We start from the raw sequence: 115343 nt of genomic DNA, 5'->3' as shown, positions 1-115343 counted from the left end.
AAATTAAAATTAAACTCCTAATTACAAACATATTAACCTTTAAGAAACCTGTTTTTAAAAGACAAGCATCTATAATAACCATCAGAAGCAGGCAAATGAGCTGATTTTAAGATTTTTTTTAATAAAATTCTCATTGTCATAGTCATGATTTTTATCTCTTAGGATAAAAACAAGACTCCAGCATTGTATAGATTTCAGGGTGTTTAGCCTGCAATAAGTCGGGACGCTCAAAAAAATATTCGGATACCACAGCAAAGAATTCAGCCTGTTTTGTTCCTGCATATTTTCGTATGTCCGATTCATCATCGTTAATTTCTTCCATGGTTTTGTGCATTAAATCTACCCATGGAATTACATACTGATGCCCTAAAAGTAACTCAGGAATGCCATCGGTAGCGCCATCCATTTTATCGATCAGATGTACAAATTCATGAATACCTGTGTTATTTTTATCGCTAGTATTATCAAAACCCGCATATAATGCCTTTCTGCTCAGTATCATTTTCTTTTCAAACCTTCCGCTGCCTACCAGCCCTCCTATGTTCCGATCCTTATCAGAATTAGCAAACTGCATATCTTCATCAAAATAATCCGGGTACAGTAAAACACCTGTAAGGTTAAAATAGTGCCATTCGGCAAAGCCAAAGACAGGTATTACTGCACTTGAAGCAATTAATAGCTTATCCAGATCGTTAATTTCAAGACCAACCCCATCGATATAAGTTTCACCTAAAAACTGAAGGATACGCTCGCGGAATTCAGGCTGTTTTTCTTCAGGCAGGTCACGGTAAAAACGCACATGCTCTTGCAACAGGGTTTCCCACTCAGCAGAAAACGTTTTTACCGTTTTGGGTTTAGATGTATAATAAAAGTAAAAGCCGACAATTACAGCAACTACCAGAAAAATGGCAAAAAACATAAGTTTTGATTTAAAATTAAAGATAAGAAGGAAATTGAATAAATAAAAAAGCGGCTAAGTTACCTTAACCGCTTTTTCAATTTTATATTTTCAATGATTATTCTACCGTAACCGACTTCGCCAGGTTTCTTGGCTGGTCTACGTTACACTCTCTCATTACCGCAATATGGTAAGAAAGTAATTGTAGTGGTATTGTAGTCAATAGTGGCGATAAAGCATCAGAAGTAGCCGGAATCTCGATTACGTGGTCCGCTAAGGCTTTTACCTGAGTATCACCTTTAGTTACCACAGCAATAATTTTTCCGCTTCTCGATTTTATCTCCTGTATGTTACTTACAATCTTATCGTAGTGCTCCTGTTGCGGTGCGATAATGAATACAGGCATCGACTCATCGATAAGTGCGATAGGTCCGTGTTTCATCTCAGCCGCAGGATAACCCTCCGCATGAATGTATGATATTTCTTTTAATTTAAGAGCTCCTTCAAGTGCTACCGGGAAGTTATAACCTCTACCCAGATAAAGTGCGTTAGGCGCATCCTTATACACAGCAGCAATAGTCTGCGCTACAAGGTTAGTTTCTAAAGCCTCAGCCACTTTTTCAGGAATAAGCTCCAGTTCCTGCAGGTATCTGTGGAAGTCTGAATTATTCATGGTTCCCTTAGCCTGTGCTAGACGGAGTGCAATAAGCGTAAGCACTGTAATTTGTGTGGTAAATGCTTTGGTAGAAGCCACACCAATTTCAGGACCTGCGTGAGTATAAGCACCTGCATGTGTTTCACGAGAAATAGATGAACCTACCACATTACACACACCAAATACAAATGCTCCCTGCTCTTTAGCCAGTTTTATAGCCGCAAGGGTATCAGCTGTCTCGCCTGATTGCGAAATAGCGATAACTACATCCGTTGGCCTGACGATAGGGTTTCTGTATCGGAACTCCGATGCATACTCAACTTCTACAGGAATACGTGCAAATTCTTCAAAAATATACTCTGCTACAAGACCGGCGTGCCAAGAAGTACCACAGGCAATGATAAGTATCCTGTCAGCATTAAGGAACTTCTGAAGGTTATCTTCAATACCTGCCATTTTAATAAGTCCTTCATTGGCATGAAGCCTTCCTCGGTATGTATCTTTAATAACGCTTGGCTGCTCATAGATCTCTTTAAGCATAAAGTGGTCATAACCTCCTTTTTCAATCTGCTCAAGATTCATTTGAAGCTCCTGAATATAAGGATCAACCAAAGTATCATCTTTAATCTTCCTTATCTTAAGAGGTTTATGCAGTCTTATAATTGCCATTTCCTCATCTTCAAGGTAAATAGCATTTGAAGTATACTCAATAAATGGTGAAGCATCAGATGCTACAAAGAACTCGTCTTTACCAACACCAATTGCCAATGGACTACCCAAACGGGCCGCAACAATCTCATTTGGTCTTTCTTTGTCAAATACCGCAATAGCATAAGCACCTACCACCTGATTAAGCGCCACCTGAACGGCTTTGCCAAGCTTAAGGTTATCTTGTTTTTTAACTTCTTCGATAAGGTTTACCAAAACTTCAGTATCCGTATCTGAATGAAATACATAGCCTCTTTTGATAAGCTCCTTTTTAAGCGGCTCATAGTTCTCGATAATACCATTATGAACAATCACAAGGTTACCAGAATTAGAAACATGCGGATGTGAATTCACATCATTAGGCACACCGTGTGTAGCCCAACGTGTATGCCCTATACCAATAGAACCATTTAATGATATTTCTTTCTCTGCCCTTGCTTCAAGGTCAGATACTTTTCCTTTCGTTTTTGAAAGTTTAAGGTCGGTACCGTCATAAAGAACAACACCGGCACTGTCATACCCTCTGTACTCAAGTCTTTTAAGACCTTTTATGATTACAGGATAGGCCTCTCTATGACCTATGTAGCCTACAATTCCACACATAACGTTTATTCTTTAGGTTTGCTATAATAAATTTCAAGCTTAACACCATTTTTTTCACTTCCGTTGCCATCCGCAGGAACATTGCTTCCATATAGTTTAGTTCCCAACAAATTTTGCACAGAAGAATAAGGAACATCTTTAACCTGGATATCTCCCTCAGTAAAAGGTGTTTTAAGCTTATAATTGGTTGTAATATTAATGTTATCAGTAACGACAAGACCTAGTTTAACATTGGTCGAATCGCCTTTAATAATGTTTTTGATATGATTGGTAAGTCTTATTTTATAAGCTATCCTCCCATCGCTAAGGGTATCGATGATACCTCCAAAATTATATTTATCCAATTTAGGGTTACTCTGATAAGTAGTCGCATCCATCGAATAGTCAATTATAGGTTTCCTGTTTTTAAGGTCATACAAGTATAAACGCCATGGAGCAACAACGTTTCTACTAGCATTTCCACCCATTCCATTCTCAGCATTATTATCCACATAAAAAACAAGATTAGCCTCGTTTATAAGAACATTGTTACCCGCACCCTTTCCAATAGTTTGTATAAGCTCATTGATTTTAGCATCATTTAAGCTAACAACAGCCATTGATCCGGCACCACCTTTTAAATACAATCTGTCATCTCCTAATGTAACATCGGAATTAGATACAGCAGTATTAAAATCAGTATTATATGTATTATCAAAAAAGTTTATTGTATTCCCTTTAAGGTTAAAGGTAACTGTTTTTCTTATACGTCCTTTTTCAAGATCAGGCCCGGCAGTTGTACCTGAAGTCAGCGCTTCATAATCACGCATTTTAACCGTAATGGTCCCCGAAGCAAAATCAGGGATATTCATTACAGCCTTATCAAGCTGTTCAACTTTAAAGTAAAGCCCCCTGAAATAATTTTTAAAGACAGTATTATTGATAAGGTTTCCTCTGTTAGCCTGGCTAAAGAACAATTCATTAAACCTCGCTGGGTCAAACTGAATATATAACCCCGGTTTTTTTCTTTCAACCACCTTATCAGTAACATTTCCGCTATCATCGGTTACTTTAGCGTCAATTCGCACTTCTTTTAGGCTAAATGTAGTATCTCCTTCGAACAATGGCTGACCTACAACCATGTTCTCTACCATAGCTTTGTCATCAGAGAAGTAACGCTGCGTATTATCAGTCGCTCCCGGATCAGTATCTCTTAAGTAATAACCATTTTGATATATCTTAAGATTGAACTTAGCTTCAGGATCGCCAAAAATATAGGTATTCAGACTATTCCCCCATTCATAAATCGTCTCTCCGTCTTCGCCCGCTTCCTTTGCAGTCGTATAATAAGGAATATATAAATATACCGAATCTACAACCGGCTCATAAAGTGTTGGGTTTTCAGAAGCCATTACCACCTGGGTAACAAAATTTGAAACGGTTTTACCAAAAACAGGATTATCATAAACCCCAAGCTGGTTCTGTGTCATGTTATTTGCCTGAACTGCACCTGTTGGTCTGTCATAAGCAACAACACTTACCTCTTCTCTTTCCATATCACTATGGATGTCGCCATCGATAACATCTGCCCCTAAAAGATTAAAGTCGTCGTCACACGATACAAAAAGCACAACACTAAACGCCGTTAAAGCAAATACGAGTTTCTTTAGAAATGAACTATTCGTCATTATATTTTTTTTAGATTTACTATAAAACCTGATTTCTATAGAAATTAGTATACGCCTCTGCAAATTTATCTTTGCCTACATACGGAAGGAATGGTTTTCCTGAAGCTTCAACAAACTTCACTAATTCATCAGAAAGGTTTTCAGACGCTATGATAACACCATCAGAATGTGCTATCGAAGCCTTCATAACATTGTTATAATCAGGAACTTCAAGCATCTTCACGTCGCTTTCAGGCACATTGTCAAACAATACCTTTTTAAGCATATCGTTATCCAGAGTACCGTCAAAAGACTGCCCGTATACCGATGTTACAATTTTTGTATCTGCAAAAAGTGCTTCGTTCTTATAATAATGTTTCATGTATACCGGAAGCATACCTGCAAGCCATCCATGTACGTGGATGATATCCGGCACCCAATTCAGTTTTTTTACTGTTTCGACTACCCCTTTTGCAAAAAAGATAGCTCTTTCATCATTATCCGGGTATAATACTCCGTCTTCATCGCTGAAAGTCGCTTTCCTCTTAAAGTATTCGTCGTTATCTATAAAATAAACCTGTATTCTCTCTTTAGGGATTGAAGCCACTTTTATTATCAGGGGCATATCCATATCGTTTACCACCAAATTCATCCCTGATAATCGGATTACCTCATGCAATTGATGCCTTCTCTCATTAATATTACCATACCTCGGCATGAATATTCTTATCTGTCCGCCTTGATCATTGATCATTTTCGGTACATCATATGACATTAAAGAAACTTCATTCTCAGCCAAATAAGGCACTACTTCAGATGATACATACAATATCCTCTTATCCTCCATGTTAAAACTTATATAATTTCTAAAGGTGTTAAAACACGCAAAATTAAACAATTTTGCGCATTTTATAACTATTATATTAATTTTGCTTCGAATATAATATACTACTAATGCTCATTTTCAACAAAAAAGCTGATTTAACTACATTTTTATCAGACTACAAAAACAAAAGATCGACCATAGGTTTTGTACCTACAATGGGTGCCTTGCATAAAGGGCATCTCTCGTTATTAGAGAAGTCGGTAAACGAAAACGACATTACCGTAATCAGCATTTTTGTAAATCCTACCCAGTTCAACAACCCCGAAGACCTGGAAAAATACCCAAGGACACTGGAAGCTGATGCCGAAAAAGTAAAAACGGTAAGTGACAAGATTCTGATTTTCGCCCCATCGGTAGATGAAATGTATGAAGGCAATACTGTTTCGGGTCATTTTTCGTTTGATGGACTTGAAAATCAAATGGAAGGCGCACACCGCCCAGGGCATTTTGATGGCGTAGGAACTATTGTAAAAAAACTTTTTGAGATTGTAACTCCTGATAATGCCTACTTTGGCGAGAAAGATTTTCAGCAATTACAAATTGTAAAAAAGATGGTTGAAAAAGAAGCAATGCCAATAAATATAATTGGTTGCCCCATCAGCCGCGAACCGAATGGTCTTGCCATGAGTTCAAGAAACCAAAGGTTATCTGACGAGGATAAAGAGAAAGCTGCATTTATATACAAAATACTTCAGGAAGCAAAGCAACTATTTGGCAACAAAAGCATTGCAGATGTAAAAAAACATATTTACGATGCTTTTGAAGCACGTCCTGAATTTAAAATGGACTATTTCGAGATTACCGCTGAAGACGATCTTATCCCTGCCAACATTAAAGAAAACAAGGCTTACAGGGGTTTTATTGCAGTTTTTTTAAGCAATGTTAGGTTAATTGACAATATATCATTAAATTGATTACCTTTGCGCCATGCAAATTCAAGTTGTAAAGTCCAAGCTTCACCGTGTTACGGTGACTGGAGCTGATTTAAATTACATAGGCAGTATTACCATAGACGAAGCGTTAATGGAAGCAGCCAATATTATTGAAGGTGAAAAAGTTTCTATCGTAAACATCAACAATGGTGAGCGCCTTGAAACTTATGCGATTAAAGGTAACAGGAACAGTGGCGACATAACGTTAAATGGTCCTGCGGCGAGAAAAGTACAGCGTGGTGATATCATTATCATCATATCTTACGGTATCATGGATTTTGAAGAAGCCAAGAGCTTTAAGCCTACATTGGTTTTCCCTAACGAAAAAGACAATTCCCTTACCTAGGTTTGAACAAGAAATTAAGCAAAATTTTAAGTATACTACTCCCACTTTCAGTGGGAGTTTTTTTAGTTATATATACTTATAACCAGTTTACACCTGCTCAGTTTGAGGAGATAAAAGGGTATTTTAAAAATGCCGACTATACCTACATCTATCTTTCCATGCTGATTGGCCTTTCGGGGCATATTGCCCGTGCTTACCGCTGGAAATATACGCTTAACCATATAGGATACACCAGCCCATTCATGGTGCGTTTCAGTGCAGTATGTGTTACCTATCTGATGAATATGACCGTTCCGCGAAGTGGTGAAGTGAGCCGTGCATTGGTACTGAAACGCTACAGCGATGTACCCTTCGATAAAGGCCTTGGCACTATTATTAGCGAACGCGTGGTAGACTTGTTCCTGTTATTGTTTTGCGTAGCCGGAACTGTTATACTTCAGTTTGGCACGCTTAAAGAATACCTTACCCAAACCATTCCTTATCAAAATCTAATTGTATACGGCATTTGTTGTGTTGCCCTTATGGGAGGAGCTATCCTTTTTTATATGTACAGCAAAAACAAATGGCTACTGAAACTCAAGGAAAAGATATCCGGACTTATGGAAGGTGTTTTGAGCGTAGCCAAAATGCCTAACAAATGGCCTTTTATGTTCCTTTCGGTTTATATATGGTTTAGTTATGTGTTAATGTTTTACATTACCATTTTTGCCATACCTGAAACGGCACAGCTTAGTTTTGGCGTAGTATGTGTGGGCTTCGTTATAGGCAGTCTTGCCGTAACCTTTAGTAACGGCGGATTTGGAGTTTACCCGGCAGCCCTTGCAGGAGTACTCGGATTGTATGCCATACCTAAAGAAGCAGGAACTGCATTCGGATGGCTAACCTGGGCCTCTCAAACCGGATTGATAGTTTGCCTTGGAGGACTCGCATTTTTAGTGTTGCCTTTACTTTATAAACGCAAATAATTGTTACCTTGCTTGGCGTTTCTACTAAAAAACACGTAAAGCAATGAAAAACAAAACCTTACTCTTTTTCTTACTTTTTACAACTGCCTTATTTGCACAAAAAAAGGTTAATGAAGACATCCCTTCGCAAAAACTGAATGTAAACAGACAAATTACTGTGGTTACTCCGGCATCGTATGATTCTCCGGCAAACAAGAATAAAAAATATCCACTTTTGGTACTGCTTGATGGCGATTACCTGGTAGATCCGTTCTCCGGTATGCTGTCGTATACCGAGTACTGGAATGACCTTCCGGAAGTTATCATAGTAGGTATTAACCAAAACAGAAACAACGAGCGCAAGACCGACTGCCATGTTGAAAAAGAAACGGGACTTCCGGATGAATTCAGCGAAAAATTCTTCGACTTCATTGTTACCGAAATGATGCCGTATGTTGAGAAAAAATACCGCATCTCTCCGTTCAAGATTATTGCAGGCCATGACCTTACTGCCGGCTATATTAACTTCTTCCTGTATAAGGAAAATCCGTTATTCAATGCCTATATTGCCTTAAGCCCAGAGCTTCCTAAAGAAATGGAAGAAGATCTTGCAGGAAGGCTTGCCGACATTAAAACACCTATATATTATTATCTGGCAACTGCCGATGGCGATGTCGCAAAAATGCAGAAGAAAATTAAAACGCTTGACGAGAATATTAAAAAAGCACCAAGCCCTACGCTTAAGTATTATTTTGATGATATAAAGAATGCTTCGCATTACTCACTGGTGACTTTCGCAATTCCGGAAGCTATGTATCATATCTTCTCTATATACCAACCTATCACTTCGACCGAATATCAGGAAAAGATAGTTACCCTGAAATCCGGTTATGTTGATTACCTGACTAAAAAATATGATGTAATCCAGAAAGACCTTGGTGTAAAAATTCCGGTACGTCTTAACGACTTTAGAGCCATTGAGGCTGCTATCCTTAAAAACGGTGCGTATGAGGAACTGAAATTACTATCCGATGTTGCTTCTAAAAACTACCCTAAAACAACCTTTGCCGAATACTATACAGGTTTGTATTATGAGAAAATGGGAGAAAACAAAAAAGCTGTTAATGCTTACATGAAAGGCTATGGCTACAGCGAAGTAGGCGAATACACCAAAGACATGATGCTTGAAAAAGCGGATAATCTTAAATAACTCTAGTAGCCCCGGAGGGGGCGGAATATTTATAACCTGCGTGTTAAACAACCAATAGAGCTCCGGAGGAGCGGTATAATGCCGCTCCTCCGGAGCTCATTCATTAGGGATAGCATTTCTATAAATATTCCGCCCCCTCCGGGGCTTCTAAAAATTTTAACTTTAAAACTTCTGCCTTTTCATTATTTTTGAGAACCAAAAAAACATAAAATCATTTCATGGCCAAACTAAAAACGACCTTCTTCTGCCAAAATTGCGGCACACAGTATGCCAAATGGCAGGGACAATGTAATTCCTGCAAGCAATGGAACACCATTGTAGAGGAAATTATCCAGAAGGAAGAAAAACAGGCATGGAAGCCAAGCACAGGTGAAGTAAAAAGAGCCGCAAAACCACTACGCATAAACGAAATTGATTCGGCTGCTGAGATCAGGCTTGATACCGGCGATGCCGAACTCAACCGTGTATTGGGTGGCGGACTGGTACCCGGATCGCTTACACTTTTAGGAGGAGAACCCGGCATTGGTAAGAGTACGCTGCTGTTGCAAATTTCGTTAAAGTTGCCTTTCCGAACACTTTATGTATCGGGTGAAGAAAGCCAGAAACAGATAAAGATGCGCGCCGAAAGGATTACCCCTGCTGCCGACAACTGCTACATACTCACCGAAACCAAAACCCAGAATATATTTAAGCAAATAGAGGCCATTGACCCCGAAGTGCTTATTATTGACTCTATACAAACCCTGCATACCGATTTTATAGAATCATCGGCAGGGAGCATTTCGCAAATACGCGAAACAACAGCCGAGCTTATCAAGTTTGCTAAAGAAACCAATGTTCCGGTAATACTGATAGGCCACATAACCAAAGATGGCAGCATTGCAGGGCCTAAGATACTGGAACACATGGTAGACACTGTACTTCAGTTCGAAGGTGACAGAAACCATGTATACCGCATACTACGCTCACTAAAAAACCGTTTTGGGTCTACCGCCGAATTGGGCATTTATGAAATGTTGGGTACAGGATTAAGAGAGGTAAGCAACCCATCGGAGATATTGATTTCCCACAAAGAGGAAGAGCTAAGCGGAACTGCCATCGCAACCACTATGGAGGGTATGCGACCACTTATGGTTGAGATTCAGGCACTGGTAAGCACCGCAGTATATGGTACACCCCAGCGTTCTACTACCGGATACAATGCCAAAAGACTGAACATGATACTGGCGGTTCTTGAAAAAAGAGCCGGTTTCAGGCTGGGTGCCAAAGACGTTTTCCTGAACATAACAGGAGGCATAAATGTAGACGACCCCGCTATAGACCTTGCTGTTGTAGCGGCAATACTGTCTTCTAACGAAGACATTCCGGTAAATAAAGATTTTTGTTTTGCCGGAGAAATTGGCTTATCAGGCGAGATACGTCCGGTAAACAGGGTAGAGCAGCGCATACTGGAAGCCGAAAAGTTAGGATTTTCTACTATTTTTGTTTCCAAGTACAATAAGATATCATTAAAAAATACACTGATCGAAGTGAAACTTGTAGCCAAGATAGAAGATGTTGCTGGTTACCTGTTCGGTTAAGTAATTATACAGAATGCGAAAAAACAGAATTAAAAAAATAGCCTTTTGGGCAATCGGAATAGTTGTAGTACTCATTATCGTTTCAGGGGTGCTTTTCTTTGCTTTCAGGAACTCGATCCTGCAAAAAGCGATAACAAAAGTTTCCGGCAAAATGAATACCGAGTACAATAGTACCTTTACCGTAAAAGAAGCTTCTTTTCACGGACTTTCGGGTATTGAGATGAAGGAGATAGTACTCGCTCCAAAAAATGCCGATACTCTTTTAAGCGTAAAGGAACTTAAAACAAGTATTAACCTGATGCATCTCCTCACAGGTGACGTACAGCTCGGAAGCCTGGAGATGAAAAATGGATTTATTCAGCTTGTAAAGAACGAAAACGGCAAGAACTTTGACGCTTTCCTGAAGAAAAAAAACAAAGATGAGGAAGAGGACAATACTGACGGTCCCGACTATGCCTCGCGTGCCTACAGGTTATTGAACAAAGCGCTAAACCTTGTACCTACTGATATGGTGCTCACTAATCTGAACCTTCGCCTTGACGACATGGGAAGAAAGGTTACACTCCATCTGAAGGAACTTAAACTTGCCGACAAACAACTGGAATCTACCATTGGAGTTACCGCAAAAGACATTGCCCAAAACTGGAAAGTAAAAGGCTTTGCTGACCCAAGGAACAAACAGGCCGATCTGGACTTCTTTAATACCGATGGTACACAAATACAGATTCCTTACCTTAACGAACGTTACGGACTAACATCGGGCTTTGATGCCATCCACCTCAATTTGGATGATATAGATATGAGCCTTGGGAAACTACACATAGACGGTTATGCTTCCATTAAGAATTTCATGATAAACCATAAGCGAATCGCTAATCAGGATGTGATAATAGACAATGCCCGTTTTGATTACCGCTTCCTTTTAGGATCTGATTTTATTGCCCTGGACAGCACCTCAACGATGCAGCTGAACAAAATAAAAGTACACCCCTTCCTGAAATACAGTGTAGAGGAAGATACCATCTATGAAATGAAGGCCCGAATTCCAAAAATGGATGCTCAGGATTTTATAGTATCATTACCTAAGGGACTTTTCACCAACTTTGAAGGTATGGAGGCCGAAGGCAGTTTTAGCTACAATCTTGACTTTTTATACAACAAAAATAAACCTCGTGAACTGGTATTTGACAGCAGCCTGAAAAAAGATGGGTTTAAGATCATTAAATATGGTGCTGCCGACCTTGCCAAACTTAATACTGCTTTTACCTACAGGGCTATTGATAATGGCAGGATACAACGTGCCATACCATTGACAGTAGATAATCCATATTATACCCCAATGGAGCAGATTTCGCCTTTCCTTCGCAAAGCGGTACTTACCTGCGAAGATCCTTCGTTCTTTAGCCATAGGGGCTTTATCAATGAGGCGTTCAAGCAGTCTATCATCAAGAATATAAAAACAAGGAAATTCTCTCGTGGTGCAAGTACCATAAGCATGCAGCTGGTTAAGAACGTATTCCTTACGCGCGAGAAAACACTTTCGCGAAAACTTGAAGAGATCCTTTTGGTTTATATACTCGAGAACAACCGTATTGCCAGCAAAGAGCGCATGCTTGAGGTATATTTCAACATTATCGAATGGGGTCCTGATGTATATGGCATAGGCGAAGCATCATCTTATTATTTCCAGAAAAGCCCAAGCCAGCTTACACTTGATGAGTGTATCTATCTGGCAAGCATTATCCCGAGGCCAAAAGGATTTATGTGGCAGTTTAACGACGAAGGCAAACTGAAGCCTTTTGCCGTGAAGCATAATGACTACATAAAGAAACTAATGTTGCGACGTGGCCTTGTAACCGCTGAAGACACCATTGCCCAAACCGGGCAGATAGACGTTACCGGACGCGCCCGTTCACGCATAAAGATTAAAGAAGCCAATCCGTTTGAGAATGATACCACCGGAGTAAAGGACTTTTTTATGAATCTTTCTAAGGAGATTTTTTAAGAAAAAGAGACGTATAATTTAACCACAAGGATCACTAAATAAACCACAAAGAACACAAAGCTTTGTGCCCCGGCATCGGGGTTTGTGAAACCCTTGTGTGCTTTGTGGTTAAAACCATCAAAAAAATATTTACGGGTCTTCCCAACCTTTTACGCAAAAAGATAATCTATAGTAGTAAAGACAAACTTTATGAAAAAGATATTCCTTCTGCTTTTTTTGGCAACAGCCACTGCATTTGGCCAAAAACCAATTTTTACTTCCGCAAAAGTAAAAGCTGCTACCGTTTATTTCAATTCAGCTGAAATTTCACAGTCGGCAGCCGTAACGCTTCCCGCAGGCACATCGGAAGTAGTAATTAAGAACGTAGCCAACTATCTGTTGGAAAACACGCTTCAGGTGGGTGTGCCTTCTAATGTTACGATACTATCGTCACAATTTACCAACAATTATATCTCAGAATTTGAAACCGATGAGAACTCCCCTGCCCTTAAAAAAGTGCGCGACAGTATAAAACTGGTTGAAGAACAAATTGCACTTGTTTACAACCAGAAAACATCGGAACAAAAAACACTCGAACTGCTCGATAAGAACAACCAGGTATACGGGCAGCAGTCAGGTCTTAGCGTTACCGAACTGATGAAAATGGTAGATTACTACAAAACCAAGCGTACCGAAACGGCCAACACTATTAATACTCTCACTACGAAAGAACAGAAGCTTAACGAAAAACTGACTGACCTAAAAAGCAAGCTGGAGGTAAACATCAGTAAAGAAGAAAAAATATCTACCGGAAAACTCGTATTGCAGATAATGAGTGAAACCGCACTCAGCACCCAGTTAGACATCAGTTACCTTACACAAGGTGCTTCCTGGCAGCCATTCTACGATTTGAGGGCTGACGATATTACCTCGCCTATCAATATGCTGTATAAAGCTCAGGTAGTGCAACAAACGGGTATCGACTGGAAAAAAGTAAAGCTTACCCTGTCAAGCGGCATGCCCAACCAGAGCAGCTTTGCACCCGAGCTAAGCCCATGGTTTTTGAGGTTTGAAAACCGTCAATATGATTCCTTAGCTTATGGTAACACAAATAATGTAGCTATAATAGGTGCTGCCAGTCAGGAATTATCCGATGTTGTTGTTGAAGCCTACAGAACAACTACAAAAGCAAAATCTAACGTCGCAGCAACTATAACTGAACATCAAATGAACGTATCATTTGATATAGATTTGCCCTATGATATTGCCTCCAACGGCAAACAGCACAGTGTAACCCTGAAAGAGATAAAGCTACCTGCTACCTACAGGCATTTTTCAGTTCCGAAGCTTGAGCAGGAAGCTTTCCTGTTGGCTGAGATAAGCGATTATGCCAAATACAATATGCTAAGAGGCGAAGCCAACATCATTTTTGAAGGCATGTACATCGGTAAAACGCAGATCAATCCGTCACAGACAGCCGATACACTTAACCTGAGTATGGGCAGGGATAAAAAGATCTCTGTAAAGCGTGAAACCGTTGCCGAGAAATCGAGCACCAAATTCCTTTCTTCAGGAAAAGAGCAGGTTTTTACCTATGACATCATCATCAGAAATAACAAGAAGGAAGCTGCAAAACTTACGCTCAAAGACCAATATCCTGTAAGCACCGATAAAGAAATCGAGGTGGAACTACTGCAAAGCGACAGCGCTAAAGTGGACAAAGAAACCGGCATACTTACATGGGAAATGAGCCTTAAACCCACTGAAACTAAAAAAGTGAGGATAAGCTATAAAGTAAAATCTCCAAAGAGCAAAACATTAGCTAACTTATAATATTTTGTTAACCAATGGATTAATTGCGTATTTTGTAGTAAATTTAGTATATAAAACCAATTAATTCACTGCTATGAAAACAAAATTATTCTTGCTGTCCCTGTTTATAACGGGACTAGCTCAGGCTCAGGTGATAGAACTTGAGCTTTTTGCCAGCGGTCTTGACAGGCCTGCCGAAATTGTAAACGCCGGTGATTCACGCCTTTTTGTGGTAGAGCAAACCGGGAGAATTCAGATACTGAATGCTAATGGTTCAGTAAATACTACTCCTTTCCTAAACCTGAGTACTATGGTGAGCGGAGGAGGTGAGCAGGGATTACTCGGCCTCGCCTTTCACCCCGATTATGAAACCAACGGCTACTTTTTTGTAAATTATACCGACCTGAATGGCGATACGGTTGTAGCTCGTTACACCCGTAGCAGCACCGATGAAAACGTGGCTGATGCAACTTCAGCAATGGTATTGCTTACCATCGACCAGCCGTATGACAATCATAATGGAGGCTGTTTGCGATTTGGACCCGACGGTTATCTGTACATTGCTACAGGTGATGGTGGTAACGGCGGCGATCCCGGCAACAGGGCTCAGAATAAAGATGAACTGTTGGGTAAAATCCTGCGCCTTAATGTAGATGCGGCATCACCTTATATCCCTGAAACAAACCCTTATGTAGGCATTGAAGGAGCTGACGAAGTTTGGGCACTCGGATTACGCAACCCATGGAAATTTTCTTTTAATGACGGTAATATCTGGATTGCCGATGTAGGACAGGGAAATGTTGAAGAAATTGACAAAGTTGTTGCTACAGCCTCCGGCGTAAACTATGGCTGGAAATGTTTTGAAGGTACTGCCGTATATAGTACTGACAATTGCTCATTAGTAGAAATGTATACACAACCTGTCGCGGAATATGTACACGAAGGAAGCTCGCGATGCTCTATAACCGGGGGTTATGTTTATACCGGAACCCTGTATCCTAATATGCAGGGTAAATACTTTTTTGCTGACTACTGTACCGGTGAAATAGGAGTGGTAGATGGAAGTACACTAAGCTGGTTAGGTGACTTTAGCCCGAACATTACCACCTTTGGTGAAGATATGAATGGCGAATTGTATGTAGGTGGAAGCGGTAGCGTATATAAGATAAAAGATACCACTGCCGGACTAAATGAATTTGCTAACAGTGCTTTTTCACTTTACCCTAACCCGGCTAAAATGGATGTTACCATCACACTTAAAGATGGTTCAGATTCAGGACTTGCTTCGGTATTTAATGTTAGCGGACAACTGGTACTGCAAGAACATCTTAACAGTGGTGATACAAAAATTAATACATCGCAGCTACAGGCAGGCGTATATATGCTGAAACTGCAGGTTGCCGGAAACGGATATAACACAAAACTGGTGATTAACTAAATAATGGTAATCCAATTAAAAACGCCGTATATTGAATAGTATACGGCGTTTTGTTGTTTTATAGATATCCTAAATCTCGTTTAGCATTTTGTTTAGCTCATCCAATTTTGGTGTAAGGATGATCTCGATCCTTCTGTTTTTAGATTTTCCTTCGGCAGTATCATTACCTGCTATTGGTGCATATTCGCTACGTCCTGCAGCTGTAAGATTTCTGGGATTTACCTCTTTGTTCTCTTTTAGGATGTGAACGATGGCTGTAGCACGTTTGGTAGAAAGATCCCAGTTATCAGCAATATCACCTCCGCCTTTGTAGGCAACATTATCCGTATGTCCTTCGATAAGTACTGTTATATCCGGATTTGCTGCTAATACCTTACCTACTTCAGTTACCGCTTTTTTACCTTCAGAGCCTACTGTCCAGCTACCTGAACCAAACAATAGCTTGTTCTCCATAGAAACGTATACTTTTCCGTTTTTCTGCTCTACGGTAAGACCTTTACCTTCAAATCCGTTAAGCGCTTTGGAAAGGGTTTCTTTCAGTTTTTTAAGCCCTGCCTCCTGAGCAGCGATCATACCTTCAAGCTCGTCAACACGCTGTGAACGTTCGTCAAGTTCAGACTTCAGCATGTTTAACCTGGCCTGTTCTGCAGCAAGTGCTTTTTGTTTTGCTTCAAGTTCAGCTAAAAGCTCACGGTTTTTCTTGCTCATATTGGCATTAGCCTCTCCGCTCGATTTTTCAAGATCGTTATATGACGACTGCATTTTGTCAAGCCCCGACTTGGTAGATGCATAATCTTTAGAAAGTTTATCCCTTTCGGCAATTAGCTTATCCAGTTGTGCCTGCAGGTCTTTTGACTTGTTATCAAGCTCATTCCTATCTTTAGTCAGTGTAGCATTTTCATCTGACAATGTACGGTTTTCCTTTTTAAGGTCGGCATATTTTGTTTCAAGGTCGGTATACACCTTTTTAGAAACACAGCTCGTCATCAGTGCGAGTGCCAGCACTGCTGCCGAAATAGTTTTCATCTTCATCTTTTATATATGTTTTATTGGTAATCTAATCAAACTCCACCACTATCGGGCAGTGATCGCTGTGTTTAGCTTCAGGCAAAATAACCGCACGGGTAAGGCGTTCACGCATAGGTTCGGTAGCAAGCGCATAATCAATACGCCACCCCTTATTATTGCCACGGGCTCCGGCGCGGTAGCTCCACCAGCTGTAGTTATGGGGCTCTTTATTAAAATGACGGAACGTATCAACAAATCCGCTCTTCATAAAGGCATCAAGCCACGCTCTTTCTTCCGGAAGGAAACCTGAGACCTTTGCATTACGAATGGGATCGTGAATGTCTATGGCCTCATGACAAATGTTGTAATCGCCACAGATGATAAGATTCGGAATCTCTTTTCTTAGGTTATCAACATATACCCTGAAATCATCCATGTATTTGAATTTATGATCCAGTCGGTCTATATTGGTTCCCGACGGCAGGTAAAGGCTCATTACCGAGAAAGTATCAAAATCAAGCCTTAGGTTACGACCTTCAAAGTCCATGTGTTCTATTCCGGTACCATATACCACATTGTTCGGCTTGTGTTTAGAAAATATGGCTACACCGCTATATCCCTTTTTTTGTGCCGAAAACCAGTAGTGGTATGGATATCCTGCTTCTTCAATTTCTTGTATTGCCACCTGATCGTGGGTTGCTTTGATTTCCTGTAGACAGATGATATCCGGGTCGGCCTGTTTTAACCAGTCCATAAACCCCTTAGTAAAAGCGGCGCGGATGCCGTTTACATTGTAAGAAATAATTCTCATTGCATATAGTTTGGTTCCCAAAAATAACCAAAAAACCAAACAAATAGAATAAGCTTCCGCTAATAACACATAACTACCTATATATTAATAAAATACACTTAATTTTAATATAATCATTAAAAAAGACAATCATCCTTAACGTTTCGCTATAATTATTATCTTTGTTTTTCGTCCGAAACACAAATGTAGATGAGTTTAGTTACAGCTAAAGAAGTTGCAAAAGCAATAAAGACTGACAAATACGGGTTTTTAGGAACTTTTTCAGGCTGGCTTCTGATGAAGATCTTAAAGATCTCAACCCTTAATAAAATATACGACAGGAACAAGCATCTTAGCGATCTTGAATTCCTGAATGCCATACTTGATGAATTCCAGATAAAATTTGAAATTCCGGAAGAAGACCTGAAGCGATTGCCCAAGACCGGACCTTACATTACTGTTTCTAACCATCCACTAGGTGGAATTGACGGGATACTACTACTAAAGTTAATGGTTGAAAAAGATCCTGACTTTAAGATAATCGCAAACTTTTTATTACACCGAATAGAACCCCTTAAACCTTATGTAATGCCGGTAAATCCTTTTGAAAACCACAAGGATGCCAAATCAAGTGTTACGGGGATTAAGGATGCGCTTCGCCACCTTAGCGATGGCAAGCCTTTAGGAATTTTCCCTGCAGGTGAGGTTTCTACCTACAAAGACGACAAGCTTGTTGTAGATAAACCGTGGGAAGAAGGTGCTATGCGACTTATCAAAAAAGCAAAAGTACCTGTAGTTCCTATCTACTTTCATGCTAAAAACAGCAGACTGTTCTATTTTCTTTCTAAATTGAGTGATACATTGCGCACTGCTAAGCTGCCATCAGAGCTGCTTACACAAAAAGACCGTGTCATTAAAGTAAGGATAGGCAAACCTATTTCGGTAGCTGAACAGGAAGAACACGAAACACTTGAGGCTTACACAGAATTCATCAGGATAAAAACCTATATGCTTGCCAATCCTTTTGAAAAGGAAACCAAGCTTATAGATACAGCGAACCTGAATCTTACCAAGATTACTTCAAGAGGACCAAAAGATATTGCTACACCTGCACATCTGGATAAGATTATGGGTGAAGTAGCCGCGCTTAGAAAAGGCGATTACCGACTGCTGCAAAGTAAAAACTATGAAGTTTTCTTTGTATCTGCCGATAAGATCCCAAACATATTGCACGAGATAGGGCGCCTTCGCGAAATTACTTTCCGTGAAGTGGGAGAAGGAACAAACGAATCGCTTGATCTTGACCAGTACGACAAGTACTACCATCATATGTTCCTTTGGGACGAAGACACGAAACAAATTGCCGGTGCTTACCGCATGGGTCTCGGTTCGGAGATCTATAAAAAATATGGTATTGACGGATTCTATCTGCATGACCTGTTCCGTTTTGAACCGGAACTGTATGACATGATGAGTAAGTCTATCGAGATGGGCCGTGCCTTTATCGTAAAAGAATACCAGCAAAAACCGATGCCACTATTCCTGTTATGGAAAGGCATCGTACACACTACCCTTCGTTACCCGGAACATAAATTCCTTATTGGTGGGGTGAGTATCAGTAACCAGTTTTCTGACTTCTCTAAATCGCTGATGATTGAGTTTATGAAGTCACATTATTACGACCCATATATCGCTCAGTACATTCATCCTAAGAAAGAATACAAAGTAAAGCTGAAAGATGCCGACAAGGATTTTGTATTTAACGAAGCTGAAGCTGACCTGAACAAATTCGATAAATTTATTGAAGAAGTTGAACCGGGTAACCTGCGCCTGCCGGTACTTATTAAAAAATACATTAAGCAAAATGCAAGGGTTATTGCATTCAATGTCGATCCACTATTCAACAACGCTATTGATGGGTTGATGTACATTCGTATAGCCGATCTACCCGAAAGTACCGTAAGACCTGTTATGGAAGAATTTCAGGCAGAACTGGAACGCAAACTTGCCGAAAAAGGCGAAGAACATTTATAAGATTACCATACTTAACAATACTAAAAATCCTCTCTTCCGAGAGGATTTTTTATTTAAAGAAAAGCCCTGTCATTAGGCTCCCACAATTCTATTTTGTTTCCTTCGGGATCTATTATCCAACCAAATTTACCATAATCGTATGCCTGAGGTTCGTCAACAATAGTAACGCCTTCTTCTTTTAATTTTGCTAAAAGCCCATCAAGGTCATGTACCCTGAAATTTTGCATAAATTGTTTTTCAGATGGCGCAAAATAGGTTGTATCAGCAGCAAAAGGCGACCATTGCGTCGAGGCATCGTTACCGGTTTTATCTTTCCACCAAAAGGTGCAGCCATAATCATCGGTGTTAAGTCCCAGGTGTTTTTTATACCAATCCTTCAATTCGGCAGGATTATCCGACTTAAAGAAAAAGCCACCTACTCCGGTTACATCCGGCAGTTGTTTTTCGCTTTCGGCATTGCCAAAGTAAACCGCCTTTATCTTGTCAACAATCACCTGCGCCAGCCTTTCGTGGCTTTCAAATGTCCAGCCCGCAATATGTGGTGAAAGCAATACATTATCAGAATCTAACAGGTATTGAAATGCTTCCGGAATACCACCATCGGTAAACAGATGTTCAAACGATAGTTTCTCATATTCCAATACATCCAGTGCAGCACCCAATACTTTCCCCGACTTAAGTGCATCGGCAATATCCTGCGTTACCACGCTCTTCCCACGGGCAGTATTCACTAACCAAAATGGTTTGGCAAAGGCATTTATAAAATCAGCATTTACCATTTTGTTGGTTTCCGGCGTCCAGGGTGTATGAAGGCTCAATACATCTGCTTTTTGCTGCAGTTCTTCCAGCGAAACCTGTTTCGCATTGGCGTCCCCTACCATTGGCTGAATATCATAACACAGCACTTCTACATCAAAACCTCTTAATTTTTTGGCAAAGGATTTTCCCATATTCCCATACCCAATAATACCCACCGTTTTACCATCCAGCTCGTGGCCTCTGTTCCCTTCACGAATCCAGTGTCCGTCGCGTATCTGCCTGTCGGCCCTGTTCAGGTTATTGAATAATGATAATACCATCCCCAACGCCTGCTCACCTACTGCATTGCGGTTACCCTCGGGTGCTGCAATCAGGTGAATGCCTTTACTTTCGGCATACTCACAGTCAATGCTTTCCAATCCTGCCCCTACACGTGCAATGAACTGCAGATTAGTCGCTGCATCCAAAAACGGCTTATCGATATCAAAACGGCTACGGATAACAATACCGTTGTATCCTGCAATCTTTGCTTCGATCTCTTCTTTAGATGATTTATAGTCGGCATGGTTCTCAAAACCGGCTTCTTCCAGCTGATTCCACAGTATAGGATTATTGCTGTCGATGTGAAGGACTTTTATGTTTTGGGTATCGGGTTTCGGATTCATTATTCAGCAGTATAGGTAAACTACAAAGTTACTGAAGTTTTATGCGCCAACAGCAGAAATTCCCTCAACGCAATTCTTACAGAATTTTTTCGTTACTTTAATAACCAAACCAACTAATAATGAAATATTTACTCTGCTTACTCCTATTCAGCGGCCTGTGTTGTGCTCAGAATTTTCAGAATTCTACCAAAGTTACCGTATGCCGGCTGGTAAATTCTGACGCCACTGGTCCATGCAGCATTGAATATTATGCAAAGAAACTAAAACGCACCGGACACTACATTCAGGCGATGGAATCGTATAACGACACCTTAGCTTACAATTTGCTTAAACTAAAAGCAGATGCTAAAACATGGCCAACCGAAACCTGCAACTGCGGACAGGAACCGGATGTAAGCCAAAAACCTTTGGTAACATCAATGTTTATTGTGGAAGTAAACAGTTTTAAAGATACGATATTTACCACTGTGAATCAAAAAGGGATATTTTTCCCTGACGAGAAGCTACAATATGTGGCTCCCGAAAATAATATCCGCGTGGCTTTTACAAAAGATGTGGATAATTTCTTTAAAAGAGATTTTGCTGCCGAAATTGAAGCCTGGAAAATGGATTTTATTTCTGTCAAAGACATTACTTACATGAAGAAAAATATGTACGGGCTCACACGTAAGGAGTTTGAAAAGAACATTTCTTATTTCAATATGGTGAGTACCGACAGCACCTACTTCAATGGAAAATTCATGAAGGTGGAAAAAATCTATCGCATAGGTGATATGGAATTCTATTTTGAAGGTAAGGAACAAAGGCTAAATAAGATCAACATCTTCAACACACCAAAAAAACAATATTACAGTCCCACTACGGTTATTGTTATTGATGGTATGAAGATTGGTGATAGCGAAGAAATGCTCTGCAATAAATATGACAACTCTACCCTGCTCAGGCATTGGGATGCTCCACTGGTAGCCATCAATAACTATTACACCTATGAGATAAAACTCAATAACGATGAGGGCGTGGTACGCTATGCCATTCGCAATGGCAATATCTATGAAATATCCATCGGTTTTTGGTATCCGGCAATAAAGGATAAAAAGGACGTTGCTAAAAAGGCGGGATAATATGAGGTACTTTCTCCTATTACTATTCACAACCGCTTGCTTTCCACAGAATGCTAAGGTGACGGCGTATCGGGCTTTCTCTGAAAGTATAAAAGAACCATGTTCGATAGTTACTCTTATTAAAATACAAGAATACGGTATGGTCTTTACTGCTGAATCAAATGACCTAAATCTGATTAATAAATTACATAAAATAAAAAAGAATTCTAACAAATGGAAAAAAGAGACATTTAGCTGCGGAATGGATCATAGATTGGTCATTCATAATATGTTTGTAATTGAAGTCGGAAACAAGACAGACACTATATTCACAACAAAAAATAATTATTCCATTGTAGTACCAAATAAAAAAATACAGTTTATAGATAAAAACCAAGAATTAAATAAGGCTCTTACAGATGACATGAAAGCTTTTTTCGGGAGAGATTTTTATAAGGAAATGATTAGAACCAATATACAAATTCTGGACTCAATATATCCTGATAAAATAATTTACAAAGGCAGACCATTTAATGAGGTAATCATTGACAGTATTATTTCTTTCAGGTCTACTTTTGGCATCCCTACAGAATGGGATAAAAATGACAATGAGAAATACCTCTTTTATGAAGAAATAATGACTGATCATAATGATTTAAAAGTTGAACTTCCAACAAATGACATCCTGTACTTCACTGCTGATAGAATATGCATTGGCGATTCTGAGAGCCTGTTGCTGCAGAAATATCCAAACTCAACTAAACACCAACGTCCTTACTCCACAAGGTATGAAGAAATAAAAAACAATTATTTTTACGAATTAAAAATACGGGATATAAAATACATATTAGTCTTTTCCATAAAAGACAAGAAAATTGATGGCATGGGAATCTATAATACTTTCTAAAACCCAAGTATCACTTTAGCGATAGAAAAATAGATAAGGATACCGCAAATATCATTGCTCGTGGTAATGAACGGTCCGGTGGCCAAAGCGGGATCGACACCTACTTTATTAAGCAAAATAGGTACAAAGGTTCCTATAAGTGACGCAATAACGATTACAGAAACCAATGATACACTAACGGTAAGACCAACCTCATAGCTTACATCAAGCAGGAAATGACTTCCTAAAATAAGTATCAGGGCAAGTATAGATCCGTTTAAAAGCGTAAGCAACACCTCTTTTACAAGTCGGCTAAAAAGTGAACCACTAATGCTGTTGTTGGCAAGACCCTGTACAATGATTGCAGATGATTGCACGCCCACATTACCTGCCATTGCGGCAATAAGCGGGGTAAAGAAGAATAGCTCTCCGTGGTTTTTCATGGCGGGCTCAAAAATACCCATCACTTTTACGGTTACAAAACCACCAAGCAATGCTAGTATCAGCCAAGGCAAACGCGCTCTTGTAAGTTCAAGGATGCTGTCATCCGCCTCAACGTCCTGAGAGATACCCGCAGCTAACTGGTAATCTTTGTCGGCTTCTTCCTTGATAACGTCTACGATATCGTCAATGGTAATACGCCCTACAAGCCTCCCCAGTTCATCAACAACCGGTATGGCCTCAAGGTCATACTTTTGCATGATACGGGCTACCTCAACATCGGGGGTAGTAACTTTTACATAATCAACTTTTGGTATGTACACCTCACTGATAGGTGTTTTGGTAGAGGTAACCAAAAGGTCTTTTAGCGAAAGCCTGCCTTTAAGCCTGCCTTCATCATCTACTACATAAATAGAGTGCACACGCTGAACGTTCTCTGCCTGAACACGCATTTCACGTACGCAGGTAAGCACGTTCCAGTTCTCGTTTACCTTTACAAGCTCTTTACCCATAAGACCCCCTGCGGTATCCTCGTCATAACGAAGAAGTTCCACAATGTCTTTGGCGTGCTCGGCATCAACAAGTTCCTGGATTACCTCGCCTTTTTTATCCTCCGGAAGTTCGGCGATAATGTCCGCCGCATCATCCGTACTAAGCTCATCAAGCTCTTCGGCGATTTCCTTTGGCGAAAGGTCTTTTAATATTTTTTCACGGACTTCCTCATCCAGCTCAAGCAGTATCTCTGCTGTTTTTTCACTGTCAAGGATATGGAAAAGGTAGCTGGCTTCGCTGCTGTCCAGCTCGCCCATAATTTCGGCTATATCAGCAAAGTGAATATCCTCGAGTAATGTAACTAATTGCTCCTCACGGTTTTCACTTATATACTGCTCTATCTGAGCAATAAAATCCTTGCTGATTTTAAACTCCATTCGCCGCTATTTTTTGGGTAAGTTCTATGAATTGCTCCACCGAAAGCTGTTCCGGACGGAGGTCAAAGATACTATCTTCCTTTAAATTTTCGGTTAAGATATATGTTTTTAGACTGTTTCTAAGTGTTTTTCTGCGCTGGTTAAAAGCGGCTTTTACAACAGAGAAGAATAGCTTCTCATCTACAGGCAGATGGAAGTTTTCCTTACGGATTAACCTCAACACACCCGACTTTACCTTTGGTGGCGGATTAAATACATGCTCTGATACGGTAAACAGGTATTCGGCATCATAAAATGCCTGCACCAGTACCGACAGGATACCGTAAGTTTTGCTGCCTTTCTTTTCGCAAATGCGCTCTGCCACTTCCTTTTGGAACATCCCTGAGAATTCAGGAATCCTCTCGCGAAGCTCTAAGGCACGAAAAACAATTTGCGACGAAATATTATACGGGAAATTACCAATGATAGCCAAAGGCTCATCTGCAAAATCTTTGGTGATATTATACTTTAAAAAATCCTCAGAGATAATATGCCCATGCAGTTTTGGGTAATGCGCGTTAAGATACTGTACCGATTCGGTATCGATCTCAATAACATAGGTTTCTATGTCCTTATCCAAAAGGTATTTGGTAAGCACCCCCATACCGGGGCCTATTTCAAGTACTTTTTTGTAACCGTTAAGGGTTAGCGTGTCGGCTATATCCTTTGCTATGCTCTCATCTTTAAGGAAATGCTGCCCAAGATGTTTTTTGGCTTTTACTTTATCCATATCATTATAGCCTTAGCGGCAGCTTAATTCTGTTCTAAACCGTAAATTCTTTCAGCACTTCAAGTTCTGTTCTGAAAGCAAGCATCTTGTCGCCAAAAAGTGAAATCCCTTCCTGTCTTAACTTTGGAGCATCCTCAGTTAGGTACGATTCGAGTTTTTTGGCATCCTCTGCAAAGTATTGTGTTGAATACGTGCTTCCGCCCATTTCCTCAACAATAAGTACTCTTACGAAAGTCGCTTTTACAAATTTACCCGTTGCCAATACTTCAGGAATATGCTTTTCAGTCATCCACAACAACCATTTGTCGTGAACGCTGTCGTCTATATTTATAGTTACGTTGTATATAATCATCGTGATTTGGTTATTCGGTGATTTGGTTACCTGCCTGCCGGTAGGCAGGTTTGTGCAAACAACCATTGCAAAGGTACAATTAATTAGCTAAAGCTATTGTTCCAAGAAAAAATCCTCATCCAATTGCTTCACTTCATATATTGCTTTAATCTGAACACCAACATTGAATTCATGCATTAAATTTACCAATTTCACTCCATCAATCAAGATAATTTTATGATGAGCATTTTCAGCCTTTCTTATTGCTCCTTGATCAAAGAATGATGTAGTAACAAAAACCCCCTTATTCGTATCTCCACTCATCGCTCCAATAAAATTCCTTATATCAAGCTCCCTAACTTTATTAGAATTGAATCGCTTTGCTTGAATATATATTTTATCCAAACCTAGCTTGTCTTCATTAATTATTCCGTCAATTCCACCATCAGAAGACTTAGATGTTTCAACAAAATCGCCGTATCCCATTTTCTTTAATAAGATTAAAATAACCTTTTCAAAATAATATGGATCAATTGTTTTTAATCTTTCTAATAATTCAGATTTAGTCTCAGATTCTATTTGAGCAACACCATTATCTATTAAATCTTGAGGAGAAGATGTGTTTATTTCGGACACATCACTATGATTTTCTTTAAGATTTTCGTGTTTATAAAAGTCTAATAAACTGTTCCCCTCTTCTACTACTGATAAAGACAATTTATCTGTCTGTTGCAAACCTTTTGAAGTTATTTTTACAAAACCCCTTTGTGGATAAAAAATAAAACCTCCCTTTTTCAAATAAGATTTCCCCCAAGCGATTCTATTATAAAGAAGATTTTCTCCTGATTTAGTTGTTTCAGACAATAGAGTTTCTGGAAGATGTGAATAATATTTTTCAATTACTAAATTTTGCATATCGCGGGACGCGTATGTTTTTTCATCGCGCAGGATATCTAAAATCGGATCAAAGGTTTCGTGAAATTTTGGTAGCTCCATAAATATGACATTGTTCTAAAAACTAACTATTCGTATCACCCCTAAGTTGCCTGAATTGTTTTCGGGCCTCTACAAAGTAAATGCTGTCCTGATGTTCAAAGATAATCTTCTCATAAAGCGGTTTGGCTTTTTCAGGGTCATTCAACTTTTTGTTGTATATCTCCGCTGAGAAGAATAACGCCTCATCCACATAAATACCTTCTTTGTATTTATCGATTACCTGCTGGTAGTTTTGCAGCGCAAGATCATATTGCCCTTTACTATCATATATCTCACCCAGGCGGATGTGGGTTACGTCTTTTATACTCTCTGTAGTATCCTTTTCAACAAGGTCTTTAAACACAGCAAGTGCCTCATCTTTTTTGTTTTGGTATAGCTTAAAGTCGGCTTTAGCAAATTTCTTAAGCGCAGTCTGTGTACTGTCTTCAACAGTATTATCAAGAATTAGCAGGAACAGTTCCAGCGCGTCATTAGCAATAAGCTGTGATGATGACGACTTTAGTACCGTAAGCTGTTTTTGTGCCCATTCAAAATCGCCTTTAAAATAACTTGTTCGTGCTACCTTAAAACTTGCTTCGTGGCCAACGGCGTCATTTTTAAGATCTTCTTCTATCTGGGCATAATAAATGATCGCCTGGTTGAATTTTTCATCAAGCAAAAGGATATCCGACAACTTCATTTTTACCTCAGCGGTCTGGTAACGGTTTAGCTGAAGGCCTAATGCTGTATTCAGTGTTTGCGTAGCCGCCTTGGTATCTTTAAGGTAAAAACCCTCAAAATCGGCTTTTTGCAATTGCAGCTTAAGCGAATAAGGTGTAGTTCCGTATTGCGCCAAAAGGGAATCAATACGCTGTTTGATCGATGGATAATCCTTAGGTTGTGCAATGGCAATATCCATTTCCAGCAAATCAAATTCGGCACTCATCTTTATCGATGGCTCGTCTGTATTTTCCATAACAAATGCCAGTATCTCACGGGCAGCTGCATCTTCGTGCTCATCTTTGGCAAGACGCCCAAGATTTACAATATTCAGGAACATATCCGGATTGCGCTTAAAGATGGCTTTCTCCTGAATAAAGGCTTTGCCATATTCTTTTTGCTGCACAAAATACCAGCTCAAAAACTGGTTCCAGAAAATATCCTGTGTCTTTTGGGTGTTCAGCAATAACGCTTTACGGAGCGATGCATTAAAAGTATCGCTGCCTTCTTCGTTCATAAAACGCGACAGCTGATTTTGTACCACTACCAGGCTCTGCTGATTGTTATAGGCATACGATAGCAATTTATCGATCATCTGCTCGGTATTACCTAGCTGCCCCTGTATAAGCGCCAGCTGGTAATCAAAATTCATGCTTTTGTTTATGGAAGTCGCCGTATCATAGGCTTTTATAGCATATTCCAGTAATACCTTTTGTTCGAAGGCATTGGCTACAGAATAGGCATACGATGGATTATCAGATACGGCCTTTATAGCCAGATTATAATTCTTCTCTGCCTTACCCATATCCTTTTGCAGTTGGTAGTTGTAACCCAACTCTACATACAGCAGCGGCTGATTGGTACGCTCAATCTTTTCTTTAAGATACTTTTCGGCCTCCTGATATTTCTGAAGCTGCTGCTGACAAGCTACGATCTTCTGGATAAAAAATGTATTCCCCAGCTGTTTCTTTTCAAGGTCCTGATAGGTAGCAAGTGCTTTTTCGAATTCTCCTTTTTCAAAGTAATTAAAGGCTAGCTGCTCGTTTTGCGCAAATACCGCAACCGAACAGAACAAGGCTATTATGGCAACTATTTTTTTCATAAATTAAAAAAATCAATCTGCCCGGATTTGTCAAGATCCTGCAGCGTGATAAATTTATCGATTTTAATCTTTTTCCAAACTGTTTTGGGGTTGTTTTCCCCGTCAGCAAACATATTTCCACCGTTTGTTTCCGATTTTTTCTTGGTCAGGAAGTTAATGCTTGTCAGGCTCTCCTCTCCGGAACTTCTGCTGAATTCAGAATGATCATATCCTATAAGCACAAACTTACCATCCTGCCATCGCAGCTTAAAACATTCGTTTGTAACTCCATAACTACCACAACTTAACCAGTAGTGAAAGCTGACTGAAAGCACTCCGTTTTTTATTTCCATCCCACCCGATTCCATAAACGGGTCTTCAAGACAGGACGACTCAGCATCATTTTGCGAAGGGATAAAGTCCCTGTTAAGCCCTGCAAGCCGGTATCCTTTTTCTTCTTTAAAAAGAATCAGCAAATACCTTGGATTAATATTTAATATGGGCGCACCCAGAAATTCATTCTCAATAAAATTCTCTTTATTGGTATCCTCGATAACTATTGCAATATCGTCAGCCTTATCCTTGTTAAGGTCACCTGCTGTACTGGTAATAATCTTCCATCCATCCGGTACAAAAGCAAGCATATCTTTACCATAATCGGTTATTTGCACTTCCTGCTGGGAAAACAGCAAAGAAGAACTCAATAATAAGAGAATGCTAAACAGCTTTTTCATTAATGGAAACCTTTTAAATACAAAACGCGGATAACACCTTTTTAGCATTACCCGCGTTCGGTATAAACAAATATATTAATTTATTACTTGAGACCGCAAAACTTTGTCACTTTGCAACTCAGCAACTAAAAGTAACTAGTCAATAATATCAAATCCCGTATACTTTCTTAATACCTCCGGTATTACGATACCTTCAGGCGTCTGGTAGTTTTCAAGGATTCCTGCAAGTACCCTTGGTAATGCCAGTGAGCTTCCGTTAAGCGTGTGTGCCAGTTGGTTTTTACCTTCTTTGTCACGGAAACGAAGCTTAAGCCTGTTCGACTGGAACGTTTCGAAGTTAGACACCGAACTGATCTCTAACCAACGGTCCTGAGCTGTAGAGAACACCTCAAAATCGTATGTAAGCGCCGAAGCAAAGCCCATATCGCCACCACAAAGGCGAAGTACCCTGTATGGAAGGCCAAGTTCGTCAAGTATTGTTTTTACGTGATCTACCATTCCGTCAAGGGCAGCATAAGAGTTCTCCGGTTTCTCAACGCGAACGATCTCTACTTTGTCAAACTGGTGCAGTCGGTTAAGACCTCTCACGTGTGCACCATACGAACCTGCCTCCCTACGGAAACATGGTGTGTAACCTGTACATAATACAGGAAGGTCTTTCTCCTCAATAATAACATCACGGAAAAGGTTGGTTACCGGCACCTCAGCTGTTGGGATAAGGTACAGGTCATCTAGGCCTACGTGATACATCTGTCCTTCTTTATCAGGAAGCTGTCCTGTTCCATAACCTGAAGCCTCATTTACAAGGTGTGGCACCTGGTATTCTTTATAACCTGCATCGGTATTTTTATCTAAGAAATAGGTGATAAGCGCACGCTGAAGCCTTGCTCCTTTCCCTTTATAAACCGGAAAACCTGCTCCTGTAATTTTTACACCCAACTCAAAGTCAATGATGTCATATTTTTTTGCCAGTTCCCAGTGTGGCAAAGCACCTTCAAACAACGTTGGGATATCACCCTGACGGTATACCTCAAGATTTTCTTCAGGGGTTTTTCCTTCCGGAACGATATCGGCAGGAGTGTTTGGCAGTTTGTAAAGTGCCTGAGTAAGCTCTTCGCTAACTGTAGCAAGCGTTTCGCTTAGTTCTTTACTTTTATCTTTGTATTGTGTGGTCTTTTCTTTAAGCAGGGTAGCTTTAGCCTTTTCACCTGCTTTCATCAGTTCACCAATGTCTTTGGACAGTTTGTTGGATTCAGATAAAATGGTGTCAAGTTCCACCTGAGTGTGCCTTCTTTTCTCGTCAAGTGCAATCACTTCGTCAACAAGTGCTGTGGCATCAAAATTTCTTTTGCCAAGCGCCTGTATCACTTTTTCTCTGTTTTCCCTAATAAATACTGTCTGTAACATGATACTGTTTTTTAATAAAGTGGAGCAAATTTAATGAATTGTTTTAAGCAACCCATTAAACTTTTTAATTGAGGCGAAAATAGTAATTTATATTTCAAATTTTGGCTTAAATCCTGCATATTTCAACCTTTAACCCATGCCTCAAAACAGTTTTCTCATTACATTTGAAAAAAACTTTGCCATGAGCCGAATTTTTACCCCCATACTTCTCAGCCTTTTAGGCTTTGCTTCTGTATTTGCGCAAAGTACAGAGGATATTGCTGAAGCCGAAAGGAAATCGGGGCACAACCTGATGACATTTTCAGCCAATGCCCATACCGGAAATTATGATGTGGTATACCATAAGCTCGATCTGGCTGCCGACCCAACCGTGCATTTCATCAGCGGCACCGTAACTACCGATTTCATAGCTAAAGAAGACATGACCGAGGTAGTATTCGACCTGGCTTTTGAACTTATTGTTTCTCAGGTTCAGCAAAATGGCAACAATCTGGCTTTTGCCCAAAATGAAAATGACGAACTGGTTATAACACTCCCTGCAACATTGGCTGCAGGCAATCAGACAAGGGTCGAAATAACCTATTCGGGAGCACCTCCTACCGAAAACGAAGCATTTGTAATAGGGACACATTCCGGAGCGCCTGTATTATGGACATTATCCGAACCCTATGGTGCCAAAGACTGGTGGCCCTGCAAACAGGATCTTATTGACAAAATAGACAGCCTTGATGTATATATAACAGCCCCCGCAGAATATGTTGCCGTGTCTAATGGCGTGGAAATTCCCGAAGCCGGAAATGGCACTATTACCAAAACCACCCATTTCAGGCATCAATACCCTATTCCGGCCTATCTTGTAGCTATAGCCATAAGCAATTATGGTATTTTTACCCAGCAGGCTGGAACTGCACCTAACCAATTCCCTATCGTAAATTACCTGTACCCGGAATCTCAGACGCAAAACGAGCAAAACCTTGCTGTTACAATCCCAATAATGGATTTTTACGAGCAGACATTTGAAACCTATCCTTTTCACAATGAAAAGTACGGCCATGCCCAGTGTGGTTTTGGCGGAGGTATGGAACACACCACAGTATCCTTTATGGGAAGCTTTGGGCGCAACCTTATTGCCCACGAACTGGCACACCAGTGGTTTGGCGACAAGATTACCTGCGGCTCATGGAAAGACATCTGGCTTAACGAAGGATTTGCCACATACCTTTCGGGTATGGTGATAGAACATCTTGATGGCAACGAAGCCTTTAGAAACTGGAAGCTAAGCAACGTTGCCAATATTACTTCTCTTCCGGATGGAAATGTTTACCTTACCGATAATGATACAATAGATTCTAACAGAATCTTTAGCAGCAGACTTACTTATAACAAAGGCGCAATGGTACTGAATATGCTGCGTGTAAAACTGAGTGACCCTGTTTTCTTTCAGGCCTTAAAAGCCTATTTAGCCGATCCCGATCTGGCTTATGCCTACGCCAAAACACCCCAGTTGCAGACACAGCTTGAAGCCGCTTCAGGACTTGACCTGACCGAGTTCTTTAACGACTGGATATACAATCAGGGATATCCGGTTTATACTATAACCGTTGACAATATTGAAAGTGGAAAAGCCCGGGTTACTATCGGTCAGCAACAATCGCATGAATCCGTTTCCTTTTTTGAGATGGGAGTCCCTATAAGACTTTTAGGGCCGGAAGGAGAAGTTCAGGATTATGTACTCGAAAACACTGCCAACAATCAGGATTTTATTATTGATGTTCCTTTCACAGCTACCCAGGCAATTTTTGACCCAAAAAGTGATATCATCAGCAAGAATAGTACGATTACAGTAATAGGCGATTACTTTACGCCTTACCTGTATCCCAGCCCTGCAAACACACTGCTTACCGCAGCTTTAGCTGATGGCGTTATCGCAAAAGAGGCCATTATCTACAACACTTTAGGACAAAGAGTACTGGAAACCAACGGTGCGTCATCCTGGGATATTTCAGGTTTTGCAACGGGCGTTTATTTTATGACATTGCATACTAACAGAGGTAGTGCAGATCTGAAATTTTTAAAGAATTAAGGCATCCATATCAGTCTTGTCATGGCGCTAAGCCCGTGCTTGCTTCGCTCAGTTGCAGGGACTCCAAGAGCAAGTCCTAGACTAACCCTGTCAGAGAACTGCACCTTAGCCTGTGGCCTGAATACTATTGATGGTTTTTCTTCTGAAAATTCCATATTGGTTTCTAACCCTACAAAGTTACCATTGGTAAAAACATAGTGCAGATTAGCATTTACTTCTGCAGAAGTATTCCATTCATGGGTTTCGAATTTCTGTTCGATAAGGGGACCCGTATATAAGAGCGTATGGATATGCGGTGTCAGTCTTTTGGCAGCAATAAAAATAGGATTGTACAATGTACCTTCAAACAATTTGCCTTTATGGCTCAGGTCAGAAAAGCAGGAAAGCTCAAATTCCTGGATGTAGCCTACCGCCATTGATGTTTGGTATTTTTCTGAAACCCAAAATGTATATTGGGTTGCAACCTTCAGTCCTTCCAACCGGTTTTCGGGCATATCAAAACTACCGCTGTCATCGCGTTGCTGACCCTGGCATATCTCAAACGGAACCTCAACTTCCAATCCAAGCCTGTCGGCAACAGCAAACTCATATTCGGCAAAACCGGTGTAAGAAGTATAATTCTTCTCATCGGCCATCCCAAAACCCACATTTATCTCTTTTTCTCCCTTTCGCGCACCCAAATCACGGATAAGGTCAATATACAAAGGTTCGGCGTGGTGCAGTTTTAGTGGTTTCGTGGGGGGCGGAACAGCACTATCTTTAGCTTGTTGTGCATTCGCAGAAAAGAAAACAAAAATCAGTAGTATAATGGCAATGGCGTTCTTCATAATTCAATCCTTTGCTGCCAAAACTATTGGCACAAATAGGAAAGAATTAGGAAAAACAGGGCTTTAAGGAAACTTTAGGATTAGCCCTCGGCAGTAATAGCCTTTACTTTATAGACCAAAAAAGCAATTAGAAACCCGAATGCTCCAATGATGGCAAAAGATATACGCAGGCTGGTGGCATGTGCCACGTGACCTATTACCGGAGGCCCCAGCATAAACCCAAGAAAACTCACGCTCGACACGGTTTGCAGGGCAATACTCGGTTCCATACCCGGCCTGCGGCCTGCAATGCTGTACACACTTGGCACTACCGTACTCACCCCAAGGCCAACCATCATAAAGGCCAGCGTTGCAGGTACAATATAAGGCAGCAGTACGGCAGTATACAACCCTATGGATATAAAGCAGCCGCTGATGATAAGCATTTTTTTACGGCCAATTTTACGCACTACAATATCGCCCATAAAACGGCCCGTTGCCATCATGGCCATGAATGAGGCATAACCCAATACGCCAAGAGGCCCGTCGACTTTAATGACATCGGTAAAATATACCCCGCTCCAGTCGAACATAATACCCTCGCTCAGCATACAGCAGAAAGACATAGCCCCAAGCCATAACAAAACCGTATCAGGCTTACTGAAACGTTTCTTTTTCTCTTTGGGTGCAGCCATTCGTTTGGCTTTTATGAGATATCTGTAATTAAAAAAGATCACCCCCCAAAGCATTACCCCTACAATGATGAAATGCAGGTAAGGTTCCACCTTAAGGCCTTTCATCAGGATGCCAATCAGAGCTCCGGTAAATCCGGCAGTGCTCCATGCTCCGTGAAAAGACGACATTACAGGACGGCGGAAAACACCTTCAGTAAGAATACCCTGTGTATTAACCGATATATTGGTAAGATTACTGGATATACCAAAGAAAAACAAAGCGAGTGACAGTTGCCACTGATCCTGTGTAAGGCCAAGCAACATAAGTGCCGAAATGTAAAAGCTAAGTCCGAAAACCGCTGTGCGGTGACTGCCATATTTAACAGCAATCCTGCCGGAGAAGGCCATCATACACATTTGTCCCACAGGTATGCAGAACAGTATGGTTCCTAAATCGCCTTCGCTAAGATTTAAGGCTCTCTTTATATCCGGGATGCGGCTCGCCCAGGTAGCAAAATTAAGCCCCATAGAAAAGTAAAACAGTGTAACCGCCCAACGTATCCTGTTAAGGTATGACGCTTTTACATCCTTATACGCCTTGCGGTAAGCAATTGGGCTATCAGGTTGTGGGGTACTGTTTTTAACTTCTACATTCATGCTGCAAAATTACACAGCCTGACTGATAATTGGTTAAGAGGAGAATAAATTTGTTTAGATTTGTTTTGTGACGGATAAACTAATAACCAATAAAATGAAACTTAACTTCTTTTTACTGTTAATTACAATCATGTTGTATTCATGTTCAGGAAATACAGATGATTTAGAGTTACAACTCATCAATGATTCTCTGACTTGCTATGAAACTAATTCTCAAAAGGACACATTAAACATTATCCATTTTACTGTAACTAACAATAGTGATAATATCTATTATTTTAATAATTTAGTTGATAGTAGAAGTTTTCATGTAAATAATCAACAGAATGCTTCCATTTATGATAGAGGTAAATCAATAAGAATGTTTTATGAGAATGGTAAAGAAATACGATATAATATTTTATTGTATCCACCGAGATGTTCGAAAGAGCAGGTTGTATGTGACCATAAAACATTAGAAAGTAAAAAAGTTGCTTCGCAAAGATTGGGCTATGATAAATTATTAAGGTATGAATACGGTAAAGGAGGTTATACGAATTTTTTTATTCATCCTAATGAAACTATTCACTTCGAATATTCTATCAATTTAACAGATACCATTTCATATGATGGAGATTTTAGACTTGGATATGGGATTGTAGATTCAGGAAAGAAATATAACGCAAAACTTTACTTTGCAAGTGATACTACAAAATCAAAAGTAAATCTTCCAAGAGAAGTTTTGCAAACTATCAAAGATAACAATGTTAAAATTTACCATGGAGAGTTAGAGTCTAATGTAATACCCGTAAAAGTTTTAAATTAATAGGTGTAAAATTAAATCGATGTCTCGGATATGCTCTAATTATCCTCCGCTGGCGCGAGCGTCACGCTCGTGCCTAATCAAGCTATCAGTTTCCTCCTCCCGAAATCCCAACACCGTCTTTCACCGCAGTTTCAAGCACATCCAGGTTAATGTCTTTTAGCTTTTTAAAGTTAATGCAATAGCCGGTTACTTTTGCTTTTCCCAATTTTTCACCATAGGTATCCGGCAGGTGTTTTTTATCGGGAATCCCCATAATGTAAACGGAAATCCCGGTGGCTTTGGCACTGATGCCTACCTGGTAAAATGGTCTGCTTGTACCGTCCTTATAGTTTATGGTATATTCCCCATAGCCTATATTTGGGTTGGTCACAACTTTACCTTCATCGTTCCTGCCATCCAGAAACCATAGTTTGGCATCGGGTAATATACTGAGCATAAACTCATGTAATTCCTGCATCTCGTTATGTTGCGTTTCAGGCAGGAAGGCCAGATAAGCCGATATTTGTTCTTCTGTGCTCATAGGGTAATTACTGTTTTTTGTACACTTCGGGATTCACACATTTCGGCAGTTGTTCTCCTTTAAGTCCGGCAAGCAAGTTGCCTACCATCAGCTCCATCATGGCATCGCGGGTTTCCTTAACCGCGGAGCCTATATGCGGCAATACCGAAACATTAAGCATATCCAGCAGTGGGTTGTCTATAGCCATAGGTTCAGGATTGGTAACATCCAGCCCCGCTCCCCAAATGGTTTTATTGTCAAGGGCAGCCTTAAGGTCGGCTTCATTATGGATTCCGCCACGCGCTACATTTACAAATATGGCATTGGGTTTCATTTTGGCAAAGGCCGATGCATTAAATACTTCTTTGGTTTCGGGTGTAAGATTAGCGTGAACGGATATTACATCGCTTTGCTCCAGCAGTTCTTCGAAGCTTACTTTTCGGGCACCAAGTTCCTTCTCTGCTTTTTCGTTAGTGCTTCGATTATGGTAAAGGATATCCATCCCGAAAGCATTTTTGCTGCGTTTAGCCATCTCATAACCGATACTGCCCAAGCCAAAGATACCCAGCGTTTTACCTTCAATATCAATCCCTAACAGTTCGCTTGTATCTCCATACGATTTCCATTCGCCTTTAAGGGCTCTTTTATGATGAAAAAATGCTTTACGCGATGTGGCAAGCATCAGCAAAAAAGCGGCATCGGCAGTGGCTTTGCTAAGCACATCGGGCGTATGCCCTATGGCAATACCCAATTTTGTAGCAGTTTCAATATCTACATTGTCAAACCCTACTGAATGCAGCGATATCACTTTCAGGTTTTTGCATTGCTGTAGTATGTCGGCATTTATTTTCATGCCGGCCATAAGCATTATGCCATCAGCTTCCTGAGCGTAGGTTATAAACTCATCCGGCGTCAATTCTCTTTGGCCCAGCCATTCGGTTACTATAATGCCATCATCCTGCAGTTTCTGAAAAACCTTTTCCGGCAATACCCTGTTTGTGAATACTTTCATTTTAGCTATACTATTAATTACCATGCACTTTCTGAAGTAAGGAAATGCAACTGGTCTGCAGTAATTTCCAAATCCGGTGCTTTAATGATACTGTCTAACTGTGTGGTACTTGTAGCGCTTACTATGGGTGCAGTAACCGACGGGCGGTTGATAAGCCATGCCAACGCCACCGTAGCCGGAGTACTGTTCAGTTCGGCAGCCACTTCATCCAGGGCAGCAAGTATTTTAAAACCACGTTCGTCAAGGTATTTGGCTACACCTCCGCCGCGCTGGCTTTTGTTCAGGTCGGCTTCAGAACGGTATTTCCCTGTAAGAAATCCGCTCGCGAGTGAATAATAGTTAAGCACACCAAGGTTGTTGCCAAGGCATAAAGGCTCTAAACCATTTTCGAAGACTTCACGTTCATACAGGTTATAATGAGGCTGAAAGGTTTGATAAGCCGGAAGATTATTGGCAACAGCAATATCCAGCGACTGTTTAAGTCTTTCGGGAGTAAGATTAGAAGCACCAATGTGGCGCACTTTACCTTCTTTTATCAGTTGGGCATAAGCTTCAAGTGTTTCTTCTATAGGTGTAGTTTCGTCGTCCCAATGTGTTTGATATAAGTCGATGTAGTCGGTTTGTAATCGTTTAAGGGAATCCTCAACCGCTTTGAGTATATATTTTTTTGAAAGATCTCTTTTGCCGCTTCCCATATCGGCACCTACTTTGGTTGCAATAATGAGTTTCTCACGATTGCCTTGTTTTTTCATCCAGTTACCAATGATCATTTCCGATTCACCTCCCTCATTACCCGCAGCCCAACGCGAATAAACATTAGCAGTATCAATAAAGTTAAATCCTGCGCCTATAAAGGCATCGAGTATCTCAAAAGATTTCTTTTCATCAATTGTCCACCCAAAAACATTCCCTCCAAATGTTATGGGATATACATAAAGTTCTGTGTTTCCAAGTTGTCTTTTTTCCATAGCTATTTATAGTTGAATGATTTTTTTCTGCTCACTGCTGGCATAGGCAGCATCAATAACTTTCATGGTTTTAATACCATCTTCTGCAGTAACGGGTTCCGTTTTATTTTCGGCAATAGCCTCATATACGCCATCAAACAATGCATAGTAATTACCTTGTAATGTTGGGATATTTTTGCGCAAAACCTCTCCGTCAATTTCGGTATGTAGCAAACCTTCTTTTTCGGCAGCTTCAGTACCCCAGTCGGTACGGTTAGGTTTTGCTCCGGTTTTTAGCACATCTTCCTGAATGTCGCCGCGCTGTTTTAAAAATGTCCCTTTTTTACCATGAACTATGTAGGCAGGAATGGCTTCGCGCACAAAAAAGCCTGCTTTAAGCCTCACTCTTTTGTCCGGATAGTACAAGGAAATATCAAACCAGTCATCTACCAGCGAATTTTCACGGGTAATCCTTACATCGCCATGAACCGCCTCAGGATAACCGAAAAGGTACAATGCCTGATCTATGATATGGGACCCCAAATCTTTCAGCACACCTGCACCTGCATTAACCGTCTCCTTATGTGTTTTTGGGCTCAGCAGAGGATTGTATCTGTCAAAATGGAATTCGGCTTCCACAATGTCACCTAATAGGTTTTGGTCAACCACCTGTTTTACGGTAAGAAAATCACTATCCCAACGACGATTTTGATACACCGTAAGCTTCAGTCCTTTTTCTTTAGCAATGGCATTAAGTTCTTCGGCTTCGGCAGCCGTTGTGGTAAAGGCTTTCTCTACTAAGGCATGTTTTCCGGCCAAAAGTGCTTTTTTGGCATATTCATAATGGGTTTCAACCGGTGTGTTTACCACTACCAGTTCTATATCATCAGCTAATAGTTCTTCTAATGAAGCATAGCTTTTTACGTTAGGATAATCGGTTTGTATGAGTTTCTTACTGCGTTCCCACGAGCCGGTAAGCTCAAATCCGTCGTGCAATTCCAGGAATGGTGCATGAAATACCTTTCCCGACATTCCGTATGATAGCAATGCTGTTTTTATCTTTTTCATGGTATAAATAGTATTACTAAACAAAAGTAAGGTTAAATTTACCTTTCCATATTGAAACAGCGGGCATAACTTTTGATTATTAACAGATATTTAAACACAACCTCTTGATTAAAATAGCGCACGGTAGACAGAAAATGCTATTTTTGTGCGTTTATAAAAGGAAATTAAAACTTTAGAATGGATACACTTGTACAGATTGCCCAGTTGGTTCTCATGTTGTCAATACTTGTAATACTACATGAATTTGGGCACTACATCACCGCAAAAATGTTTAAGGTAAGGGTAGAGAAATTTTACCTTTTTATGGATGCGGGCTTTGCGCTTTTTAAGAAAAAAATTGGTGAAACAGAATGGGGTATCGGATGGCTGCCTATTGGTGGTTATGTAAAGCTTTCAGGTATGATAGACGAGAGCATGGATACCGAGCAGATGAAAAGCGAACCAAAACCCTGGGAATTCCGTTCTAAGCCGGCATGGCAGCGCCTTATCATAATGATGGGTGGTATTATAGTAAATATCCTTTTGGCATGGTTTATTTATACTGTAGTATACGCTACATACGGCAAAAAATATGTAGCTACCGAAATGGTACAGCGCGATGGCCTTGCTTTTGGCGAAACCGGACTTAACGTTGGTTTTAAAAACGGAGACAAGATCGTTAGCGTAGACGATAAATACCAGGAGCGTTTTGACAGGATGATATTAGACGTGCTTCTGGGCGATGACATCAAAATTCAGCGTGATGGAAAGGTTATGGACCTTAAGCTTACCGACGAGAATAAAAAAGAGATTCTTGATAAAGAAGGAAGGGATTTTATGAATCCGATGGTTAACGCTACCGTGGTAGATTCTTTCCCGAAACAATCCTTTGCTGCAGATGCAGGGCTTATGATTGGTGATACTATCGTTGGCGTAAACGGAAAGCCGCTTATGTACAGGGCACAGGTATCAGAACAGGCGTTTAAAAACAAAGGCGGATCTATTACCCTTGATATAAAAAGAAACGGGGCTCCGTTACAGATAAAAACAAAAGTTGACAAAGAAGAAGGAACTATAGGAGTGTTCCATAATATTGTAGGTAATCCGGAATATACCGTTACAGAACATTATAATTTCTTCACAGCGATACCTAAGGCTATGGAAGAGTCGTACTTCCTGCTTGTTTATAACGTAAAACAATTTAAGCTTATCCTTCGCCCTTCAACAGGTGCTTATAAGCACGTAAAAAGTGTTGTGGGTATTGCGAGCAATATGCCGACTACATGGAATTGGGAGTTTTTCTGGAAGTTTACCGCGCTTTTTTCAATCGGACTGGCGTTCATGAACGTGCTTCCAATCCCGGGTCTTGACGGTGGTCATGCCCTGTTTACCATTGCCGAAATGGTTACCGGAAAAAAATTAAGCGATAAAGCGGCAAGTGTAGTGCAAACAGTAGGTATGGTTATTTTACTAAGCCTCATGGTGTTAACTTTCGGTAAAGATATTTATGATATTATCGCGAAAAAATTCTTTTAAAATTTTTCTGTTTTTGTTTGCAGAAACTAAAAATGGTTATATATTTGCACCGCAATAAAGGCAATACGCCAGTAAGCACAACGGTCTTTAAAACATTAAGTAATTAAAATCCGAAAGGGTTTAACCAAAATTACGAAACAATATACAGTTTCCTCCTTAGCTCAGTTGGTTAGAGCATCTGACTGTTAATCAGAGGGTCCTTGGTTCGAGCCCAAGAGGGGGAGCTTTCAAAAGCCACGCATTGCGTGGCTTTTTTCATTTATATACTTTATGAATTACACTGTATACATTCTCTTTTCCGAAAAGCTAAACCGATATTATACCGGAGCGACATCGAACATAGATGTACGCATGGATTTTCATGAAAATGCAGAAAACCATAAGTACACTCATAAAGCTGACGACTGGCAAATAGTATTTACTCTTGAATGCGAAAACAAATCACAGATGTTGTCAATCGAGAAGCACATTAAAAGCATGAAGAGTAAGGTTTATATACAAAACCTTATACAGTATCCTGAAATGGCCGCAAAACTCAAAATACAATACCCTGGTTAGAGCATCTGACTGGTATCAGAGCCCCGATAGCTATCGGGGTTGGTTCGAGCCCAATAGGGGGAGCTTTCAAAAAACTATATATTTTTTATAATAGCTTTAATTTATATATCTTTGCACCTCTAAAATTACGGCCTCGTAGTTCAACGGATAGAATGGGAGTTTCCTAAACTTTTGATCCAAGTTCGATTCTTGGCGAGGCTACAAGACCCGGTTCATGAAAATGAATCGGGTTTTATATTTCTTATCATTAAAGTTTCCTAAACTTTTGATCCAGGTTCTCCCGATAGCTATCGGGGTTGGTGAAGCTACAACAAGAGCATTACACTAATCAATTACAGCCGGCAAAATGTATTGCTCCATCATCTTATGCACTTGTGTATGACCATAAACCTGGCCATAGGCACTCGCAGTGATGACAATTACTAAAGGCTGATCCTTAAAGACAAAAATGTAGTTACCTCCATTACCTGTGCAATACCATGCTTCACATTTTTTTTGATTTATGCTATAGGTTTTGTTCCAAAACAGATATCCATAAAACTCATTGTCACGTCCGGGTAAAAACTTTTGTTTCATAAAGGTCTTGTCAATCCATCCTTTTGAAATAATCTGCTTACCTTTCCATACGCCTTCATTTTTATATAACTGACCATATTTAGCAAAGTCTATGGCCTTTAAGCGAATTCCTCCGGCAGTATTGGGAACACCTTGTGGCGTATACTGCCATTTGTAATTGGTAATACCCAAAGGTTTAAATAACATCTCATCAGCATATTTTTCGAGTCCTCCCGGCACTGATTTATTTAAAACATCTCCTAATAGCACTACACCTGCTGTAAAGTAGTGCCAGTGCCCTTTAGGTTGTTTTGTGGTCATGGGCAAATCAAGAGCAAATTTTACCCAGTCGGCCGTTTCATACATATTCTCTTCATTACCCGGAGATGAACCATCCTCGTCATTCCCATCAAAAGAAGAGTTCATAGTTAGCAACTGATATAGGGAAGTGTTTTCTTTTAAAGCTGAGTTATTTGTATTTTTGCTTAAATCATAAAAATCCTTTAATTGTTTATATTCATTTTCAATATACCCGGCATCTATAGTAATACCAATTAAAGAAGACGCAAATGATTTACCTACCGAACGCGAGTCATGAAGGGAATCACGGGTTTCACCATTAAAATATTCTTCAATCAATAGCTTGTTATTTTTAATAACTATTATCCCATTAATTTTCTTAAAAACTCCCGCTTCAATATTGCCCTTTAGTTCTTTTATGTTGTTACGGTCAAACTTTTCTCTTGATACCTCCAGTCCTTCATACGGTTCTATTTTTGAAAGATCAATAACAGACAGGTCAAATTTTGGCTTAAGGTATACCTCTAGGCAAAGGTCCCCTGCTGCCATAAGATCTCCTGTTTTGTCAGTTTGACCCAAATGAATATAAAGCCGTATTTCCATCCTAAGCAGGTGCCTGCCATCCGTAAGTGCATCAGCGCCACCAAAACGCATGAATCTTCCCCAAAATGACTCCGACCACAAACCTTCTCCGTTTAAATTGTTGATTAGAGGTTTAGACAGTATTGTTTCAGTATCTCTGATTTCACGGGAAGGCGCTCCCGGAAGAAGATTGCTTTTATAAATCAGCTTTCCATCCACTAATAAGCTAAATTGAAAATTACCTGTTCTGGCCAGACTGTCAGCACTGATTTCGGGAGAAAGCCGATGCATATAATTGGTAAGTGAATTAGCCATGAAAGCTGTAAAAAATAAATCACTCTTGTTTGTTAACCGGTATTCGGTTAAAAAGTCTGAAGTTGAAAGATTGTCTGCATCAACAGCACCCGGAGTAAAGATAATCCTTCCAACATTTACTTCATGTAATTTCGATTTAATGCCTTTCGATTTAACAATGTCTTCGCTTTGTGCAAAAAGATTAAAGGATAATATCAGGCAAATTATAACCAATAGAAAGCTACGCATAAATGATGTTTTTTGTCAAAAGTAGAACATAAAGGATACTGCAAAATAGAACAATATTAACATCATCATTTATTAAGGAGTAGTTTACGGTATTGCAGAGGGGTAATACAGTATTGCGATCTAAAAGAACGGATGAAATGGCTCTGATCGGCAAAATGACATTCCATAGCAATATCAGTTAATGAATAATCAAGTCGTGAAAGTAAAACGAGAGCTTTCTCTAATCGTATTTTACGGGTATAGTCCCCAAGGGTACAATTGAAGTGCTTACTAAAATCTCTTGAAAGATGAACAGGATGAAGATTTAAATCGTTTGCAATATCTGTCAACCTCAAATTTTCGGGTATTTCATGAAGCATCTCTTTTATACGTTCAACCCAAAGCGGCTTATCTCTTTTTAAGAGTTTAGCATTACCTTGCATTTTGGTAAACATTTCAACTAATAATGCTTCAATAGCTAATAAGCAATCATTTCCGTTTAGCTTATTTTCCTTAAAAACGGCATACATTAGAAGCTTTACAGCTGGATCTGATATATTTATGTTTCCCTGTAAATTATCAATATCAATTCCAAAAGGCATAAACCAGTCTTTATCCAGCTCAATATGAAATCCACGAGTAAATCCGGGAGGTTTGTTATTATAGTGTGCATCATCCCAATTATGAAAAAGTAGTGTCCCTGCACTACAATTATAAATTTCTTTTTTATTACCCTCAATTACATTTCCTTGCAGTATAAAGGTAAAATAAGGATTTTCGTGATAATGCCAGTCTACTCTTTCATGGGTATATTCAGTATCAGTCAATATAATACCCTCCATCCTGGTAGTTTCGTTAATTACACCAAAAAACTCTCCGGATTTAAGATATTGCATAAGTATCTGATTGTAAATATGCTGAAATATACAAACTTCCAGATTTGTGAGCAATATTAGCTAACTCATAAACAATACTCTTCAACTGTATATCCCTTAATGGTTTTAAACTGTCTGCTCTTTGCAATAGGTTTGGCTTTACTACTGCATAGAAAGAATAATACAAAAACCTCAATAAGTACACAGACATTTTAAATATAGCGCGTTGCTCTTCATTGAACGAAGGCAATCGTGAACCATCAACATAAAAAAAGAGACCTTTTCAGGCCTCTTCTCGTCTTCAGATGTATGTGGGTTTGTTAAGCCGCCACTTCTTTTATAAATTCACCATTCGCTTTATAAAAAGCTGCGATGTCTTTACCGTCTTTGGTAAGTACCAGTTTGTAGTCGCTGCCATCCTCGGCTTTTAGGGCTTCTACCAACTGATAACCTTTATATTTCGCAACGGCTTGTTTCAGTACTTCAGGAGCAATCTCTGATTGTGTTACTTTAGCATATTCCTTTTCCTGATCTTGGGAAGGAACTGTCTGTACTGATGCCGGTGTGGATGTTGTAGTTGTAGTTTGTGTCGTAGTTGCTGTTTGTGCGCTGGCTGCAAGTCCAAGTACCAAAGCAGCTGCTAAAAATAAATTTTTCATAATGTGTTCTTTTTCAAATATTTACACATAACACTATGAAAAAACCATACCATTCACCTCCTTAAACATATAATTACCTGAAAAACAAAAACTTATATATATTAATTTGGCGTGGCTTGTCTGTGGAATTCCACAAAAAGTGTGGAATTCATCTCTAAATAACTACATTTTAAATAACTTAGGTATATGAAAGCGCACTATTATAACACAATCATAAACTGGACGCGCAATAAAGGAAAAGGTACAGAAACTTATAAAGCCTATACCAGAGACCACACTATTGAAGTTAAAGGAAAACCAACGATAGAAGGTTCTTCTGATCCGGACTTCCTTGGAGATGCTACGCGTTATAATCCGGAAGAACTCTTACTGGCTTCATTATCTTCCTGCCATATGTTATGGTATCTGCATCTTTGCGCAGAAGCCGGCATTATCGTTACTGCATATACTGACAATGCAGAAGGAACTATGACTGAAACACCGGATGGTAGCGGACATTTTACAAGCGTCACCTTAAATCCTGTAGTAACTGTAAAAGAAACACCGATGATGGAAAAAGCGAATGAATTGCACAATAAAGCCAACAAAAGGTGCTTTATCGCCAATTCATGCAATTTCCCGGTATACCACAAACCCTTGTGCAAAAAAGACATATAAAAAGGGCTGCCCTTCACTCAGGACAACCCCCTTACTATCTTAACCGAAGTTGAGGATATTAACCGATAAAAAAGATATTTGTAATAATAGCAGTAATGCTTACGGCAATGCTTAGCAGCAAAGTATTAAATACAACCTGAGGTTTCATCTGCGCTAAAACGGTACCGTTGAAAACACTACAGGTAATCACCACAAAGAATAACTGTACCATTTGCGCAACTGAATTTCCATGTTGCAATATCAGCATGGCTGCAAAGCCACCCAATCCGCTCTGAAGTAATACAGCAAGCGTATTAAATCCCATAAAACCTCTTGTATACGTGTCTAAATATTTTTGATATGTGCTCATGACTAAAAGTGTATTAATTTATATAGACAAATTTACAGCGTTGGTTTCCATAGGATTATGACAAATATCATGTTCTGTTATTTTTGTCAGGTGTATACTTACTCAGGAAGAAAATGACTTGTTTAATTGAATTGGCCAGGGAAATGAAAATATAGTATTGTTATTAAAGTTATAGAACCAAAAAAATGGCTGTCTTGTTAAGACAGCCATTTTTTATTGATTGATTGATTGATTGATGATGAACTCAGGATTATGGTCTTTCCCAAAAAAATGGAGGCTCGATACCTAAAGCACGAAGGTATACATACCCCTGACCACGATGATGGATCTCATTATCTATAAAATACAGTAATGTACCATACACAGGCCCCGGATATTGCCCAAAAGCAATGGTGCTTTCCTGAAAACGCTCCGGTGTCATCTGGATCCAAAGCGTATCGATCACTTTTGTAGTTTCGTCCCAAAGAGCAAGCAACTCCTCTTTAGTCGTTGGCATCCCCACTCCGCTGTGGTGTGGCAGGTCGGCCATATCTTTCCATACATTGGTTACAAGCCCAAGTATACCCGGATTAGACAGATCGATGATCTCCATAGCCAGTTGTGCAAAGGTTCTCATTCCCCCTACCGAGAAATTGAACAGTTCCTTTTCAGGAAATGCCTCAATAGTTCTACGTGTAAGGTTTCTGTGGCCTTGCCAGTGTTTTAATAATTGTTCTGATGAAAGTACTGATACGGTGGCTGTTTTAGTTTCCATAATTTTAAATTTTAAATAATTTGATGATGATTATGAAGCAAAATTATGAGCACTAAGTGACAGCCCTATGTCAGTAGGTTTTTATGAATAATGATTTATTTTAAAATTTTTAAACAGTTCTTTCATTTTCACAACTAATTGTTTGATTGTTAACAAGGTTATAAGAATGTTTTTGCTGAAATTTGTTACTCTAAAATTCTCTATTATGCAAACAACCACAGATCTTCAAAATGCGTTTCCGTATGAAAAAGACATACCGGAAAGCATAAGGCTCGCTGAGCCATTACATCAAAAAAGAATCCTCATCAATGGTGAATTCATAAACTGGACCGGCCCGGTACACACCGTTTATTCACAGATATTCGTAAAAAAAGAGGGCGAGGAAGCTGCTCCTCTCGAAATAGGCAGTTATCCTCTGGCTACCGAAAAAGAAGCCGAAATGGCGCTTAAAGCAGCGCTTCAGGCGCACGACTTCGGGCGTGGCGAGTGGCCTTCTATGGGCGCAGAAGGCCGTATAAAAGCCATGCAAGGTTTTACCAAAGGGCTTAAAGAACATCGTGAGGAAATTGTAAAACTCATTGTTTGGGAAATTGCCAAAAGCGTAGCCGATGCCGAAAAGGAATTTGACCGTACCATAGAATATATTGAAGAAACCATAAAAACAGTAAAACAGATTCATAACGAATCATCTATGTTTAAGGTTACCAACGGTTTTATTGGACAAATGAAAAAGCTGCCTTATGGTGTGGTATTATGCATGGGTCCTTTTAACTATCCGTTGAACGAAACCTTTACCATGCTTATTCCGGCACTGATAAACGGAAACTCGGTACTATTCAAACCACCAAAGTATGGTACTCTCCTATTCAACCCTCTTTTAGACTTGTTTAAGGAACATTTTCCAAAAGGTGTAGTAAATACCGTCTACGGTCGTGGACGGGACATCGTTCCATATCTGCTTCAGTCAGGTCAGGTAGATGTACTGGCACTTATAGGTTCGAGCCGCGTTGCCGACAGCCTTAAGAAAATGCACCCAAAATCTAACCGCCTTCATGCCGTACTAGGGCTTGATGCCAAAAATGCAGCTGTTGTACTGCCTGATGCCGATTTAGAAGCTACAATTAAAGAAGTAATAATAGGCACTTTATCCTTCAACGGACAGCGATGTACCGCTTTAAAAATACTGTTTGTACATGCTGACATTGTTGATAAATTCAACACCATGCTTGCAGCAGCTATTGATAAGCTTCCTTTGGGCATGCCGTGGGATAAAGGTGTTTCCATTACACCACTTGCAGAACCTGAAAAACCGGGCTATCTGAAAGAATGTATTGATGATGCTATTGCTAAAGGTGCAAAGATTGTCAATGTAGCGGATGGCGGAGGTAACCTGGGCCACTCGCTGATGAAGCCGGCAATGCTTTATCCTGTAAACCGCGATATGAAAATATACTGGGAAGAACAGTTTGGCCCCGTTATTCCGGTAGTGGCATTTGACGATCCTATGGCACCGGTAGACTATATTACCGAATCCAGATTTGGTATGCAAGCAAGTATCTTTAGCGAAGACCCTCAAAAGATCTCGTTTTATATTGACCAGATGATTGGTCAATTAGGACGTATTAACATCAATGCACAAAGCCAGCGCGGTCCGGATACTTTTCCTTTCAACGGGCGTAAAGACTCTGCTGAAAATACGCTATCAGTATCAGAAGCGCTTAGTGCTTTCTCGGTAGATTCGGTCGTTGTTACTAAACAAACACCATCAAATGAAGCTTTGCTGCATGAAATACTGATATCGGAAAGTTCCAGGAGGCTAAACAACAAAGTTATTTTTTAACCTCTATAATAAACAATTAAAAGCTGTTTCCATAGTGATTGGAAACAGCTTTTATTATTTTTATATACAAGAATCCTAATTAAAGCTCAGGATGCTGCTCCAGATAATCTTTAAGCATTTCCTCGAGTGTCTGGTAATATTTAGCAAGCGCTTCGGCATCTACTTCGGGGTGCTCAAAAGCCGGAAGCGTTTCCTGTACTTCGCTTAAATATTTAGAAAGCTGAGGATAGCGTTCCTGGATAAGTACGGTGATCTTTAATATTTTCTCGGTAAGTTCTTTTTTAGTCTCCATAAACAATGGCTTTAAGTAGTTACCGTAAATTTAGCAATAATTTCCTCTGACATAAGAATATAAACAAGAAAGCTAAAAATTTCTTAACAGGAATTATTTACCCAAAAGATGATGCTAACTTTGTTTAGTAACAACAAATCCTAAAACTATGAAAACGATTCAAAAATTGATACTGGCAGCAGCATTTTTTGTTCTGGGCAGTATGCACGCACAAGTATCGGTAAATGTAAACATAGGTACGCCTCCGGCATGGGGTCCGGCGGGATATGCAGACGTAAATTATTATTATCTACCAGATATTGAAACTTATTATGATGTAAGAACCAGCGAATATATTTACCTTACCAATGGTCGATGGGTAAGAACCGTATCTGTTCCTGCTCCCTACAGGAGCTACAATTTTTATAATGGGTATAAGGTGGTAATGACGGACTATCGTGGAAATGCTCCCTATACTACTTACAAAACCTATAAGGTAAAATACCCTAAAGGCTATAAAGGGAAGGCCCAGAAAACGATAGGCGTACCTCCTGGACAGGCGAAAAAAATGACCGGAAGTCCAAATGCAAGTGGCAAGAGCAAAGGTAACGGACATGGAAACGGAAAAGGAAAACACTAATATGAACCGGCAAACAGCCGGTTTTTTTATGCAAAACCCGAAAAAAAATCATCCAATAAAAGTTCTGAAATACAATAATTTACCTGCGAAACCCCGAAAACGTTTTCCTAAAATTTTCTTAATGCCTGTGGATTGGCACAGATGTTGGATTTAGCTTAGCAACTAATTATCTAAATCGAAGGAATCATGAAAACAATAAGAACATTGCTGATAGCTATAACAGTTATGGTTTTTGGCAGCACGCAGGCACAGGTATCGGTTGGTCTTAATGTAAACATAGGTACACCACCGGCATGGGCGCCACCACCACCGGTACACACAGAGGTACGTTATTATTACCTACCCGAAATACAAACGTATTACGACTGCAGCACAAGACATTATATATACATGGACAACGGACGCTGGGCACGTCGTGCCTATCTTCCGGTAGCCTACAGGGGATATGACCTGTATCGCGGTCCGAAAGTGGTAGTAAATAACTATTATGGCCCAACACCATATACCCACTACCGCCCTGCAAGGGTTGCTTATGCAAAACCTGTAAAGTATAAACATTATAAACACCATGACCACCATGACGACCACCGTCATCACGACGACCACGGCAGAGGTCGAGGACATGGAAGACATTAATAAGAAACCGGCTTAGGCCGGTTTTTTTGTGGGTTATAGATAAGCTTTTTCGGATTTCGGAAAAGCTTTTTTGGTTATAAAAATGTTGATAATAAAATTTTTATGCGGCCAATTGTAGGCGGGTCAATTGACCGCACAGCGATACTTTTAAAGATTATGAATATCAAAGAAAAATTTGGATTAAAGGTAAAGGCTTTGAGGATGGAGAAAAATTTTTCTATCGAGCATCTTGCTAATATCTCGAACGTTGACCGCAACTACATTTCAGATATAGAGAAAGGTCAACGCAATGTCTCGATTGAGATTATTGAAAAAATAATCCATGCTCTCGATGTTGATTTCGCAACTTTTTTTAATGACAAATCCTTTGCAAAATGAAAATGAAAGAGAAGTTATCAATAAATGAATTTGATGGCAAAAAGTTTAAGGTTAGAGTTGTTGAGCCAGATTATAATAAGGCTGTAGTAACCCATTACCTTCATAACATAGATAACGGTGTTGCAAAACATTATGAGGAGGATGCTAAAAAATATGTAGAAGAGTTTGTAACCTATAAAAATGAAGAAGAAGATTTAAAACTTGTTTCTGATATTGCTTTACAACAACTTTTATTTGAAGTAGAAGATGTACCTTTTCCTACTCCTGAAAACTACAGCTTTAAATTCATTGATCTTTTTGCTGGTATTGGAGGCTTTCGATTAGCCCTGCAAAATCTGGGAGGTAAATGCGTATTTACATCTGAATGGGATGCAAACGCACAAAAAACTTATCATGCTAATTTTGGTGAAGTCCCTTTTGGTGATATTACAAAAGAACAAACGAAACAATATATCCCTGACGGATTTGATGTATTGTGCGCGGGTTTTCCTTGCCAGGCATTTTCCATAGCGGGTAAACGCGGCGGATTTGAAGATACAAGAGGAACATTATTTTTTGATGTAGCTGAGATAATTAAAAGAAAAAGACCGAAAGCTATTTTTCTTGAGAATGTAAAGGGGTTGAGAAACCACAACGGAGGCAAAACCCTGGCAACTATTCTAAATGTACTAAGAAATGATTTAGGATATTTTGTACCGGAACCTGAAATTATTAATGCCAAGGATCATGGCGTGCCTCAAAACAGAGAGAGGATATATATAGTTGGATTTAGAGGAGACTTAGGAATAAGTGAATTTAACTATCCAAAACCAACAGGTAAAAAAGTTTCTTTCTCAAAGATTAAAGAAAAGAAAGAGGTAACTTCAAAATATTACCTTTCAACCCAATACCTAAAAACGCTAAAAGAACACAAAGCTCGCCACGCAAGTAAAGGTAATGGCTTTGGCTATGAAATAATCCCTGATACAGGAATTGCGAATGCAATTGTTGTCGGAGGGATGGGGCGTGAAAGAAATTTAGTTTATGATGACCGATTAACAGATTTTACACCAACCACACATATAAAAGGAGAAGTAAATCGTGAAGGCATACGAAAAATGACTCCTCGTGAATGGGCAAGACTTCAAGGCTTTCCGGATAATTATATAATCCCTGTTGCCGATGCATCAGCATATAAACAATTTGGAAATTCTGTTGCTGTTCCCGCTATACAGGCTACTGCAGAGAAAATATTGAATTTATTAAAAACTAAATAATGGGTTTTCATATCTGTATAAGTAATGAATTAGCAATTGACATTTCGTTGAAAAATGGAGTTTATGGAAATGTTGGCGGACCGGACGAAAACCGCAAAACTATTTGGGGAAAAGTAAAAGATTTATACGCCATTAAGCCTGGAGACACTATTATACTGTATGTAAAAAATCCGGTTTCCCATTTAATTGGTGTCTTTGAAGTTACTAGTGTTCCATATATATGTTTTGACAACCTTTTTGAAGAGGATGAAATATACCCGTATAGATTTAATTTCAAAAGAAAGAAATATTTTCCCAATCCAGTTCCATCATTTGAATTTTACAGTTTAGTTGAAGCTGGATTGATTGAATCTATGATAACACTCTCGAGAGATGTAAATTCTACTTACAGAGGGATTAGGCAATTATTCGAATCAGAATATAATGAAATTTTAAACTTATTTTATAAATATAATCCCAAAACTGATCCTGAAAATTTTGATTCTAAATTTAACGATGTAGCTATCAAAAATGATATTGAAGCAAAAAATTTAGATATAGAGAAATTACATGAAATTAATATTCCAACATCAATAAGTTTCAACTTAATACCTTCTAACAAAGGTTCGGCAATATTAGAAGATGTTCTTCATGCATACATTGTTTATAATGTACTCCATAACACTAATAATGTTAGAGAAGATTTAGGTCTTCTAAATATAAACGAACTTATTTTAGAAGCTCCTATCTTTAAATCTATGCAATTCAGAAGTGACATTTTAGCGACATTCAAGCATAATGAAAGGATTTTTTATTATAGTTTTTTTGAACTAAAAAAATCGGCAAAAATTGGTATAGAAGAAATTTCTCAACTTATGGGGTATTTAAAGTCTTTTGCAGCATCAAAATCTTTACCAGTCAATAGTTATGAAGGAGTTTATATTTCTAGAAGTTTTACAGATGAACTTATTCAATATTTAATAATGCGAAAAACTGTTGAAAATGAAAATATTATAAGTTTAATAAGTTATGATGTTGACAGTTTTGGTGTAGTAACCTTTAAAAAGATAATTTGATGTTGACAGGTAATAAAGGCGAATGGAGTGAAATATATGTGCTCTTTAAACTTTTGGGAGATTCCGTTCTAAACATTGGTGACGAGAATGAAAACATCATTGCTAATGCATTTTATCCTATAATTAAAATACTCAGGACAGAATCAAATGGAAATTTCGAATATTCCATAAATGATGAAATTGTAATCATTTCTCATGATCAGGAAATTGGCAGGCTACCAATTTCTGAATTTAAAGAAAAAGCTCAAATCCTTTTAAAGAAAATTAAATCAAGTCCAGAAACTACATTTTCTGTCCCTGAAATTGAAGAGTTTATGAGTACAATAAATTGTATTTCTCTTAAAGCTAACTCTTCAGCAAAAACAGATATTAAAATTATTATTCATGATTCGCATACAAACCAAAAACCTCTTTTAGGCTTCAGTATAAAGTCTCAATTAGGAAACCCATCAACTTTACTGAATGCAGGAAGGACAACTAATTTCATATATAAAATTAACCTACCTAATCAAGAAGCAATAGATCTTTCAAGCATCAATAGCATTGATACTAAAAGCAAGATAAAAGACAGAATTGATATTCTTGTAAAATATGGGGCAGTTTTTAGTTTTATAGCAACGGAACAAAAAATATTTTCTAATAACTTAACTTTGATTGACAGCAAATTGCCAGACATATTAGGCGCAGTAGTTTTTGATTTTTACACTAGCAATCGATCAACAACTCTAAATTTAACTGAAAATATAGAAACTCAGAACCCATTAAATTTTGACAATACAAATAATCATCAATTCTATAGCTACAAAATAAAAAGATTTCTTACTGATATAGCTTTGGGAATGATGCCATCAAAAGTTTGGACAGGAGAATATGATGCTACTGGAGGATATCTTGTTGTAAAAGAAAATGGCGATGTATTGTGCTATCATATTTATAATAAAAATAGATTTGAAGATTATCTTTTGAATAATACGAAATTGGAAACGGCAAGTTCTTCAAGGCACGATTTCGGTAAAATTTTCATTGAAAACGGAAACTTATTTTTCAAACTTAATCTTCAAATAAGATTTATTAAATAATGGATCGCCACACTCCGCAACAGCGTTCAAAGAATATGTCTGCCGTAAAAAGCACCGGCACCAGTTTTGAACTAGCTTTAGGAAAAGCATTGTGGCAGGAAGGGTTGAGATACCGCAAAAACAATAAAACCGTTTTTGGTAAACCTGATTTTACTTTTAAAAAATATAAGCTCGCTGTTTTTGTAGATAGCGAGTTTTTTCATGGCAAGGATTTCGAAACTAAAAAGAAACCTGCTACAAATGCAGAGTTTTGGGAAAAGAAAATCTCACGCAATATAGAACGCGACAAAGAAGTCAACGAATACCTAACCTCTCACGGCTGGACCGTGCTCCGCTTTTGGAGCAATGAAGTAAAGAAAAACTTAAACGGCTGCATTGCCATTATCAAAGAGACAATTAGCAGTGCAGCCGCTGAGGGTTAAAGCCACCTTGGTTTTAATGAAGATCTATCCTTAGTTTGTTGCCGGTAAAAGCTTCAATTGATTCCTGATAGTCTACCTCGTCCCAGTTGGTTTCTTCGTGCATGTCTTCGAATTCTTTTGCCCAATGGATAAATTCGGCAATGTCTAATCTGGAGTCACCTGAGAAGAAACCCCTTTGCCCCGCAATAAATGCGATGTCGGCAATGGCTTCGAAGAGTTTAAAGTCTTCGACGGTGTGTTGCAATGTGTTCATAGTAATGGATGCGATTGATTGGTTTATCGATGTACAATTTTAAAGAATTACCGAACATAATACGCCTGCTTCTTTAACAAGTTATTAACATTAACATTTCTGTTCGTTTCTTTTTTTGCCTTAATTATCAATAGTTTACACCACAATTATTTTGCCAAATTTTAACAATTGATACTATTACGCTTTTTTCGCACAAAACAAGTCACTAAATTGTGACTGCATCTAATTGCAAATTTGTTGAATTGTAAATAACTGCTTTGGTTTTTACTTGTTGATTCAAGAAAAAAGGAAGCAAATTAGAACAGTAAATTAGAAATCCCCTAAAAATAACACCTAAATAAATTTTAAGAAGTATATTTTATAATTTTACCCCTATAAATTATAGGGTATAATGGAGAAGAAATTAGAAAAACGTTGGATTTTTGCTTTTATCATCACAACTGCTGCTGCCATCACCGGCCTTTTTTGGGATCACGCCACAGTAACCGAAAAATCGTCGCAGTTTAATGGCACCGACGCAATCGTTCCGGCAGATGTTGCCTGGCTGCTTACGGCTTCCTGTCTTGTATTATTAATGACCCCCGGACTCGCTTTTTTCTATGGGGGGATGGTAGGCAAAAAGAATGTAATCTCTACCATGTTAAAGAGCTTTATATGTTTAGGTGTAATCAGCCTGTTATGGGTAGTGATTGGCTTCAGCCTTTCGTTTGGTAGTCCGTTGGGTATTGAAATTGGCGGAACGCATTACGGCCTTATAGGTAACCCTTCCGATTTTGCTTTTTTTGATTATGTAGATGAACATCCGCATGCTAAAATGGCAACTACTATACCTTTTATATTATTCGCACTTTTCCAGATGAAGTTTGCCATCATCACTCCGGCTATTATTACCGGCGCCTTGGCTGAACGTATCCGATTCATTTCGTTCCTGCTGTTTATATGTCTGTTCTCCTTATTAATATACGCGCCTTTGTGCCACATGGTATGGCATCCTAACGGACTGCTGGGCAGTTATTTTCACGTGAAAGATTTCGCGGGCGGAACCGTAGTGCACATGAGTGCCGGATTTGCAGCTATAGCAGGTGTGCTGTGCCTGGGGAAACGTAAAAACCTTGAATACATCCCTACTAATATTCCGTTTGTATTATTAGGCACAGGGATGCTTTGGTTTGGGTGGTTTGGCTTTAATGCGGGATCAGCACTGGCGGCCAATCATACCGCTGCAATGGCTTTTGCCACTACAACTATCGCTTCAGCTTCGGCAATGCTGACGTGGTCGTTCTTCGACAGGCTGAACGGAAGAAAAGTATCGGCTCTGGGTGCCTGTATTGGTGCTGTTGTAGGCCTTGTAGCCATTACCCCTGCCGCCGGATTTGTATCGGTTCCAAAAAGTATCTTCTTTGGTTTTGCAGCAGCTATAGTATCAAACACTATGGTAAACTGGAAATCTCTTAAACGTATTGACGACACCCTTGATGTATTTGCCTGCCACGGTGTGGGTGGTATCATGGGAATGATACTGACTGCAATTTTTGCCGAAGGTGAAGACGCAAGCCTGCTACATGGCGGATGGCATATTTTTGGCCACCACATGATGGCAATGATACTGGTTGCTGCCTTCTCTTTCTTCGGGGCAATGCTGTTATATAAAGTTACAAACTTCTTTATTCCTCTGCGTGTATCAGAAGAAGCGGAAGAGCTTGGACTCGACCTTTCTCAACACAATGAGATGTTGGGGTAAATAAAAAAAACTATATAAAGAATCTTAATATAACTATTAAGGTTCTTTTTTTATTTTAGCAGTATAATCAATCATCAATAGAATGAAAAAAATTGCACTTCTATGTTCGGTACTATCACTAGCCATTAGTACTTATCTGTTTACAAAACCTGCTGAAGTAAACACTGCTGACGAAACAAAAGTTATAAATACCATGCTTGACAACTGGCACGCAGCAGCGGCAAAAGCAGACTACAATGGATACTTTGGCAAGATTGCCGAAGACGGTATTTACATTGGCACCGATGCAACCGAAAACTGGACAAAAAAAGAATTTGAGGCCTTCTCAAAACCTTATTTTGATAAGGGCAGAACATGGGATTTCAAAGCGCTGCAACGCAATATCTTTTTTAGCAAAGATGGTAAAACGGCCTGGTTCAATGAATTATTGGACACACACATGAAAGCATGCCAGGGGTCGGGTGTGCTGGAAAAAACCGGAAAAGAATGGAAGATAAAACAATATGTACTCTCTATGACTTTTCCTAATGACAATATCGAAAAAGTGCTTCCTTTAAAAGCAGAGTATGAAGATGCTCTGATTGAAAAACTAAAAGCAAAAAAGTAGGCAGTATTCAGTCGCAGTTTGCAGTTAGCTTCACTCAAACCTATAAAACAAAACGCAGATAAAGATTAATCTCTATCTGCGTTTTTTTATGTTGTCAGGTAACTTAAAACCCTAAAACCAATTACTATTTAACACTAAGGTGTTCCAGCATATCAACCGTCATAGAATTCAGGTCAAAATCATGTTTCCAACCCCAATCTTGTCTTGCGCTGCTGTCATCAATGCTTTGAGGCCAGCTGTCTGCAATTTTTTGTCGGAAGTCCGGTGCATAGTCAATAGTGAAATCCGGGATTTCTTTTTTAATAGCCTCAGCAATTTCTTTTGGTGTGAAATCCATTGCTGAAAGGTTATATGACGAACGTATTTTAATGTTCTCTGCAGGTGCCTGCATGATTTCTACTGTAGCACGGATAGCATCATCCATATACATCATTGGAAGCCTTGTCTCTTCACTAAGGAAACAAGTGTATTTTCCGTCAGCAAGTGCTTTGTGGTAAATATCAACAGCATAATCAGTAGTACCACCACCCGGAGGTGTAGACCAGCTGATAAGGCCAGGGTAACGGATGCTTCGGATATCTACCCCATAAATGTTATGGTAGTATTCTGCCCATCTTTCGCCCGATTGCTTAGAAATACCATATACGGTAGACGGTTCCATAACTGTATACTGTGGTGTATTTTGTTTAGGAGTTGTTGGGCCGAAAACCGCAATACTCGAAGGCCAGAAAATCTTTTTGATCTTCCCTGCTTTAGCAAGATTAAGCACGTGGAAAAGTGAGTTCATGTTAAGATCCCATGCAAAAGCAGGATTCTTTTCGGCAGTAGCCGAAAGCAGCGCCGCCATAAGATATACATCTTCTACGTTATTTTGCTCAATTACAGTTTCTATCTGGTTAAAATCAAGGGCATTTACTACCTCAAATGGCCCCGAAGCCACAAATTCAGGATCTCCTTTACGTATATCTGAAGCAATAACAGCATCAGTACCATATACTTCCCTAAGTTTTTTTGTCAGCTCAGTACCAATTTGGCCACAAGCGCCTATGATTAAAATTTTTGCCATGTTAGTTGTATTTACAGACCACAAATATACTGCTTTACCATTATGAATTTCACTCTCTTAAACCCCTATTGTAACATTTTTTTAAAAGATTGTGATTTGTAAAGCTGTCCTGATGCATTATCCTGAAAAAACCGCTCGCGTTTTCCGTAAAAAGTAAATTAAAAATGTTTCTAAAGAATTAATCTCAGGCAGGAACATATTAGTAAACATTCGTAAATTTGCTACTTCAACAATCAAACATGAAATACCTGAAACTCATTGTGGTTTGCTGTTTTTCGGCAGTACTTTTTTCCTGTAAGGACGACGACGCTCAACGACGTGCCGAAACAATCCGAACTGAAAAACAAAACGACTCTATTTTAAAAGTGATAAGCGAGAACTGGAGGTTTAATGTTCCTCCTGTAAATGATAAGGTTGCAGCCCAAATTTCGGGTTGGAACGAGTGGCAGCAATTTCATAACGAACTGATGCAAAAGCCCACCGGTTCCTTAAGTGCTTACAGACAAAAAGCAAAGACCCTTGTTGCAAAAGGAGAGCAGCTTGACACAAACATTCCCGGATTTTTCAACAAGCCACAGATACGCAGCCGTATCAACGGGCTTAACACCAAAATTAAATCGCTGTACACTTATATAAACATTGCGGTTATACCTGATAAAAAAGTGGTGTCGCTTATAAAAGAAATTACTCACGAAACAACCTCGCTGCAAAACCAAATGAGCGAAATGGTAATTTTGAGCGAAATTCCGAAAGAGATAGGGGAAGAAGAAATGTTAAGGGCACTTGATACTACCCGCATGGCTAATCCGGGTATGCAGCCACAGTCGCAGCCGCAATCTTTACCTACGCCTAATCAGCAAATGCGAACATTTACACCAAGACCGGGACCTGCACAAAATAACTGATTATAAAGAACCACATTGAAACCTGAAATTTTAGATAAATACGGCCAGTCGGTTAAAATAAAACAAATCGTTAGTGCCTTACAGCAACGCGAAAACAAAATACATGTAAAAGGGCTCTTGGGCTCGGCATTGTCGTTTGTCACCGATCCACTTTTCCGCCAAAGCGAATTGCCGTTCCTTCTTATTCTTAAAGACAAAGAAGAGGCCGCTTATTACCTTAACGACCTTGAGCAGCTCATTGGCAATCAGGATGTGCTGTTTTATCCGGGTTCATTCAGGCGTCCTTACCAGATTGAAGAAACCGATAACGCTAACATACTATTGCGATCGGAAGTACTTAACCGTATCAATTCACGTAAAAAACCTGCAATCATTGTTTCGTATGCCGAGGCTCTTTTTGAAAAGGTAGTTACCCGAAAAGAACTCGAAAAAAATACGCTGAAAGTTGCCGTAAGCGATCAGGTTTCTATAGACTTCATCAATGAGGTATTGTTTGAATATGAGTTCCGACGTGTAGATTTCGTAACCGAACCGGGAGAATTTTCTGTTCGTGGTGGTATCGTCGATGTATTCTCATTCTCAAACGACAATCCTTACCGTATAGAATTCTTTGGCAATGAGGTAGACAGCATCCGTACGTTTGATGTTGCTTCGCAGTTATCCCTCGAAAAAAAGAATAAGATTACGGTAATGCCGAATGTTGAAAACAAGCAGCTGCAGGAAAACCGTGAAAGCTTTCTGGAATACATTAACGAAAAAACGGTTATCCTTATTCGCGATACCGATGCCCTTTTTTCTAAGCTCGATGTTTTATTCAACAAGGCTAACGAAGCTTTCGATAAGCTTTCGAAAGACATTAAGCATGCAGCACCATCAGAGCTTTTTCTTGATCAGGAGGCTTTTATAAAAAAGGCGCTCGATTTTACCATTGTCGAGTTTGGTACCAAACCAATATTCAGAACACAAAAAACTTTTGAATTCCATATTCAGCCTCAACCGTCGTTCAACAAACAGTTTGACCTTTTACTCAATAACCTGAGCGACAATCACAACAATGGCTTTAAAAATTATATCTTCTGTTCTAATGAGGCGCAGGCCAAACGCTTTCACGACATTTTTGAAAGCCTGGATGAAGCCGGACATGAAGATTTCCGCAAACAGTATAAGACTATAGTCTTCCCTATCTATGAAGGTTTTATAGATGAAGAATACCAGATTGCCTGTTACACCGATCACCAGATATTTGAACGCTACCATAAATTCAGCATCAAAAACGGCTATTCTAAAAAAGGAGCCATTACGCTAAAAGAATTAAATTCATTATCTGTTGGCGATTATGTAACCCATATCGACCATGGCATCGGAAAATTTGGCGGGCTGCAAAAAATACAGGTAGAAGGAAAGACACAAGAAGCCATTAAGCTGGTATATGCCGATAATGACATTGTGTATGTAAGCATCCACTCGCTGCATAAAATATCCAAATACAACGGCAAAGACGGTGCTCCACCAAAAATATATAAACTGGGCAGCAATGCCTGGAAAGTACTTAAACAAAAAACTAAAGCACGTGTTAAGCACATTGCCTTTAACCTTATTCAGCTATACGCCAAGCGCAGGCTTGAAAAAGGTTTTCAGTATGCGCCGGACAGCTATTTGCAGGCCGAGCTGGAATCATCTTTTATTTATGAGGATACACCCGATCAGATTACGGCTACCCGCGATGTAAAAGCTGACATGGAAAGCGAACGCCCTATGGACAGGCTTGTATGTGGCGACGTAGGTTTCGGTAAAACCGAGGTAGCCATTCGTGCCGCATTTAAAGCTGCCGATAACGGTAAACAGGTTGCCATATTAGTACCTACAACCATACTGGCATTTCAGCATTTCAAAACATTTAGCGAAAGGCTTAAAGATATGCCGGTTACGATAGGCTATCTTAACCGTTTCCGAACAGCAAAACAAAAATCGGAAACCCTGAGAGATCTTGCCGACGGAAAACTCGATATCCTTATAGGTACGCACCAACTGGTAAATAAAAATGTACAGTTCAAAAATCTGGGGCTTTTGATTATCGATGAGGAACAAAAGTTTGGCGTAAATGTAAAAGATAAGCTTAAGACGATAGCTCAAAATGTAGACACCCTTACCCTTACCGCAACACCTATACCAAGAACACTTCAGTTCTCGCTTATGGCTGCAAGGGACTTGTCTGTAATTACTACACCCCCACCTAACCGTTATCCTATAGAAACGCAAGTGGTAGGCTTTAACGAAGAAATTATTCGTGATGCCATTTCGTATGAGATACAACGTGGCGGACAGGTATATTTTATTAACAACCGTATTGAGAACATTAAGGAAGTTGGCGGAATGATACAGCGCCTTGTTCCGGGGGCAAAGGTAGGTATTGGCCACGGCCAGATGGATGGTAAAAAACTCGAAGAACTGTTGCTTGATTTTATGGATGGCCAGTTTGACGTACTTGTTGCAACCACTATTATTGAAAGTGGTCTCGACGTACCAAATGCCAATACTATCTTCATTAACAATGCCAATAACTTCGGTTTGTCCGACCTGCACCAGATGCGTGGACGTGTAGGCCGAAGCAATAAAAAAGCTTTTTGTTACTTTATCACGCCTCCTTATTCGGCAATGACCGAAGACGCCCGCAAACGTATACAAGCCTTAGAGCAGTTCAGCGATTTAGGCAGTGGGTTTAATATTGCCATGAAAGATCTTGAAATTCGTGGTGCGGGAGATTTGTTAGGCGGTGAGCAGAGCGGATTCATTAATGAGATTGGTTTTGACACTTACCAAAAGATTATGAACGAGGCTATTGACGAACTTAAGGAAAATGAGTTTAAAGACCTTTATGACGACGGAGAAGAACAAACTGAAAAAGAATATGTAAAAGAAATTCAGATTGATACTGATTTTGAATTGCTTTTTCCTGACGAATATGTAAACAATATTACCGAGCGACTTAACCTGTACAACGACCTTGCTGCCGTTAAGAACGAAGAAGAGCTCATTGCTTTTGAAGCTAAACTGACCGACCGATTCGGGCCTTTGCCTAAACAGGCTCAGGCGCTTATGATAAGTATGCGCATTAAGTGGCTCGCTACCAAAATGGGTATTGAAAAACTGGTACTGAAACAAGGTAAAATGGTCGGTTATTTTGTAGGCGATCAGCAATCCGACTATTACCAGTCGGGGGCTTTCCATAAAGTACTGCAATTTGTACAAAGACATCAGGGAGTTGCAAAGATGAAAGAAAAACAAACCAAAAACGGACTGAGGCTGTTGCTTACTTTTGAGAATGTAAAATCACTTAAAAAAGCACTCGAAATGCTTGAATTGGTATTTGAGTAAATAGCCCGTATATCAGCAATAAAAAAGGGAAGAGCTTTTGGCTCTTCCCTTTTTTATTTATCAAATTATACATCTTAAAATCTTCTTAAGCTCTCCTTAAAATCGGTTAAACTAAAGTTAAATCCTACATTTTAAGAATGTTTAAAAAACCTGAAATCTATATTTGCGACCAATAACAATTAAAAAATATTTTATGAAAAATCCATTGATTTATGTGTTTGCGGTAATTATGTCGGCAGTATCGCTAACCTCATGTTCAGATGATGATGACAAAAAACCGGTATCATCTTCGAGAGAAATTAAGTACGAAGTAACAGGTTCGACAACTGCTACAGACATGAGCGCAACCTATACTGCTAATGGTGGAGGTACATCTGCAGATATTACTTCTCTGCCATGGACATATACTTATACTGCAGACAGCGATACTTATGTAGGAGGTTTTAGCTTTTCGGCAATAGATGCACAACCCGGAGATAAAGTAACCCTTAATGTATATCAGGGTGAAACAAAACTAAAATCTATAGAAGGTACCGCAGATTCAGACGGTATTATAGTTGCTACGGTTTCGGCAACATTTAATTAGAAGAAAGCTATCTAAAAAAAACGCGTTTAAGATATCTTAAACGCGTTTTTTTTATTCTAATCCTTTCCACCATTCGGCAAAGGTCTCCTCTTTCTCAAAGTTTACCTTTTGCCCAATCATCGGTGTAATCAGGGGTATATTTTGTTTTTTTGCTTCTTCCGAAACCCTTATTATAGGCTCATCCCAGTCGTGCAGTGCGAGAGCAAACTTTGCCCAGTGCACTGGCATTAGCTTTTTAGCCTTTAGTTCCTGCGCTGCTTTTACTGTTTCCTCCGGCATCATATGTATGTATTTCCAGGACTCATTGTATTGACCACATTCTAATATTGCTACATCAAAAGGTCCATATTTATCACCTATAGCTTTAAAGTGTGAATCATATCCCGAGTCTCCACCAAGGAATAAATTTTGGGTAGGCGTCTTTAGTACAAAAGATGCCCATATAGCTGTATTGCGTTTAAAGGTACGCCCTGCAAAATGACGCCCCGGTGTTACATGAACGCTAAAGCTCTCACCCATTTCAACAGTTTCATACCAGTCGCGTTCAATTACGGAGTTCATGTCAAAGCCCCAACGCTCAAAATGCTCACCTGTACCAAGCCCGGTAATAATTTTACTTACTTTTCCTTTAAGCTTCATTACCGTTTCATAATCCAGATGATCCCAGTGGTCATGGGAAATAAACAGAAAATCAATTTTAGGAAAATCATCCGCAGAATACACATCGGCTCCGGCAAAAGCCTTTGTAGTAAAACTTATAGGAGAAGCCGAACCGCTAAATACAGGATCTACCAGTATGGTTTTTCCATCAACCTGAATAAAGTATGATGAGTGACCAAACCAAACAATTATATTCTCTTTAGGATCGAGATGAAGTAAATCCGTTTTCTGTGAAGGCAGTGCCGCCTTAGGTTTACTTCTTTTGCTTTTTCCAAAAAAGAATTTCCATAGTACATTACTCATACTTACTCCTTCGGCCAAATCGGGAGTATGTCTCAGGTTCTGAAATTGTCCGTCTTTATAGTTTGGAGAAAGCTCTATTTTCTTTAATCGCTCTCCGGTTGGTTTACGCCCAAATTGGGGCGTTTGCATAAAAAGTATAACTCCGGCAACCAGTAAGGCCAGTATTATTAATAGTGTCATAAATATTTTTTTTATTCTTTTTTTCATCATTCAACAATAGACTGACTAATCACTCTATATAAATTAAAAATTAAGACAGCATTTTCCAAAGCATATCAAAGCTGTCTTTAATTACCTCTTTTTGTTCTTTTTCGTTAAGTTGCGCTTTGCTTAGATATTGGTTAAGCCCAAAAGTGTGGCTGGTAAAAAGAGTCATAATATAATTTACATCTCTTTTTTTAATAGCCTTATCCTTAATTGCTTTTTCAATCTGCTCACATGTTTTTCCGCTAAGCCTTTCAATTTCTTCTGCCGGTACAAGTGAAGCGAAAGGAGAGCTATGGAATTGCTGAATAAAAAGGAATTCATCGCGATGCTTCAACGACCATAGCATAACCTGTAAGTATTGGTTCCTGAAATTCTTTTTGACACTTTTCTCTTTCTCAGAATGGGCCTCAACATATTCGGACATCCTGGATTTTATATCAATATAAAGGGATACTATAAGGTCTTCTTTTGTTTTATAATAATGAAAAAGCGTTCCATTTGCAACGCCGGCCTCTTTAGCAATCTTACTTGTAGGGGTGCCATGAAAGCCATTCTCGGCAAACAGCCTCAAGGCTGCCGAGAGTAAATCTTTACGCTTATCATTTACAGATTGACTAATCACTCTACAAAGATATATTAAAAAACAATATGTAATACATTAAGAGTATAAAAAAGACAAAGCCCTCTTAAAAGAGGGCTTCAAATATTGTTACTATCTTATTTTAAAGATTCTTAAGGTCTTTGATTACCTTAAAGGCAAGGTCTACCTCCTGCTCGCTTACCAAAATAGTAAATTCGTAAGATGTCGAGATTACCTCAGAGATGATGATACCTTCCCACGCCAAACGTTGAAAAATGTAGTAATAAACACCCGGGGTAGAAATATTCTCTTTTGGCAGTTTGACAGTTATAGAAGCAAGATCTTCTGTACGCTCAATTTGTTTCTCATCTGCAAAAAGCCTGTCTACGACAGCATTCATTGATGAACTTACCACAATATTCGTTTCGTTTACACCTCTTGACGAAGTATAAAAAACTTCAGGATTAGCATTTATGTTAGCAATAAGTTCGGCCTGTTTGGCAAGAATAGTATCAGACACGGCAAAGGTATAATCAGTAAGCGATGAACGAACTGTTATTTCGCCTATAGCTCTTAATACTTTTATGATTTTATGATTTACCCTAAAGTCAAGATCTTCGGACAATCTTTTTAACGACATTACTACAGCACCCTGTTTAACATCTTTACCAAGTTCCTGCTCCAGCTCCGGCATCATATTTCGCGCCAATGACGTAAGGTTTATAATACCCTGCGACAATGCGCTCAGCAAAAATGGTTTTGTTTTAATGTAGTGTTCTACTACGGATGAGATCGTCTTCATAGCCTAATTAATTGATTATGTTGCAACTTTGGTTGGCAAATATAAAAATAAAACATTTTGTTACAAATATAACAACTCAAAAAAGAACATTTTTTATAATTCAAGTATTTTTTTACGAAAATGCAATGAATTAAGCAGATTCAGGGTATTGCGAAAATAACATTTTTTTAGATAAAGTTAACATTTTAGGTTCTTTTTTTAATACCGCAAGAAAAAATAACAATCCTGTTTTCTTAAAAATGAAAAAAGGCATCTTCCAGATGCTCGATCTCATATACATTCCCGTTTTTGTAAACCGAGATAATATCAAACCGCACATCAGCATCCAAATCGTTTTCAATTACATATTCATTTACCGCTTTAACCAAAAGCTGGATCTTTTTAGGCTTAACAAAATCCTGAGGCAGTCCGAACTCTAAAGAAGAACGTGTTTTTACCTCAACAACAGCAAGAATATTGTCCTTTTGAGCTATGATGTCAATTTCTGCTTTCTGGAAAACATAATTACGCTGTAAAATACTATATCCATTCTTCTGAAGAAATTCGACAGCTTTTTCTTCACCTGTCTTTCCAAGGTCGTTATGCTCTGCCATTAGTCAAAGGTTATTTTAGTTCCTGAAGCTGAAACATCGAGTGTAATTTGTTTTCCAAAAACAAGTGCCCTGTTATCTTTAATATGACCGGCAGGGAAGTTAAAACAAATCGGGATATTGTACTCTTTAGTAATATCCTGAATAATTTCCAGTGCGTCATGCCCCCAGGGAATGTCGTTATCCCTCATCTTGGTCATGCCGCCTATTATTATACCCTTTACATCTTTAAAATAACCATTACGTTTAAGGTTCATCATCATACGGTCGATATGGTACAGATACTCATCAAGGTCTTCAATAAAAATGATCTTCCCTTTATAATCTGCTTCAGATGCAGATCCCATTATGCTATAAAGCACCGAAAGGTTCCCCCCTATCAGTTCTCCATGTGCCTTTCCGGTTTTATTGAAAGTGTGTGGTTCAATATTGTATTCGATCTTACCTCCCATAAGTCCTTTACGCAACCCTTCGATAGCTTCGGGCGTAGCCCCCTTCACACTAATACAGGCAATAGAATGCAGAGTTGCAATATCAAAATTATTAACATGGCTATGCATCACGGTAAAGTCACTAAAACCTACCAGCCATTTGGGATGCTGTTTAAATTTGGTAAAATCGAGCCTGTCAATCATGCGCACGGTACCATAGCCACCTTTGGCTGTCCAGATTGCTTTTATGTTAGGATTATCAAGCATATTCTGAAAATCCTGGGCACGTTGCCAGTCCTGCCCGGCAAGCTGGTTATTATCAAGCCCAACCGTTTTACCTATCACTACATTAAGACCCCAGCTTTTTAAAAGTTGTATAGCCGGTTCTAATGGAGCCATATCTACTTTTCGGGCTGTAGCCAAAATACCAACCGTATCGCCTTTTTTAAGGTAAGGCGGAATTTTTACAGACATTTGGGCTTGTAATGTTATCGATAAAAGTAAGAGTAATGATAAAAAGATTCTTTGCATTGCTTTTTGGCTATACCACAAATATACACAAAGGTTTCCGAATGGATTTACTCATAAAATAATTCGTAGTACTGGTGCAATTCGTGGCGAAATTTTTAAGCCATTATTTCGTACTTTTGCATTTCTAATAAAATGAACCCGATGTTACAAGATCCAAAAAGATATACTGTTACTGCCGCTTTGCCTTATACTAACGGTCCCATACATATAGGCCACCTTGCAGGTGTTTATGTTCCCGGAGATATTTACTCACGTTTCCTGAGGCTTCAGGGTAAAGACGTGGCGTTTATCTGCGGAAGCGATGAGCACGGGGTTGCCATATCTATGAAAGCTAAGAAAGAAGGTATTACGCCACAGGAGGTAATAGACAAATACCACGCTATCATTAAGCAGTCTTTTGAGGATTTTGGCATCTCGTTCGATAACTATTCGCGTACGTCTGCAAAGATCCATCATGAAACAGCATCGGAGTTTTTCAAAAAGCTGTACAACGAGGATAAATTCATAGAAGAAGTTACCGAGCAGCTTTATGATGAAAAAGCGGACCAGTTCCTTGCTGACCGTTTTGTAACCGGTACCTGCCCTAAATGCAGCCACCCGGATGCTTATGGCGACCAGTGCGAAAATTGTGGTACATCGCTTAATGCTACGGATCTTATCAATCCTAAGTCAACCATAACAGGAACAACACCTGTGCTAAAATCTACAAAACACTGGTTCCTTCCATTAGATCAATATGATGCATTTCTTCGCGAATGGATACTGGAAGGCCATAAAAACGACTGGAAGCCTAACGTATACGGTCAGGTAAAATCATGGCTGGAAGACGGGCTTAAGCCACGTGCGGTAACCCGTGACCTTGACTGGGGTATCCCGGTTCCTGTAGAAGGTGCCGAGGGTAAAGTGCTTTATGTATGGTTTGATGCGCCTATCGGATACATCTCATCTACTAAAGAATGGGCTGCTCGTGAAGGCAAAGACTGGGAACCGTACTGGAAAAGTGCCGATACCAAACTGGTTCACTTTATCGGGAAAGACAATATTGTTTTCCATTGCGTGATATTCCCTGCAATGCTTAAAGCCGAAGGCTCATATATTATGCCGGATAACGTTCCTGCCAATGAGTTCCTGAACCTTGAGGGCAACAAACTGTCTACTTCTAAAAACTGGGCAGTATGGTTACACGAGTACCTGCAGGATTTCCCGGGCCAACAGGATGTATTGCGTTATTCGCTGACTGCTACGGCACCTGAAACTAAAGACAACGACTTTACCTGGAAAGATTTTCAGGCAAGAAACAATAATGAGCTGGTAGCCATCTTCGGCAACTTCATTAACCGTGTGGTAGTACTTACCAATAAATATTATGAAGGTGTAGTGCCTGCACCCAATGCTTACAGCGATGTGGATGAAGCTACGCTTACCGAAATGCGTGCCTACCCTGCCGTTATCGCATCATCAATTGAGCGTTACCGCTTTAGGGAAGCGCTTACCGAGCTTATGAACCTTGCCCGCCTTGGTAACAAATACCTGGCAGACGAAGAACCTTGGAAAGTGATTAAGGAAGATCCGGCACGTGTACAGACACAAATGTATGTGGCGCTGCAAATAGCTGCTGCATTATCAGTACTATCTGAGCCGTTCCTTCCGTTTACGGCTGCCAAACTTAAAAATATGCTGGCTATAAGCGAAGGGTCATTGAACTGGGACGATATTTCTGTAAAATCAGACCTTCTTGTTGCAGGTAGTACAATAGGCCAGGCCGAGTTGCTATTCGCTAAAATAGAAGACGAAACGATACAAAAACAAATAGACCGCCTTGAGGCTACCAAAACAGCCAACAAAGCAGAGAATAAAAAAGCTGAGCCTCAAAAAGACCTAATCCAGTATGATGATTTTGCGAAAATGGATATCCGTACCGGAACTATCTTAGAGGCTGAAAAAATGCCAAAAGCCAACAAACTTCTGGTTTTAAAAGTAGATACCGGTATTGATGTGCGTACTATTGTTTCGGGTATTGCCGAGAGCTTTACACCGGAAGAAGTGGTAGGAAAGCGTGTTACTGTATTGGTTAACCTTGCACCTCGTGCCCTTCGCGGTGTAGAAAGCCAGGGCATGATACTTATGACGCAAAACGCCGAAGGCAAAATGGTATTCGTTAACCCTGATACTGATGGTGTAGGGAATGGTGAAGTGATTAGTTAATAATACTTTTTTGTAAAACATATGAGGGCTGTATCAAAAATGATACGGCCCTTTTTAATTGTTTAAAATGAGTCTGACGATGGAATTCATTTACATAAAACTTTTACTACACAACTGTAACATCATCCTAAAATAATCGTCTTATTATTAAACCTTAACCAACATGAAAAAAATTTTACTGCTCACATTATTGTCTTATATGGGCATTGCCAATGCTCAGGATAGTCGTATACAAAAAATTGACAGCCTTTTTACATCGCTTTCCGCTAAACAGGAATTCAATGGGAATGTACTTATCGCCGAAAAAGGGAATGTAATATACAAGAAGAGCTTTGGCTTACGTGATGAAACCAAAAAACTGCCGCTTGATGATAATTCGATTTTTGAACTTGCATCAGTATCAAAACAGTTTACAGCGATGGGCATAGTGCTTTTAGAACAAAAAGGCAAACTGAAATATGATGACCCGATTGCCAAATATATCCCTGAGCTGGGTTTTTATAATGAAATTACCGTAAGGCAACTGCTAAACCATACCGGTGGCTTACCTGATTATATGCAGCTGATAGGTACAAAAGGAGATACCACTAAGATAAACACCAACAAAGACATCATTACCCTGTTTGCGAAGGAAAAACCGGCAGCAGATTTTACGCCGGGCAGTAAGTTTGACTACAGTAATACCGGTTATGCATTGTTAGCATCAATAATAGAAAAAGCATCAGGAACAACGTATGCTGATTTTTTGGCTGACAATATTTTTAAGCCACTAAAAATGAATAATACTTTTGTATACACCCGCAGGCTTGCTCCTAAAAAAATTGACAATTATGCATATGGCTACGTATTTGATGCCAACCATAAAAAAATATTACCTGACAACGACCCCAATAATAACTATGTGATATGCCTTGACGGAATAGTGGGAGACGGTACTGTAAATTCAACTACAACTGACCTGTTGAAATGGGACAGGGCCCTATATACCGATAAGCTTGTTTCTAAAAAATCACTTGAACTTGTATTTACGCCACCTGTATTACCTGACAACGAGAAGACAAATTACGGATTTGGCTGGATGGTAAACAAGTCTGATGATTATGGCAAGATCGCAAATCACAGCGGAGGGTGGCCGGGCTATGTTACCTTTATTGAAAGGGAGATGGATAATGACAAGACAATAATAGTATTACAAAACAACGAAACAGGATTATCTTTTACGAATAATGTACGTCGTCTGTTATACGGTAAATCGCCGGTAATTGTTAAAGATACCCATACAGAAATTACTCTTAAGGAAGACCAACTTAAATCTTTTGTAGGCGAGTATGAACTTCAACCGGGTTATAATATGGCTATTACATTTGATAATGGACAACTCTACACCCAATTACCCGGCCAGCAAAAATTCCCAATTTTTCCTGAAAGTGAGAATACTTTTTTCCTGAAAGTGGTAAAAGCCCAACTGGTATTTGAAAAAAACGACAAAGGTAGTGTTACTACAGCCATCCTAAAGCAAAATGGCAATGAAATGGCTGCTAAAAAAGTAAAGTAGTTATACTATCGTTGTCTGTTAATAGCATGAAAAAACACATAAAAGTCATCCTGAAAAGGATGGCTTTTTATTTTAGAACACAAAAAGAAATTCCTAACTTTATGTAATACAACACTAAACACCACATTATGAACAACAGCACCAAAAACTTTCTCATCTTTATGGCTGTGGTTTCATTGTTATTTATACTTGGCGATGTTTTTTTGTGGGTAAACATTACCAATGGCTACAATGCGTCACAGTATCAAAGTGCTTACCTTAATCAGTATCCGGAACAGGTTAGAAATCTTAAAGGATTAAGTATACTGCCTATACTCCTGCTGGTATTCGCTTCTTTTATCTTTATCCGCTCTGCCAAAACTAATTTTATCAAGATAACCACAGCTACTATTGCTACAGCATTAGCTTTAATCATTATCTGGAAAATGTTTACGCTGCTTTAAGTGAATCGCTTATCTTAGCGAAATGAAGAAATCTCCCGTTGTATTCTGGATTGCTATATTTTTCGTGGGTTTTATATTAGCCGACCTCTTCCTGTGGTTTGCCATAAGCTCAAAAATAGTGGACACCGAAACCGCCCGTGAAACCTATTTATCCTATTACCCTGAATTTCTTCAAAACGGAAGGGTATTAACAGTGATTTCAATACTGATGCTTACTTTTTCGGGTTACATCTTCCTGAACACCTCTAAAAAGAATGAGAACAAAAAAACAGGATTGATACTTGGACTATTATCTACCCTATTGTTAATGCTTAAAATTTATACGATTACAAGACGTTAATGCTCCTCATCGCTTACCATCCTATTTACAAACATCCGCTACCGGAAGGGCATCGTTTCCCGATGATAAAATACGAACTATTGCCACAGCAGTTGCTTCACGAGGGTACGGCAAACCCTGCCGATTTTTATGAACCCGGTCTGCCTGATATGGGAAACATACTGGCGGTACACGACAAGAACTATGTTGACGAACTGCTCAATCTCACACTCGATCCGAGGGCTGTACGGAAGATTGGTTTTCCGCTTTCCGCTGAATTGGTAGAACGCGAATTGCGCATTGCACAGGGAACCATTTGGGGAGTGCATCAGGCCATGCAGCACGGCATTGCCTTTAATATAGCAGGTGGTACCCACCATGCCTACAGCGACCGTGGCGAGGCCTTTTGTTTGTTGAACGACCAGGCCATTGGCGCACAATACCTCGTCAATAACAAACTGGCAAAAAAGGTTTTGATTGTAGACCTCGATGTGCATCAGGGCAATGGTACTGCCGAAATATTTACCGGCAACGATGCTGTATTTACCTTCTCAATGCATGGTAAAACCAACTATCCGTTTAAAAAAGAGCTTTCTGATCTTGATATTGCCCTGCCGGACAACACCGGTGATGAAGAATACCTGTCAATACTCCGGGAAACGCTGCCCAAACTGATTGACGAACAAAAACCTGATTTTATCTTTTACCTCAGCGGTGTTGATATACTCGCTTCCGATAAGCTGGGTAAACTGGGATGTTCCATAAATGGCTGTAAACAACGTGATGAATTTGTATTATCCCTTTGCTATAAACTGAGCATACCAGTACAGTGCAGTATGGGTGGCGGTTATAGCCCGGATATAAAAGTTATTATTGAGGCACATACGAATACATATAGGGTCGCGAGGGACTTGTATTAATCGGCCTCATTCTAACCACAAGGTTCACAAAGAAGGCACAATGACCACAAAGCTTTGCGAACATAGAGTAATTCATTGTGCTCTTTGTGGTAAAATATACAATTTGAATTCACTTCAACAAATAAAATTAAAAAAGCCCTTTCGCCGGGGGCAGGCAAAAAGGGCTAAAACCTCCTTTTAAAAAAACCGGTTTTATTTACCTAAAAGCAGCACGTCACTAACAACAACCTCTGTAATATAGCGTTTCTCGCCATTCTTGTCGTCGTAGCTGCGATGCGTCAGCTTGCCCTCTATGGCCAGCTCTTTACCTTTAGTGACATACTTCTCAATAATCTCGGCGGTCTTTCCCCATGCGGTCACGGTGTGCCACTGGGTATCAGTTATGCGCTCGCCTTTGTCGTTGGTATAGCTCTCATTTGTTGCGAGTACCAAACGTGCCAGTTTTTTTCCGGCTTCAAAAATCTTGATCTCAGGGTCGGCTCCTGCGTTACCTATCAGCTGTACTTTGTTTTTTAATGCGTTCATGGCGTGTAGAAAATTAAATTGTTAATGTTAAATCATTTCCTGCTGTACGAGATTATTTCGTAGTTTCAACATTGCAAAGTTGCGGCAACCGCCAAAACTTATTCGGTTAGTAACCGCTTAAGGTCGGTTGTAGTTATTTGTAAACGTTTGTAAACGGAAAATTTATTTGTATATTTACACAATATCAGGAGATTATGCAGGCAGAGATAAACAAGGTAGAATTACGAAATTTAAGGATAGAAGATTATAAAGAGCTGCGCCTCTCAATGCAGCATGCTTATAAAGATGTCGATCTGGATATGGACGAGCCGTATTGGGCCGAAAAAGATATCAAGCGACTGCTTAAGATATTTCCCGAAGGACAGCTTGTGGTCCTGGTAGATGATAAAGTGGTAGGCTCTGCGCTTTCGCTTATAGTAGATCACAAAAAGGCTACTATGAACCATACCTATGAGAAAATTACAGGTAATTATAGTTTTGACACGCACGACTATGATGGTGAGGTACTGTATGGTATCGACGTTTTTATAGATCCTGAATACCGTGGCCTACGCCTGGGCCGTCGACTTTACGAAGCCCGTAAGGAACTTTGCGAACAGCTTAACCTTCGCTCCATCATCTTCGCCGGAAGGATGCCCGGCTATGAAGAGCATGCCGATGAGCTTACTCCCAAAGAATATATAGAAAAAGTACGCCTTAAAGAGATACACGACCCCGTACTGGCATTTCAGCTAAGTAATGATTTCCACGTTATAAAAGTTATGCGCAACTACCTTGAGGGCGACAAGAACTCTCAGGATTATGCCGTGCTTATGGAGTGGAACAACATTTACTACGACAAAAGCCCCACGCTTATCAATACCCGAAAAAGTATTATCCGCCTTGGGTTGGTACAGTGGCAAATGCGTCCGTTAGCCAATCTGGAAGCCTTGTTTGAGCAGGCCGAATTTTTTATCGATGCCGTATCGGGTTACGGAAGTGACTTTGCGCTATTCCCGGAACTGTTTATAGCTCCGCTTATGGCCGACTTTAACCACCTGAGCGAAGCCGATGCCATCAGGGAAATTGCACGTTTTAGCGAGCCCATCCGCAAGCGTTTCCAGGAAATGGCAATATCTTATAACATCAACATCATTACCGGAAGTATGCCCATGCTCGAAGATGGTAACCTGTACAATGTAGGTTTCCTTTGCAAACGTGATGGTACTTCTGAGATGTATACCAAAATACACATTACCCCTAACGAGGTAAACTACTGGGGTATGGTAGGCGGTAACGAAATAAAAACCTTTGATACCGATTGCGGAAAAATAGGCATCATAATATGTTATGATGTGGAGTTCCCTGAGCTATCGCGCCTAATGGCCGATGATGGTATGGAGATCCTCTTTGTGCCTTTCCTTACCGATACCCAAAACGGCTATACCCGTGTGAGGCATTGTGCCCAGGCCCGCGCCATAGAAAACGAATGTTATGTGGCCATTGCCGGATGTGTTGGCAACCTTCCCGGAGTTAATAATATGGACATTCAGTATGCGCAGACTGCTGTGTTTACGCCATCTGATTTCTCTTTCCCTTCTAATGGAATTAAGGCTGAGGCAACACCTAATACCGAGATGACAATCATCGTAGACGTTGACCTCGACCTGCTGAAAGAGCTGCATGAGTTTGGTAGTGTGCGCATATTAAAAGACCGCCGTCAGGATTTGTACAAACTTAAAAAGGCACCAGTAGCTAAATCTGAAACACCGGCCGAGCCTAAAGCGCCAAAAGTTACCGCTGCTTCGGCGGCACGAAACGGAAGCTCAACCATGAAGGCAAATTCAGGAGCACCAAGAACAAGAACACCTAAAAAGAACTGATAGTTTATGACACGTAATTGTCCTGAATGCGGCGAGAAGATCGTTGGCCGCGAAGACAAGAAATTTTGCAGCGACGCCTGCCGCAATGCCTGGAACAATAAAATAAACAAGGACAGCAACAACTTTATGCGCAACATTAACAACCGTTTGCGCAAGAACAACCGTATACTTAGCGAACTGAATATAGAGGGTAAGACCAAAACCACTAAATCAAAGCTAATGAGTAAAGGTTTCGATTTTGAATATTTTACCAACCAACTGCATACCAAAACCGGTAACACCTATTTTTTTGTGTATGAGCAGGGCTATATGCCGCTGGAAAACGATTATTACATTTTAGTTCGTAAAGATATTTCATAATGCAAATCTCCATTTTAGGGTGCGGATGGCTCGGTTTGCCATTAGCACAATCGCTAATCAATAAAGGTTTTTTGGTTAATGGGTCAACGACCTCAACAGAAAAAACAGAGGTTTTAAAAGCAAAGGGAATTCATCCATTTCTCATCAGCCTTACGGCAAATGGTATTAACGGTGATATTGAGAATTTTCTACGCAACAGCGAAATCCTTATCATTGACATTCCGCCCAAATTAAGAGATGAAAACAGCGAAAGCTTTACCGATAAAATAAAGAAGCTTATCCCATATATTGAAGCTTCAGGAATTCAAAAAGTGATGTTTGTGAGCTCTACTGCCGTGTATGCCGATGACAATTCGGTAGTGACAGAAGATACGACTCCAAATCCTGAAACTGAAAGCGGTAAACAATTGGTTGAAGCCGAAACGCTTTTGGCAAATACCCGATTCAAAACTACGGTATTACGCTTTGGAGGTTTAGTAGGTGAAGATCGCCAGCCTGTAAAATACCTTGCCGGAAAAGTAAACCTTGAAAATCCGGATGGACCTGTAAACCTCATCCATCAAAAGGATTGTATTGGCATTATTCAAAAGATTATTGAAAAGGAAAGCTGGGGCGAAATCTTTAATGGCGTAGCACCTTATCACCCTACCCGCGAAGAACATTATACCAAAAAGGCCGCAGCATTAGGATTATCACTTCCGGTATTCAGTCATGAAAAACCATCGCTTGGGAAAACGGTGAGTGGTGATAAAGTTGAAAAAAAATTAGGATATGTTTTTGACGTTAATAAGGTTTGGAAACCTCTATAAAAAGGTTTGGGGCGGGACTTCTAATTAAAATCCGCGCCCTTCCACCCACACACGTGAAGACCTATTACATTAATAACCAATTTTAGCTGCCTGCAATTATAAATTTAGCTGAGTAAGGTCGACGCAGGCTGCTCGTTTTTTGATATCAGAAGTTGGTTTAGGTTATGCTTGCTGATGTCTTTTTTTTTGTCTCTTAAAGTAAATTAGGGGGCTTAAAGATTTGCTATTAAACTTGAGACAAAGAAAAAGAATTCGAGATTTTAGATGATGCGGATTTTCCGCAGTTAACAAAATTTTAACGGATTGATCGATAATAAAAAATCCCCCGTAAAGGCAGGTTTGTAATTAAAACATATCCAAGACATGGGATCAATAAAAAATGAAAAAGGAGCTGCCCTTTTGAGACAGCCCCTTTTTATAGAATCGTCAACCCAGTTTAGGAAGACTTAGAATAATACAGTACGTTATTGTTTTTGCATAATAAGATAATATCCTGTATTTTCCATATAATTCATATCATGTCTGGTATATATCATTCTCCATTTTATCTTATCTCCTCCAATATCTGAAACAGAATACACTTCCTTCATTTCATTATCTTTATCCATATATTCCAGAGTCAATACATTATCTTCATATTTCCATTTGTTACCCTGAGTATTATTTGGTTTTCCTGAGCAAATATCTTTGGTAGAAAAACTACCGTCAGCATTAAAAGTATAAATATCTCCTTTCCATTTTACATTATCACCATCGCAATTACCCACATTATGGCTTGGCGCTTTGGCACTAACTTTTTTTTGTAAAGTCTTCCACTGTCCTTGTATAGATACGATACTATTTACCTGCTTGTTTTCAGTACAGCTGATCGCTATAAAACCTAACGCGAATAATGCAATTTTTTTCATATTTATTATTTTAGGCATTAATTAATTAGTAACCTCCCGAACAACATTTTTCAAAAGCATCACCACAGTTATCTCTTCTGTGAAGTAACTTATTTACAGCGTTAGTGATATTGTTATTGTAAGTACGTTATATATACCCCTGTTTCCGGGCTTCAGCAATAAGTGCTTCGTCATCACCGGTTACATCCAGTATTTTTTTAACCTTATACTTTCTCTTTTCAATGGCACTATCCGAAAGCGGAATGTATTTCCCCAGGTTTTTTGTACGTATTCCTTTAGAGAGAAGTATAATGATCTTTGTATCAATATCATCGAGCATGATCCCTTTTTGCTGGCGTTTTATATAACTCGAAATCGTAGGCGAATAATATTTCTCATCGTTCAGTACAGCCTCAAAACATTCAGCAATCTCTTCGGTATTGCAATCGCTTTTATTAATAAAGCCTTCGGGGTTTATATTGGTAAGTATATTGCTCATGATCTCCACTTCCTTATGCATGGTCATCATTACAATTTTACAGTCCGGCATTAGCCTTCTTACCTCCACGGCCATATCGTGTCCTGAAAACAATTTCATTTCAGGATATTCGGGTATACTATAATCTATAACGGCTATATCAAAAGGGATGTCCTTATACTTTTCCAAAACATCGTAACCCGATTTACAGTCACGTGCTTTTGTAAAAGTAAGGCTCTCAAATTTATTACCTTCAAGCATGTTGAAGATAGAACGGTAACCCTCCAGCACCACCATGTGGTCATCTATTGCCAGGACACTCAAACTCGTTTTCAAACGTCTCCAAATTTTGGTATAAAAGTATACCGAAATTTTGAAATTTCATTACGGAAAACCTCATTTACAGCAATTTAATTTAAAAATAAAAAACCCGCAACGATTGTTACGGGTTTTTGAATTATAATTATCTGTGTATAAGAAATGTTACCAAATCTTCACTCGTTTGTCCGGAGCAATGTACATTCCGTCGCCAGGTTTTATGCTGAAAGTGTCATAAAAAGCATCTACGTTTTGTAACGGAACGTAAGCGCGGTACATTCCCGGTGAATGCGGATCAGTTTTTACCTGATTTTTAATCGCTTCATCTCTTGCTTTAGTTCTCCAGATCGTTGCCCATGAAATAAAGAAACGTTGTTCCGGCGTATAACCATCTATAAGACCAGGGTTACCATTTTGTTTAAGGTATAACTGAAGACCGTCGTAAGCAGCATTTACGCCACCAAGGTCACCAATGTTTTCACCAAGTGTAAACTTGCCGTCTACATAAATGCCCGGTAATGGCTGAAGGCTGCTATATTGGTCAGCAAGGCTTCCGCCAAGACCTGTAAATTTATCAAGATCCTCATCACTCCACCAGTTTACAAGGTTACCATCGGCATTGTAACGTGAACCTGAATCGTCAAATCCGTGCGATATTTCGTGACCGATAACTGCACCTATACCACCATAGTTTACAGCCTCATCAGCTTTATAATCATAGAATGGCGGCTGAAGGATAGCAGCAGGGAATACGATTTCGTTGTATGACGGGTTAAAATAAGCGTTTACTGTTTGCGGAGACATATGCCACTCTGTTTTGTCAACAGGTTTGTGAAGCTTTTCTATATCTTCCTTAAAACTCCAGCGTGAAGCGTTTAGCATGTTTTCAAAAAAGCTTCCGCCTTCAGCAGGCCCCTTAATTGTTAATGCCGAATAATCTTTCCACTTGTCAGGATAACCAATTTTTACATTAAGCTTACGCAGTTTATTAATGGCATTCTCTCTGGTCGATTTTGCCATCCATGGCAGGCGGTTAATGCGGTTTTCAAAAGCAAGCATTACATTCTTTATCATTGCCTCTGCTTTAGCTTTAGCCTCAGGTGGGAATTTCTTCTCTACGTAAAGCTTACCTAATGCCTCACCCACAGTACCGTTTACTGTTTGAAGCGCATTTTTATCGCGGGTTTCCTCTTTAATGGCACCTCTAAGTGTTTTACTGTAAAACTCCCAGTTAGCCGTTTCAATTTGCGTAGAAAGCTCATTTGACGAATGATTAATAAGCGTCCATCTCATATATGCTTTCCAGTCTTCTACTTTGCCCGCCTGAAGTATCTCCTGAAGCGCAGACATATATTTAGGCTGTGATACATTTATAACCTCATCTGACTTTAACGAAAGTCCAAGGCTTGTAAAATAAGCATTCCAGTTTATGGCAGGAGTAAGTTTTTGCAGTTCGGCAACCGTCATAGGGTTGTAGGTCTTTCTGCTATCGCGACGTTCTACCCTGTCCAACCTTGGCGTTGCCATAGCTGTTTCAAGAGCAAGTACCGTTTTAGCCTGAGCCTGAGCATCGGCATTTTTAACGCCAAGGTACTGTAGCATCCTTGCTACGTGAGCAACATATTTTTCGCGTTTCTCTTTCGAGTCTGCATCGTCTGAAACATAATAATCCCTGTCCGGTAAACCAAGGCTTCCCGGGCCTAAATAAACAATATTCCTGTTACTGTCTTTAGCGTCTGAGCCTACGCCCATTCCAAAGAATCCAAGACCTCCTACCGGCTCCATTTCTATCAGAAGCTTTTCAAGATCTTTTACGTTTTTAACCGCATTTATTTTTGCCAGATATGGCTTTAAAGGAGCTACCCCTGCCTTGTTACGGGCAACAGTATCCATAATGGTTTTGTAAAGGTTTGCTGCCTTACCCTGATCTGATGATGATTTCAGGCTTTTATTAGCTGCTGCTTCCTTAAGTATCGCAAGAGCGTCGTTATTGGTGTTTTCACGAAGCTCGTCAAAACTTCCCCAACGTGTCTTGTCAGAAGGAATTTGCGTATTGTCCAGCCAGGTACCGTTAACGTATCTGAAGAAATCGTCCTGAGGCTTTACTTTCTTATCCATATAAGAAAGATTAATCCCCGGTTTTTGTTGGGCTGTGCTCGCTGTTTGAGCAGTACCAACTGTACCCATGGCCATAGCGGCAATGACACATTTTGCAGTGAAGGTTAATTTCATATGTTGTTTTTTTGATTCAAGTGCCTACAAAAATAGAAAGTTACCCCTAATGACTGATGGTAAATCTGTTAAAAATGCAGAAAATGAGTTTTAAGTCACGTCTAAATCGCATTATTATGTGTTTTATAGTGCGCTGTTGCTTAATTTTGCAAAAATTTATTTTTACATGGTCCAGTTCTTAAAAAAATACAGGCTCTTCCTGATAGTACTTGCCCTGCTTTCGGTTGTGATACTCTTCCTTTTTAACAGTGCACTTACGCCAAGAAAACATCTGAAGGTATATAGTCCTGCCGATGTAAATCCGGAACTTGTAGACAGTACAGTACAGTATATTGCACGCGATCATAAAATTGCAGATTTTGCCTTTACCAATCAAAACGGAAAAACCATTACCCAAAACGACTACAAAGGAAAAATATATGTAGCCGATTTCTTTTTTACCACCTGCCCTACCATTTGCCCGAAAATGACCGACAATATGGGCTGGCTGCAGGAACAAATAAAAAACATGCCCGAAGTAATGCTGCTTTCGCACTCGGTAACACCCGATATTGACACTCCTGAAGTACTGAAAGAGTATGCCCATAAAAAAGGTGTTATAGACAGCAAATGGAACCTGGTTACAGGAAAAAAACAAGACATTTATTATATAGCCCGCAAATCATATCTTGCCGTTAAAACGACTGACTCAAGCGAACTGTATGATATGGTTCATACTGAGAATTTTATACTGGTTGATAAAGAAGGCCGCATACGCGGATTTTATAACGGCACCAACCTTGACAAGGACGTAAAAGGCGAAAAAAATGTTAAACAACTTTTAGAGGACATAAAATGGCTTGCAGCCAATGAAAAGTAGGACGTTTTAAATTTTAATCGCTACTTTTGCAATCTAAATTCATTCTAAATAAAAGTGAAAGTCACTCTTGCAGAACTTAAAAAAGGACAAACAGCCATTATTACTGAACTTAATATTGATGCTGTACCACTAAAGCTTCTTGAAATGGGATGCCTTCCCGGCAATACTGTGGAACTTTTACAGGTTGCCCCAATGGGCGATCCAATTTATATCAACGTCAACGAAAGCCATGTCGCCATCAGGATGGAGACTGCCGCCCAAATAGAGGTTGATATTTTAACTGACTCTCATTAATGGCTCCCCACAATCTACTGAACATAAAAATTGCATTAATTGGTAACCCAAATACCGGTAAGACCTCTGTTTTTAATCAGCTGACAGGTCTTAACCAACAGGTAGGCAACTATCCGGGTATAACGGTGGAGCGCAAAACAGGTTCGTGCAAGCTGCCAAACGGCACTAAAGGAACCATTATGGATTTGCCGGGCACCTACAGCCTTAATGCCAGTTCTATGGATGAGAATGTGGTTATCGAACTGCTTCTTAATAAAAACGATAAAGATTATCCCGATGTAGCCGTTGTGGTTACCGATGTAGAGAACTTAAAAAGAAACCTTCTTCTTTTTACCCAGATAAAAGACCTCGAACTGCCTACCATACTTGTTATCAACATGAGCGACAGGATGGAGCATAAAGGTATTTCTCTAGACATCCCTTATCTTGAAGAGCATCTTAAAACCAAAATTGCTTTGGTTAGCTCCCGTAAAGGCAAAGGCATAGACCAGATAAAAGAACTTATTGTTAATTATGGCAGTCTGCCTACAGAACCCTGCCTTAACGCATCGAGCATTGACCCTCAATATTTTAACGGCCTGCGCAATGCTTTCCCAAATCAGTTGTTGTATAAGCTTTGGCTTGTTATTACACAAGATGTGAATTTTGGACAGCTTGAACGTAAGGAAATTGAAAGCAACAGCTCTTTTGCCAAAAACAAGCCAGAGCTGAAGCGCATGCAGCAAAAGGAAACGATTAAGCGTTACCAGTTTATAAACGATGTACTAAAAGTAGGCCAGACCATAGACAACTCTAAAGCGAAAGACCTTCGTGCTAAACTCGACAGGGTACTTACGCATAAGGTTTTTGGCTATGTGATATTCCTTGGCATACTAATGCTCATATTCCAGTCGATATTTACCTGGTCGAGCATACCTATGGATCTTATTGATGAAGGCTTTGCATGGCTGGCATCATTTACCGAATCGACTATGCCTCCCGGCAAACTTACCGACCTTATTACTCAGGGGATCATACCGGGTATTGGCGGCGTGGTGATATTCATTCCGCAAATCGCATTTTTATTCCTTTTCATATCCATACTGGAAGAAAGCGGTTATATGAGCCGTGTAGTATTCCTTATGGACAAGCTTATGAAACCTTTTGGCCTTAGCGGCAAGAGCGTGGTTCCGCTTATTTCGGGAACGGCCTGTGCCATCCCGGCAATTATGGCAGCACGTAATATAGAGAACTGGCGTGAAAGGCTTATTACCATACTGGTTACACCTTTTACCACCTGTTCGGCAAGGCTTCCGGTATATACCATCCTGATATCACTTGTTATTCCTGATAGAGTTGTTGCGGGTGTCTTTAACCTGCAGGGACTTACACTTATGCTATTATACCTTTTAGGTTTTAGCGGGGCATTACTATCGGCATGGATATTAAACAAAATACTTAAGCTGAAACACAAGAGCTTTTTTGTGGCAGAAATGCCTAACTACAAGCTTCCGCTGTTTAAGAACGTGGGGCTTAACGTACTCGAAAAAACCAAAGCTTTTGTTGCCGGAGCAGGAAAAATAATATTAGCGTTATCTATCATTATTTGGTTTTTAGGTTCACATGGACCGGGTGAGGCATTTGCCAATGCTGAAGAGATCATTTCGCATCAGCCGGAAAACAAAACCCTGCCACAGGCGGAACTTAACGACAAAATAGCTTCTTACCAACTCGAAAACTCATACATAGGTATCATCGGAAAATCGATAGAACCTGTGATACGCCCGTTAGGTTACGACTGGAAAATAGGCATTGCCATAGTATCATCTTTCGCCGCGCGTGAGGTGTTTGTAGGAACCCTCGCTACTATTTACAACATAGGAAGCAGCGCCGAAGAGGAAGTGACCATTAAGCAACGTATGAATGCCGAGATTAACCCTATAACCGGTCAAAAAGTATTTAATTTTGCCACCGGGGCATCATTATTGCTGTTCTATGCTTTTGCTATGCAATGCATTAGTACGCTGGCTATTACCAAAAAGGAAACCAACTCCTGGAAGTGGCCAATGATACAGCTAATAAGCATGAGTAGCTTTGCATATATCGTATCGCTTATTGCATACCAGCTTTTAAAGTAAGATTATGGACACACAAAGTATAATAGTATATATAATCGTTGCAGGCGCTGTGGCTTTCCTGATAAAAAAGTACTTTTTTAAAAAGAAAAAAAAGGACAATTGCGGTCCTGACTGTGGGTGTAGTTAATCTCCGTATAAACAAACCACAGTACACAAAGTAAGTACATCGCGCTTTGTGAAACTTCTCTTCGTACCTTATGGTTGATAAACCTCTAATGTAATCTGTCTTATGAAGAATAAATTATCTAATATCTTCATAGTTATATATTCTTTATGCATTATACTATTGTTTTTACAATACATTGGGATCAATATTTCAGAGAAATACGAAACTCAGCTTGAGGGTTTAAATCCAACTTCTGAAGAAATTAAATTGGCAGAAAATTTAAAAACGAAAATCGATTTTCAAAAAATACTACTACCGATTTTAATCATCCTAAATTTTATCGTAATTATATTTCTGCATTTGAATAAAAAAGCGAATAAGCTAAAAGCATAAGGATATTTGCGTAATAAGTAAATCCTAAAATCCCCGGCGATTTTTCAAAAGCCCACTTAATCCTTAACGATAAGTACAGGTATGGTTACTTTGTGCCTAACGGCATCAACCGTAGTGCCCAGTATAAGGTCTTTTATCCAGTTGTGCCCGTGAGCACCCAATATAAGGATATCAAAATTACCTGCGTTATTTACAATAAGCGGAATTTGTTTTTTAGGACTACCAAAGCTTAATTGTGTAGTAACATTATAGCCTTTCTCTTCCAGCGCTTTTTTATAATCATCCAGATACTTCATATCCGATGCCGTTTCAAAATCGCTTGCCTGGTCTCCGTGTAGCATAGCACCTACGGTCTCAACCACATGTATAAGTGTATAATTAGCATTCTTGCCTCCCATTTGCATGGCACTGCCAATGCTTTTTACATCGGTTTTAGAGAAATCGAGTGCAACCGCTATATTGTTATATACCTTGGTACCCGATTGTTCCTGAACAATAACTGCCTCGATGTGCGGAACGTGTGGAACCGACGCCCTGCTCTTCCTTACAAACGGATTGATAATAATATACAGTAATATTACAGTTGCCGCAACTGCTACAGGCACTACAAATACCCAGATGTAAACCGGATTCTCAGCTTCAGTAATCCAGCCTTTAATTTCATCATACACGAGTTTGGCATTAAGCGACACAATAACAAGTGCAATGGCCCACGACGCTATCTTTGTCCATCTTCCAATGGCAAATTCGTTCATTTTAGATTTATCACTCACAAAATGGATAAGCGGAATAATAGCAAAGCCTAACTGCAAACTCAGCACCACCTGACTGAACACCAATAGCTTTCCGGTAGACTCTTCTCCAAAATAAAGTATCGTAAAAAAAGCTGGAGCTATGGCGATGAGACGTGTAATGATACGGCGTACCCACGGCTGAATACGCAGGTTAAGATACCCTTCCATCACTATCTGCCCGGCAAGGGTTCCGGTAATGGTAGAGCTTTGCCCGGCAGCAATAAGCGCCAGCGCAAAAAGTGTTGAAGCCCACCCCGAACCGAGCATAGGCGCTAATAGTTGGTGTGCATCCTGAATGTCGGCTACATCATGCCTGCCGGCAGTATAAAAGGTGGCAGCAGCCAATATCAATATCGCGGCATTTACAAAAAAGGCCATATTTAGTGCAATGACAGAATCAATAAGGTTATAACGTATGGCTTGTTTAATACCCTTAAAAGTACGATCAAATTTCCGGGTCTGAACCAGTGACGAATGCAAATACAGATTATGTGGCATTACCGTTGCCCCAATAATACCAATAGCAATATACAAAGCAGCATCACTTGGTATCGATGGTATCAGCCCCTTGGCTATCTCGGCCATATCGGGCTTAGCGAAGAACATCTCAGCAAGGAAAGAAAGGCCAATAATAGCTATAAGCCCAATGATGAAAGCTTCCATTTTCTTGATGCCCTTATTCATAAGGAAAAGCAACAGGAAAGTATCAAACATGGTAATACCTACACCCCACAGCAATGGCAGGTCGAACAATAATTTAAGCCCGATAGCCATACCCAGCACCTCGGCAAGGTCGCACGCAGCAATGGCAATTTCAGCAAGGACATATAAAAAGTAATTAATCCCCTTAGAATAGGTTTCACGCGAAGCCTGTGCCAAATCCCTGCGGCTCACTATACCCAAACGGGCACTAAGACTTTGCAGCAGCAAGGCCATAATATTACTCATTAACAACACCCAAAGCAACGAATAGCCAAACTGGCTACCTCCGGCAATATCGGTAGCCCAGTTGCCCGGATCCATATAGCCAACGCTGATCATATAAGCAGGGCCAAAAAAGGCCAGGACCTTTTTCCAGACTGAGGTATGCTGCCCTACAGCAACCGACTCGTGTACTTCTTCAAGCGAATGACTGTTGCGGTGCTCCATATTAAATAGTTTTTACAAAAAGATTAGCTGCTATTTTATTGGACACTGTTACCTGTTTGTCACCCAACTTAAGCGTTAACGACATATCAAAATCTTCTTTGCTCATAACTTCTATGGTCGACCCTAAAGCTATTTGCTGTTTGTCAAGGTATTGCAAAAATGCCGACGAGCTGTCTTTTACACCTACGCATATTACTTTTTTACCCGCAGCAATTTCACTAAGCAGTTTTTTGTCAACTTTTGCAATTTTTCCGTTCCGGTCAGGGATTGGGTCGCCATGCGGATCTTCGGTAGGGAAATCCAAAAACTCTTCGAGCTTGTTAATCAGCTTATCGCTCTTAATGTGCTCCAGTTGTTCGGCAACATCGTGCACTTCATCCCATGAAAAATCGAGTTTTTCCAGAAGAAAAACCTCCCATAGGCGGTGCTTGCGCACAATCATTAGTGCTGTAAAACGGCCTTCATCGGTAAGTGAAACACCCTGATATTTTTTATAAACCACCAAACCTTTATCAGCCAGCTTTTGCACCATATCGGTAACCGATGACGGCTTGCTCTCCATTTGGCTTGCAATGGCATTAGTAGTTATACCCTTTGCCTGGTTAAGCGACAAATGGTATATTATTTTTAGGTAGTTTTCTTCAGAGTAGGTCATTCTCACTGTGCATTATACCAACAAATATACTATAATTTGGTTGGTTTAAAAACTTTTTTAGGCAAGACTAAATAATTTGACGTTCTGCCAGTTTTTAAGCTATCTGTAACAAAAAAGTTTGCTGTTATGGGTTTGGCACAAAAAATGCATATCTTTGCAGTAGTTAATTAACTTATTAAAGAATACTATATTATGTATCCAGAAGAATTAGTAAAACCAATGCGCGCTGAACTATCTGACGCTGGTTTTCAGGAACTATATACAGCCGACTCGGTAAAAGAAGCATTATCTAAAGAAGGAACTACACTTGTTGTAGTAAACTCTGTATGCGGATGTGCAGCACGTAACGCAAGACCGGGTGCTAAAATGAGCCTTGACAACGGTAAAAAACCGGATAATCTTATCACGGTATTTGCCGGTGTAGACAAAGAAGCAGTAGACGAGGCAAGAGCAAACATGTTCCCTTTCCCTCCGTCGTCGCCAAGTATGGCATTATTCAAAAACGGTGAGCTTGTGCATATGCTTGAGCGTCACCACATTGAAGGCCGCCCTGCAGATATGATCGCAGAGAACCTTAAAGATGCTTACAACGAGTTCTGCTAAAACAAAACTCTAAAATATCCCAAAGCCACGCCCACAGCGTGGCTTTGTTGTTTTAAGTACTATGCGGGCATACTAAATCTTTTTAGTATTAACAAAAAAGGTGCTACTTTTACGCGAATTTTTAGCAACGTTCATGGAAAAGCTTTTATCTTATCCCATAACTATACTTTATTTAGTAGTATTTCTTTTGTTCCTGGTGATATTTCACCCTATACAATGGATCTGCTTTAATGTGTTTGGCTACCAGGCCCACAAAAAAAGCGTTGATATACTTAATGGCTGCCTTGTGAGGGCTACTCTTATACTGGGCACTACCTACAAATTTGAAGGCAGGGAAAAGGTACCGGCAGGTGTTCCGCTTATTATTGTGGCAAACCACCAAAGCATGAACGACATACCGCCAATTATTTGGTTTATGCGTAAGTTTCACCCTAAATTCATCAGTAAGAAAGAATTAGGGAAAGGAATACCGAGCGTTTCATACAATTTAAGGCATGGCGGTTCCGTTCTTATAGACAGGAAAGATGCGAGACAGTCACTGCCCGTAATTAAAGGACTGGGAGAATATATACAAAAACACAACCGCTCTGCCGTGATTTTCCCGGAAGGAACAAGGAGCAAGACCGGAGAACCAAAGAAATTTAGTGAAACGGGACTTAAAGTGCTTTGCAAAGCCGCCCCTTCTGCGTACATTGTACCAATAAGTATAAATAACTCGTGGAAACTTGACCGTTTTGGCAAATTCCCAATGGGCCTGGGTAATAAACTCACCTTTACCGTACAGGAGCCTTTTGCTATCAAAGATATTCCTTTTGAGGAAGTGATGGAGAGAACTGAGAATGCCGTTATACAAGGAATAAAAAATTAAGAAACTATGTCTACTAAAAACGTTCGTCTGGAAGTAATGAAATTCCTTGAAAAGGATATTGACACTTTCGTGGAAAATTACCTTATCCCGGTCGAAACCATCTGGCAGCCAAGCGACATGCTGCCTGACTCAAAAAAAGAAACTTTTTTTGAAGATCTTAAAGAACTGCGCGAAATAGCCAAAGACCTGCCTTATGATTTTTGGGTAGTACTTGTAGGCGACACTATTACCGAAGAGGCGCTTCCTACCTATGAGTCATGGCTTATGGATGTAGAAGGTGTTGATCAGGTAACAGAAGGCGGCAACGGATGGTCTAAATGGGTGCGCCACTGGACAGGCGAAGAAAACCGTCATGGTGACCTGCTTAACAAATACCTTTATTTAAGCGGACGTGTAAACATGCGCGAAGTAGAAATCACTACACACCACCTTATCAATGACGGATTTGACATTGGTACTGACCGTGACCCGTACAAAAACTTTGTATACACCAGCTTCCAGGAGCTTGCCACTTATATATCGCACAACCGTGTTTCACAAATTGCCAAGAAATTCGGCGACAACAAACTGTCTAAAATGTGCAGGCTAATTGCCGGCGATGAAATGCGTCACCACATGGCTTACAGTGAGTTTGTAGACAGGATATTTAAAGTAGACCCAAGTGAAATGATGCTGGCATTCCAGCACATGATGAAACTTAAGATCGTTATGCCGGCACACTTCCTGAGACAATCAGGTGATGCTTTAGGCAATGCATTTGAGCGTTTCTCAGACTCTGCACAGCGTATAGGTGTTTACACCGCTACAGACTATGTAGATATCCTTAAGAAGCTAATTGAAAAATGGCAAATTGACAAGATAGATGGCCTTACTTCAGAAGCTGAAAAAGCACGTGATTTCCTTATGAGGCTTCCGGACAGAATGACAAGAATCTCTGAAAGGCTTGTTATCCCAGAAGAATCACACATATTCAAATGGGTTACACCAGCCCTTATAAAATAATATAGAAGCCGCTCGAAAGAGTGGCTTTTTTTGGCCTCACCCCCAGCCCCTCTCCAAAGGAGAGGGGAGCAAACTCTCTGCGTTCTCAAAAAACAAAACCTTTGCGAGACTTTGTGCCTTCTTTGCGCATCTCTGTGTAATAACTCTACAATAGTTCATCAAAATTTAATTAGCACAATTCATGGCTAAATCCTAACTTTATCTTATGAATAACCTCATCGATATCACTAAAACTTTTGTAAAAGCGCAGCTGGCACAGGCCGAAGGCGGCCACGACTGGTTTCATATTGAGCGCGTGTACAATAACGCTATGCTAATTGCTAAAGGTGAAGCGTGTAATCTTGAGGTCGTTCAGTTGGGAGCATTACTGCACGATATTGCCGACAGCAAATTCCACGATGGCGATGAGACTGTTGGCCCGTCTATGGCTTGGCAGTTTCTGGCCGCGCAAAATGTGCCGGAAGAAACCATCATCCACGTGGTGAATATCATTGAGAATATTTCGTTTAAGGGAGGTAACCACGAGATGAAATTCCACTCTATAGAACTGGATATCGTTCAGGATGCCGACAGGCTCGACGCCCTTGGCGCGATAGGCATTGCACGTACATTCAACTACGGTGGCTTTAAGAACAGGGCATTATACGATCCTTCCATTCCGCCCAACCTGAATATGACCAAAGAGGAATACAAGGCCACTACCGCCCCAACACTCAACCATTTTTACGAAAAATTATTGCTGCTTAAAGACCGTATGAATACACCAACAGGCAAAACCATTGCCGAAGGCCGCCATCAATACATGGTCGATTTCCTTGACCAGTTTTATGCTGAGTGGGAGGGTGAGAAATAATTACCCAGTAATCCCAGCGTAGTGTCATACACCGGTTTCTTATTTACCCTTGCGAGCAGCCAGGCAACAAAACTCATTACAAAAATATCCTGCGGTCCTGATCGTGCCTCTCCGATAAACTCCTCGACCGTATTTTTAAATTTAGGTGTTGTCAATATTTCAGGCTTGAGCACATAGCGTTCTATCAGGGCAAGGTACTGCAACACTCTGTCTTCATTAACCGAAGTCAGGTATTTTTTGTATCGGCGTTTAAAGCTTTTTATTCGTGATAGCGCCAGTTCGGTATATTCCTGCTGTACATGCAAAAGTATCTCCACCAGACATTTTTTGATAGCCCATTCCATTCCCATTTTTTTTTCATACCAGCTATCGGAATGGTTTAGTTTCACCATTTCTTTGGCAGCGTCGCGTCCGGCATCCTGCTGCAGGTAAAGCACGATAAGCAACAACCTTAAGTCATTTATGTCATTCATATCCGCTTTTTTGTGCTGTACCAAAGCCTTTTCGGCAGTGTCTATCGCCCTGCCTGGATTACCTGAATAGTTCTCATTAAGAGCCTTCAGCAAAAAGTAGCGCAGGCAAAAACGGTTATAATACTTACCACCCTGCTTTTGCAGTTGCTCCCGCATCTTTTCGAGGTACAGCTGTGAATCGGCAAAACGCCCGTTCCTGAAATGGAAGTTGGCCATAAAATACAATATGTAGATATGGTAATACAAATGTCGGTCCGCCAATCCCGCATTGCTATTGATGAATGCATAACTCCTAATGATAAAAGGCGCTATCCTTCCGTAATCGCTGTTAAGCGAGGCATATTCATTAGCAATGAACAATATCTGGTAGAGCGATTTAAAGGTAAGCACCTGCTTTAGCGAAATGCCGTGCGTGGCAATAGTATTCTTTATAAGTTCCTGAAAATCGACAATCTTGCCTTCGTGATACATCTGAGCAAGTTCCCTTCGCAATAAGGCATACCCCAGGTTGAGTTGTTCCTCCTGTTCGAGTTTCTTTTTATTGGTTACGAATTTTTTAATAATCTCATCTAAGGCTAATGTAGGATTAAGGTGGGCAAACTGTATCTGGGTATGGTATATCTCATTCAGCAGGCTAAAGTGTTCCAGTCCGACAGCGATGTTTTCGGCTTTTGCCAGAGATTTAAAAGCAGCCTTGGTGAGCTTATGCTCAAAAAACAGGCGACTCACTACTAACAGACGTAATACAGCATGTTCATCGGAAGTATCGTTCTCAAAACTGCGGTTCGCCATAAATTCGACCAGCGTATCATACAGCCTTTTGCTCAAGGCATGATAGGCATCAGCAGATTTTTTATCGGGGAAGAACTTTTTTTCAACTTTTATATCGTCAGTTTTTAGAAAATTGAAGAGTTCTGTATTGCGCACATCCTTACGTTTATTCTTTTTGTCAAGATACAGGCTAAATGCCTTTATATCTTCATTATTCATAAGATGTATCACTTCCTGAATCGCATTCATATCAACTGATTTTAAGATCATAAATATATAAAAAATGCTATTTTATATCGTCAGTTTTTTTGATATATTGATTTTTAACGCAATTAACTTTGAAGGAAATTTGCTTCATAATTTTAAAACAACAAATTATGGAACCGCTAAAACCAACAGAAGTAAACAACACTTCAGAATCAAGAAATTCAAAACTAAATGTACAATCACCCTTAAGGCCAAGTGCCGCCTTTGTGGGCGCTTCATGGATGACACTCATCATCGGAATGGGTGCTTATTGCATCGGGCTTTTTAATTCGGACATGCTTTACAACGAAAAAGGCTATTACTTTACCATATTACTTTTTGGATTGTTCTCGGTAATATCAGTACAGAAAAGCGTACGCGACAGGCTTGAAGGCATACCCGTAACCGACCTGTATTATGGCATAAGCTGGTTTAGTACCATTGCCTCATTAACCCTATTGATAATAGGATTATGGAATGCCAACCTGTTATTGAGTGAAAAGGGATTCTTCGGAATGTCATTTGCCTTGGGGCTGTTCTCGGCCATTGCCGTACAAAAGAACACCCGTGACCTGAAACAATTTGAATCTAACAATATATAACCCTTAGCGGTGCCCTGTGGCTGTTCCCGGTTTAGCGGACGGCTGCGGGGCTTTCTAAATTACTTTACTATGAAAACAAAATACAGATTCCCTATATATATGGTAGCCGTAGCACTGCTTGCGGTGGTCATTGCTAACCTAATCCACTGGTTTCGCATTACAGCACAATACGATACTTTTGAAGAAATGGTTCCGGCTTACCTAAGCGTATTCCCTTCATGGCTGCAAAACGCCAGGATCATTACCATGATTGACATTTTCCTCCTCGGTATCTCGGGTTTTATTTTCGCACAGGCTATCAAAGTGAATTATTTAAAAGTTCTCTCGATAATTTTTGCCGGCCTTACATCATTACTCATTTTATGGCAGGTGTTTTCGCTGATGTAAAATTTAAAACCAACTTATATGCTACTCATTATATTCATCGCATTTGCCGTATGTTTTTTAATAGAACGGCTTAACCTGGGCTGGAAACTGCCCGAAGTACCTACCTGGACCATAAGGGTACTAGGTGTAAACTTTATCCAGTTGGGGGTTGTATTGCTGGCCGGCATCAGTTGGGAGAAATGGTTATCATCATTTTCGCTCTTCCATTTGTCCAGCCATGTATCGCCTGCTTTGGGCGGCATTATTGCTTATTTTATTGCTACCTTCCTGTTTTACTGGTGGCACAGGTGGCGTCATCGCAGCGACTTTTTATGGACACGCTTTCACCAGATACACCATAGCGCACAACGTATAGAAGTAGTCACTTCGTTTTACAAGCACCCTATGGAAATGGTTGTAAACTCCATCATAGGAAGTCTATTAGTCTATTCGCTATTAGGGCTTAATCTTGAAGCCGCGGGTATCTATACGGTATGTACCGCATTGGGTGAGTTCTTTTACCATACCAATATCAAAACACCGCAATGGATAGGCTACATATTTCAAAGACCGGAGATGCACCGCATCCATCACGAGTACAACAAACACACTAATAACTATGGCGACATCGTTTGGTGGGATATGTTGTTTGGCACCTATGAGAATCCCAAAGAATTCAAAACCTCCTGCGGATTTGACAACGATAAAGAACAACGCTTATTTGATATGCTCAAATTTAAAGATGTACACAAGGAATAAAAAAACCGGCGTAATGCCGGTTTTGTGTTTTTATATAGTTCATGGTTATTATTTCCCCGGAAACTCCGCTTTTCTCTTTTCAAGGAATGCTGTTGTACCCTCTTTAAAATCGGCAGTTCCAAACGATTCACCAAAGGCTTTTATCTCTGCTTCGTAACCATTTACTCCATCCTCAAAGTTAGCATTGATGGCTTTTATAGCAGCCGATATCGCTACCGGAGAGTTTTTCATGATCTTAGCCGCAATACCTTTACAGAAATCTACAAGCTCTGCCTGGGGCACTACATGGTTTACCAATCCGTAGGCTTTTGCTTCTTCGGCGTTTATCATACCTGCTGTCATAATCATTTCCATAGCACGGCCTTTGCCTACAAGCTGTGGCAAACGCTGCGTTCCGCCATACCCCGGAATAACACCAAGCGATACTTCCGGAAGACCCATTTTAGCATTATCTGAAGCTACCCTAAAATGTGCTGCCATAGCCAGTTCAAGACCTCCACCAAGTGCAAAACCGTTAACTGCTGCAATTACAGGAGTAGAAAGGTTCTGTACAAAATCAAAAAGAAGTTCCTGCCCTTTAGCTGCTAAAAGTTCCCCCTGATCTGTAGAGAAATCAGCAAACTCAGAGATGTCAGCACCGGCAACAAAAGCCTTCTCGCCACTTCCGGTTACGATTATTGCTTTTACGCTATTGTCAGCATCAAGTGCTTTAAAGGCTTCGTGCAGCTCCTGAATGGTAGCTTTGTTAAGTGCATTAAGCTTTGTTGGCCTGTTAATGGTAATTACAGCAAGCCCGTCAGCCTGTTCCGTAAGTATGTTTTCGTAATTCATTGTATTATGTATGTTTGTTGTTTGTCTCTTCTTCGTCGCCTTCGGCGTTAGTAATTGGCAGGGTAACTAAAAATTCAGTACCCACGCCTATAGTGCTTTCAAAGGTAATCGTACCGTGGTAATTTTCCACAATATTTTTTATGATCCCAAGCCCCAGACCCATACCGCTGGTTTTGGTCGTAAACTTCGGTTCAAAAATACGGCGCTTATTTTCCATGCTAATTCCTTTACCGTTATCTTTTACCGAAATCTTTGCCATTTCGCCTTCGCGGAAAACCCTCACCTCAACCATTGGATTAACTTCATCTTCCGAAATAGCCTGTGTTGCATTCTTAACCAGATTGGTAATGATACGGATAAGCTGCGTCCTGTCCATACGGGTAATGATATAAGGCTCATCGGCATGGTAATTAATGTAAGGTTCGTTGAATATCTCCAATGCCAGCTGAACGATCTTTACCACGTTCAGTGTTTCGTTTTGCTGTGCCGGCATAGAGGCAAAACTCGAGAATGCCGATGCTACCGAACTCATGGTATCTATTTGCTGTATCAGGGTTTTAGAATACTCGTCGAGCTTTTGGACGATCTCCGGATGGTTCGGGTCAAACTTACGCTGGAAGCTCTGCACGGTAAGACGCATTGGCGTTAGCGGGTTCTTGATCTCATGGGCTACCTGCTTGGCCATTTCGCGCCATGCCTGTTCCCTCTCGCTCTGGGCGAGCTTGGTCGCACTTTCATCAAGATCGTCAACAAGATTATTATAGGCATCCACCAAGAGGCTTATCTCCTGAGGGGTATCACCCATATCGAGTTTTTCGTTCTCTTCGCTGAGTCGGGTTTCTTTAAGGCGGTCAGACACTTCTTTAATCGACTTGGTAATATAGCTCGACAGGAAGTAAGCTATAATAACTGATATCAACAGCATAAAGGAATATACCTGTGTGAAGCGTATCAGGAAATTACTGGTTTCTTTTTCATAATAACCATCGTCTTCTATATAAGGCAGGTTCATTATGCCTAAAGGCTTAAATTTAGTATCTTTTATATAGCTGTAAGACGAACGGAAACGCTTGCCGTCTTTTACTTTAAAATCTACATACCTCTTTTCGGCAGTAGAGCGCAACACCTTTAGTATAGGTGCCGGTATGTTCATGCTAATGGTATCGACCGAAAAGGCTGCCTTAGACGATTTCAGCAAATGCCCGTTAAGGTCGTAGATATTAATTTCCATGCCGTGGATATTGGCAAGCTCATGAATTCGCTCTCGGAATATCAGCGGAAGGTTTTCGGTATTCAGCGGATAGGTGGTATTGGCAAGAATATAGTTGATGTGCGCCTTTATGGCAAGTTCCTTGCGTTCCAGCCTGTCCTGGTGGTAATCTTTCGCTTCTTTTTTAAACTGGTAAATGCTCACCGCGGCAATAAGCAGCGATGCGATAAGGGTAATAAAAATCATGGACAGGAAAATCCTTGTCCGCAATGACCACCTCTTTATCTTGAATTTTTGTTTCATTAAGAGTTGTTTTTCTCTCTTATGCGTTTGTAAAATTTATAGCCCAGCATGAGCAGTATAGAGAACACTATAATACCAACCACGCCAAATATCCAGTTGATGGCACTCTTGAGTATCACTAAAAATACCACCGCAAAAAGTATGATGGTCGCACCTTCATTCCACAATCTCATAAAGCCCGTAGTATATTTTACCTCATCCCTCTGCAATTGCTTAAAAATACTGTGGCATTTAAAATGATACAAAAACAGCAGAAAAACGAATGTAAGCTTTACGTGCATCCACGGCTGTTGCAGCCATTGTGGCATAAGGCATAAAAGCGTTATCGCAAAGATTGTTGCCAGTACTGCCGACGGCCAGGTAATAATGTACCATAGCCTGTAGCTCATCAGTTTGTATTGTTTGATGAGTATCTCTTTTTCAGGCGAAGGCTTGTCATTCGCCTCAATATGGTACACAAACAGCCTCACAATATAAAACAGTCCGGCAAACCAGGTGATTACAAATATGAGGTGCAGTGATTTTATGTAGTTGTAGTATTCCATTTATTCTTCATTAACATGTTCGGTCATTGCTGTTTTTAAAAATATCCCGGTTACTATCGTAGAGAGTACATCGGCAATGGGAAAAGCCACCCATACACCAAAAATACCAAAAAACTGTGGTAATATAAGCACCAATGGTATCAGGAAAAAGCCCTGTTTGGATAGCGTAAGCATCAGTGCTTTTTTAGCCATTCCTGCCGCCTGAAAATAGGCTGCACCTATAAGCTGTACCGCAATAATGGGCGATGCCGCAAAGACCCAGCGCAATGCTCCCGGTGTATCCCGGATAACATCAGGGTCGGTAGTAAAAACTGCTGTTATAGGCTTTGCAAAAACCAAGATTACAATGAATATGAGGATCGCCAGCCCTCCCGCATATTTAATAGACAGAAAAACCGATTCGCGCACTCTTTCATGGTTCTTTGCTCCATAATTATACCCTGCAATCGGCAAAAAGCCCTGCGTAATGCCCAGTACAGGAAACAGTGCAAACATGAGCATACGGCTGATGATACCATATACCGTGATGGCATGTTCACCTCCCTGCGCAAACAAGGTATGGTTAAGTATTACAGCCAGTACACTTATTACCCCTTGTCTTGCAAAGGTTACAAAGCTGAGGGAAGTAATTTCTCCTGCTATTTCTTTCTTCCAGGTAAAATGGCTCCATTTAAGGCGAAGCTCACTTCGGCAAATAAAGAACCAAAGTATATATACAAAACACAAAAAGAAGGATGATGCTGTTGCCAATGCTGCTCCCATTACTCCCAATCCGAGTATTTTTATAAAAAGGATATCAAGTATTATATTGGATGATGCAGATATGATCATGGATATCATAGAATGCCTTGATTTATCTTCGGCACGGATTACATTATTACCCATCATACTCAGTGCCTGAAATGGTACTGCCAGCAGTATCGGGAAAAAGAATATTCTTGCCGGTTCGGTAATATCACCGTTTGATCCAAAAAGAAAGAGTATCTCATCCCCAAAAAAAAGTCCGGTAGCCACAAATACCGATGATACTCCAAAGGTCATCATGATCTGGTGTGCAAAAGTAGCAAGCGCCTTATCCTTGTTTTTGGCACCAAGCGCACGCGACAATACCGAGCTTCCGCCTGTGCCTATTGCCATGCCCAATGATGAGATAAAAAAAGTAATAGGCATAACTACTGATAGTGCAGCTATAGCTAATGAACCAATCCAGCGACCTACAAAAATGGTATCTATAAGTATATTGACCGTCATGAACAATATACCTATAGATGCCGGAACCGACTGTTTTATCAGCAGGCTCTTAATATCTTTTTTTGCAAGCTCGCGGGATGAAATCTCCATTTATACTGCCGGTGTTTCAGCGTGAGCCCATTCATTAATCCAGTTGCTCACAACACCAATCCATTCATCATTATCATTAAGACAAGGAATTGCCAGGAATTTCTCGCCGCCATGCTCTTCAAATTCCTCTTTGGCACGCATTGCGATCTCCTCAAGGGTCTCAAGGCAGTCGGCTACGAAAGCAGGTGTTACCACCGCCAGTTTTTTAATTCCGCCGGAAGGCATTTTGTTGATTTCAACGTCGGTATATGGTTCCAGCCATTTGTCGCCGGCAAGGCGCGACTGGAACGTAAGCGAATATTTCTCTTTAGGAATACCCAGTTGCTCTACCACTAAACGGGTAGTTTCGTAACACTGGTGACGGTAACAGAATTTGTGTGCTGCCGATGGCGTTACACAACAGGTATCGTTTATTTTACAATGCGATTTGGTTACATCGGTCTTTCTGATATGACGCTCCGGGATGCCGTGATATGAGAACAGCAGATGATCGTAATCAAACCCTTCCAGTGATCTTTTTATTGAATTTGCCAATGCAGTAATATAATCCGGCTTATCATAAAAAGCAGGAACATCGGTAAAGGTCATGTGAGGGAATTTCTTTTTCCTTATTTCTTCAGCCAGTACTAATATAGTAAGTGTAGAAGCCATGGCATACTGAGGGTATAACGGAAACAGCAGCACTTCGGTAACGCCCTGGTCAGACAATTCCTGAAGTCCCTGTTCTATAGATGGTTCGCCATAACGCATTGACAGCGCTACCGGCAACTCTGTTCTTTGTTTCACTTTTTTGTGCATCCTTTCCGAAAGCACAATAAGCGGCGAGCCTTCTTCCCACCATATTTTCTGGTAAGCTTCAGCCGACGCTTCCGGCCTTTTGCGAAGAATAATACCTCTCACTAACAATGCTCTTAATAAAAACGGAACATCTATTACATATTTGTCCATTAAGAACTCATCAAGATATGGCTTTACGTCTTTTGGCGTCGGACTTTTTGGCGACCCCAGATTTACTAGTAGTACTCCTTTCATTATATTACTCTTTGTTTGCTATTTTAAAAGCCTTTAGCTGTTCACAAAAACCATGCGAAAGGCGGTTTGTTTTTTTGTTTTTCTTAAACCTTCTCGTTTATACTCATTAAATACTTCTTAGGCGTGGTTCCAAATTTCTTCTTAAATGCCGATATAAAATGGCTGGCGGTACTATACCCTATCCTTAGTCCTACTTCGTTTACATTATAGGTGCCACTGTCAAGCAGCTTACGGGCATAATCCATCTTATAGTCAAACAGGAAGCTGTATACACTGTCACCATAAATCTGCTTAAAGCCCATTTTGAGCCTCTTTAAACTGATGCCTACCTGATCGGCCAGTTCTTCAAGTCCCGGCGGTTCTGCCATATTAGCAATTACAATGTCTTTAGCCTTACGTATTTTTATTACGTTCTCCTCATCTACAAGGAAAGGACATGACTCGGCATTGGTATCTTCGGCACGGTTAAAATAAAGGCTTAACAGTTCGTATACCTTCCCTTTAAAATATAATTTCTTGATGCTCTGGTGTAGATTAAAATGAAAAAGCTGACTCAGCACCACAGCCATAGACGGGTTTATTTTTTCGTCCTTATAATATTTCTTATCAATGTTGTCATTGCTCAAAAAAGGAATATGATCGGCCTGTTCTGAGAAGAATCCGTGAAATTTTTTGATGGATACCAGTACCGATATTACCCAGCTGTGCGGAGCTATTTCAAGATGCACCGGAAGCTCTTTTTGTGGGTTGTACAAAAACAACGATAACTCCTCTCTAAGGTCGAGCGCATAGCGGCCCTGGTTAAAAATAAACTTGGCACGACCCTTTATGCCAAAGTGAAATTGTATGAGGTCTGTTCCTACTTCCCGTTCATAATGAGAGGTTTCATCGCTGTCGTTCTGAAAGCGCAGCACTATAAAATCATCCTCAATCTTAATTTCCTCATGAGAACCCATAGCGGTATTTTTTTTATGGCAATCGCAAAAATCAAATCTAACTTTATTTAGAATTATTCTAAACTATATTTTTGCAATACGCTGATTTTATTGCAAATTTAGATTATTTGACCAAATAAATACATTTTCGTGCCAAAATATCCCACAGCGATACAAATAGGACTTTGAGCGTTATTTTTTAAAAAACGTTCACAATACTTTTGTAGAACTTTTAGGATAAGTGCGCACTATGGAGAACAATAATATATCGAGGCATCATTATTTTTATGCGGTGGGTCTGAGTTACAGGAAAGCCGATGCCGAGATAAGGGGCAAATTTAGTTTAGGAAATACGGCAAAGACTGCTTTGCTGGAGCAGGCAAAACAGGAAGGCATCGAGAGCCTTGTTGTTATATCTACCTGCAACAGAACCGAGATATACGGTTATGCCCAACACCCTTATCAGTTAATAAAACTACTTTGTGATAACAGCCAGGGTACTGTTGAAGAATTTCAGCGTGTAGCCTTTGTATATAAAAATGCTGAAGCCATCGATCACGTATTCCGTGTGGGCTCAGGACTTGACAGCCAGATATTAGGTGATTTCGAAATCATCAGCCAGATCAAGACCAGTTTTAGCGAATCAAAATCATTAGGGCTTACCAATGCTTTTATGGAACGTCTTGTAAACTGCGTGATACAGGCAAGCAAACGGATTAAAAACGAAACCGAACTTAGTTCGGGAGCCACATCGGTATCATTTGCATCGGTACAGTACATTATGAACAATGTGACCGATATCCAAAACAAGAACATACTGCTTTTTGGCACCGGCAAGATAGGACGCAATACCTGCGAAAACCTGGTTAAGCATACCAAGAACGACCACATTATCCTTGTTAACCGTACCCGTGAAAAAGCAGAACAGGTAGCCGGAAAATTTAACCTCATCGTCAAGGACTACGACCTGCTTCCGCTGGAAGTAGCTAAAGCCGATGTGCTTGTAGTTGCTACAGGAGCTCCTATGCCTACTATTGATAAAGATATTCTGGACATCAATAAACCATTGCTTATCCTTGACCTTTCTATTCCTAAAAACGTGCACAGCAATGTAACGGAACTTGAAGGTGTTACTGTGGTACATCTTGATGACCTTTCCAAAATTACAGATATTACCCTTGAAAACCGCAAGAAACATATTCCTGCTGCCGAGGCTATTATTGAAGATATTAAAGGCGAATTTACCGACTGGACAACAGCCCGAAAATTTGCCCCTACTATAAACGCCCTTAAAGAAAAGCTTAATACTATAAAAGATACTGAGCTTAACTTTCAACGCAAAAAAATAAGTAATTTTGATGAAGAGCAGGCCGAAATAATCAGCCAGCGCATTATACACAAGATTACGACACATTTTGCAAATCATCTTAAAGACCGCGATACAATGGTAGATGAAAGCATCGAATGGATCGAAAAGGTGTTTCAGATCGAACCTTCTTCCAAATGAAAAAACCAATACGAATAGGTACCCGCGATAGCGAACTTGCCCTTTGGCAGGCGCATACCGTAGAACGCAAACTGAATCAGTTAGGGTATCCGACACAAATTGTTGCCGTAAAATCTACCGGAGACATTATTCTCGATGTCCCGCTATACGAACTTGGCATTACCGGTATTTTTACTAAAACACTGGATGTTGCCATGATAAAAGGCGAGGTAGACATTGCAGTACATTCCATGAAAGACGTGCCTACCGCATTGCCAAAAGGCATAGTGCAGGCAGCCGTTTTAGAGCGTGCTAATGTAAACGACATTCTTGTACATAAAGGGAATACCGATTTCCTTCATGATAATGGTACTATCGCAACAGGCAGCCTTCGCCGACAGGCACAATGGCTGCACCGCTACCCTAATCATAATGTAACCGACCTTCGCGGTAATGTAAATACCCGTTTGCAGAAGCTCAAAGACAACAACTGGGATGGGGCTGTTTTTGCCGCTGCCGGATTGGAGCGCATTAACCTGCTTCCTGAAAATTATATCGATCTGGACTGGATGATTCCGGCTCCTGCGCAGGGTGCTATGGTAGTAGTTGCTATGGAAAACGACCTTTACAGTCTTGAAGCTCTGGCAAAACTAAACCATGCCGAAACCGAATTGTGCACCCGTATTGAACGTCAGTTCCTGCGAACGCTTGAGGGTGGCTGTACGGCTCCTATAGGCGCATTGGCAACCAATATAGACGGAGATATCCGTTTTGAGGGTGTACTATTATCAATAGATGGCAAAGAACGGATCCATATAGAAAAAGTGATGGATACCGATGAAGACGCGGCAGAATTTGGCAACAAATGTGCCCATGAAGTGCTGAATAATGGCGGTAGCGAACTAATGGCGAAGATTAAGGACCAACTGAAAAAATAATGGAAACCTTTCGTGTGCTGTCTACCAAAAAGCTTTTGGCAAACCATAAGCAATTCCTGCTCAATGCAGGGTTGGCAGTGGTAGAAGCTGATTTTATCTCGGTTAGCCTGAAACGTTTTGAGATTGGCACCGCAAAGGATAACCTGATATTCACCAGTCAGAATGCGGTAATTAGCTTTTTGCACAATGGCGATTCGGCACAGCTTAAGGATAAGGGTATCTTTTGTGTAGGCATAAAAACCAAAGCAGCCCTTGAACATTACGGCTACACCGTAAAGGTCTGCACCGATTATGCCGAAGAGCTTGCCAAAACGATTACTCAAGGTTATGCCGATGAAAGCTTTACTTTTTTCTCGGGCAACCTGAGAAGAGATACGCTACCGGAAGCATTAAAAGCCGCCGGAATTGAAATGAATGAGATTCAGGCGTATGAAACAGTGCTTTCGCCACACACGATTAAGAGCAAACTGAATGGCATACTTTTTTACAGCCCAAGCGGCGTAGAAAGTTACCTGAAAGAAAACAACATTACGAATGAAACCTGCTTTTGCATTGGTACAACTACGGCAAACGCATTGAAAGATATAACACAAAATGTAGTGATTGCTAATCAGCCATCGGTTGAGAATGTGATTATACAGTGTATAAATTATTATAAGAAATAGTAAATGACGTTCGTCATTGCGAGGAGGAACGACGAAGCAATCTAGAGATTGCCACGCTCCGATACTCTCCGCTCGCAATGACAGAGCCGGATATAACAAAAACAAACATGAGCATAAAAAACGACCTTTTCTTAAAAGCATTACGCAACGAGACAGTAGAACGCCCACCGGTATGGATGATGCGCCAGGCAGGCAGGTACTTACCTGAATTCCGTGCACTGCGCGACAAGTATGATTTCTTTACCCGCTGCCAGACGCCTGAGCTTGCTGCCGAGATTACGGTACAGCCTATCCGTATCGTAAAACCGGATGCTGCCATCCTTTTCTCTGATATCCTTGTGGTACCACAGGCTATGGGTATTGAAGTATTGATGAAAGAAAGTGTAGGTCCGTTTTTACCAAACCCTATACGCACTGCTCAGGACGTAGAGAAAGTACGCGTACCGGACATTCACGAAACCCTTGGTTACGTAATGGATGCCATTAAGCTGACAAAAGAAATGCTGAACGACGAAGTGCCGCTTATCGGTTTCGCAGGTTCGCCATGGACGATCTTCTGTTATGCGGTAGAAGGAAAAGGCTCAAAAAGTTTTGATACAGCCAAAGGTTTTTGCTTTTCGCAGCCTGAAGCGGCGCACGCACTACTTCAGAAAATTACCGATACTACCATTGCTTACCTTAAAGAAAAAGTAAAAGCAGGTGTAAACGCCGTACAGGTATTTGACAGCTGGGGTGGTATGCTATCACCTGTAGACTATCAGGAATTCTCATGGAAATATATCAACCAGATCGTAGAAGCACTGGCTCCCGAAACACACGTTATCGTGTTTGGAAAAGGTTGTTGGTTTGCTCTTAACGATATGGCACAAAGCAAGGCATCGGCACTTGGTGTAGACTGGACATGCTCGGCACGCAATGCCCGTTACCTTTCAGGCGGAAGAATTACACTACAAGGTAATTTTGATCCGTCACGACTGTTATCGCCTATACCAACCATCAAAAAAATGGTTCACCAAATGATCGATGAGTTTGGCAAAGACAATTATATTGTAAATTTAGGCCACGGCATACTGCCTAACATTCCGGTAGACCATGCCAAAGCATTTATTGACGCGGTGAAGGAATATAAATAGTATTCAGTTGGCAGTAGCAGTCGGCAGTTCCTCTCTGACTGAATACTGACCACTGACCACTGCAAACTAAAGATTATGTCCCTAAGCTTAGGACTACGCGACGAAGAGAATGAAAGGATAAACAACATCCTGAACAAGCTTATGGAACTGGCTTATGTTCCTGAAGGCTGGCTGAAAGATGAAGCACAACCGTTGCTTACCCAGCTTGGATTGTCTTATGAAAGCCTTGCTGCCATGACAGGTGATGAACTGAATGCTCATATAACCAAACTGCATTTTGACTTTGCTAATATGGAACGCCTGGCCGATATACTGGCTGCTAATCCTACCTTTAAGGACAAGGCCATCGCTTTGTACAATTTCACACAGGTCGAAAGCAAGATGTTCTCGTTTGATATTTTTAATAAGATAAATGCGCTGAAATAATCTCTGAGATTTCTCCTGTCGTCGAAATGACATATGTTGTCATTCTGAGCGAAACGCAGTGAAGTCGAAGAATCTCAAAGCTGTGAACCATATGAAAAATAAATTTTACCAATACATACAACAGTTGCAGGACACCATCACTTCAGGACTTGAAGCGGTAGATGGTACTGCAAAATTCCGTGAGGATATATGGGAACGTGCCGAAGGTGGTGGCGGACGTACACGCGTTATTGAAAATGGCAGCGTGTTCGAAAAAGGTGGGGTAAATATCTCTGCCGTACATGGCCCGTTACCTCCGGCAATGCAGGCTTATTTTAAAGTGGGTGATGTAGATTTCTTTGCCTGCGGACTGAGTTTGGTTATCCACCCAAAGAATCCTTTTGTGCCTACAGTGCATGCCAACTGGCGTTATTTTGAAATGTATGATAAACAAGGTAATGTAGTAGACAGCTGGTTTGGCGGTGGGCAGGACCTGACTCCTTACTACCTGTTTGACGAGGATGCGAAACATTTTCACCAGACCTGTAAAACGGCCTGTGACAAACATAACCCTGACTTTTACGCAAAGTTCAAAAAACAATGCGACGAGTACTTTTGGAACGCTCACCGTGATGAAGCACGCGGCATAGGCGGATTGTTCTTTGACCACTGCAAGGCTTCTGAAAACTTCAGTATAGACAACTGGTATGATTTCGTAACAGAAGTTGGTAATAGTTTCCTTCAGGCTTATGTACCGATTGTAGAACGAAGAAAGGACATTCCTTATAATGAAGAAAACCGTACCTGGCAGGAAATTCGCCGTGGGCGTTATGTGGAATTCAACCTTGTACACGATAAAGGAACGCTGTTCGGGCTTAAGACCAATGGGCGTATGGAGAGTATATTAATGAGCCTTCCACCACATGTGCAATGGGTATATGATCATCATCCGGCAGCAGGAAGCGAAGAAGAACGACTGATAAAAATACTGGCAAATCCGATAGATTGGGTGTAAACAGATACATAGCAGCAATGTTGTTTACAGGCAGCGGTTGTTTTGCACAAACCGACAGCCTCAGTAATCCCTATATTCAAAAATTTGAAGACAAGATATCAACACAGCTGTTTATACTGAATACCTCAAATCAATTTACTCTTGACTATAGCCAGGAAAACCTAACTGTAGATTTGGTTCCGAACCAAAAGACCACCTTAGGTGTTTCGGTTCAGTACGATTTCATTTCTTTCAGTTTTGGTATTGCGCCTAAATTCTTTGCCGAAAACAAAGACAATAAAGGCTCTAAGATGACAGCATACAGCATGACCCTTTTCCCGGGCAGATGGATGCAGCATTTTGATCTTATCTACCAAAAAGGAATCTCCCTAGAGGCTCCTCAGACTACTATATACTATTCGGGATTAAAAACCTTTAAAGTAGGCGGAAGCACTTCCTATGTCTTCAATAAGAATTATTCGTTCAGGGCACTGGCTTTCCAAAGCGAACGCCAACTGAAAAGTGCCGGAAGTTTTGCACCTCAGCTTTCGTATTATTATACCGAACTGAACGGCAATAAAACCGAAGACCTTAAAGGCAAGTCTTACTTTATAGATGTTGCGCTGTCTCCGGCATATAATTACAACTGGGTTATCGCTAAAAATTTTTTGGTTGCCGGAGGTATTTCCCTCGGCGGCGGAATAACGTACATGAATGATGAGGGCGAAGATGAAACCCATTTTTTGAGTACAGCTTCGCTAAGCATTTCGTTAGGATATAATTCAGATACCTTTTACGGCGGACTCTACACAAAAGGTACCGCATCGAACCATAACACCGAAAGCAAAGTAGAAATGAATGATGCTGTAAGCTTTGGGACGATATTTTTTGGTTATCGGTTTAATGCCCCGGATGCTTTGACAAGAGAAAAAAATAAAATAAAAACTAAATACAATTTATAGACTGACAACCGTCAACTGTAAACTTAAAACATAATAATCATGTTTCCAATACACAGAGACCGCAGACTACGCACCAACGAATCCATCCGTTCGCTGGTACGTGAAACCATACTGACGCCAAACGACTTTATGTTCCCAATGTTCATTGCCGAAGGAAAAAATGTAGAAGTGGCTATCCCATCTATGCCGGGAATATTCCGCCGTTCCATCGACCTTACCGTTAAGGAAGTAAAAGAGCTTTGGAGCCTTGGTATAAAAGCCGTAAACATTTATGTAAAAGTAGACGACAAGTTAAAAGACAATACCGGAAAAGAAGCCTGGAACCCCGATGGACTGATGCAGCGCGCTATCAAAGCCATTAAAGATGCTGTTCCTGAAATTATCGTTATGCCCGATGTGGCTCTTGATCCCTACTCTATATACGGACACGATGGCATTATCAAAAATGGTGATGTGGCTAATGACGAAACCGTAGATGCCATTGTTCGCATGGCGGTATCTCATGCAGAGGCCGGAGCCGATTTTGCAGCACCAAGCGATATGATGGACGGCAGGGTGTTGCGTCTTCGCGAAGGACTGGACAGTGCAGGTTTTCAGCATGTAGGCATTATGAGCTACAGCGCTAAATATGCATCTTCTTTTTACGGACCTTTCAGGGATGCACTTGACAGTGCCCCGAAAGAATCGGAAGTGAAAGTTCCGAAAGATAAAAAGACCTATCAGATGGATTATGCAAATCGCATCGAGGCCATTAGAGAAGCATTGCATGATGTAGAAGAAGGTGCTGACATTGTCATGGTAAAACCGGGCATCGCTTATCTGGATATCGTTCGCGAAGTGAAGAATGCTGTTAATGTACCGGTATCGGTATATCATGTGTCGGGCGAATATGCCATGATCAAGGCTGCTGCCGAAAGAGGCTGGCTGGACAACGACAAGATTATGATCGAGCAGCTTCACTGTATTAAGCGCGCAGGAGCCGATATTATATCGACGTATTTTGCCAAAGAAGCCGCTATACTTTTGAATAAATAATTTAACTACGCCCCTTCATTATGAAGGGGCGGTTGTTTTTATATTTGCAAAAACTTTGAAATGAAACACAAACTAATCATACCTTTCCTTGCCCTTTCTCTTTTTTCATGCAAAAAAGCAGAAGAGAAAAAAGACGCATCTTACACTACAAGCGAAACAGTTTCTGAAGGCGCAACGGCAGACCTCAGCCCTTCTGAACAATTAGGCCAGGAAATCTTTGACGGAAAAGGAAACTGCTTCTCTTGCCATAAGACCGACCAAAAGATTATTGGACCAAGCGTAATTGAAATTGCAAAAATATACAAAGAGAAAAATGGCAATATGGTCGAGTTCCTTAAAGGCAATGGCGAGCCATTGGTAGACCCTTCTCAATATGCGGTAATGCAGGCCAACTTTGCCATCACTAAGAATTTTACTGATGAGGAACTGAAATCACTTGAGGATTATTTCTATAGTGTTGCCCCCTAACCCCCCAAAGGGGGAATTGCAATACGTGAAAAGCTCCCCTTTGGGGTTGGGGGCTTTACGGTACTACAAGCTTAAACCCTATCCTAGGGATATTTTCAATTCTGATAGTTTCATCGTCCTTGAAAATTTTGCGTAAACGTGAGATAAAAACGTCCATGCTTCGTCCCATGAAATAATCGTCGGTACCCCAAAGTTCCCTAAGGATCTTTTCGCGTTTCAGGATGGTATTCTTGTTGTCAATGAAAAGCTTTAGCAATGCCGATTCCCTTTCGGTAAGGCTTATTTTTTCATCGCCTTTTATCACTACATAATTTTCAGGATCGAAGGTAAATGAGCCTATGATGCATGCGGTACTTTTTGATGGTGTAACCTTGTGGCTGCGTTGCAGGAAAACCTCAATTTTCAGGATAAGTTCCTCAATGCTGTAAGGCTTTATGAGGTAATCATCTGCACCAAGCTTCAGCCCTTTTATACGGTCTTCCTTAAGTGTTTTAGCTGAAAGGAAAATAATAGGTACGGCAAGGTTACGTTCCCGTATGGATGCGGCAAGCTCAAAGCCATCCATCTCAGGTAGCATCACATCTAGTATACACAGGTCAAACTCTTCTTTTTTAAAAGCTTCAAAAGCATCCTTCCCGTTAGCAAAATGTACCACCTCATAGTATTGCTCTAAGTTATCTGACGTTAGGAACGCCAGCGTATTATCGTCTTCTACGTATAAAATTTTCTTTCGGCTCATACAATGCTGCTTTTAGGAATATGAATAGTAATGGTGATGCCACCACTCTCATTATTATGAATGCTTATTTTCCAACCGTGAAGTTCGCATATCTTTTTTACATAAAAAAGCCCGATGCCAAAACCTTCCACCTCGGTCTTGTTCTCTCTTGGCACCCTGTAAAAACGATCGAACACATAATCAATATGTTCAGGGGCGATACCCGGACCGTTATCCCTAAAACTTATTGCAAGTCCTTTACCTGGCTCACTTATAGTAATCGTTATTTCAGGTTTGCCCGTACTGTATTTTACAGCATTCTCTACTATGTTGTATGCAATATTGTAAAAGTGAAATTCGTCAGCTTTTATAAAATATTCAGGTTTGGCGCTCTTTAAAGTGATAACCGCATTTTCAAATTTTATTGAAGCATTCTCACGAACAAGTTCCAGACGCTCTACCAAATCAAACTCCTTTTTCTCTAACGATACCAACGACGATTCTGTCTTGGCCACCGAAAGTATACGTTCTATATGCTGGTTAAGCTTATTGCTTTGCTCAATTATAATTTTAAGGTATTTGTTCAGTTTCGGATCGTTTTCAATGGCTTGCTGTTTCGCAGCATAATTAGAAGCAATAAGAATGGACGATAATGGCGTTTTGAACTCATGCGTCATGTTATTGATAAAATCCTTTTGGAGCTCGGTATATTTCTTTTGTTTGAGCATCAGGAAAACCGAATACACATAAATTATCAGTACAAGGAACAATACACCCGTATAAATCCAGTACTGCTGAAGCGAAGAAATGTAGCTGTATCGCAGTTGCGGAAAACGTACCGCAAAATAATAAACCAAACCTGCACGCTTGGTAAAACATTTTTCACATTTAACCTTATCGGTCCTTGCTTTACCCGCAGCGGTTATATATTCTCCATACATCATCTCGTCAGATCCGCAATCGTAAATGGCATATTCATAATCCATGTCCAGCTTAACTTTCTGGAACTCATTTTGAAGGTACACTTCAAGTATTTCTGCCTCAAAAACATCATTTACATTCACAACATAATAATCTTCCGACACTTTTTTTATAGGCGTTTCGGCAGGAAGTTCATTGTTATTGTCTCTGTAAATCTTGTTTACCACATCCTGCAATGCGAAGTGGATTTTCTCGCCAACCTCCTTTTTTTCGAAGGTATACGCCTGGTTAAGCATCACAAGCTGCATGCTCAAAACCCCTACAATTGCAAGTAAACCAATAAAAACTATTATATTTAACGTGTTGAATTTCAATTTTGGAATGTTATTTGTTTAACCGGTTACGGTTTTTATTTATAAATAGTATATTGCTTCCAAAAATAGCAAAACAATAATGTAGTATAAAATTAGTGAAGGGCTGTATATAAAAAACGCTGAAACAACGACCGTTAACATGTCATTAACAATACTTTGAAAGCGATTAACAAATTGGAAGATTTTACTAAATATATTTGTGTAATAGAAAACTGAAAAAATTTAATAACTAATATTAATTGATTACGATTATGAAAACTTTAAAATTATCTACTCTTGCACTTGTTGGTGCTTTCTTCTTTGTTGCTCAGGGTGCTTCTGCACAAACAGCTACGGCTAAAAAAGCTGCTGCTGCTCCTGCTGCTACTGCTGCAACACAAGAAGCTCCAAAAAACATGACTCCATCTGGAATCACTTGGAAAGAAGATACTCACAACTTTGGTGATATTGAGAAAGGTAAACCGGTTTCTCACGAGTTTACTTTCAAAAACACTACAAAACAAACTGTACTTATCACTAATGTAAAAGCGTCTTGCGGATGTACAGCTACAAACTACACTAAGACTCCTGTTAAACCAGGTGAGTCTGCTACTGTAACTGCAACTTTTAACGCTGCATCTCCGGGAAGCTTCACTAAAAACGTAACTGTAACTACAAACGACAGCGACGTAAACAAAATCCTTACTATCAAAGGTAAAGTTTTAGCTCCTGCTACTGAGGCTGCTCCGGTAACTGCACCTACAGCTAACTAATTCGTATATCATCTTACTATATATAAGGCCTTCCGCTTTGCGGAGGGCTTTTTTTGTGAACTGTTTTGACGCGAATTCTTTACTAAAAGAATTTTTTATTTTACAAAATGTAAAGTTTGTTTGTCATATTGGAAATTTTATTTTACATTCGTTTCAACTTAAATCCAATCATCATGAAAACGAATTATTTATTTCCGCACAAGTTTAAAACAATAAGCGGTATAATGTTTATTGTCGCAACATTAGTAATGTTCTATCTTCTATTAATAGACGATTCAGAAATCATCAATTTAGACATAACAGTTTTTGCCGTAATGAACGATGATATCTTTGGGAAAATGAAATATTTTGAGTTTATACCCAATGATATATTTGATGAGCTTTTAATATCAGTATTTGTGATAAGCGGGCTTGTTTTTGCCTTTTCAAAAGAAAAGATCGAAGATGAAATGACGGCGAAAATAAGGTTAGAAAGCCTGGTTTGGTCAACCTATGTAAATTATTTACTTTTCTTTTTATGTGTATGGTTTGTATACGGATCTATAATCTATACCGTAATGATGATTGCCCTCTTTACACACCTTTTATTTTTCATTATCCGTTTTAACTGGAAATTGTATACATTTAAACACTCCGCAGATCATGAAGAATAATATAAAAGTGCAACGCGCCATATTTAACCTTACCCAGCAGGATCTTGCTGACAGGATTGGCGTTAGCCGTCAGACCATAAATGCCATGGAAGCCGGAAAATTTGTACCGTCAACTGTATTGGCATTAAAGATCTCCCGCCTTTTTGAAAAACCCGTTAATGAGATTTTCGAATTAGGGGAAGAGGATTAAAAATATAAAAAGTAACAGACCCCTACCCCTCTTGAGAGGGGTAGGGGTCTGTCAATTATCACAACATTCACTACCTTTATCCAATAATCCAGCAGTCTAAAAATCTAATAATCCCTAAATGGAACAGACTCATATAAAAACACCGCTTGGCATTACCCTTATTGAGGGTGATGAAAACGGCATCTGTAAAATATGGGTATTGGATGAAGAACTTCCTGTTACTAAAAAAATACCAGCAACTCTTAAGAACGCAGCCCTGCAGCTAACCGAATATTTTGACGGCAAACGCAATACTTTTGATTTTCCGCTCAATCCTCAGGGCACCGATTTCCAAAAAAAGGTATGGAAAGCCCTGCTCGAAATCCCGTTTGGAAAAACAACATCTTATCAGGAACTCTCCATAAAATTAGGCGATGTAAAAGCCATCCGAGCAGTAGCATCGGCTAATGGCAAAAATCCGCTTTGGGTAGTTGTGCCCTGCCACAGGGTTATTGGATCTGATGGCTCATTAACCGGATATGCCGGAGGATTATGGCGTAAAAAATGGCTGCTGGAACACGAAACACCTCCCATTCAGCAGAGTTTGTTTTGATCCTGTTTAGTGCAAATTGATTATAATTCGTATAATATCAGACTCAAAACCTAACCATTTTTTATGTAAATTCGTCATAACATCCTAACCGATACTTATGAAAAAATTCCTTCTTTGGTTTGTTGGCATTATTGCTGCAATCATTGCCCTGATGTACATTTTTGATGTTGATTATCTTATAAAAGCTGTTCGCGTAGTGTATCTTCACGGTAAGACTACCGCCTATCTTGATGACTACACCCATTTTGATAACCGCACCATTAAAAAAGGCACTTCACAACCCTGGGCTACCCATAAGGACTACAATAAAGTAAAAGCAACCCAAAGACTTGAAGAAGTTCATAAAGAGCTTGGTACTGTAGCTTATCTTATCATTAAAAATGACAGCATCTGGCACGAAAGCTATTACGACGGTTATGGTAAAGACTCCAAATCGAACTCTTTCTCTATGGCGAAAACCGTGGTTACAGCCGCTATGTTTAAAGCCATTATGGAAGGTAAGATAAAAAGCCTTGATCAACCTGTTTCCGATTATTTCCCTGAATTTGGCAAAGGTCTTGCAGCAAAGCTTACCGTGGGCGACCTTTCGTCTATGAGCACAGGCCTTGACTGGGGCGAGCAGTACAGCAGTGCTTTTTCTATCACTACCCGAGCTTACTTTGGCGACCACCTTTGGGACACCATGCTTGGAGTTCCGGTTATAAAAGAACCGGGTAAGGAATTCGAGTACGTAAGCGGTGCCACCGAGCTTCTGGCAATGGTAATTACGAAAGCTACCGGCGAAACGCTTTCTGACTACGTATCTAAAAAATTCTGGCAGCCAATGGGGGCCGATAACGATGCACTCTGGCAAATTGACAAACCTGATGGCATCGAAAAAGCCTACTGCTGCATTGCAAGTAATGCCCGCGATTTTGCCCGCTTTGGAAAACTGCTTAAACATAACGGAAAATGGAACAATGAGCAGATTTTAGATAGTACGGCTGTAGCCAAAATGACGCATGCGCGTTTTCCTGCCTCACCGCAATATGCCTATGGGGTTTGGCTTAACAACTATATGGGTAAAGACATGTATTACCTTCGTGGACACTTGGGCCAGTTTGTAATCGTGATTCCTGAAGATGATATTATTATTGTTCGCTTGGGCCATATCAAAGGACTGCAAACTACTACCGACCCGCACAGCAACGACTTTTATGTATATGTAGACGAAGCCTACAAAATGATGGGACTTATGAAGCCCAATGAAGGTAAAGGCAACAGCCTGCCCATGACTAAAGAAGAGGCAGAAGTAACAGCAATGAAAAAGTAAAACAACCCCGATTGGTCATTGCGAGCCTGCCTGCCGGCAAAGGCAGGGAGGTACGACGAAGCAATCTCAGATTGCAACGCTCCATTATATTGCGCTCGCAATGACGAAACGTTGACAAAATATGCTAGAAAGAATAAATCTCGAAAATATACTTTTCCTTGATATAGAAACGGTTCCTGAGCAACCCAACTATACCCTTCTTGACGAAGAGACCCAACTCCTTTACGACCTGAAAACACACTATCAGCGTAAAGATGGGCAGTCGCCTGAAGAGTTTTATGAAAAAGCAGGCATCTGGGCAGAGTTTGGCAAGATCGTATGCCTTTCTGTGGGTTACTTTACGTTTAAGGGGGATATCCGCCACTTCAGGGTAACGTCTTTTCATGGGGAAGAGTCAAAAATATTAAAAGACTTCAACAACCTGCTGAACAATCACTTCAGCCAGCCACAACATATTATGTGCGGACACAATGCCAAGGAATTCGATTTTCCATTCATTGCACGGCGTATGATAATCAACAACATAGCGATACCGCTTAAGCTGAACCTTTTTGGCAAAAAACCGTGGGAAGTACCGCATCTGGACACCATGGAGCTTTGGAAATTTGGCGATTATAAAAGTTTTACTTCACTAAAGCTGCTAACTAAAATATTAGGCATCCCCTCGCCCAAAGGCGATATCGATGGCAGCCAGGTAGGTTATGTATACCACGTAGAGAAAGACATTGACCGTATAGTGACCTATTGCGAAAAAGACGTTATCGCAGTGGCACAGGTACTGCTTCGTTTTAGAAGAGAAGAGCTTTTGGTGGATGATGAGATTATACATGTTTAGTGGTTTGAAGTCCGAAGTCAGAGGCTCCATTCACTATCCATATTACCAATATACCATCTCCTAACTTCGGACATCCGACTTCGGACTTCGGACAAAAATGCCTATTTTTACTTCATGAATAACCCTCTCCTCCATATAGACCACGTTACCATTTCAGCCCGTAAAGAAGGCCAGTGGATTCCCATAGTAAAAAACAGTTCATTTACTTTGAATGAAAATGAGATACTTGGTATTGTGGGTGAATCAGGTTCAGGTAAATCGGTTACTTCATTAGCCGTTATGGGCTTATTACCCAAAGGTATATTGGCTATAACCGAAGGAAAAATTGAGTTTGATGGCAAGGATATTTCGGCCATGAGCCAAAAGGAGCTTCGCAGCCTTCGTGGGAATGACATTGCTATGATATTTCAAGAACCTATGAGTTCGTTGAATCCATCATTAAAATGTGGCTATCAGGTAGAAGAAATATTAAAAGAACATACATCACTTACCGCGGCAGCAATAAAACAGGAGGTGCTTTCTCTTTTTGAAAAAGTAAAACTCCCAAATCCTGAAAAGATATACAACCGTTATCCTCATGAGATATCGGGAGGGCAAAAGCAGCGCGTTATGATCGCTATGGCCATTGCCTGCAAGCCTAAAATACTTATTGCCGACGAACCTACCACGGCTCTTGATGTTACCGTTCAGCAGGAAATCATACTGTTGCTGAAAGAACTGCAGCAGGAAACCAAAATGAGCATCATATTTATTTCACATGACCTTTCATTGGTATCTGAGATTGCCAACAGGGTTATCGTAATGTTTAGGGGTGAAATCGTTGAACAGGGCGAATCTGCAGAAATATTCCATGATCCAAAACACACCTATACCAAAGCGCTTATCAGTTCGCGACCGTCGCTTGATGTACGCCTTAAGCGACTACCTACCATTCAGGACTACCTTGAAGGCACTGTAAATCCGGAAGAAGTAACGCCACAGCAGCGTGCGGCACATCTGGAAAAACTATACAGCCAAACGCCATTGCTTGAAGTGAAGAATGTAGAAAAAGAATACGTATCGTCGGCAGGGTTATTTGGTAAAAATGTAAGCTTTAAAGCGGTTGACGATGTAAGCTTTAAGATATATGAAGGCGAGACCCTCGGCCTTGTCGGCGAATCGGGTTGCGGAAAATCGACACTTGGTAATGCCATACTACAACTTGACAAAGCCACTGCAGGAACTATACTATACCGTGGTGTTGACCTGACGAAACTATCAACCGGAGAAATTCGCGACCTGCGTAAAGAGATACAGATCATTTTTCAGGATCCCTATTCATCGCTTAACCCGCGTATTACTGTAGGGAAAGCCATCATGGAACCAATGCAGGTGCACAAGCGTTACAAAAATGACAAGGAACGTCGTGAAAAGACCATCGAAATACTAAACCGAGTAGGATTGGGCGAAGAACACTTTAACCGTTATCCACATGAGTTTTCGGGAGGTCAGCGACAGCGTATCGGGATTGCCCGAACCATTGCCCTTCAGCCTAAGCTTATTGTTTGTGATGAGTCGGTTTCTGCGCTGGATATTTCGGTACAGGCACAGGTGCTTAACCTGCTTAACGAGCTAAAGGAAAACTTTGGGTTTACCTATATTTTCATATCACACGACCTTGCCGTGGTAAAATACATGAGCGACCAGGTACTGGTTATGAACAAAGGAAAAATTGAAGAAATGAATGAAGCCGATGCCCTCTATGCGCATCCGCAGAAAGACTATACTAAAAAGCTAATTGCTGCTATACCGAAGAATTAATGGAAGACTTCAACAGACAAGACCACTGGCAAAACATCTACGATACCAAGCAATTAACGGATGTAAGCTGGTACCAGCCGATACCACAAACATCACTTGATTTTGTAGTAAAGAACAACCTGCCTAAAACAGCAAAGATTATTGATATAGGTGGTGGTGACAGTTTTTTTGCTACGCAATTACTGGATATGGGCTATACCGATATCACTGTGCTGGATATATCAGAAATAGCACTGGAAAGAGCTAAAGAAAGACTGGGCAATAATGCCCGTAAAATAAAATGGATTGTTGCCGATGCTGCACATTTTGAACCTATAGAGAAATATGATTTCTGGCATGATCGTGCGGCTTTTCATTTCCTTACCGAAGAAAAAGACATTATCAATTATGTTATCACTGCCAATGCAGCACTAAGTAATAATGCACTACTTACCATAGGAACATTTTCTGAAAATGGCCCTAAAAAATGTAGCGGTATTGATATAAAGCAATATTCCCAGCAAGAATTAAATGAAGCCTTCACCAAAGATTTTGAAAAACTGGAATGCTTCAACATTGACCATAAAACTCCCTTTGATACCATCCAGAATTTTACATTTTGTAGTTTTAGAAAAAGATAGGCGTATACTATGCCATTTCGATTTCTATGATATAACCAAATCTTTTTGATAAAAGGTTTGGTTTTTTATTACCGCAAAAACCCGATGGATTATTTTATTTCTAACAGC

Annotated in this window: 113 protein-coding genes, 2 tRNA genes and 1 pseudogene; 67 read left to right on the top strand and 49 right to left on the bottom strand. The window is 40.1% G+C overall.

What is annotated here, in order from left to right; translation table 11 throughout:
- Positions 1 to 151: 151 nt before the first annotated feature.
- The 4 genes from DEU42_RS11770 to DEU42_RS11755 all read right to left on the bottom strand — a co-directional run bounded on the left by DEU42_RS11770 (position 152) and on the right by DEU42_RS11755 (position 5357).
- Positions 152 to 919 (bottom strand): zinc-dependent peptidase, encoded by a 768-nt coding sequence (locus DEU42_RS11770; protein WP_114758498.1) that lies wholly within the window; start codon positions 917 to 919, stop codon positions 152 to 154.
- A gap of 97 nt (positions 920 to 1016) precedes the next feature.
- Positions 1017 to 2864 (bottom strand): glutamine--fructose-6-phosphate transaminase (isomerizing), encoded by a 1848-nt coding sequence (gene glmS / locus DEU42_RS11765; protein WP_114758497.1) that lies wholly within the window; start codon positions 2862 to 2864, stop codon positions 1017 to 1019.
- Positions 2865 to 2869: 5 nt separating this feature from the next.
- Positions 2870 to 4531, bottom strand: a complete 1662-nt coding sequence (locus DEU42_RS11760; protein ID WP_114758496.1) for a DUF4270 domain-containing protein — start codon at positions 4529 to 4531, stop codon at positions 2870 to 2872.
- A gap of 19 nt (positions 4532 to 4550) precedes the next feature.
- Positions 4551 to 5357, bottom strand: a complete 807-nt coding sequence (locus DEU42_RS11755; RefSeq protein WP_114758495.1) for a glycogen/starch synthase — start codon at positions 5355 to 5357, stop codon at positions 4551 to 4553.
- 107 nt (positions 5358 to 5464) lie between these two features.
- On the opposite strand from DEU42_RS11755, the gene panC reads away from it, so the two are divergent.
- The 8 genes from panC to DEU42_RS11715 all read left to right on the top strand — a co-directional run bounded on the left by panC (position 5465) and on the right by DEU42_RS11715 (position 15642).
- Positions 5465 to 6310 carry a pantoate--beta-alanine ligase gene (panC, locus tag DEU42_RS11750; protein ID WP_114758494.1) on the top strand — a complete coding sequence of 282 codons (846 nt, stop codon included), beginning with the start codon at positions 5465 to 5467 and terminating at the stop codon, positions 6308 to 6310.
- A gap of 13 nt (positions 6311 to 6323) precedes the next feature.
- Positions 6324 to 6674, top strand: coding sequence for an aspartate 1-decarboxylase (gene panD / locus DEU42_RS11745; RefSeq protein ID WP_114758493.1), 351 nt, complete (start codon positions 6324 to 6326; stop codon positions 6672 to 6674).
- A gap of 2 nt (positions 6675 to 6676) precedes the next feature.
- Positions 6677 to 7639: a YbhN family protein gene (locus DEU42_RS11740; RefSeq protein WP_114758492.1), complete on the top strand. Its 963-nt coding sequence runs from the start codon at positions 6677 to 6679 to the stop codon at positions 7637 to 7639.
- A gap of 43 nt (positions 7640 to 7682) precedes the next feature.
- Positions 7683 to 8828 carry an alpha/beta hydrolase gene (locus DEU42_RS11735; RefSeq protein WP_114758491.1) on the top strand — a complete coding sequence of 382 codons (1146 nt, stop codon included), beginning with the start codon at positions 7683 to 7685 and terminating at the stop codon, positions 8826 to 8828.
- Positions 8829 to 9046: 218 nt separating this feature from the next.
- Positions 9047 to 10408 carry a DNA repair protein RadA gene (gene radA / locus DEU42_RS11730; RefSeq protein WP_114758490.1) on the top strand — a complete coding sequence of 454 codons (1362 nt, stop codon included), beginning with the start codon at positions 9047 to 9049 and terminating at the stop codon, positions 10406 to 10408.
- Between the two features lie 13 nt (positions 10409 to 10421).
- Positions 10422 to 12413, top strand: a complete 1992-nt coding sequence (locus DEU42_RS11725) for a transglycosylase domain-containing protein (protein ID WP_114758489.1) — start codon at positions 10422 to 10424, stop codon at positions 12411 to 12413.
- 189 nt (positions 12414 to 12602) lie between these two features.
- Positions 12603 to 14225: a DUF4139 domain-containing protein gene (locus tag DEU42_RS11720; protein ID WP_114758488.1), complete on the top strand. Its 1623-nt coding sequence runs from the start codon at positions 12603 to 12605 to the stop codon at positions 14223 to 14225.
- A 73-nt stretch (positions 14226 to 14298) separates the two neighbouring features.
- Positions 14299 to 15642: a PQQ-dependent sugar dehydrogenase gene (locus DEU42_RS11715; RefSeq protein WP_114758487.1), complete on the top strand. Its 1344-nt coding sequence runs from the start codon at positions 14299 to 14301 to the stop codon at positions 15640 to 15642.
- Between the two features lie 69 nt (positions 15643 to 15711).
- Here DEU42_RS11715 and DEU42_RS11710 read toward each other — a convergent pair whose 3' ends face one another.
- Positions 15712 to 16668: an OmpA family protein gene (locus DEU42_RS11710; RefSeq protein ID WP_410501022.1), complete on the bottom strand. Its 957-nt coding sequence runs from the start codon at positions 16666 to 16668 to the stop codon at positions 15712 to 15714.
- 31 nt (positions 16669 to 16699) lie between these two features.
- Complete coding sequence (locus DEU42_RS11705) at positions 16700 to 17461, bottom strand: exodeoxyribonuclease III (RefSeq protein ID WP_114758485.1); 762 nt, start codon at positions 17459 to 17461, stop codon at positions 16700 to 16702.
- Positions 17462 to 17650: 189 nt separating this feature from the next.
- On the opposite strand from DEU42_RS11705, the gene DEU42_RS11700 reads away from it, so the two are divergent.
- Positions 17651 to 19474, top strand: a complete 1824-nt coding sequence (locus DEU42_RS11700; protein WP_114758484.1) for a GNAT family N-acyltransferase — start codon at positions 17651 to 17653, stop codon at positions 19472 to 19474.
- A 53-nt stretch (positions 19475 to 19527) separates the two neighbouring features.
- On the opposite strand, the gene DEU42_RS17775 is transcribed toward DEU42_RS11700, so the two are convergent.
- Positions 19528 to 19911 (bottom strand): VOC family protein, encoded by a 384-nt coding sequence (locus DEU42_RS17775; RefSeq protein WP_410501021.1) that lies wholly within the window; start codon positions 19909 to 19911, stop codon positions 19528 to 19530.
- Between the two features lie 27 nt (positions 19912 to 19938).
- Positions 19939 to 20898, bottom strand: a pseudogene (locus DEU42_RS11695) (2-hydroxyacid dehydrogenase); the annotation flags it as partial.
- Between the two features lie 119 nt (positions 20899 to 21017).
- Between DEU42_RS11695 and DEU42_RS11690 the strand changes: the two are divergent.
- Positions 21018 to 22019 carry a hypothetical protein gene (locus tag DEU42_RS11690; RefSeq protein ID WP_114758483.1) on the top strand — a complete coding sequence of 334 codons (1002 nt, stop codon included), beginning with the start codon at positions 21018 to 21020 and terminating at the stop codon, positions 22017 to 22019.
- A 139-nt stretch (positions 22020 to 22158) separates the two neighbouring features.
- On the top strand, positions 22159 to 22905 hold the full coding sequence (locus tag DEU42_RS11685; protein WP_147278112.1) for a hypothetical protein: 747 nt from the start codon (positions 22159 to 22161) through the stop codon (positions 22903 to 22905).
- On the opposite strand, the gene mgtE is transcribed toward DEU42_RS11685, so the two are convergent.
- The 7 genes from mgtE to serS all read right to left on the bottom strand — a co-directional run bounded on the left by mgtE (position 22902) and on the right by serS (position 30271).
- Complete coding sequence (gene mgtE, locus DEU42_RS11680; protein ID WP_114758481.1) at positions 22902 to 24254, bottom strand: magnesium transporter; 1353 nt, start codon at positions 24252 to 24254, stop codon at positions 22902 to 22904. The genes DEU42_RS11685 and mgtE overlap by 4 nt on opposite strands.
- Positions 24244 to 25023 (bottom strand): 16S rRNA (adenine(1518)-N(6)/adenine(1519)-N(6))-dimethyltransferase RsmA, encoded by a 780-nt coding sequence (gene rsmA / locus DEU42_RS11675; RefSeq protein ID WP_114758480.1) that lies wholly within the window; start codon positions 25021 to 25023, stop codon positions 24244 to 24246. Before rsmA ends, mgtE begins: the two co-directional genes overlap by 11 nt.
- Positions 25024 to 25057: 34 nt before the next feature.
- Positions 25058 to 25375, bottom strand: a complete 318-nt coding sequence (locus DEU42_RS11670) for a DUF4286 family protein (protein ID WP_114758529.1) — start codon at positions 25373 to 25375, stop codon at positions 25058 to 25060.
- 93 nt (positions 25376 to 25468) lie between these two features.
- On the bottom strand, positions 25469 to 26350 hold the full coding sequence (locus DEU42_RS11665) for a restriction endonuclease (RefSeq protein WP_199509089.1): 882 nt from the start codon (positions 26348 to 26350) through the stop codon (positions 25469 to 25471).
- Between the two features lie 22 nt (positions 26351 to 26372).
- The gene (locus DEU42_RS11660) at positions 26373 to 28151 is read right to left on the bottom strand and encodes a tetratricopeptide repeat protein (RefSeq protein WP_114758478.1); all 1779 of its coding nucleotides are present in this window, start codon (positions 28149 to 28151) and stop codon (positions 26373 to 26375) included.
- On the bottom strand, positions 28148 to 28864 hold the full coding sequence (locus DEU42_RS11655; protein ID WP_114758477.1) for a hypothetical protein: 717 nt from the start codon (positions 28862 to 28864) through the stop codon (positions 28148 to 28150). Before DEU42_RS11655 ends, DEU42_RS11660 begins: the two co-directional genes overlap by 4 nt.
- A 135-nt stretch (positions 28865 to 28999) precedes the next feature.
- Positions 29000 to 30271 carry a serine--tRNA ligase gene (serS, locus tag DEU42_RS11650; protein WP_114758476.1) on the bottom strand — a complete coding sequence of 424 codons (1272 nt, stop codon included), beginning with the start codon at positions 30269 to 30271 and terminating at the stop codon, positions 29000 to 29002.
- A gap of 181 nt (positions 30272 to 30452) precedes the next feature.
- Between serS and DEU42_RS11645 the strand changes: the two genes are divergently transcribed.
- On the top strand, positions 30453 to 32354 hold the full coding sequence (locus DEU42_RS11645) for a M1 family aminopeptidase (protein ID WP_114758528.1): 1902 nt from the start codon (positions 30453 to 30455) through the stop codon (positions 32352 to 32354).
- On the opposite strand, the gene DEU42_RS11640 is transcribed toward DEU42_RS11645, so the two are convergent.
- Both DEU42_RS11640 and DEU42_RS11635 read right to left on the bottom strand, forming a co-directional pair.
- Complete coding sequence (locus tag DEU42_RS11640) at positions 32351 to 33181, bottom strand: HAEPLYID family protein (protein ID WP_114758475.1); 831 nt, start codon at positions 33179 to 33181, stop codon at positions 32351 to 32353. The two genes, DEU42_RS11645 and DEU42_RS11640, sit on opposite strands and share 4 nt — an antisense overlap.
- An 80-nt stretch (positions 33182 to 33261) precedes the next feature.
- Positions 33262 to 34491 (bottom strand): MFS transporter, encoded by a 1230-nt coding sequence (locus DEU42_RS11635; protein ID WP_114758474.1) that lies wholly within the window; start codon positions 34489 to 34491, stop codon positions 33262 to 33264.
- A 94-nt stretch (positions 34492 to 34585) separates the two neighbouring features.
- On the opposite strand from DEU42_RS11635, the gene DEU42_RS11630 reads away from it, so the two are divergent.
- The gene (locus DEU42_RS11630; protein WP_114758473.1) at positions 34586 to 35296 is read left to right on the top strand and encodes a hypothetical protein; all 711 of its coding nucleotides are present in this window, start codon (positions 34586 to 34588) and stop codon (positions 35294 to 35296) included.
- A gap of 85 nt (positions 35297 to 35381) precedes the next feature.
- On the opposite strand, the gene DEU42_RS11625 is transcribed toward DEU42_RS11630, so the two are convergent.
- Genes DEU42_RS11625 through DEU42_RS11610 form a run of 4 tightly spaced genes read right to left on the bottom strand, consistent with a single transcriptional unit; the run spans position 35382 to position 38822 of the window.
- Positions 35382 to 35816, bottom strand: a complete 435-nt coding sequence (locus tag DEU42_RS11625) for a DUF1801 domain-containing protein (protein WP_114758472.1) — start codon at positions 35814 to 35816, stop codon at positions 35382 to 35384.
- Between the two features lie 7 nt (positions 35817 to 35823).
- Entirely contained in the window at positions 35824 to 36807 is a 984-nt protein-coding gene (locus tag DEU42_RS11620; RefSeq protein WP_114758527.1) for a 2-hydroxyacid dehydrogenase, read from the bottom strand.
- Between the two features lie 17 nt (positions 36808 to 36824).
- Positions 36825 to 37775 (bottom strand): aldo/keto reductase, encoded by a 951-nt coding sequence (locus DEU42_RS11615; protein WP_114758471.1) that lies wholly within the window; start codon positions 37773 to 37775, stop codon positions 36825 to 36827.
- Between the two features lie 6 nt (positions 37776 to 37781).
- Positions 37782 to 38822, bottom strand: a complete 1041-nt coding sequence (locus DEU42_RS11610; protein WP_114758470.1) for a Gfo/Idh/MocA family oxidoreductase — start codon at positions 38820 to 38822, stop codon at positions 37782 to 37784.
- A 177-nt stretch (positions 38823 to 38999) separates the two neighbouring features.
- On the opposite strand from DEU42_RS11610, the gene rseP reads away from it, so the two are divergent.
- The 4 genes from rseP to DEU42_RS11590 all read left to right on the top strand — a co-directional run bounded on the left by rseP (position 39000) and on the right by DEU42_RS11590 (position 41096).
- Positions 39000 to 40337 carry an RIP metalloprotease RseP gene (gene rseP, locus DEU42_RS11605; RefSeq protein ID WP_114758469.1) on the top strand — a complete coding sequence of 446 codons (1338 nt, stop codon included), beginning with the start codon at positions 39000 to 39002 and terminating at the stop codon, positions 40335 to 40337.
- A 150-nt stretch (positions 40338 to 40487) separates the two neighbouring features.
- Positions 40488 to 40561, top strand: a tRNA-Asn gene (locus DEU42_RS11600).
- 46 nt (positions 40562 to 40607) lie between these two features.
- Positions 40608 to 40895 (top strand): GIY-YIG nuclease family protein, encoded by a 288-nt coding sequence (locus DEU42_RS11595; protein ID WP_114758468.1) that lies wholly within the window; start codon positions 40608 to 40610, stop codon positions 40893 to 40895.
- A 129-nt stretch (positions 40896 to 41024) separates the two neighbouring features.
- Positions 41025 to 41096 (top strand) — tRNA-Arg (locus tag DEU42_RS11590).
- 123 nt (positions 41097 to 41219) lie between these two features.
- On the opposite strand, the gene DEU42_RS11585 is transcribed toward DEU42_RS11590, so the two are convergent.
- The 3 genes from DEU42_RS11585 to DEU42_RS11575 form a co-directional block, all read right to left on the bottom strand.
- Positions 41220 to 42875 carry a serine hydrolase domain-containing protein gene (locus DEU42_RS11585; protein ID WP_114758467.1) on the bottom strand — a complete coding sequence of 552 codons (1656 nt, stop codon included), beginning with the start codon at positions 42873 to 42875 and terminating at the stop codon, positions 41220 to 41222.
- Between the two features lie 65 nt (positions 42876 to 42940).
- The gene (locus DEU42_RS11580; protein ID WP_114758466.1) at positions 42941 to 43750 is read right to left on the bottom strand and encodes a helix-turn-helix transcriptional regulator; all 810 of its coding nucleotides are present in this window, start codon (positions 43748 to 43750) and stop codon (positions 42941 to 42943) included.
- Positions 43751 to 44049: 299 nt separating this feature from the next.
- Positions 44050 to 44388 carry a hypothetical protein gene (locus DEU42_RS11575; RefSeq protein ID WP_114758465.1) on the bottom strand — a complete coding sequence of 113 codons (339 nt, stop codon included), beginning with the start codon at positions 44386 to 44388 and terminating at the stop codon, positions 44050 to 44052.
- Positions 44389 to 44574: 186 nt separating this feature from the next.
- Between DEU42_RS11575 and DEU42_RS11570 the strand changes: the two genes are divergently transcribed.
- Positions 44575 to 45045 (top strand): OsmC family protein, encoded by a 471-nt coding sequence (locus DEU42_RS11570; protein ID WP_114758464.1) that lies wholly within the window; start codon positions 44575 to 44577, stop codon positions 45043 to 45045.
- Between the two features lie 58 nt (positions 45046 to 45103).
- Here DEU42_RS11570 and DEU42_RS11565 read toward each other — a convergent pair whose 3' ends face one another.
- Together DEU42_RS11565 and DEU42_RS11560 are read right to left on the bottom strand one after the other, a co-directional pair.
- Entirely contained in the window at positions 45104 to 45394 is a 291-nt protein-coding gene (locus DEU42_RS11565; RefSeq protein WP_114758463.1) for a hypothetical protein, read from the bottom strand.
- Between the two features lie 250 nt (positions 45395 to 45644).
- Positions 45645 to 46148 (bottom strand): DinB family protein, encoded by a 504-nt coding sequence (locus DEU42_RS11560; protein ID WP_114758462.1) that lies wholly within the window; start codon positions 46146 to 46148, stop codon positions 45645 to 45647.
- 205 nt (positions 46149 to 46353) lie between these two features.
- Here DEU42_RS11560 and DEU42_RS11555 point away from each other — a divergent pair, with 205 nt between their 5' ends.
- Positions 46354 to 47988: an aldehyde dehydrogenase family protein gene (locus DEU42_RS11555; RefSeq protein WP_114758461.1), complete on the top strand. Its 1635-nt coding sequence runs from the start codon at positions 46354 to 46356 to the stop codon at positions 47986 to 47988.
- A gap of 79 nt (positions 47989 to 48067) precedes the next feature.
- Here the strand turns inward: DEU42_RS11555 and DEU42_RS11550 are convergent, their stop codons facing one another.
- A complete protein-coding gene (locus DEU42_RS11550) occupies positions 48068 to 48280 on the bottom strand; it encodes a hypothetical protein (RefSeq protein WP_114758460.1) in 213 nt (70 codons plus the stop codon).
- 148 nt (positions 48281 to 48428) lie between these two features.
- On the opposite strand from DEU42_RS11550, the gene DEU42_RS11545 reads away from it, so the two are divergent.
- The 7 genes from DEU42_RS11545 to DEU42_RS11515 all read left to right on the top strand — a co-directional run bounded on the left by DEU42_RS11545 (position 48429) and on the right by DEU42_RS11515 (position 53725).
- Entirely contained in the window at positions 48429 to 48899 is a 471-nt protein-coding gene (locus DEU42_RS11545) for a hypothetical protein (RefSeq protein ID WP_114758459.1), read from the top strand.
- Between the two features lie 186 nt (positions 48900 to 49085).
- Positions 49086 to 49535, top strand: coding sequence for a hypothetical protein (locus DEU42_RS11540; protein WP_114758458.1), 450 nt, complete (start codon positions 49086 to 49088; stop codon positions 49533 to 49535).
- Between the two features lie 156 nt (positions 49536 to 49691).
- The gene (locus tag DEU42_RS11535; protein ID WP_114758526.1) at positions 49692 to 49913 is read left to right on the top strand and encodes a helix-turn-helix domain-containing protein; all 222 of its coding nucleotides are present in this window, start codon (positions 49692 to 49694) and stop codon (positions 49911 to 49913) included.
- Positions 49910 to 51169: a DNA cytosine methyltransferase gene (locus DEU42_RS11530; protein WP_114758457.1), complete on the top strand. Its 1260-nt coding sequence runs from the start codon at positions 49910 to 49912 to the stop codon at positions 51167 to 51169. Before DEU42_RS11535 ends, DEU42_RS11530 begins: the two co-directional genes overlap by 4 nt.
- Positions 51169 to 52224, top strand: a complete 1056-nt coding sequence (locus tag DEU42_RS11525; protein WP_114758456.1) for a hypothetical protein — start codon at positions 51169 to 51171, stop codon at positions 52222 to 52224. Before DEU42_RS11530 ends, DEU42_RS11525 begins: the two co-directional genes overlap by 1 nt.
- The gene (locus DEU42_RS11520; protein WP_114758455.1) at positions 52224 to 53303 is read left to right on the top strand and encodes an HpaII family restriction endonuclease; all 1080 of its coding nucleotides are present in this window, start codon (positions 52224 to 52226) and stop codon (positions 53301 to 53303) included. Before DEU42_RS11525 ends, DEU42_RS11520 begins: the two co-directional genes overlap by 1 nt.
- Positions 53303 to 53725, top strand: a complete 423-nt coding sequence (locus DEU42_RS11515) for a very short patch repair endonuclease (RefSeq protein WP_114758454.1) — start codon at positions 53303 to 53305, stop codon at positions 53723 to 53725. The genes DEU42_RS11520 and DEU42_RS11515 overlap by 1 nt, the downstream gene beginning before the upstream one ends.
- A 13-nt stretch (positions 53726 to 53738) precedes the next feature.
- Here DEU42_RS11515 and DEU42_RS11510 read toward each other — a convergent pair whose 3' ends face one another.
- Entirely contained in the window at positions 53739 to 53978 is a 240-nt protein-coding gene (locus DEU42_RS11510; protein WP_114758453.1) for a hypothetical protein, read from the bottom strand.
- A gap of 391 nt (positions 53979 to 54369) precedes the next feature.
- On the opposite strand from DEU42_RS11510, the gene DEU42_RS11505 reads away from it, so the two are divergent.
- Together DEU42_RS11505 and DEU42_RS11500 are read left to right on the top strand one after the other, a co-directional pair.
- Entirely contained in the window at positions 54370 to 55719 is a 1350-nt protein-coding gene (locus DEU42_RS11505; RefSeq protein WP_114758452.1) for an ammonium transporter, read from the top strand.
- Between the two features lie 82 nt (positions 55720 to 55801).
- Positions 55802 to 56326, top strand: a complete 525-nt coding sequence (locus DEU42_RS11500) for a nuclear transport factor 2 family protein (protein WP_114758451.1) — start codon at positions 55802 to 55804, stop codon at positions 56324 to 56326.
- 124 nt (positions 56327 to 56450) lie between these two features.
- On the opposite strand, the gene DEU42_RS11495 is transcribed toward DEU42_RS11500, so the two are convergent.
- Complete coding sequence (locus DEU42_RS11495; protein ID WP_114758450.1) at positions 56451 to 57392, bottom strand: L-threonine 3-dehydrogenase; 942 nt, start codon at positions 57390 to 57392, stop codon at positions 56451 to 56453.
- Between the two features lie 239 nt (positions 57393 to 57631).
- Between DEU42_RS11495 and DEU42_RS11490 the strand changes: the two genes are divergently transcribed.
- The 3 genes from DEU42_RS11490 to DEU42_RS11480 all read left to right on the top strand — a co-directional run bounded on the left by DEU42_RS11490 (position 57632) and on the right by DEU42_RS11480 (position 62258).
- Entirely contained in the window at positions 57632 to 58297 is a 666-nt protein-coding gene (locus DEU42_RS11490; RefSeq protein WP_114758449.1) for a hypothetical protein, read from the top strand.
- Positions 58298 to 58354: 57 nt separating this feature from the next.
- Entirely contained in the window at positions 58355 to 61672 is a 3318-nt protein-coding gene (mfd, locus tag DEU42_RS11485; RefSeq protein ID WP_410501020.1) for a transcription-repair coupling factor, read from the top strand.
- A 193-nt stretch (positions 61673 to 61865) separates the two neighbouring features.
- Positions 61866 to 62258 carry a hypothetical protein gene (locus tag DEU42_RS11480; protein WP_114758447.1) on the top strand — a complete coding sequence of 131 codons (393 nt, stop codon included), beginning with the start codon at positions 61866 to 61868 and terminating at the stop codon, positions 62256 to 62258.
- Between the two features lie 51 nt (positions 62259 to 62309).
- Here DEU42_RS11480 and DEU42_RS11475 read toward each other — a convergent pair whose 3' ends face one another.
- From DEU42_RS11475 to DEU42_RS11455, 5 genes are all read right to left on the bottom strand, one after another.
- Positions 62310 to 63401, bottom strand: coding sequence for an MBL fold metallo-hydrolase (locus DEU42_RS11475; protein WP_199509088.1), 1092 nt, complete (start codon positions 63399 to 63401; stop codon positions 62310 to 62312).
- Between the two features lie 70 nt (positions 63402 to 63471).
- The gene (locus DEU42_RS11470; RefSeq protein ID WP_199509087.1) at positions 63472 to 64050 is read right to left on the bottom strand and encodes a TetR/AcrR family transcriptional regulator; all 579 of its coding nucleotides are present in this window, start codon (positions 64048 to 64050) and stop codon (positions 63472 to 63474) included.
- Positions 64051 to 64150: 100 nt separating this feature from the next.
- The gene (locus tag DEU42_RS11465) at positions 64151 to 64810 is read right to left on the bottom strand and encodes an aspartate kinase (RefSeq protein ID WP_114758446.1); all 660 of its coding nucleotides are present in this window, start codon (positions 64808 to 64810) and stop codon (positions 64151 to 64153) included.
- 233 nt (positions 64811 to 65043) lie between these two features.
- Positions 65044 to 65403, bottom strand: coding sequence for a YraN family protein (locus DEU42_RS11460; RefSeq protein ID WP_114758445.1), 360 nt, complete (start codon positions 65401 to 65403; stop codon positions 65044 to 65046).
- Positions 65403 to 66305, bottom strand: coding sequence for an LD-carboxypeptidase (locus DEU42_RS11455; protein ID WP_233506662.1), 903 nt, complete (start codon positions 66303 to 66305; stop codon positions 65403 to 65405). The genes DEU42_RS11460 and DEU42_RS11455 overlap by 1 nt, the downstream gene beginning before the upstream one ends.
- A gap of 198 nt (positions 66306 to 66503) precedes the next feature.
- On the opposite strand from DEU42_RS11455, the gene metG reads away from it, so the two are divergent.
- The 5 genes from metG to DEU42_RS11430 all read left to right on the top strand — a co-directional run bounded on the left by metG (position 66504) and on the right by DEU42_RS11430 (position 71804).
- On the top strand, positions 66504 to 68567 hold the full coding sequence (gene metG, locus DEU42_RS11450) for a methionine--tRNA ligase (protein WP_114758443.1): 2064 nt from the start codon (positions 66504 to 66506) through the stop codon (positions 68565 to 68567).
- Between the two features lie 163 nt (positions 68568 to 68730).
- Positions 68731 to 70122 (top strand): serine hydrolase, encoded by a 1392-nt coding sequence (locus DEU42_RS11445; RefSeq protein ID WP_114758442.1) that lies wholly within the window; start codon positions 68731 to 68733, stop codon positions 70120 to 70122.
- A 128-nt stretch (positions 70123 to 70250) separates the two neighbouring features.
- On the top strand, positions 70251 to 70565 hold the full coding sequence (locus DEU42_RS11440) for a hypothetical protein (protein WP_114758441.1): 315 nt from the start codon (positions 70251 to 70253) through the stop codon (positions 70563 to 70565).
- Positions 70566 to 70587: 22 nt separating this feature from the next.
- Positions 70588 to 70905 (top strand): hypothetical protein, encoded by a 318-nt coding sequence (locus tag DEU42_RS11435; protein WP_114758440.1) that lies wholly within the window; start codon positions 70588 to 70590, stop codon positions 70903 to 70905.
- The gene (locus tag DEU42_RS11430; protein ID WP_114758439.1) at positions 70905 to 71804 is read left to right on the top strand and encodes a histone deacetylase; all 900 of its coding nucleotides are present in this window, start codon (positions 70905 to 70907) and stop codon (positions 71802 to 71804) included. The genes DEU42_RS11435 and DEU42_RS11430 overlap by 1 nt, the downstream gene beginning before the upstream one ends.
- Positions 71805 to 71996: 192 nt before the next feature.
- Here the strand turns inward: DEU42_RS11430 and DEU42_RS11425 are convergent, their stop codons facing one another.
- A complete protein-coding gene (locus DEU42_RS11425) occupies positions 71997 to 72329 on the bottom strand; it encodes a single-stranded DNA-binding protein (protein WP_114758438.1) in 333 nt (110 codons plus the stop codon).
- Positions 72330 to 72523: 194 nt separating this feature from the next.
- Here DEU42_RS11425 and DEU42_RS11420 point away from each other — a divergent pair, with 194 nt between their 5' ends.
- The 3 genes from DEU42_RS11420 to DEU42_RS11410 are packed head-to-tail and all read left to right on the top strand — an operon-like array spanning position 72524 to position 75360.
- On the top strand, positions 72524 to 74191 hold the full coding sequence (locus DEU42_RS11420; RefSeq protein ID WP_233506660.1) for a bifunctional GNAT family N-acetyltransferase/carbon-nitrogen hydrolase family protein: 1668 nt from the start codon (positions 72524 to 72526) through the stop codon (positions 74189 to 74191).
- A 6-nt stretch (positions 74192 to 74197) separates the two neighbouring features.
- On the top strand, positions 74198 to 74551 hold the full coding sequence (locus DEU42_RS11415) for a DUF2116 family Zn-ribbon domain-containing protein (RefSeq protein WP_114758437.1): 354 nt from the start codon (positions 74198 to 74200) through the stop codon (positions 74549 to 74551).
- Positions 74551 to 75360: an SDR family oxidoreductase gene (locus DEU42_RS11410; protein WP_114758436.1), complete on the top strand. Its 810-nt coding sequence runs from the start codon at positions 74551 to 74553 to the stop codon at positions 75358 to 75360. The genes DEU42_RS11415 and DEU42_RS11410 overlap by 1 nt, the downstream gene beginning before the upstream one ends.
- Before the next feature lie 464 nt (positions 75361 to 75824).
- On the opposite strand, the gene DEU42_RS11405 is transcribed toward DEU42_RS11410, so the two are convergent.
- The 3 genes from DEU42_RS11405 to DEU42_RS11395 form a co-directional block, all read right to left on the bottom strand.
- Positions 75825 to 76268: a hypothetical protein gene (locus DEU42_RS11405; RefSeq protein WP_147278111.1), complete on the bottom strand. Its 444-nt coding sequence runs from the start codon at positions 76266 to 76268 to the stop codon at positions 75825 to 75827.
- A gap of 127 nt (positions 76269 to 76395) precedes the next feature.
- Positions 76396 to 77061, bottom strand: coding sequence for a response regulator transcription factor (locus DEU42_RS11400; protein WP_147278110.1), 666 nt, complete (start codon positions 77059 to 77061; stop codon positions 76396 to 76398).
- 147 nt (positions 77062 to 77208) lie between these two features.
- On the bottom strand, positions 77209 to 79275 hold the full coding sequence (locus DEU42_RS11395) for a M13 family metallopeptidase (protein ID WP_114758433.1): 2067 nt from the start codon (positions 79273 to 79275) through the stop codon (positions 77209 to 77211).
- A gap of 166 nt (positions 79276 to 79441) precedes the next feature.
- On the opposite strand from DEU42_RS11395, the gene DEU42_RS11390 reads away from it, so the two are divergent.
- Genes DEU42_RS11390 through DEU42_RS11375 form a run of 4 tightly spaced genes read left to right on the top strand, consistent with a single transcriptional unit; the run spans position 79442 to position 82672 of the window.
- Positions 79442 to 80134 carry an SCO family protein gene (locus tag DEU42_RS11390; RefSeq protein WP_114758432.1) on the top strand — a complete coding sequence of 231 codons (693 nt, stop codon included), beginning with the start codon at positions 79442 to 79444 and terminating at the stop codon, positions 80132 to 80134.
- A gap of 54 nt (positions 80135 to 80188) precedes the next feature.
- Complete coding sequence (locus tag DEU42_RS11385) at positions 80189 to 80428, top strand: ferrous iron transport protein A (protein WP_114758431.1); 240 nt, start codon at positions 80189 to 80191, stop codon at positions 80426 to 80428.
- Positions 80428 to 82545, top strand: a complete 2118-nt coding sequence (gene feoB / locus DEU42_RS11380; protein ID WP_114758430.1) for a ferrous iron transport protein B — start codon at positions 80428 to 80430, stop codon at positions 82543 to 82545. The genes DEU42_RS11385 and feoB overlap by 1 nt, the downstream gene beginning before the upstream one ends.
- 4 nt (positions 82546 to 82549) lie before the next feature.
- Complete coding sequence (locus DEU42_RS11375; protein WP_114758429.1) at positions 82550 to 82672, top strand: FeoB-associated Cys-rich membrane protein; 123 nt, start codon at positions 82550 to 82552, stop codon at positions 82670 to 82672.
- A gap of 428 nt (positions 82673 to 83100) precedes the next feature.
- On the opposite strand, the gene DEU42_RS11365 is transcribed toward DEU42_RS11375, so the two are convergent.
- The gene (locus DEU42_RS11365) at positions 83101 to 84987 is read right to left on the bottom strand and encodes an Nramp family divalent metal transporter (RefSeq protein ID WP_114758427.1); all 1887 of its coding nucleotides are present in this window, start codon (positions 84985 to 84987) and stop codon (positions 83101 to 83103) included.
- A 1-nt stretch (position 84988) separates the two neighbouring features.
- Positions 84989 to 85642, bottom strand: a complete 654-nt coding sequence (locus DEU42_RS11360; protein ID WP_114758426.1) for a metal-dependent transcriptional regulator — start codon at positions 85640 to 85642, stop codon at positions 84989 to 84991.
- A gap of 192 nt (positions 85643 to 85834) precedes the next feature.
- On the opposite strand from DEU42_RS11360, the gene DEU42_RS11355 reads away from it, so the two are divergent.
- From DEU42_RS11355 to DEU42_RS11340, 4 genes are all read left to right on the top strand, one after another.
- Complete coding sequence (locus tag DEU42_RS11355) at positions 85835 to 86245, top strand: BrxA/BrxB family bacilliredoxin (protein WP_114758425.1); 411 nt, start codon at positions 85835 to 85837, stop codon at positions 86243 to 86245.
- A 133-nt stretch (positions 86246 to 86378) separates the two neighbouring features.
- Complete coding sequence (locus DEU42_RS11350; protein WP_114758424.1) at positions 86379 to 87113, top strand: lysophospholipid acyltransferase family protein; 735 nt, start codon at positions 86379 to 86381, stop codon at positions 87111 to 87113.
- Between the two features lie 6 nt (positions 87114 to 87119).
- Positions 87120 to 88115, top strand: a complete 996-nt coding sequence (locus tag DEU42_RS11345) for an acyl-ACP desaturase (protein ID WP_114758423.1) — start codon at positions 87120 to 87122, stop codon at positions 88113 to 88115.
- Between the two features lie 205 nt (positions 88116 to 88320).
- On the top strand, positions 88321 to 88968 hold the full coding sequence (locus DEU42_RS11340) for an HD domain-containing protein (RefSeq protein WP_114758422.1): 648 nt from the start codon (positions 88321 to 88323) through the stop codon (positions 88966 to 88968).
- Here the strand turns inward: DEU42_RS11340 and DEU42_RS11335 are convergent.
- Complete coding sequence (locus DEU42_RS11335) at positions 88941 to 90461, bottom strand: hypothetical protein (protein ID WP_147278109.1); 1521 nt, start codon at positions 90459 to 90461, stop codon at positions 88941 to 88943. The genes DEU42_RS11340 and DEU42_RS11335 overlap by 28 nt on opposite strands.
- 128 nt (positions 90462 to 90589) lie before the next feature.
- On the opposite strand from DEU42_RS11335, the gene yiaA reads away from it, so the two are divergent.
- The 3 genes from yiaA (at position 90590) to DEU42_RS11320 (ending at position 92185) form a co-directional block, all read left to right on the top strand.
- The gene (gene yiaA / locus DEU42_RS11330; protein ID WP_114758420.1) at positions 90590 to 91060 is read left to right on the top strand and encodes an inner membrane protein YiaA; all 471 of its coding nucleotides are present in this window, start codon (positions 90590 to 90592) and stop codon (positions 91058 to 91060) included.
- Positions 91061 to 91129: 69 nt separating this feature from the next.
- The gene (locus DEU42_RS11325; protein ID WP_114758419.1) at positions 91130 to 91447 is read left to right on the top strand and encodes a hypothetical protein; all 318 of its coding nucleotides are present in this window, start codon (positions 91130 to 91132) and stop codon (positions 91445 to 91447) included.
- 18 nt (positions 91448 to 91465) lie between these two features.
- Complete coding sequence (locus DEU42_RS11320; protein WP_114758418.1) at positions 91466 to 92185, top strand: sterol desaturase family protein; 720 nt, start codon at positions 91466 to 91468, stop codon at positions 92183 to 92185.
- A 48-nt stretch (positions 92186 to 92233) separates the two neighbouring features.
- On the opposite strand, the gene DEU42_RS11315 is transcribed toward DEU42_RS11320, so the two are convergent.
- The 6 genes from DEU42_RS11315 to DEU42_RS11290 all read right to left on the bottom strand — a co-directional run bounded on the left by DEU42_RS11315 (position 92234) and on the right by DEU42_RS11290 (position 98403).
- A complete protein-coding gene (locus DEU42_RS11315) occupies positions 92234 to 93016 on the bottom strand; it encodes an enoyl-CoA hydratase/isomerase family protein (RefSeq protein WP_114758417.1) in 783 nt (260 codons plus the stop codon).
- Between the two features lie 4 nt (positions 93017 to 93020).
- The gene (locus DEU42_RS11310) at positions 93021 to 94529 is read right to left on the bottom strand and encodes a sensor histidine kinase (protein WP_199509086.1); all 1509 of its coding nucleotides are present in this window, start codon (positions 94527 to 94529) and stop codon (positions 93021 to 93023) included.
- Positions 94529 to 95074, bottom strand: a complete 546-nt coding sequence (locus DEU42_RS11305) for a CopD family protein (protein ID WP_114758415.1) — start codon at positions 95072 to 95074, stop codon at positions 94529 to 94531. Before DEU42_RS11305 ends, DEU42_RS11310 begins: the two co-directional genes overlap by 1 nt.
- Positions 95075 to 96415 carry an MATE family efflux transporter gene (locus tag DEU42_RS11300; RefSeq protein WP_114758414.1) on the bottom strand — a complete coding sequence of 447 codons (1341 nt, stop codon included), beginning with the start codon at positions 96413 to 96415 and terminating at the stop codon, positions 95075 to 95077.
- Positions 96416 to 97447 (bottom strand): ferrochelatase, encoded by a 1032-nt coding sequence (gene hemH, locus DEU42_RS11295; protein WP_114758413.1) that lies wholly within the window; start codon positions 97445 to 97447, stop codon positions 96416 to 96418.
- Between the two features lie 83 nt (positions 97448 to 97530).
- The gene (locus DEU42_RS11290) at positions 97531 to 98403 is read right to left on the bottom strand and encodes a helix-turn-helix transcriptional regulator (RefSeq protein ID WP_114758412.1); all 873 of its coding nucleotides are present in this window, start codon (positions 98401 to 98403) and stop codon (positions 97531 to 97533) included.
- Positions 98404 to 98632: 229 nt separating this feature from the next.
- Between DEU42_RS11290 and hemA the strand changes: the two genes are divergently transcribed.
- The 9 genes from hemA (at position 98633) to DEU42_RS11245 (ending at position 106468) form a co-directional block, all read left to right on the top strand.
- On the top strand, positions 98633 to 99889 hold the full coding sequence (hemA, locus tag DEU42_RS11285; protein ID WP_114758411.1) for a glutamyl-tRNA reductase: 1257 nt from the start codon (positions 98633 to 98635) through the stop codon (positions 99887 to 99889).
- Complete coding sequence (gene hemC / locus DEU42_RS11280; protein ID WP_114758410.1) at positions 99886 to 100806, top strand: hydroxymethylbilane synthase; 921 nt, start codon at positions 99886 to 99888, stop codon at positions 100804 to 100806. Before hemA ends, hemC begins: the two co-directional genes overlap by 4 nt.
- Positions 100806 to 101471, top strand: coding sequence for a uroporphyrinogen-III synthase (locus DEU42_RS11275; RefSeq protein WP_114758409.1), 666 nt, complete (start codon positions 100806 to 100808; stop codon positions 101469 to 101471). The genes hemC and DEU42_RS11275 overlap by 1 nt, the downstream gene beginning before the upstream one ends.
- 107 nt (positions 101472 to 101578) lie before the next feature.
- Positions 101579 to 102604 carry a uroporphyrinogen decarboxylase gene (gene hemE, locus DEU42_RS11270; protein ID WP_114758523.1) on the top strand — a complete coding sequence of 342 codons (1026 nt, stop codon included), beginning with the start codon at positions 101579 to 101581 and terminating at the stop codon, positions 102602 to 102604.
- 75 nt (positions 102605 to 102679) lie between these two features.
- Positions 102680 to 103030: a hypothetical protein gene (locus DEU42_RS11265; protein WP_114758408.1), complete on the top strand. Its 351-nt coding sequence runs from the start codon at positions 102680 to 102682 to the stop codon at positions 103028 to 103030.
- Between the two features lie 91 nt (positions 103031 to 103121).
- Positions 103122 to 104024, top strand: a complete 903-nt coding sequence (gene hemF, locus DEU42_RS11260; protein WP_114758407.1) for an oxygen-dependent coproporphyrinogen oxidase — start codon at positions 103122 to 103124, stop codon at positions 104022 to 104024.
- The gene (locus tag DEU42_RS11255; protein WP_147278108.1) at positions 104015 to 104965 is read left to right on the top strand and encodes a DUF4421 family protein; all 951 of its coding nucleotides are present in this window, start codon (positions 104015 to 104017) and stop codon (positions 104963 to 104965) included. Before hemF ends, DEU42_RS11255 begins: the two co-directional genes overlap by 10 nt.
- A 39-nt stretch (positions 104966 to 105004) precedes the next feature.
- Positions 105005 to 106000 (top strand): porphobilinogen synthase, encoded by a 996-nt coding sequence (gene hemB / locus DEU42_RS11250; protein WP_114758405.1) that lies wholly within the window; start codon positions 105005 to 105007, stop codon positions 105998 to 106000.
- 60 nt (positions 106001 to 106060) lie between these two features.
- Entirely contained in the window at positions 106061 to 106468 is a 408-nt protein-coding gene (locus tag DEU42_RS11245; RefSeq protein WP_114758404.1) for a c-type cytochrome, read from the top strand.
- Between the two features lie 55 nt (positions 106469 to 106523).
- Here DEU42_RS11245 and DEU42_RS11240 read toward each other — a convergent pair whose 3' ends face one another.
- The gene (locus DEU42_RS11240; protein ID WP_114758403.1) at positions 106524 to 107207 is read right to left on the bottom strand and encodes a response regulator transcription factor; all 684 of its coding nucleotides are present in this window, start codon (positions 107205 to 107207) and stop codon (positions 106524 to 106526) included.
- On the bottom strand, positions 107204 to 108481 hold the full coding sequence (locus tag DEU42_RS11235; RefSeq protein WP_233506659.1) for a sensor histidine kinase: 1278 nt from the start codon (positions 108479 to 108481) through the stop codon (positions 107204 to 107206). Before DEU42_RS11235 ends, DEU42_RS11240 begins: the two co-directional genes overlap by 4 nt.
- Before the next feature lie 251 nt (positions 108482 to 108732).
- Here DEU42_RS11235 and DEU42_RS11230 point away from each other — a divergent pair, with 251 nt between their 5' ends.
- The 8 genes from DEU42_RS11230 to DEU42_RS11195 all read left to right on the top strand — a co-directional run bounded on the left by DEU42_RS11230 (position 108733) and on the right by DEU42_RS11195 (position 115235).
- Complete coding sequence (locus tag DEU42_RS11230; protein WP_114758401.1) at positions 108733 to 109233, top strand: DUF1573 domain-containing protein; 501 nt, start codon at positions 108733 to 108735, stop codon at positions 109231 to 109233.
- A 173-nt stretch (positions 109234 to 109406) separates the two neighbouring features.
- Positions 109407 to 109886 (top strand): hypothetical protein, encoded by a 480-nt coding sequence (locus DEU42_RS11225; protein WP_114758400.1) that lies wholly within the window; start codon positions 109407 to 109409, stop codon positions 109884 to 109886.
- A complete protein-coding gene (locus tag DEU42_RS11220; RefSeq protein ID WP_114758399.1) occupies positions 109876 to 110076 on the top strand; it encodes a helix-turn-helix transcriptional regulator in 201 nt (66 codons plus the stop codon). The genes DEU42_RS11225 and DEU42_RS11220 overlap by 11 nt, the downstream gene beginning before the upstream one ends.
- A 118-nt stretch (positions 110077 to 110194) precedes the next feature.
- Positions 110195 to 110668, top strand: a complete 474-nt coding sequence (locus DEU42_RS11215; protein WP_114758398.1) for a methylated-DNA--[protein]-cysteine S-methyltransferase — start codon at positions 110195 to 110197, stop codon at positions 110666 to 110668.
- A 97-nt stretch (positions 110669 to 110765) separates the two neighbouring features.
- Complete coding sequence (locus DEU42_RS11210) at positions 110766 to 111980, top strand: serine hydrolase domain-containing protein (RefSeq protein ID WP_114758397.1); 1215 nt, start codon at positions 110766 to 110768, stop codon at positions 111978 to 111980.
- A 121-nt stretch (positions 111981 to 112101) separates the two neighbouring features.
- A complete protein-coding gene (locus DEU42_RS11205) occupies positions 112102 to 112815 on the top strand; it encodes a 3'-5' exonuclease (protein WP_114758396.1) in 714 nt (237 codons plus the stop codon).
- A 114-nt stretch (positions 112816 to 112929) separates the two neighbouring features.
- Entirely contained in the window at positions 112930 to 114615 is a 1686-nt protein-coding gene (locus DEU42_RS11200) for an ABC transporter ATP-binding protein (RefSeq protein ID WP_114758395.1), read from the top strand.
- Complete coding sequence (locus DEU42_RS11195; protein ID WP_114758394.1) at positions 114615 to 115235, top strand: class I SAM-dependent methyltransferase; 621 nt, start codon at positions 114615 to 114617, stop codon at positions 115233 to 115235. Before DEU42_RS11200 ends, DEU42_RS11195 begins: the two co-directional genes overlap by 1 nt.
- Positions 115236 to 115343 lie beyond the last annotated feature (108 nt).

The organism is Flavobacterium sp. AG291, assembly GCF_003350375.1.
Lineage (GTDB): Bacteria > Bacteroidota > Bacteroidia > Flavobacteriales > Flavobacteriaceae > Flavobacterium > Flavobacterium suzhouense.
This window is presented reverse-complemented; position numbering and strand designations above follow the sequence as displayed.

Bases quoted from the DNA above. Each gene is read 5' to 3' on its own strand.
- DEU42_RS11360 (WP_114758426.1), bottom strand. From the start codon at position 85,642: ATGACCTACTCTGAAGAAAACTACCTAAAAATAATATACCATTTGTCG.
- DEU42_RS11220 (WP_114758399.1), top strand. From the start codon at position 109,876: ATGAAGAATAATATAAAAGTGCAACGCGCCATATTTAACCTTACCCAG.
- DEU42_RS11345 (WP_114758423.1), top strand. From the start codon at position 87,120: ATGTCTACTAAAAACGTTCGTCTGGAAGTAATGAAATTCCTTGAAAAG.
- DEU42_RS11245 (WP_114758404.1), top strand. From the start codon at position 106,061: ATGAAACACAAACTAATCATACCTTTCCTTGCCCTTTCTCTTTTTTCA.
- DEU42_RS11275 (WP_114758409.1), top strand. From the start codon at position 100,806: ATGGAAACCTTTCGTGTGCTGTCTACCAAAAAGCTTTTGGCAAACCAT.
- DEU42_RS11215 (WP_114758398.1), top strand. From the start codon at position 110,195: ATGGAACAGACTCATATAAAAACACCGCTTGGCATTACCCTTATTGAG.
- DEU42_RS11670 (WP_114758529.1), bottom strand. From the start codon at position 25,375: ATGATTATATACAACGTAACTATAAATATAGACGACAGCGTTCACGAC.
- DEU42_RS11715 (WP_114758487.1), top strand. From the start codon at position 14,299: ATGAAAACAAAATTATTCTTGCTGTCCCTGTTTATAACGGGACTAGCT.
- DEU42_RS11580 (WP_114758466.1), bottom strand. From the start codon at position 43,750: ATGCAATATCTTAAATCCGGAGAGTTTTTTGGTGTAATTAACGAAACT.
- DEU42_RS11710 (WP_410501022.1), bottom strand. From the start codon at position 16,668: ATGAAAACTATTTCGGCAGCAGTGCTGGCACTCGCACTGATGACGAGC.
- DEU42_RS11420 (WP_233506660.1), top strand. From the start codon at position 72,524: ATGCAGGCAGAGATAAACAAGGTAGAATTACGAAATTTAAGGATAGAA.
- DEU42_RS11435 (WP_114758440.1), top strand. From the start codon at position 70,588: ATGAAGAAATCTCCCGTTGTATTCTGGATTGCTATATTTTTCGTGGGT.
- DEU42_RS11610 (WP_114758470.1), bottom strand. From the start codon at position 38,822: ATGAAAAAGATAAAAACAGCATTGCTATCATACGGAATGTCGGGAAAG.
- DEU42_RS11510 (WP_114758453.1), bottom strand. From the start codon at position 53,978: ATGAACACATTGCAACACACCGTCGAAGACTTTAAACTCTTCGAAGCC.
- DEU42_RS11265 (WP_114758408.1), top strand. From the start codon at position 102,680: ATGTCCCTAAGCTTAGGACTACGCGACGAAGAGAATGAAAGGATAAAC.
- DEU42_RS11390 (WP_114758432.1), top strand. From the start codon at position 79,442: ATGGTCCAGTTCTTAAAAAAATACAGGCTCTTCCTGATAGTACTTGCC.
- DEU42_RS11685 (WP_147278112.1), top strand. From the start codon at position 22,159: ATGGTCTTTACTGCTGAATCAAATGACCTAAATCTGATTAATAAATTA.
- DEU42_RS11755 (WP_114758495.1), bottom strand. From the start codon at position 5,357: ATGGAGGATAAGAGGATATTGTATGTATCATCTGAAGTAGTGCCTTAT.
- panC (WP_114758494.1), top strand. From the start codon at position 5,465: ATGCTCATTTTCAACAAAAAAGCTGATTTAACTACATTTTTATCAGAC.
- DEU42_RS11340 (WP_114758422.1), top strand. From the start codon at position 88,321: ATGAATAACCTCATCGATATCACTAAAACTTTTGTAAAAGCGCAGCTG.
- yiaA (WP_114758420.1), top strand. From the start codon at position 90,590: ATGGAACCGCTAAAACCAACAGAAGTAAACAACACTTCAGAATCAAGA.
- DEU42_RS11620 (WP_114758527.1), bottom strand. From the start codon at position 36,807: ATGAAAGTATTCACAAACAGGGTATTGCCGGAAAAGGTTTTTCAGAAA.
- DEU42_RS11325 (WP_114758419.1), top strand. From the start codon at position 91,130: ATGAAAACAAAATACAGATTCCCTATATATATGGTAGCCGTAGCACTG.
- DEU42_RS11210 (WP_114758397.1), top strand. From the start codon at position 110,766: ATGAAAAAATTCCTTCTTTGGTTTGTTGGCATTATTGCTGCAATCATT.
- DEU42_RS11625 (WP_114758472.1), bottom strand. From the start codon at position 35,816: ATGAGCACAGAAGAACAAATATCGGCTTATCTGGCCTTCCTGCCTGAA.
- feoB (WP_114758430.1), top strand. From the start codon at position 80,428: ATGGCTCCCCACAATCTACTGAACATAAAAATTGCATTAATTGGTAAC.
- DEU42_RS11725 (WP_114758489.1), top strand. From the start codon at position 10,422: ATGCGAAAAAACAGAATTAAAAAAATAGCCTTTTGGGCAATCGGAATA.
- hemH (WP_114758413.1), bottom strand. From the start codon at position 97,447: ATGAAAGGAGTACTACTAGTAAATCTGGGGTCGCCAAAAAGTCCGACG.
- DEU42_RS11430 (WP_114758439.1), top strand. From the start codon at position 70,905: ATGCTCCTCATCGCTTACCATCCTATTTACAAACATCCGCTACCGGAA.
- DEU42_RS11475 (WP_199509088.1), bottom strand. From the start codon at position 63,401: ATGACACTATTAATAATACTGGCCTTACTGGTTGCCGGAGTTATACTT.
- hemE (WP_114758523.1), top strand. From the start codon at position 101,579: ATGAGCATAAAAAACGACCTTTTCTTAAAAGCATTACGCAACGAGACA.
- DEU42_RS11655 (WP_114758477.1), bottom strand. From the start codon at position 28,864: ATGAAAAAGCTGTTTAGCATTCTCTTATTATTGAGTTCTTCTTTGCTG.
- DEU42_RS11535 (WP_114758526.1), top strand. From the start codon at position 49,692: ATGAATATCAAAGAAAAATTTGGATTAAAGGTAAAGGCTTTGAGGATG.
- DEU42_RS11455 (WP_233506662.1), bottom strand. From the start codon at position 66,305: ATGTCTGTAAAAATTCCGCCTTACCTTAAAAAAGGCGATACGGTTGGT.
- DEU42_RS11735 (WP_114758491.1), top strand. From the start codon at position 7,683: ATGAAAAACAAAACCTTACTCTTTTTCTTACTTTTTACAACTGCCTTA.
- DEU42_RS11410 (WP_114758436.1), top strand. From the start codon at position 74,551: ATGCAAATCTCCATTTTAGGGTGCGGATGGCTCGGTTTGCCATTAGCA.
- DEU42_RS11320 (WP_114758418.1), top strand. From the start codon at position 91,466: ATGCTACTCATTATATTCATCGCATTTGCCGTATGTTTTTTAATAGAA.
- DEU42_RS11395 (WP_114758433.1), bottom strand. From the start codon at position 79,275: ATGAAATTAACCTTCACTGCAAAATGTGTCATTGCCGCTATGGCCATG.
- DEU42_RS11405 (WP_147278111.1), bottom strand. From the start codon at position 76,268: ATGAAAAAAATTGCATTATTCGCGTTAGGTTTTATAGCGATCAGCTGT.
- mgtE (WP_114758481.1), bottom strand. From the start codon at position 24,254: ATGGAGTTTAAAATCAGCAAGGATTTTATTGCTCAGATAGAGCAGTAT.
- DEU42_RS11530 (WP_114758457.1), top strand. From the start codon at position 49,910: ATGAAAATGAAAGAGAAGTTATCAATAAATGAATTTGATGGCAAAAAG.
- DEU42_RS11225 (WP_114758400.1), top strand. From the start codon at position 109,407: ATGAAAACGAATTATTTATTTCCGCACAAGTTTAAAACAATAAGCGGT.
- DEU42_RS11305 (WP_114758415.1), bottom strand. From the start codon at position 95,074: ATGGAATACTACAACTACATAAAATCACTGCACCTCATATTTGTAATC.
- hemB (WP_114758405.1), top strand. From the start codon at position 105,005: ATGTTTCCAATACACAGAGACCGCAGACTACGCACCAACGAATCCATC.
- DEU42_RS11585 (WP_114758467.1), bottom strand. From the start codon at position 42,875: ATGCGTAGCTTTCTATTGGTTATAATTTGCCTGATATTATCCTTTAAT.
- DEU42_RS11240 (WP_114758403.1), bottom strand. From the start codon at position 107,207: ATGAGCCGAAAGAAAATTTTATACGTAGAAGACGATAATACGCTGGCG.
- DEU42_RS11440 (WP_114758441.1), top strand. From the start codon at position 70,251: ATGAACAACAGCACCAAAAACTTTCTCATCTTTATGGCTGTGGTTTCA.
- DEU42_RS11355 (WP_114758425.1), top strand. From the start codon at position 85,835: ATGTATCCAGAAGAATTAGTAAAACCAATGCGCGCTGAACTATCTGAC.
- DEU42_RS11490 (WP_114758449.1), top strand. From the start codon at position 57,632: ATGAAATACCTGAAACTCATTGTGGTTTGCTGTTTTTCGGCAGTACTT.
- DEU42_RS11375 (WP_114758429.1), top strand. From the start codon at position 82,550: ATGGACACACAAAGTATAATAGTATATATAATCGTTGCAGGCGCTGTG.
- DEU42_RS11545 (WP_114758459.1), top strand. From the start codon at position 48,429: ATGAAAACGATTCAAAAATTGATACTGGCAGCAGCATTTTTTGTTCTG.
- DEU42_RS11630 (WP_114758473.1), top strand. From the start codon at position 34,586: ATGAAACTTAACTTCTTTTTACTGTTAATTACAATCATGTTGTATTCA.
- DEU42_RS11575 (WP_114758465.1), bottom strand. From the start codon at position 44,388: ATGAAAAATTTATTTTTAGCAGCTGCTTTGGTACTTGGACTTGCAGCC.
- panD (WP_114758493.1), top strand. From the start codon at position 6,324: ATGCAAATTCAAGTTGTAAAGTCCAAGCTTCACCGTGTTACGGTGACT.
- DEU42_RS11350 (WP_114758424.1), top strand. From the start codon at position 86,379: ATGGAAAAGCTTTTATCTTATCCCATAACTATACTTTATTTAGTAGTA.
- DEU42_RS11415 (WP_114758437.1), top strand. From the start codon at position 74,198: ATGACACGTAATTGTCCTGAATGCGGCGAGAAGATCGTTGGCCGCGAA.
- hemF (WP_114758407.1), top strand. From the start codon at position 103,122: ATGAAAAATAAATTTTACCAATACATACAACAGTTGCAGGACACCATC.
- DEU42_RS11635 (WP_114758474.1), bottom strand. From the start codon at position 34,491: ATGAATGTAGAAGTTAAAAACAGTACCCCACAACCTGATAGCCCAATT.
- DEU42_RS11700 (WP_114758484.1), top strand. From the start codon at position 17,651: ATGAGTTTAGTTACAGCTAAAGAAGTTGCAAAAGCAATAAAGACTGAC.
- DEU42_RS11645 (WP_114758528.1), top strand. From the start codon at position 30,453: ATGAGCCGAATTTTTACCCCCATACTTCTCAGCCTTTTAGGCTTTGCT.
- DEU42_RS11300 (WP_114758414.1), bottom strand. From the start codon at position 96,415: ATGGAGATTTCATCCCGCGAGCTTGCAAAAAAAGATATTAAGAGCCTG.
- DEU42_RS11570 (WP_114758464.1), top strand. From the start codon at position 44,575: ATGAAAGCGCACTATTATAACACAATCATAAACTGGACGCGCAATAAA.
- DEU42_RS11310 (WP_199509086.1), bottom strand. From the start codon at position 94,529: ATGAAACAAAAATTCAAGATAAAGAGGTGGTCATTGCGGACAAGGATT.
- DEU42_RS11505 (WP_114758452.1), top strand. From the start codon at position 54,370: ATGGAGAAGAAATTAGAAAAACGTTGGATTTTTGCTTTTATCATCACA.
- DEU42_RS11660 (WP_114758478.1), bottom strand. From the start codon at position 28,151: ATGAAAAAAATAGTTGCCATAATAGCCTTGTTCTGTTCGGTTGCGGTA.
- DEU42_RS11770 (WP_114758498.1), bottom strand. From the start codon at position 919: ATGTTTTTTGCCATTTTTCTGGTAGTTGCTGTAATTGTCGGCTTTTAC.
- DEU42_RS11425 (WP_114758438.1), bottom strand. From the start codon at position 72,329: ATGAACGCATTAAAAAACAAAGTACAGCTGATAGGTAACGCAGGAGCC.
- DEU42_RS11495 (WP_114758450.1), bottom strand. From the start codon at position 57,392: ATGGCAAAAATTTTAATCATAGGCGCTTGTGGCCAAATTGGTACTGAG.
- serS (WP_114758476.1), bottom strand. From the start codon at position 30,271: ATGTTACAGACAGTATTTATTAGGGAAAACAGAGAAAAAGTGATACAG.
- rseP (WP_114758469.1), top strand. From the start codon at position 39,000: ATGGATACACTTGTACAGATTGCCCAGTTGGTTCTCATGTTGTCAATA.
- hemA (WP_114758411.1), top strand. From the start codon at position 98,633: ATGGAGAACAATAATATATCGAGGCATCATTATTTTTATGCGGTGGGT.
- DEU42_RS11615 (WP_114758471.1), bottom strand. From the start codon at position 37,775: ATGGAAAAAAGACAACTTGGAAACACAGAACTTTATGTATATCCCATA.
- DEU42_RS11560 (WP_114758462.1), bottom strand. From the start codon at position 46,148: ATGGAAACTAAAACAGCCACCGTATCAGTACTTTCATCAGAACAATTA.
- DEU42_RS11720 (WP_114758488.1), top strand. From the start codon at position 12,603: ATGAAAAAGATATTCCTTCTGCTTTTTTTGGCAACAGCCACTGCATTT.
- DEU42_RS11480 (WP_114758447.1), top strand. From the start codon at position 61,866: ATGAAAAATCCATTGATTTATGTGTTTGCGGTAATTATGTCGGCAGTA.
- DEU42_RS11565 (WP_114758463.1), bottom strand. From the start codon at position 45,394: ATGAGCACATATCAAAAATATTTAGACACGTATACAAGAGGTTTTATG.
- DEU42_RS11550 (WP_114758460.1), bottom strand. From the start codon at position 48,280: ATGGAGACTAAAAAAGAACTTACCGAGAAAATATTAAAGATCACCGTA.
- DEU42_RS11665 (WP_199509089.1), bottom strand. From the start codon at position 26,350: ATGGAGCTACCAAAATTTCACGAAACCTTTGATCCGATTTTAGATATC.
- hemC (WP_114758410.1), top strand. From the start codon at position 99,886: ATGAAAAAACCAATACGAATAGGTACCCGCGATAGCGAACTTGCCCTT.
- DEU42_RS11500 (WP_114758451.1), top strand. From the start codon at position 55,802: ATGAAAAAAATTGCACTTCTATGTTCGGTACTATCACTAGCCATTAGT.
- DEU42_RS11525 (WP_114758456.1), top strand. From the start codon at position 51,169: ATGGGTTTTCATATCTGTATAAGTAATGAATTAGCAATTGACATTTCG.
- DEU42_RS11705 (WP_114758485.1), bottom strand. From the start codon at position 17,461: ATGAGAATTATTTCTTACAATGTAAACGGCATCCGCGCCGCTTTTACT.
- DEU42_RS11195 (WP_114758394.1), top strand. From the start codon at position 114,615: ATGGAAGACTTCAACAGACAAGACCACTGGCAAAACATCTACGATACC.
- DEU42_RS11460 (WP_114758445.1), bottom strand. From the start codon at position 65,403: ATGGCAGAGCATAACGACCTTGGAAAGACAGGTGAAGAAAAAGCTGTC.
- DEU42_RS11230 (WP_114758401.1), top strand. From the start codon at position 108,733: ATGAAAACTTTAAAATTATCTACTCTTGCACTTGTTGGTGCTTTCTTC.
- DEU42_RS11445 (WP_114758442.1), top strand. From the start codon at position 68,731: ATGAAAAAAATTTTACTGCTCACATTATTGTCTTATATGGGCATTGCC.
- radA (WP_114758490.1), top strand. From the start codon at position 9,047: ATGGCCAAACTAAAAACGACCTTCTTCTGCCAAAATTGCGGCACACAG.
- DEU42_RS11335 (WP_147278109.1), bottom strand. From the start codon at position 90,461: ATGAATGCGATTCAGGAAGTGATACATCTTATGAATAATGAAGATATA.
- DEU42_RS11595 (WP_114758468.1), top strand. From the start codon at position 40,608: ATGAATTACACTGTATACATTCTCTTTTCCGAAAAGCTAAACCGATAT.
- DEU42_RS11515 (WP_114758454.1), top strand. From the start codon at position 53,303: ATGGATCGCCACACTCCGCAACAGCGTTCAAAGAATATGTCTGCCGTA.
- DEU42_RS11205 (WP_114758396.1), top strand. From the start codon at position 112,102: ATGCTAGAAAGAATAAATCTCGAAAATATACTTTTCCTTGATATAGAA.
- metG (WP_114758443.1), top strand. From the start codon at position 66,504: ATGTTACAAGATCCAAAAAGATATACTGTTACTGCCGCTTTGCCTTAT.
- DEU42_RS11520 (WP_114758455.1), top strand. From the start codon at position 52,224: ATGTTGACAGGTAATAAAGGCGAATGGAGTGAAATATATGTGCTCTTT.
- DEU42_RS11760 (WP_114758496.1), bottom strand. From the start codon at position 4,531: ATGACGAATAGTTCATTTCTAAAGAAACTCGTATTTGCTTTAACGGCG.
- DEU42_RS11200 (WP_114758395.1), top strand. From the start codon at position 112,930: ATGAATAACCCTCTCCTCCATATAGACCACGTTACCATTTCAGCCCGT.
- DEU42_RS11315 (WP_114758417.1), bottom strand. From the start codon at position 93,016: ATGAATTACGAAAACATACTTACGGAACAGGCTGACGGGCTTGCTGTA.
- glmS (WP_114758497.1), bottom strand. From the start codon at position 2,864: ATGTGTGGAATTGTAGGCTACATAGGTCATAGAGAGGCCTATCCTGTA.
- DEU42_RS11540 (WP_114758458.1), top strand. From the start codon at position 49,086: ATGAAAACAATAAGAACATTGCTGATAGCTATAACAGTTATGGTTTTT.
- DEU42_RS11465 (WP_114758446.1), bottom strand. From the start codon at position 64,810: ATGAAGACGATCTCATCCGTAGTAGAACACTACATTAAAACAAAACCA.
- rsmA (WP_114758480.1), bottom strand. From the start codon at position 25,023: ATGGATAAAGTAAAAGCCAAAAAACATCTTGGGCAGCATTTCCTTAAA.
- DEU42_RS11290 (WP_114758412.1), bottom strand. From the start codon at position 98,403: ATGGGTTCTCATGAGGAAATTAAGATTGAGGATGATTTTATAGTGCTG.
- DEU42_RS11640 (WP_114758475.1), bottom strand. From the start codon at position 33,181: ATGAAGAACGCCATTGCCATTATACTACTGATTTTTGTTTTCTTTTCT.
- DEU42_RS11555 (WP_114758461.1), top strand. From the start codon at position 46,354: ATGCAAACAACCACAGATCTTCAAAATGCGTTTCCGTATGAAAAAGAC.
- DEU42_RS11690 (WP_114758483.1), top strand. From the start codon at position 21,018: ATGAAATATTTACTCTGCTTACTCCTATTCAGCGGCCTGTGTTGTGCT.
- DEU42_RS11365 (WP_114758427.1), bottom strand. From the start codon at position 84,987: ATGGAGCACCGCAACAGTCATTCGCTTGAAGAAGTACACGAGTCGGTT.